Source organism: Citrifermentans bemidjiense Bem, assembly GCF_000020725.1.
In the GTDB taxonomy this organism is placed as follows: domain Bacteria; phylum Desulfobacterota; class Desulfuromonadia; order Geobacterales; family Geobacteraceae; genus Geomonas; species Geomonas bemidjiensis.
Genome location: NC_011146.1, coordinates 1 through 115,343, shown reverse-complemented (window position 1 = coordinate 115,343; position 115,343 = coordinate 1). Strand labels below are relative to the sequence as shown.

The 115,343-nt window shown below is 60.8% G+C and carries 91 protein-coding genes; 36 read left to right on the top strand and 55 right to left on the bottom strand.

All coding sequences use genetic code 11. The features are described 5' to 3' along the window. Nucleotides 1–27: 27 nt before the first annotated feature. From glmU to GBEM_RS00440, 3 genes are all read left to right on the top strand, one after another. Nucleotides 28–1,404 carry a bifunctional UDP-N-acetylglucosamine diphosphorylase/glucosamine-1-phosphate N-acetyltransferase GlmU gene (gene glmU / locus GBEM_RS00450; RefSeq protein WP_012528531.1) on the top strand — a complete coding sequence of 459 codons (1,377 nt, stop codon included), beginning with the start codon at nucleotides 28–30 and terminating at the stop codon, nucleotides 1,402–1,404. Between the two features lie 85 nt (nucleotides 1,405–1,489). Continuing rightward, a complete protein-coding gene (gene glmS / locus GBEM_RS00445) occupies nucleotides 1,490–3,319 on the top strand; it encodes a glutamine--fructose-6-phosphate transaminase (isomerizing) (protein ID WP_012528530.1) in 1,830 nt (609 codons plus the stop codon). A gap of 247 nt (nucleotides 3,320–3,566) precedes the next feature. Beyond that, nucleotides 3,567–4,541: a sulfurtransferase gene (locus GBEM_RS00440; RefSeq protein WP_012528529.1), complete on the top strand. Its 975-nt coding sequence runs from the start codon at nucleotides 3,567–3,569 to the stop codon at nucleotides 4,539–4,541. Nucleotides 4,542–4,682: 141 nt separating this feature from the next. Here the strand turns inward: GBEM_RS00440 and GBEM_RS00435 are convergent, their stop codons facing one another. Both GBEM_RS00435 and GBEM_RS00430 read right to left on the bottom strand, forming a co-directional pair. Then, on the bottom strand, nucleotides 4,683–8,582 hold the full coding sequence (locus GBEM_RS00435) for a multicopper oxidase domain-containing protein (protein WP_012528528.1): 3,900 nt from the start codon (nucleotides 8,580–8,582) through the stop codon (nucleotides 4,683–4,685). Nucleotides 8,583–8,635: 53 nt separating this feature from the next. Beyond that, complete coding sequence (locus tag GBEM_RS00430; RefSeq protein ID WP_012528527.1) at nucleotides 8,636–8,854, bottom strand: hypothetical protein; 219 nt, start codon at nucleotides 8,852–8,854, stop codon at nucleotides 8,636–8,638. Between the two features lie 199 nt (nucleotides 8,855–9,053). On the opposite strand from GBEM_RS00430, the gene GBEM_RS21115 reads away from it, so the two are divergent. Further along, on the top strand, nucleotides 9,054–9,293 hold the full coding sequence (locus tag GBEM_RS21115) for a hypothetical protein (protein ID WP_148212880.1): 240 nt from the start codon (nucleotides 9,054–9,056) through the stop codon (nucleotides 9,291–9,293). After that, nucleotides 9,290–10,129, top strand: a complete 840-nt coding sequence (locus GBEM_RS00425; protein WP_012528526.1) for an alpha/beta fold hydrolase — start codon at nucleotides 9,290–9,292, stop codon at nucleotides 10,127–10,129. Before GBEM_RS21115 ends, GBEM_RS00425 begins: the two co-directional genes overlap by 4 nt. Before the next feature lie 278 nt (nucleotides 10,130–10,407). On the opposite strand, the gene GBEM_RS00420 is transcribed toward GBEM_RS00425, so the two are convergent. From GBEM_RS00420 to GBEM_RS00410, 3 genes are read right to left on the bottom strand one after another with little or no spacing between them, the layout of a single operon-like run. Further along, complete coding sequence (locus tag GBEM_RS00420; RefSeq protein WP_012528525.1) at nucleotides 10,408–11,577, bottom strand: aminotransferase; 1,170 nt, start codon at nucleotides 11,575–11,577, stop codon at nucleotides 10,408–10,410. A gap of 3 nt (nucleotides 11,578–11,580) precedes the next feature. Continuing rightward, nucleotides 11,581–12,654 carry a type IV pilus twitching motility protein PilT gene (locus tag GBEM_RS00415; protein ID WP_012528524.1) on the bottom strand — a complete coding sequence of 358 codons (1,074 nt, stop codon included), beginning with the start codon at nucleotides 12,652–12,654 and terminating at the stop codon, nucleotides 11,581–11,583. Between the two features lie 12 nt (nucleotides 12,655–12,666). Then, the gene (locus GBEM_RS00410; RefSeq protein WP_012528523.1) at nucleotides 12,667–14,325 is read right to left on the bottom strand and encodes an ATPase, T2SS/T4P/T4SS family; all 1,659 of its coding nucleotides are present in this window, start codon (nucleotides 14,323–14,325) and stop codon (nucleotides 12,667–12,669) included. A gap of 617 nt (nucleotides 14,326–14,942) precedes the next feature. On the opposite strand from GBEM_RS00410, the gene GBEM_RS00405 reads away from it, so the two are divergent. Then, nucleotides 14,943–15,947 (top strand): hypothetical protein, encoded by a 1,005-nt coding sequence (locus GBEM_RS00405; protein WP_012528522.1) that lies wholly within the window; start codon nucleotides 14,943–14,945, stop codon nucleotides 15,945–15,947. Between the two features lie 31 nt (nucleotides 15,948–15,978). On the opposite strand, the gene GBEM_RS00400 is transcribed toward GBEM_RS00405, so the two are convergent. The 15 genes from GBEM_RS00400 to GBEM_RS00330 all read right to left on the bottom strand — a co-directional run bounded on the left by GBEM_RS00400 (nucleotide 15,979) and on the right by GBEM_RS00330 (nucleotide 33,747). Then, complete coding sequence (locus tag GBEM_RS00400; protein ID WP_012528521.1) at nucleotides 15,979–18,393, bottom strand: sensor domain-containing diguanylate cyclase; 2,415 nt, start codon at nucleotides 18,391–18,393, stop codon at nucleotides 15,979–15,981. Nucleotides 18,394–18,411: 18 nt separating this feature from the next. Further along, nucleotides 18,412–19,485 carry a response regulator gene (locus GBEM_RS00395; protein ID WP_012528520.1) on the bottom strand — a complete coding sequence of 358 codons (1,074 nt, stop codon included), beginning with the start codon at nucleotides 19,483–19,485 and terminating at the stop codon, nucleotides 18,412–18,414. 287 nt (nucleotides 19,486–19,772) lie between these two features. Beyond that, nucleotides 19,773–20,732 carry a transglycosylase domain-containing protein gene (locus GBEM_RS00390; RefSeq protein ID WP_012528519.1) on the bottom strand — a complete coding sequence of 320 codons (960 nt, stop codon included), beginning with the start codon at nucleotides 20,730–20,732 and terminating at the stop codon, nucleotides 19,773–19,775. A 25-nt stretch (nucleotides 20,733–20,757) separates the two neighbouring features. Then, on the bottom strand, nucleotides 20,758–21,759 hold the full coding sequence (gene pdxA / locus GBEM_RS00385; RefSeq protein WP_012528518.1) for a 4-hydroxythreonine-4-phosphate dehydrogenase PdxA: 1,002 nt from the start codon (nucleotides 21,757–21,759) through the stop codon (nucleotides 20,758–20,760). A gap of 157 nt (nucleotides 21,760–21,916) precedes the next feature. Next, on the bottom strand, nucleotides 21,917–22,654 hold the full coding sequence (locus GBEM_RS00380) for a hypothetical protein (RefSeq protein ID WP_012528517.1): 738 nt from the start codon (nucleotides 22,652–22,654) through the stop codon (nucleotides 21,917–21,919). Nucleotides 22,655–22,710: 56 nt separating this feature from the next. Then, nucleotides 22,711–24,909: an ATP-dependent helicase gene (locus tag GBEM_RS00375; RefSeq protein ID WP_012528516.1), complete on the bottom strand. Its 2,199-nt coding sequence runs from the start codon at nucleotides 24,907–24,909 to the stop codon at nucleotides 22,711–22,713. A gap of 292 nt (nucleotides 24,910–25,201) precedes the next feature. After that, nucleotides 25,202–25,885, bottom strand: coding sequence for a response regulator (locus tag GBEM_RS00370; protein ID WP_012528515.1), 684 nt, complete (start codon nucleotides 25,883–25,885; stop codon nucleotides 25,202–25,204). A gap of 390 nt (nucleotides 25,886–26,275) precedes the next feature. Then, the gene (locus GBEM_RS00365) at nucleotides 26,276–27,052 is read right to left on the bottom strand and encodes an ATP-binding protein (protein WP_012528514.1); all 777 of its coding nucleotides are present in this window, start codon (nucleotides 27,050–27,052) and stop codon (nucleotides 26,276–26,278) included. Nucleotides 27,053–27,213: 161 nt separating this feature from the next. Continuing rightward, nucleotides 27,214–29,121 carry an anaerobic carbon-monoxide dehydrogenase catalytic subunit gene (gene cooS / locus GBEM_RS00360; RefSeq protein ID WP_012528513.1) on the bottom strand — a complete coding sequence of 636 codons (1,908 nt, stop codon included), beginning with the start codon at nucleotides 29,119–29,121 and terminating at the stop codon, nucleotides 27,214–27,216. Next, nucleotides 29,118–29,687 (bottom strand): 4Fe-4S dicluster domain-containing protein, encoded by a 570-nt coding sequence (locus GBEM_RS00355; protein ID WP_012528512.1) that lies wholly within the window; start codon nucleotides 29,685–29,687, stop codon nucleotides 29,118–29,120. Before GBEM_RS00355 ends, cooS begins: the two co-directional genes overlap by 4 nt. After that, nucleotides 29,668–30,042: a hydrogenase maturation nickel metallochaperone HypA gene (gene hypA, locus GBEM_RS00350; RefSeq protein ID WP_012528511.1), complete on the bottom strand. Its 375-nt coding sequence runs from the start codon at nucleotides 30,040–30,042 to the stop codon at nucleotides 29,668–29,670. The genes GBEM_RS00355 and hypA overlap by 20 nt, the downstream gene beginning before the upstream one ends. 8 nt (nucleotides 30,043–30,050) lie before the next feature. Next, nucleotides 30,051–31,130: a hydrogenase large subunit gene (locus GBEM_RS00345; RefSeq protein ID WP_012528510.1), complete on the bottom strand. Its 1,080-nt coding sequence runs from the start codon at nucleotides 31,128–31,130 to the stop codon at nucleotides 30,051–30,053. Then, nucleotides 31,127–31,654: an NADH-quinone oxidoreductase subunit C gene (locus tag GBEM_RS00340; protein ID WP_012528509.1), complete on the bottom strand. Its 528-nt coding sequence runs from the start codon at nucleotides 31,652–31,654 to the stop codon at nucleotides 31,127–31,129. Before GBEM_RS00340 ends, GBEM_RS00345 begins: the two co-directional genes overlap by 4 nt. Next, complete coding sequence (locus GBEM_RS22150; RefSeq protein WP_012528508.1) at nucleotides 31,651–32,649, bottom strand: NADH-quinone oxidoreductase subunit B family protein; 999 nt, start codon at nucleotides 32,647–32,649, stop codon at nucleotides 31,651–31,653. The genes GBEM_RS00340 and GBEM_RS22150 overlap by 4 nt, the downstream gene beginning before the upstream one ends. 435 nt (nucleotides 32,650–33,084) lie before the next feature. After that, entirely contained in the window at nucleotides 33,085–33,747 is a 663-nt protein-coding gene (locus GBEM_RS00330) for a Crp/Fnr family transcriptional regulator (RefSeq protein WP_012528507.1), read from the bottom strand. A gap of 186 nt (nucleotides 33,748–33,933) precedes the next feature. On the opposite strand from GBEM_RS00330, the gene GBEM_RS00325 reads away from it, so the two are divergent. From GBEM_RS00325 to GBEM_RS00295, 8 genes are all read left to right on the top strand, one after another. Continuing rightward, nucleotides 33,934–35,670: a response regulator gene (locus tag GBEM_RS00325; protein WP_012528506.1), complete on the top strand. Its 1,737-nt coding sequence runs from the start codon at nucleotides 33,934–33,936 to the stop codon at nucleotides 35,668–35,670. A gap of 471 nt (nucleotides 35,671–36,141) precedes the next feature. Further along, nucleotides 36,142–37,275, top strand: a complete 1,134-nt coding sequence (locus tag GBEM_RS00320) for an efflux RND transporter periplasmic adaptor subunit (RefSeq protein WP_012528505.1) — start codon at nucleotides 36,142–36,144, stop codon at nucleotides 37,273–37,275. Continuing rightward, entirely contained in the window at nucleotides 37,272–40,373 is a 3,102-nt protein-coding gene (locus tag GBEM_RS00315; RefSeq protein WP_012528504.1) for an efflux RND transporter permease subunit, read from the top strand. The genes GBEM_RS00320 and GBEM_RS00315 overlap by 4 nt, the downstream gene beginning before the upstream one ends. A 176-nt stretch (nucleotides 40,374–40,549) precedes the next feature. After that, nucleotides 40,550–41,368, top strand: a complete 819-nt coding sequence (locus tag GBEM_RS00310; protein WP_012528503.1) for a tetratricopeptide repeat protein — start codon at nucleotides 40,550–40,552, stop codon at nucleotides 41,366–41,368. 107 nt (nucleotides 41,369–41,475) lie between these two features. Further along, on the top strand, nucleotides 41,476–42,279 hold the full coding sequence (locus GBEM_RS20530; protein ID WP_012528502.1) for an FRG domain-containing protein: 804 nt from the start codon (nucleotides 41,476–41,478) through the stop codon (nucleotides 42,277–42,279). Nucleotides 42,280–42,523: 244 nt separating this feature from the next. Then, a complete protein-coding gene (locus GBEM_RS20280; RefSeq protein WP_148212879.1) occupies nucleotides 42,524–43,282 on the top strand; it encodes a hypothetical protein in 759 nt (252 codons plus the stop codon). A 607-nt stretch (nucleotides 43,283–43,889) separates the two neighbouring features. Further along, complete coding sequence (locus tag GBEM_RS00300) at nucleotides 43,890–44,297, top strand: MbcA/ParS/Xre antitoxin family protein (RefSeq protein ID WP_012528500.1); 408 nt, start codon at nucleotides 43,890–43,892, stop codon at nucleotides 44,295–44,297. Then, nucleotides 44,297–44,980, top strand: a complete 684-nt coding sequence (locus GBEM_RS00295) for an RES family NAD+ phosphorylase (protein ID WP_012528499.1) — start codon at nucleotides 44,297–44,299, stop codon at nucleotides 44,978–44,980. The genes GBEM_RS00300 and GBEM_RS00295 overlap by 1 nt, the downstream gene beginning before the upstream one ends. A gap of 109 nt (nucleotides 44,981–45,089) precedes the next feature. On the opposite strand, the gene GBEM_RS00290 is transcribed toward GBEM_RS00295, so the two are convergent. The 3 genes from GBEM_RS00290 to ovoA are packed head-to-tail and all read right to left on the bottom strand — an operon-like array spanning nucleotide 45,090 to nucleotide 49,017. Then, a complete protein-coding gene (locus tag GBEM_RS00290; RefSeq protein ID WP_012528498.1) occupies nucleotides 45,090–45,734 on the bottom strand; it encodes a DUF6448 family protein in 645 nt (214 codons plus the stop codon). Nucleotides 45,735–45,757: 23 nt separating this feature from the next. Then, nucleotides 45,758–46,915, bottom strand: coding sequence for a MalY/PatB family protein (locus GBEM_RS00285; RefSeq protein ID WP_012528497.1), 1,158 nt, complete (start codon nucleotides 46,913–46,915; stop codon nucleotides 45,758–45,760). Further along, nucleotides 46,912–49,017, bottom strand: coding sequence for a 5-histidylcysteine sulfoxide synthase (gene ovoA, locus GBEM_RS00280; protein ID WP_012528496.1), 2,106 nt, complete (start codon nucleotides 49,015–49,017; stop codon nucleotides 46,912–46,914). Before ovoA ends, GBEM_RS00285 begins: the two co-directional genes overlap by 4 nt. A 313-nt stretch (nucleotides 49,018–49,330) precedes the next feature. Here ovoA and GBEM_RS00275 point away from each other — a divergent pair, with 313 nt between their 5' ends. Further along, complete coding sequence (locus GBEM_RS00275; protein WP_148212878.1) at nucleotides 49,331–50,257, top strand: M28 family peptidase; 927 nt, start codon at nucleotides 49,331–49,333, stop codon at nucleotides 50,255–50,257. A gap of 173 nt (nucleotides 50,258–50,430) precedes the next feature. On the opposite strand, the gene GBEM_RS00270 is transcribed toward GBEM_RS00275, so the two are convergent. The 3 genes from GBEM_RS00270 to GBEM_RS00260 form a co-directional block, all read right to left on the bottom strand. Further along, nucleotides 50,431–51,432, bottom strand: a complete 1,002-nt coding sequence (locus GBEM_RS00270) for an OmpA family protein (RefSeq protein ID WP_012528494.1) — start codon at nucleotides 51,430–51,432, stop codon at nucleotides 50,431–50,433. 275 nt (nucleotides 51,433–51,707) lie between these two features. Continuing rightward, nucleotides 51,708–54,872 (bottom strand): PAS domain S-box protein, encoded by a 3,165-nt coding sequence (locus GBEM_RS00265; protein WP_012528493.1) that lies wholly within the window; start codon nucleotides 54,870–54,872, stop codon nucleotides 51,708–51,710. A 242-nt stretch (nucleotides 54,873–55,114) separates the two neighbouring features. After that, nucleotides 55,115–55,294 carry a hypothetical protein gene (locus GBEM_RS00260; protein WP_148212877.1) on the bottom strand — a complete coding sequence of 60 codons (180 nt, stop codon included), beginning with the start codon at nucleotides 55,292–55,294 and terminating at the stop codon, nucleotides 55,115–55,117. A 155-nt stretch (nucleotides 55,295–55,449) separates the two neighbouring features. Here GBEM_RS00260 and tdh point away from each other — a divergent pair, with 155 nt between their 5' ends. Further along, complete coding sequence (gene tdh / locus GBEM_RS00255) at nucleotides 55,450–56,493, top strand: L-threonine 3-dehydrogenase (RefSeq protein WP_012528491.1); 1,044 nt, start codon at nucleotides 55,450–55,452, stop codon at nucleotides 56,491–56,493. 22 nt (nucleotides 56,494–56,515) lie between these two features. Beyond that, a complete protein-coding gene (locus tag GBEM_RS00250) occupies nucleotides 56,516–57,706 on the top strand; it encodes a glycine C-acetyltransferase (RefSeq protein WP_012528490.1) in 1,191 nt (396 codons plus the stop codon). 204 nt (nucleotides 57,707–57,910) lie between these two features. On the opposite strand, the gene GBEM_RS00245 is transcribed toward GBEM_RS00250, so the two are convergent. The 7 genes from GBEM_RS00245 to GBEM_RS00215 form a co-directional block, all read right to left on the bottom strand. After that, a complete protein-coding gene (locus tag GBEM_RS00245; RefSeq protein ID WP_012528489.1) occupies nucleotides 57,911–58,105 on the bottom strand; it encodes a hypothetical protein in 195 nt (64 codons plus the stop codon). Between the two features lie 16 nt (nucleotides 58,106–58,121). Then, entirely contained in the window at nucleotides 58,122–58,898 is a 777-nt protein-coding gene (locus GBEM_RS00240; RefSeq protein ID WP_169308697.1) for a UbiA family prenyltransferase, read from the bottom strand. A gap of 38 nt (nucleotides 58,899–58,936) precedes the next feature. Then, nucleotides 58,937–59,842, bottom strand: a complete 906-nt coding sequence (gene coxB, locus GBEM_RS00235) for a cytochrome c oxidase subunit II (protein ID WP_012528487.1) — start codon at nucleotides 59,840–59,842, stop codon at nucleotides 58,937–58,939. Between the two features lie 9 nt (nucleotides 59,843–59,851). Next, nucleotides 59,852–60,133 carry a cytochrome C oxidase subunit IV family protein gene (locus tag GBEM_RS00230; protein ID WP_012528486.1) on the bottom strand — a complete coding sequence of 94 codons (282 nt, stop codon included), beginning with the start codon at nucleotides 60,131–60,133 and terminating at the stop codon, nucleotides 59,852–59,854. 116 nt (nucleotides 60,134–60,249) lie between these two features. Next, nucleotides 60,250–60,849: a cytochrome c oxidase subunit 3 family protein gene (locus GBEM_RS00225; protein ID WP_012528485.1), complete on the bottom strand. Its 600-nt coding sequence runs from the start codon at nucleotides 60,847–60,849 to the stop codon at nucleotides 60,250–60,252. Then, a complete protein-coding gene (gene ctaD / locus GBEM_RS00220; RefSeq protein WP_012528484.1) occupies nucleotides 60,846–62,465 on the bottom strand; it encodes a cytochrome c oxidase subunit I in 1,620 nt (539 codons plus the stop codon). Before ctaD ends, GBEM_RS00225 begins: the two co-directional genes overlap by 4 nt. A gap of 63 nt (nucleotides 62,466–62,528) precedes the next feature. After that, nucleotides 62,529–63,329 (bottom strand): SCO family protein, encoded by an 801-nt coding sequence (locus GBEM_RS00215; protein WP_226373905.1) that lies wholly within the window; start codon nucleotides 63,327–63,329, stop codon nucleotides 62,529–62,531. A gap of 297 nt (nucleotides 63,330–63,626) precedes the next feature. Between GBEM_RS00215 and GBEM_RS00210 the strand changes: the two genes are divergently transcribed. From GBEM_RS00210 to GBEM_RS00185, 6 genes are all read left to right on the top strand, one after another. Further along, complete coding sequence (locus GBEM_RS00210) at nucleotides 63,627–63,815, top strand: hypothetical protein (RefSeq protein WP_012528482.1); 189 nt, start codon at nucleotides 63,627–63,629, stop codon at nucleotides 63,813–63,815. 187 nt (nucleotides 63,816–64,002) lie between these two features. Beyond that, nucleotides 64,003–65,550 carry a bacteriohemerythrin gene (locus tag GBEM_RS00205; protein ID WP_012528481.1) on the top strand — a complete coding sequence of 516 codons (1,548 nt, stop codon included), beginning with the start codon at nucleotides 64,003–64,005 and terminating at the stop codon, nucleotides 65,548–65,550. A gap of 211 nt (nucleotides 65,551–65,761) precedes the next feature. Further along, nucleotides 65,762–66,715 carry a ferrochelatase gene (hemH, locus tag GBEM_RS00200; RefSeq protein WP_012528480.1) on the top strand — a complete coding sequence of 318 codons (954 nt, stop codon included), beginning with the start codon at nucleotides 65,762–65,764 and terminating at the stop codon, nucleotides 66,713–66,715. Beyond that, on the top strand, nucleotides 66,715–66,894 hold the full coding sequence (locus GBEM_RS00195; RefSeq protein WP_012528479.1) for a hypothetical protein: 180 nt from the start codon (nucleotides 66,715–66,717) through the stop codon (nucleotides 66,892–66,894). The genes hemH and GBEM_RS00195 overlap by 1 nt, the downstream gene beginning before the upstream one ends. Nucleotides 66,895–67,041: 147 nt before the next feature. After that, nucleotides 67,042–67,860, top strand: coding sequence for an AAA family ATPase (locus GBEM_RS00190; protein WP_012528478.1), 819 nt, complete (start codon nucleotides 67,042–67,044; stop codon nucleotides 67,858–67,860). A gap of 29 nt (nucleotides 67,861–67,889) precedes the next feature. Then, a complete protein-coding gene (locus GBEM_RS00185; protein WP_012528477.1) occupies nucleotides 67,890–69,839 on the top strand; it encodes a TraB/GumN family protein in 1,950 nt (649 codons plus the stop codon). A gap of 132 nt (nucleotides 69,840–69,971) precedes the next feature. On the opposite strand, the gene selB is transcribed toward GBEM_RS00185, so the two are convergent. From selB to GBEM_RS00170, 3 genes are read right to left on the bottom strand one after another with little or no spacing between them, the layout of a single operon-like run. Further along, on the bottom strand, nucleotides 69,972–71,882 hold the full coding sequence (gene selB / locus GBEM_RS00180; RefSeq protein ID WP_012528476.1) for a selenocysteine-specific translation elongation factor: 1,911 nt from the start codon (nucleotides 71,880–71,882) through the stop codon (nucleotides 69,972–69,974). A gap of 42 nt (nucleotides 71,883–71,924) precedes the next feature. Then, complete coding sequence (locus tag GBEM_RS00175) at nucleotides 71,925–73,736, bottom strand: ABC transporter ATP-binding protein (RefSeq protein WP_012528475.1); 1,812 nt, start codon at nucleotides 73,734–73,736, stop codon at nucleotides 71,925–71,927. A gap of 1 nt (nucleotide 73,737) precedes the next feature. Then, complete coding sequence (locus tag GBEM_RS00170) at nucleotides 73,738–75,447, bottom strand: ABC transporter ATP-binding protein (RefSeq protein WP_012528474.1); 1,710 nt, start codon at nucleotides 75,445–75,447, stop codon at nucleotides 73,738–73,740. 558 nt (nucleotides 75,448–76,005) lie between these two features. On the opposite strand from GBEM_RS00170, the gene GBEM_RS00165 reads away from it, so the two are divergent. The 13 genes from GBEM_RS00165 to GBEM_RS00100 all read left to right on the top strand — a co-directional run bounded on the left by GBEM_RS00165 (nucleotide 76,006) and on the right by GBEM_RS00100 (nucleotide 88,865). Continuing rightward, complete coding sequence (locus GBEM_RS00165; RefSeq protein ID WP_012528473.1) at nucleotides 76,006–76,590, top strand: 4Fe-4S dicluster domain-containing protein; 585 nt, start codon at nucleotides 76,006–76,008, stop codon at nucleotides 76,588–76,590. Next, the gene (locus GBEM_RS00160) at nucleotides 76,587–77,540 is read left to right on the top strand and encodes a CoB--CoM heterodisulfide reductase iron-sulfur subunit B family protein (protein ID WP_012528472.1); all 954 of its coding nucleotides are present in this window, start codon (nucleotides 76,587–76,589) and stop codon (nucleotides 77,538–77,540) included. Before GBEM_RS00165 ends, GBEM_RS00160 begins: the two co-directional genes overlap by 4 nt. A 33-nt stretch (nucleotides 77,541–77,573) precedes the next feature. Continuing rightward, nucleotides 77,574–79,571, top strand: a complete 1,998-nt coding sequence (locus GBEM_RS00155) for a CoB--CoM heterodisulfide reductase iron-sulfur subunit A family protein (protein WP_012528471.1) — start codon at nucleotides 77,574–77,576, stop codon at nucleotides 79,569–79,571. Between the two features lie 151 nt (nucleotides 79,572–79,722). Then, nucleotides 79,723–80,250, top strand: a complete 528-nt coding sequence (locus GBEM_RS00150) for a hydrogenase iron-sulfur subunit (RefSeq protein WP_012528470.1) — start codon at nucleotides 79,723–79,725, stop codon at nucleotides 80,248–80,250. Continuing rightward, nucleotides 80,247–81,191 (top strand): 4Fe-4S dicluster domain-containing protein, encoded by a 945-nt coding sequence (locus tag GBEM_RS00145; RefSeq protein ID WP_012528469.1) that lies wholly within the window; start codon nucleotides 80,247–80,249, stop codon nucleotides 81,189–81,191. Before GBEM_RS00150 ends, GBEM_RS00145 begins: the two co-directional genes overlap by 4 nt. Nucleotides 81,192–81,349: 158 nt before the next feature. Next, nucleotides 81,350–82,360 (top strand): 4Fe-4S dicluster domain-containing protein, encoded by a 1,011-nt coding sequence (locus GBEM_RS00140; RefSeq protein WP_012528468.1) that lies wholly within the window; start codon nucleotides 81,350–81,352, stop codon nucleotides 82,358–82,360. Nucleotides 82,361–82,537: 177 nt separating this feature from the next. After that, entirely contained in the window at nucleotides 82,538–83,380 is an 843-nt protein-coding gene (locus tag GBEM_RS00135) for an FAD/NAD(P)-binding protein (protein WP_012528467.1), read from the top strand. A gap of 267 nt (nucleotides 83,381–83,647) precedes the next feature. Further along, nucleotides 83,648–83,902: an AbrB/MazE/SpoVT family DNA-binding domain-containing protein gene (locus tag GBEM_RS00125; RefSeq protein WP_012528466.1), complete on the top strand. Its 255-nt coding sequence runs from the start codon at nucleotides 83,648–83,650 to the stop codon at nucleotides 83,900–83,902. Then, nucleotides 83,896–84,219, top strand: coding sequence for a type II toxin-antitoxin system PemK/MazF family toxin (locus tag GBEM_RS00120; protein ID WP_012528465.1), 324 nt, complete (start codon nucleotides 83,896–83,898; stop codon nucleotides 84,217–84,219). Before GBEM_RS00125 ends, GBEM_RS00120 begins: the two co-directional genes overlap by 7 nt. 32 nt (nucleotides 84,220–84,251) lie before the next feature. Next, on the top strand, nucleotides 84,252–85,127 hold the full coding sequence (locus GBEM_RS00115) for a DMT family transporter (RefSeq protein ID WP_012528464.1): 876 nt from the start codon (nucleotides 84,252–84,254) through the stop codon (nucleotides 85,125–85,127). 279 nt (nucleotides 85,128–85,406) lie between these two features. Next, nucleotides 85,407–86,255 (top strand): sulfide/dihydroorotate dehydrogenase-like FAD/NAD-binding protein, encoded by an 849-nt coding sequence (locus GBEM_RS00110; protein ID WP_012528463.1) that lies wholly within the window; start codon nucleotides 85,407–85,409, stop codon nucleotides 86,253–86,255. Further along, complete coding sequence (gene gltA, locus GBEM_RS00105; protein ID WP_012528462.1) at nucleotides 86,252–87,661, top strand: NADPH-dependent glutamate synthase; 1,410 nt, start codon at nucleotides 86,252–86,254, stop codon at nucleotides 87,659–87,661. Before GBEM_RS00110 ends, gltA begins: the two co-directional genes overlap by 4 nt. A gap of 166 nt (nucleotides 87,662–87,827) precedes the next feature. Beyond that, on the top strand, nucleotides 87,828–88,865 hold the full coding sequence (locus GBEM_RS00100; protein ID WP_012528461.1) for a cytochrome-c peroxidase: 1,038 nt from the start codon (nucleotides 87,828–87,830) through the stop codon (nucleotides 88,863–88,865). 24 nt (nucleotides 88,866–88,889) lie between these two features. Here the strand turns inward: GBEM_RS00100 and GBEM_RS00095 are convergent, their stop codons facing one another. The 19 genes from GBEM_RS00095 to dnaA form a co-directional block, all read right to left on the bottom strand. Continuing rightward, on the bottom strand, nucleotides 88,890–89,171 hold the full coding sequence (locus GBEM_RS00095; RefSeq protein WP_012528460.1) for a GIY-YIG nuclease family protein: 282 nt from the start codon (nucleotides 89,169–89,171) through the stop codon (nucleotides 88,890–88,892). Between the two features lie 82 nt (nucleotides 89,172–89,253). Then, nucleotides 89,254–90,123, bottom strand: coding sequence for a two-component system sensor histidine kinase NtrB (locus tag GBEM_RS00090; RefSeq protein ID WP_012528459.1), 870 nt, complete (start codon nucleotides 90,121–90,123; stop codon nucleotides 89,254–89,256). A 255-nt stretch (nucleotides 90,124–90,378) separates the two neighbouring features. Continuing rightward, a complete protein-coding gene (corA, locus tag GBEM_RS00085; RefSeq protein WP_012528458.1) occupies nucleotides 90,379–91,332 on the bottom strand; it encodes a magnesium/cobalt transporter CorA in 954 nt (317 codons plus the stop codon). Nucleotides 91,333–91,447: 115 nt separating this feature from the next. After that, on the bottom strand, nucleotides 91,448–92,467 hold the full coding sequence (gene hemE / locus GBEM_RS00080; protein ID WP_012528457.1) for a uroporphyrinogen decarboxylase: 1,020 nt from the start codon (nucleotides 92,465–92,467) through the stop codon (nucleotides 91,448–91,450). Between the two features lie 133 nt (nucleotides 92,468–92,600). Further along, nucleotides 92,601–93,677, bottom strand: a complete 1,077-nt coding sequence (locus GBEM_RS00075) for a radical SAM/SPASM domain-containing protein (RefSeq protein WP_012528456.1) — start codon at nucleotides 93,675–93,677, stop codon at nucleotides 92,601–92,603. Between the two features lie 216 nt (nucleotides 93,678–93,893). Beyond that, on the bottom strand, nucleotides 93,894–94,649 hold the full coding sequence (locus GBEM_RS00070) for an ABC transporter permease (protein ID WP_012528455.1): 756 nt from the start codon (nucleotides 94,647–94,649) through the stop codon (nucleotides 93,894–93,896). Between the two features lie 21 nt (nucleotides 94,650–94,670). Next, nucleotides 94,671–95,597 carry a daunorubicin resistance protein DrrA family ABC transporter ATP-binding protein gene (locus tag GBEM_RS00065; protein WP_012528454.1) on the bottom strand — a complete coding sequence of 309 codons (927 nt, stop codon included), beginning with the start codon at nucleotides 95,595–95,597 and terminating at the stop codon, nucleotides 94,671–94,673. A gap of 32 nt (nucleotides 95,598–95,629) precedes the next feature. After that, on the bottom strand, nucleotides 95,630–97,777 hold the full coding sequence (locus GBEM_RS00060; protein WP_012528453.1) for a hybrid sensor histidine kinase/response regulator: 2,148 nt from the start codon (nucleotides 97,775–97,777) through the stop codon (nucleotides 95,630–95,632). A 209-nt stretch (nucleotides 97,778–97,986) separates the two neighbouring features. Next, nucleotides 97,987–99,078 carry an ATP-binding protein gene (locus tag GBEM_RS00055; RefSeq protein ID WP_012528452.1) on the bottom strand — a complete coding sequence of 364 codons (1,092 nt, stop codon included), beginning with the start codon at nucleotides 99,076–99,078 and terminating at the stop codon, nucleotides 97,987–97,989. Between the two features lie 207 nt (nucleotides 99,079–99,285). Continuing rightward, the gene (locus GBEM_RS00050; protein ID WP_012528451.1) at nucleotides 99,286–100,821 is read right to left on the bottom strand and encodes an ATP-binding response regulator; all 1,536 of its coding nucleotides are present in this window, start codon (nucleotides 100,819–100,821) and stop codon (nucleotides 99,286–99,288) included. After that, on the bottom strand, nucleotides 100,808–103,072 hold the full coding sequence (locus tag GBEM_RS00045; RefSeq protein ID WP_012528450.1) for an ATP-binding protein: 2,265 nt from the start codon (nucleotides 103,070–103,072) through the stop codon (nucleotides 100,808–100,810). The genes GBEM_RS00050 and GBEM_RS00045 overlap by 14 nt, the downstream gene beginning before the upstream one ends. Nucleotides 103,073–103,266: 194 nt before the next feature. Beyond that, nucleotides 103,267–104,274: an NAD(P)H-dependent glycerol-3-phosphate dehydrogenase gene (locus GBEM_RS00035; protein ID WP_012528449.1), complete on the bottom strand. Its 1,008-nt coding sequence runs from the start codon at nucleotides 104,272–104,274 to the stop codon at nucleotides 103,267–103,269. A gap of 57 nt (nucleotides 104,275–104,331) precedes the next feature. Continuing rightward, entirely contained in the window at nucleotides 104,332–105,423 is a 1,092-nt protein-coding gene (locus tag GBEM_RS00030; protein WP_226373904.1) for a HEAT repeat domain-containing protein, read from the bottom strand. Beyond that, on the bottom strand, nucleotides 105,417–105,848 hold the full coding sequence (locus GBEM_RS21630) for a hypothetical protein (protein ID WP_226373903.1): 432 nt from the start codon (nucleotides 105,846–105,848) through the stop codon (nucleotides 105,417–105,419). Before GBEM_RS21630 ends, GBEM_RS00030 begins: the two co-directional genes overlap by 7 nt. Before the next feature lie 119 nt (nucleotides 105,849–105,967). Next, nucleotides 105,968–108,478: a DNA gyrase subunit A gene (gene gyrA / locus GBEM_RS00025; RefSeq protein WP_012528447.1), complete on the bottom strand. Its 2,511-nt coding sequence runs from the start codon at nucleotides 108,476–108,478 to the stop codon at nucleotides 105,968–105,970. Nucleotides 108,479–108,833: 355 nt separating this feature from the next. Then, the gene (gene gyrB / locus GBEM_RS00020) at nucleotides 108,834–111,224 is read right to left on the bottom strand and encodes a DNA topoisomerase (ATP-hydrolyzing) subunit B (RefSeq protein ID WP_012528446.1); all 2,391 of its coding nucleotides are present in this window, start codon (nucleotides 111,222–111,224) and stop codon (nucleotides 108,834–108,836) included. 8 nt (nucleotides 111,225–111,232) lie between these two features. Further along, nucleotides 111,233–112,327, bottom strand: a complete 1,095-nt coding sequence (gene recF / locus GBEM_RS00015) for a DNA replication/repair protein RecF (protein WP_012528445.1) — start codon at nucleotides 112,325–112,327, stop codon at nucleotides 111,233–111,235. Nucleotides 112,328–112,468: 141 nt separating this feature from the next. Next, on the bottom strand, nucleotides 112,469–113,587 hold the full coding sequence (dnaN, locus tag GBEM_RS00010) for a DNA polymerase III subunit beta (protein WP_012528444.1): 1,119 nt from the start codon (nucleotides 113,585–113,587) through the stop codon (nucleotides 112,469–112,471). 214 nt (nucleotides 113,588–113,801) lie between these two features. After that, nucleotides 113,802–115,178, bottom strand: coding sequence for a chromosomal replication initiator protein DnaA (gene dnaA, locus GBEM_RS00005; RefSeq protein WP_012528443.1), 1,377 nt, complete (start codon nucleotides 115,176–115,178; stop codon nucleotides 113,802–113,804). Nucleotides 115,179–115,343: the final 165 nt, after the last annotated feature.

Below are 115,343 nucleotides of genomic sequence, written 5' to 3'. Positions count from 1 at the left end.
AGCAATTTCGTGGTGGAGGGGACCTATATGGGTAACAAGATATCTGCGATCGTACTGGCAGCAGGCATGGGGACCAGGATGAAGTCCGACTTGGTCAAGGTGATGCACCTGGTGGCCGGCGTGCCGATGATCCAATGGCCCGTCGCCGCCGCATTTGCTTCAGGCGTGGAGCGCTGCGTGCTGGTGGTCGGCCATCAGCAGGAGAAGGTGCGCGAACTTTTCGCCGGCCGGGGGGAGGTGAGCTTCGCCCTGCAGTCCGAGCAACTCGGGACCGGGCACGCGGTACGCTGCGCCATGACCGAGCTCGACCCCGGCGCGGACACGGTGCTGATTCTCTGCGGCGACACCCCGCTTCTTGAGGCCCAAAGCCTCGCGGGAATGCTCAAGGCGCATCGTGAGACAAAGGCCTGCATCACCGTGATGACCGCGACCCTGGGGAACCCCTTCGGCTACGGCAGGATCGTGAAGGACGCAACCGGAAAGGTCAGCGCCATCACCGAGGAGAAGGACGCGACTGAAAAGGAGCGCCTGATAGATGAGGTGAACGCCGGGGTCTACTGCATTGACCGCGCCTTCCTGGAAAAGGCGATAGCCACCATCAAGAACGACAACGCCCAGGGCGAGTACTATCTCACCGATGTAGTGCGGCAGGCGGCACAGCATGGGCTCAGCTGCCTGAGCTACAAGGTCGCCGACCCGCGGGAGATCAGCGGCGTCAACGACCGGGCCCAGATGGCCGAGGCGGCACGGGTGCTTCGGGGACGGATCAACCGCGAACTGATGCTCTCCGGCGTCACCATGATCGATCCCGAGACGGTCTACATCGACCGCGGCGTCCGCATCGGGCGCGACAGCGTGGTCTACCCGGGAGCCACCATCGAAGGGAACACCGTGATCGGCGAGCGCTGCGTCATCGGCCAGGGGTCGCTCATCCAGAACTGCAGCATAGCCGACGACGTCGTAGTCAAGGCGGGAAGCGTGCTGGAGGACTCCAAGGTCGGGCCCGAGGCGGCCATAGGCCCCATGGCGCACCTGCGTGCCGGGACCGAACTCTCCGCCCACGTCAAGATCGGCAACTTCGTCGAGACCAAGAAGACCTTCATGGGAGAGGGGTCCAAGGCCTCCCATCTCACCTACCTGGGGGACGCCACCATCGGGCGGGACGTGAACATCGGCTGCGGCACCATCACCTGCAACTACGACGGGGTGAAAAAGCACAAGACCGTGATCGAGGACGGCGTCTTCGTGGGGAGCGACGTGCAGCTGGTGGCGCCGGTCACCGTGGGGAGGAACTCCCTGATCGCGGCCGGGACCACCGTCACCAAGGACATCCCTGCCGACTCGCTCGCCATCGCCCGCTCGCCCCAGGTGAACAAGGAAGGGTATATGCTGAGGAAAAAATAAAACTGTAACTACCCTGCCCAAGATGGTAATCTGTAACGTCTTTGGCGGCAGACCGCGAACTTAATTAGCGAAACACGGAGTCAAAATGTGCGGCATCGTAGGATTCACCGGGAGGCAGGAAGCCACCTCGATCATCATTGAAGGGCTGAGGAGACTGGAATACCGCGGTTACGATTCCGCCGGCATCTGCACCATCAGCGACGGCAAGGCAAGCATCAGGCGCAGCGAAGGGAAGCTCTCCAACCTGGAAAAGCTCCTGGCGGCGAGCCCGGTGACCGGGACCGTCGGCATAGGCCACACCCGCTGGGCCACCCACGGCCGCCCCTCCGAAATCAACGCACACCCGCACCAGGCGGGCCCCATCGTGGTGGTGCATAACGGCATCATCGAGAACTACCTGCAGCTGCGCGAGGAGCTGAAAGGGCAGGGGCACGTATTCAAGAGCGAGACCGACACCGAAGTAATCTCCCACCTGATCGACCAGCGCCTGAAGAGTTGCGACAGTTTCGAGCAGGCAGTGCGCGAGGCCCTGGCCGTATTGAAAGGGGCCTACGCCATCTGCATCGTGAGCGAGAACGACCCCGACGAGATGATCGCCGCCAAGCTCGGCTCCCCGATGGTAGTGGGGATCGGCGACGGCGAGTTCTACGTCGCCTCCGACATCCCGGCCATCCTTTCCCACACCCGCTCCATGATCTTCATGGAAGACGGCGAGATGGTCGTCTTCAAGGGGGGGAGTGCCACCTTCAGCAACGTCGCAGGGGGCGTGCTCAACAAGGTGCCGCGCCACATCGACTGGTCCGCGCACATGGCCGAGAAGGGCGGCTACAAACATTTCATGCTCAAGGAGATCTTCGAGCAGCCCCGCGCCGTGAGGGACACCATCGCCGGGAGGCTTAGGGAAGAGCAAGGTGACGTCTATCTCGAAGACCTCTCCCTCAATGACGCAGCACTCAAAGGGATCAACCGCATCTGCATCATCGCCTGCGGCACCTCGTGGCACGCCGCACTCGTCGGCAAGTTCCTGATCGAAGAGCACTGCCGGGTCCCGGTCGAAGTCGACATCGCCTCCGAGTTCCGCTACAGAAACCCCGTCGTCGACGAAAATACCCTGGTGATGCTGATCTCCCAGTCCGGCGAGACCGCCGACACCCTGGCCGCCATGCGCGAGTCCAAACGCCGCGGCGGCAAGTGCGTCGCCATCTGCAACGTGGTCGACTCCTCCATCGCCCGCGAGGCCGACGGCGTCATCTACACCCACGCCGGTCCTGAGATCGGCGTCGCCTCCACCAAGGCCTTCGTAACCCAGCTGATCGCCCTCTACCTCTTCACCATCCGTCTCGGTCGCTCCCGCGAGGTCATGAGCCTGGAAGAGGGGAGGGATCTCATCGCCGCCGTGGTCCGGGTTCCGGCCCTGATGGAAGAGGCGCTGAAGCTGAACGAGCAGGTCGAGAAGGTTGCCAGGAACTACCTGCAGGCGCGCGACTTCCTCTATCTGGGGCGCGGCATGAACTACCCCATCGCCCTAGAAGGCGCGCTGAAATTGAAGGAGATCTCCTACATCCACGCCGAGGGGTACGCCGCCGGCGAGATGAAGCACGGTCCCATCGCGCTCATCGACGAGCACATGCCCGTAGTAGTGCTGGTCCCCAAGGGTCCCAACTACGACAAGGTCTTTTCCAATATGGAAGAAGTCATCGCCCGCGGCGGTCGCGTCATCGCCGTCTGCAGCGAGGGTGACCAGGAAGTAAAAGACAAGGTCGAGGTGGCGCTGGAGATTCCCGAAGACGGCTGCAACGTAAGCCCGTTGATCCTCTCCATCCCCATGCAGCTTCTGGCTTACCACGTAGCGGTCCTCAAGGGGACCGACGTCGACCAGCCGAGAAACCTGGCGAAAAGCGTCACCGTCGAATAAACAGCCAGAAAACCAGAAGGATAATAGACACGAAAGTGCCAGTTGCGATCCGCAGCTGGCACTTTTTTTTCTCCTCTACGATTCTCCGTCTCCGCATCAGACGGCTTCTGATTCCTATCTTTTTCGGTCAAAAAGGCCCGGACACTAAACCCTACCAAAACAGTTTAAAAAGCTCTTGCCAAGTTGACCATTTCAATAGTATAAACCGCCTACCAACTTTTACGTAACTTTAGCATGGAGGTAGGCAATGGCAGGCAAACATCTGGTACGGCTCCTTTCCGTTCTGGCGCTGATAATCAGCCTGGCGGGGACGTCCTGGGCGAAACAACAGCAGGGATACAAGGGATATGCGCGCGGCTCCGCCCTGATCACGGCAAAGGAGCTGAAGCAGCTCATCGACGCGAAGGACAAGAAACTGGTGATCATCGCGGCGGAGAATGACGTCGAATACCGCCTCGGCCACATACCTGGATCGTTCCAGGTGGACCGCCCTGCCTACGAGGCCCCCGCGGCGACGCAAAACGGGGTGACGGGCAACCTGATCGACGCAGCAGGTTTCACCAAGCTGGCGCAGGAGCTCGGCATCAACAAGGATTCCAAGGTCGTAGTCTACGACACCAAGTACGACGCGACGCGCCTCTGGTGGGCCTTCCTGTACTACGGCAAAGGTGACGTGAGGGTGCTTGACGGCGGGATCAAGGCCTGGAAGGACGCCGGTTACGACACGGCGATCCTGGCGCCGGATGCAGCCAGGGCCGGGGCCTTCGTGGCCAAGGTCGCCCTGCCGCGCAGCAGGGTGGAGACCCCGGAGATCCTCGCGCTGAAAGACCCGGCCAAGGGACAACTCTGGGATAACCGCGACCGCAAGGAGTACTGCGGCGAGGAGTTGAAGAAAGGGGCTTACCGGAAAGGGCGCATCCCCTGGGGCAAGCATAGCGACTGGGCGATCTTCAAGAAGAAGGAGAACGCAGGCGAGTGGCTCACTGCGGCCGAGGCGCAGGCGATTTTGAAAAAGCTGGGTGTGGACGGCAAGAAAGATCAGTATTTCTTCTGCCAGTCTGGAGTGCGCTCCACCCAGGCGATGTTCACCTTTTACCTGCTTGGCTACCCGCTGAACAAGCTGCACAACTACGACAGCTCCTGGATCGGCTGGTCCAAGGATGCTAGCCTCCCCATCGAGACCGGGTGCGACCTGAACCCTGCGGTCGCCACGGCGAGATAGACCTGCTGGTATTTCTCGAACTCATCGCCATTTGAGCGGCAACAAAAAGAAGAGGCCCTCCGGCTACAGCCGGGGGGCCTCTTCTTTTTGCCTGGAGAGTTGCCCGGGAGGAAACTCGTCCTCCCGGGGCTTGGGTTGAGGTTACGGGTTGGTCAGTATGGGCGAAGGAGTTGCGGCTACCCATGCGGAAGAGACGATGCTCCCGTTGTTGGCGCGGACCCTGTAATAGTAGTTGGTGTTCCGTGCCAGGCCGGCCTGGGTCAGCGTGGTCACCCCTGCCCCCACCGTGGTGTTGCTCACGCCGGTGGTGAAGGTGGCGTTGGTGGCGCGCTGAACGGAGAAGCCGGTCTCGTTGCTGGAAAGATCCTGCCAATTCAGGATCACGGTCCTGTTGTTGCCGGTGCCGTTGGGGCCGTTTACTGCGGTGAGACCTGCCGGTGCGGCGGGCAGGGCCGGAAGGAGCAGCGGTGCGGTCACCGCGTAGCCGGAGAGGCCGGCGGCGTTGATGGCCGCCACGCGGTAGACGTAGGTGGTGTCGGTTGCTGCGGCTGCCACGGTTTTGTCGACATAGGTCACGGCGCCGGTGTTGGCGCGTGCCGCAAGTTTGGCGATCTGGACGAAGGCGCCGCCGTTGTCGGAGCGCTCGACCACAAAGCCGATCTCGGTCAGGGCGTTGTCGGTGAAGCTAAGGGTTACCTGCGGTCCTGCCTGCAGGGTGGCGGTGAGTGCGGTCGGTGCGGCCGGCACGGTGCCGGTCAGAAGCGGAGCGGATACCGAGGTGACGGTCAGGCTCGGCATCTGGCCGCCGTAACCAACGGTGTTCTGCGCCACGACCTGGTACTTGGCGACAACGTTCGGGTTGTACGCGGCCGGGTCGACGAGGCTCTTCGGTCCGGTGCTGTTCACCGCGTCGAGCGGAGTGGCTATGGTGCCGACGTTGGTCCAGGTAGTGCCGTCGGTGGTTTTCTGCACCACGAAGGCGGTCTCGGTGATGGAATTGTCGTTCCAGTTAAGGGTCAGTTTCGCCTTGTTCCCGTTGCCGTTGATGGCGAAGGTGAGCCCGTCGGCGGCCTTGGGCGGCAGCGCCAGCGATACCGGCCGCATCATGTCCATCTCCTCGTGGCTCAGGATGTGGCAATGGTAAACGTACTCCCAACCGAAGTTGACCAGCTGGTTGATGATGGCGTTGGTCGGGTTGCCGGAGACGTCGGTCGGCTCGAACATGCTGGTGTCACCGGCAGGCATCATCGGGTTGAGGAGCCTGACGCTGTTCGGGATCTCGAAGGGGAGCGACGGTACGATCGGCCTCAGCGCCACGATGGTGTCCTCAAGCGGGCTGACGCGGACGGTGTCCTTCCACCCCAGCTCGTTTGCGTCCGGCGGGATGATGATGTTGTCCCAGGTCACCCGGTTCAGTACCTGCACGTCGTAGAGGTGGAAGTGGATCGGGTGCGTGTCTACGCCGTTATGGGTGATTTTCCAGATCTGGGTCCCGTCGGCGGTCGTGATCGGGGTTATGTTCAGGTCGCCCTTCGGGAGGTTGGTGCCGTCGATCAGCTCGGTCGGCGGGTTCACGTACGGGTAGAGGACTACGTTCTGGGCGCCCGGTGCAGCCGGTACGGCCTCGACGCCGATGTTGGCGGTCATCCTGCCGAATTCGTCGAAGGCGACTGCGTTCATCTCGTCATGGAGCGCCTTCGGTTGCAGCGGGATCTGGAGTTTGCCGCCCTGGTTCAGCAGGGTGTTGAAGCCGAAGAGATCGCCCCCCTGGTCCGAGATGCGTGCGAAGCCGTCGCAAAGCTGGTTGGTGCTACCCGGGGCGTTGCACCAGCTTGAAGCCGCGAATTTGGTGCCGTAAGCGGAGTTGTAGGCGGCCTGCCCCACGATAATCGGATGCTGCCCGGTCTCGAAGGCGCTCGGGGTCCCGTCAAGCTGGTGCGTGAAGGCCTGCTGCAGCGCCGCCAGGTTGAAGGTAGGCGCGGGAACGGTCGGATCCACGAGCGGGTTGACCTTGATCTGCATCACCGTCCTCGTGTTCGGGCCGTAGCCCGGGAGGACGCCGGGGGCGCCGTTGGGAGAAAGGTCGGGGGCGCCGGTGTAGTAGTCGTAGCTGGCCACCCTGGCCGGGTACGCAGCCGGAGCGTCGTTGTAGAGGATCAGGGTCTGCCCGGCGTACTTGGAGAAGTCGACGATGACGTCGGCCCGCTCGGCAGGCGCCAGGGCGAGGGAGTGCTGGTCCACGTTACCGAAGTCGAACCTGGTCGGATCGATGATCCAGGTGATCGGCTGCGGCGGGATCACCGCCGGTGCCGGCAGGAAGCCCCCTTCGCTCCCTATCTGGATCCAATCCGGACCTTTCGGGGAGAGGGCGGTGTCCGGGGTCGGGAAGACGTTCGGATCAAGTTGAGCAGCCGCTAACTCCGCGGCCTTGAGCGCAACTTCGGTACCCGTGGTGTCCGCCACGTAGAGCTGCAGGTTTAAGAAACGGTCGTTGGCAGCGTTCAGGATGCGCAAGCGGTACGCCTTCGGATCGACCGTGGTGTAGGGGTATACGGTGCCGTTAACCACCGGGGTGTCGTTGAACTGTTCCATACCCACCGAGATGTTCGGGGTGCCGGGGATCAGCTCAGGCTCGCAGAACGGGTCGGTCTGGTACTGCCAGGAGGTCGGGTCGCTCAAGAGGCACGGTTTCGCCAAAGGCGTGGTGAAGGCCGTAGCCGGGTCCATGTTGTAGCGCGGGTTCGGGATCGGCGGATACTTGGGCGTTGCCGGCGGCCAGAACCAGGGGCCGTACATCCAGCGGCCGAAGGCGCTCATGCCTGACGGATCCGAAGGGTTTTGCGCCGGCATGTAGACGTGGTGGTACCAGAGGTTGCCGAAGCCGCCCCAGCGGTTTGCGTCCCAGGTCGGGTCCGATTCATAGAGCTGCCCGGTGCGGGTCGTCTTGTCGCCGGGGGGGACGAAGGTGCGGTCCTGGATGATGAGCGGGATGGTGTCAGTTGCACCGGGGATGACCCCCTTGTCCAAAAGCGCCTGCTCGGTGCTGTCCTCGATGATGTAGCCTGCGGCCTGCCCTGCATAGACGTTCAGGCGGGTGATACCCCAGGCGTGGTCGTGGTAGAACATGAGCCTGGCGCTTTGCTGGTTGGTGTAGAAGAAGGTCATGGCGCCAGGGCCGGGATCGGGCATGTCGGGGACGTTCTTCACGCTGACCCCTTTGGGCCAGGCAGTCATCTCATCCTTGGGGGTGATCCATTGGTGCGGGGTGCCGTCGCTGATCCACGGGGTCACGCCGCCGTGCAGATGCAGGGTAGCCCTGTTGTCCTTGAAGCACATGTCGGATTTCGGGTTGTCGGTGCACAACGGGTTACGCACCATGTCGGTCACGCTTTTCCCGTCCACCGGGGCGGTCATCCCCATCGGCCCCATGCCGGAGCCCATCATGGTGGAATCGACCGGCAGGAATAGGTCGCCGCCGGCGCCGTTCGGAAGCAGGTTGCGGAAGACGATGCGTACCGGGCGGTCCTTCTTGGCAACGATGACCGGGCCCAGGTAGCTCGGTTTGGTGACGCCGGTGTAGCCGATGATGGGTACGTCGGGGGAGCCGTCAACGGTGGCGTTCGTCAGCGGGACCTGCCCGCCGGGGACTACCGCCGTGGAGAGCTGCACATAGCCGCGCAGAAGCGTCGGCGGGAGGTCGGAGTGCATCTGCTGCCGGTACTGCACCAGGCCGATCTCGTAATAGTCCGCATCGGCGTAGGTGGTGGTGTCGGGGACCGCCACCGGGAGGAAGTTCCCCAGGTCGTTGGCGTTGGCCTCGCCGAGCCCCGGCAGCCGGTTCACGAATTTCTTGATGCCGCCCGTGACGACGCCGGTCGATAGGTTCTTGAAAGGAAGCGGGCTGAGCGCCCAGTTCGGATACGGTCCGTAGTAATGCGGGACCTTCGTTTCGTCAATCGCCTGCGCGGTCTGCGGGTAAATGCCCAAAGTCATCACCAGCATAGCCAGGCCTGCCATTAGCGTTTTCGTCAGCCTGTTCATAGTGTCCTCCATTGCCTACGGAAATTACCGAGTTCAATTGCAAAATTGGGCCGCTATTTTCCGGCCTTGGCCTGCTGCTTTTTGAGCTGCGCTTTCTTCCTCACGTCCTCCATCTTCTTTTCCCGCTGCATTCGGTACTGCATCACCTTTTTCGAGTTCTCTATCCCAGGCGAGCTCTTGCGGGCGTTCGCTCCCTTTGGAGCGGCGTACGCCGTTGCGGCCAGGGATAGCGCGACTAAAAACCCTGCTGCCATAGTGATGATCCGCTTCATAACAGTTACCCCCTTAATTCGTTGGAGTCTGGTGTGACAACCAGTCAAGCAACCCCCTTGGCGGGAGCCTCTTTCTGATTCCGTTGCCAATTTGTATTACAGGGACTATGCCAGTTTCTCGTTTAAATAGTTTTTGACGTGATTCCGGCAAGTTGCACTTTAGAGGGAGGGTTGGGCGGGACAGGGAGGCCTGCCCTTTTTGCGCAGGGCGCCGGGGGAAAAGGATTATGACGGTCCTGTTTACAGTCTTCTGCGGTCCAGCGGTTTTTTTTCGCAGCTGGAAGATTTTTCGCACCCTTTCGTGGCGGCGCCAGAGCGGGTTTCCACCTTTAAGGTGCAATTGACTTGGCAGGAAAATGCAGTATTTGAACACTTGCGCCGCGGCTTGCGGCGCGATGACCGCCTGAAAACAGAGGCTAAAAGAGGAGATGCACAATGAACTACATCACGGTGGGAAAGGAAAACTCCTGCAACATCGATCTCTATTACGAAGACATGGGAGAGGGGCAGCCGGTGGTGCTGATCCACGGCTGGCCGCTCAGCAGCAGGTCGTGGGAGAGGCAGGTCCCCGCGCTGCTGAAGGCCGGTTTCCGGGTCATCGCCTACGACCGGCGCGGGTTCGGCCAGTCGAGCAGGCCCGGCTCCGGCTATGACTACGACACCCTCGCGGACGACCTGCATGCGCTGATGACCCGGCTCGACCTGAGGAAAGCGGTGCTGGTCGGTTTTTCGATGGGTGGAGGAGAAGTGGCGCACTACCTGGGGCGGTACGGGACCGAGCGGGTGCAAAAGGCGGTCTTCATGGCCGCGGTGACCCCCTTTTTGCGCAAGGCCGCGGACAATGCGGCGGGGCTCGATGCCGGTATTTTCGAGGAGATCAAGCAGGCCATCAGGGCCGACCGTCCATCCTTTCTGACCAGCTTCCTGTCCAATTTCTACAACGTGCATGCCTTTGGCGGCAAGAAGGTGAGCGAGGAGCTGCTGCGGCTCTCCTGGAGCATAGCCGCGGCCGCCTCGCCGATAGGGACCCTGGCCTGTGTCGACTCCTGGCTTACCGACTTCAGGGACGACTTGGTGCGGATTCGCATCCCGACCCTGGTGATGCACGGTGACGACGACCGCATCCTTCCCTTTGCCGCGACCGGCAGCAGAACCCATGAGGCCGTCGAGGGGAGCCGGTTGATAGTGGTAGCCGGAGCCCCCCACGGCCTCAACTGGACCCATGCCGAGGAAGTGAACGACGGCCTCATCGACTTCATGCAGGAAGCCATTTAAAAAAAAGGGGACAGGCTACTTTTTCAGATGGAAAAGTAGCCTGTCCCCTTTTAGTCGATGCTTCAGTTTTTCTCAGTGTTTCCGCGTCTTTTCACATTATCCCCGTGGCTAATGGTCTTCCGTGTGAGGTTTTCTCTGTAATTACAGGTGCTTTCTGGAGTCTTCAGATGTTCTCCTTCAAAAGGGGGACAGGCTACTTTTTCGAATCAAAAAGTAGCCTGTCCCCTTTTCTTTCAAGGTCTCTCAGAACGCCTAAGATGTTCTCCTTGCCAATTTTTTTACGGATTGAATTCCCTGAACCGCGCCACCGCCTCGGGTATGGTCTCCTCCCTGATGTTGCCGAAGGCGAGCCTCAGATACCCCTCCAGCCCCGGCCCGAACACCTCCCCCGGCAGCAGCAGGATCCCCGCTTCCTCCACCAGGCGCCTGGCGACCTCTCTCCCCGTGGCTTTCGGCAGCGGATGCCGCACCCAGCCGAAGAAGGGTCCGCTCGCCACCAGCTTAAAGGCGTTGCCGGGCTTCTCGAATTCGGCACGGAACACCTCGTGCCTTCTCTCCATCATGACCCGGTTCTCGGCGACCCATCCCGAAAGGCGCTCGAAGCCGTACTTCACCGCGTGCTGTGCGACGCGCGGCTGGCATACCGCCATGGTGTCCTGCGCCTTCAGCGCGTGGCGGATGAATTCCTCAGACGCGGCCAGCATCCCGGCGCGGTAGCCGGTGAGCGCAAAGGTCTTGCCGAAGGAGGCGATATGGACGAAGTGGTCTCCCCAGTTCGGCTCCTGGAACAGGTCGTGGGGACGGACGCCCCCCGTGATGAAGCTGTTGTAGGTCTCGTCCAGCACCAGGGCGATGTCGCGGGAGACGGCGAGGCGGTGCAGTTCGCGCACGGTCTCGGGCGATATCACGGCGCCGGTGGGGTTACTGGGAGTGACCAGCAGGATGGCGCGGGTCTTCTCCGTGATCAGGGAGGCTATGGCGGCGACACTGGGGAGCCCGCCCCTCGCCTCCTCGAACGGGGCGTAGACGCAACGGATGCCGAGCACCTCGAGCGCCATCGGGTGGTCGAAGTAGGCGGGGAGCTGGACGATGACCTCGTCCCCGGCACGGCAGAGCGTCACCATGGCGAGCCAGAAGGCCTGGCTGGCGCCGATGGTGAGGATGAGCTGGGAGGGATCGATGCAGGCGCCGTAGAGCTCGCGGTAACCGCCGCAGATCGCCTCCCGCACCTCGGGAAGCCCCTCGTCGATGCTGTAGCGCGAGGTGTGCGGGTCGAGCATCACTTCCGCCAGGTGGTCGGTGAGCTCCCGCGGCGGGGGGTAGTCGGGTATGGCCTGGCAGAGATCGATGAGGGGAAGCCCGGCGGGGGCGCCGGCGATCCAACTCTTCACCTCCGAGATGGGAGGCGGATGCACGCCCGCGATCAGCGGCGAAACGGGGAAACGCACCGGCTACTGCTCCGCCGGCTTGTTCGGGAGGTACTGCTCGAACTGCCTCTTGTCAGTGCAGCAGCGGTACGCCTCCTCGGGTGCGATTTTCTTGGTCTTCAACAGGTCGAGGATGTGCTGGTCCATGAGCTGCATCCCATCCTTTCTGCCGGTCTGCATGATGGAGGGGATCTGGAAGGTCTTACCTTCCCGGATCAGGTTCCCGATGGCGGCGTTCCAGACCATGATCTCCTGCGCGGCCGCCCTCCCCTTGCCGTCGGCGGTCTTCAACAGCTGCTGGCAGACCACCCCCCGGAGCGACTCAGAAAGGATGGCGCGCACCTGCTCCTGCCCGTCCTTGGGGAAGACGTCGATGATCCTGTCCACGGTCTTCGCGGCGGAACTGGTGTGCAGGGTGCCGAACACCAGGTGCCCCGTCTCAGCGGCGCTCATGGCGAGGGCGATGGTCTCGAGGTCCCGCATCTCGCCCACCAGGATCACGTCCGGGTCTTCCCTTAGCGCCGCCCTCAGCGCGCTGGCGAAGCTCTCGGAGTGCTCGCCAATCTGGCGCTGGTTGAAAAGGGACATCTTGTTTTCGTGGATGAACTCCAGCGGGTCCTCCAGCGTCAGGATGTGCTCCCTCCTGGTGATGTTGATCAGGTCTATCATGGCGGCGAGCGTCGTGGACTTGCCGCTCCCCGTGGGACCGGTGACCAGCACCAGCCCCTTCCTGAGCTTGGTCAGATTGCGGATCCCTTCCGGAAGCCCCAGCTCGTCGGCAGAAAGTATCTTGGTCGGAATGATGCGGAACACCGCCGCGATCCCACGGTGCTGCATCATGAAGTTGCCGCGGAAGCGCGCCAGGCCCGGTACCGAGTAGGCGAAGTCGAGGTCGTGCTTCTCCTCGAAGGTCTCGCGCTGCTTCGGGGTCAGGATCTCGTAAAGGAGCGCCTTCAGCTCCTCGTGCCCGAGCGACTTGAAGTTCTGCCGCTCCATCTCGCCGCGCAAACGGAAGATCGGCGGGGATCCGGCGGAAAGGTGCAGGTCGGAGGCCCCGGCCTCGTGCAACAGCTTGAACAGTGCGTCAATCCTTGCCATGTCTCTTCTCCGTTACAGTAGTATGGAAGCGACGTACTCGCCCGGGGATATTTCTCCCCGCTCCAGGAGCTCGGCCCCTTCTTCGCCGATGCCCCGGTAGCCGTTGTCTTTGAGGTGGCGGATGATCTCGTCGGAATCGCGGATCACCTCGAACGCCTCCAGGAGCCCCTGGTCGAACCGGATCACGTCCAGGAGGTATTTCTTACCGCTATAGCCTGTCTGGTCGCAGGAGGGACAGCCGGTCGGGCGGAAATACTCCGGCGCCGTCGCCTTAAGCCGCAAGGCCGCCAGCTCGTCTGCGGCAGGCGTGTACTGCTTCTTGCACTCCGGGCAAAGGAGCAGCACGCACTTCAAGGAAACCACCCCTTTCAGGTGGGTCGGTATCAGGAAGTTCTTCTGGGAGAGGTACAGGAGCTGCTTCAACACCGCCCCCTTGTTCCCCTGGGACATCCCCGCCACCACCAGCTTCCCCCGCATCACCGCCTTGCTCGCCGCTATGAAGGAGGCAAGTTCCGTGACGTCCTCGATCACCAGGGTGTCCGGGTCATGCTCCAGGGCCGCCGACACCACCTTTGCGGTATCGTCCGCGCCGCATCTTCCCGCCGGCAGCCGCGGCCAGCGGTCCCTGCCGCGACCAAGCCTTTCCCCCACCAAAATGACGGTGCGGTCGGCGTGATCGCAGGCATCCAGGAACAGGTCGATGAGCCGGCTCCGCTCTTCCGGGTCGCGCCCGGTGAAGAGGACCAGCCCCTCCTTTTCCGAGCAGAGCGCCTTCAGGTCCGCGCGTTTCCCGGCGGAGACACCGAGGTCGTCCAGCTCCGAGATTTTCGGCGCGCCGACGTGGAGCTTCAAGGTGAGGTAATCCCCTCCGTTGCCGGGCATCACCAGGGTCTGGAACGGGATCCTTTTCCCCTGCCAGATGAAGGTCAAGATGCCGCTGGAGGGGTTCTCCTCGGCGCCGCCGATGCCTGAGAGGCGGCGGATGCGCTCGGTGAGCCGCCCGTAGTGGGTCGCGGAGAGCTTGCCTAACTCGGACGTCCTACCTTCGCCGCGCGCCAGCACCCGCACCTGGTCCCCCAGCGGCTGGAGTGCTACCGAGGCGAACTTCTTCTGTACCACGCGCAAGAGAAGGTGGTTGAGGAGCATGGCGCCGGAAAGGTCGGCGTTGATGGCGGAGAGGACCTTGGCGGGGAAGTGCCCGGAGCTGAATCCCAGTTCCGGGAGGTTCTGGTCCGGGCCGTACATGGCGTCGTGCATCTCGCGGATCTCGCGGATGAGCCCCACCGAGATGCTGATCTGGCAGCCGGTCACCCGGGTGATCTCTTCGACCGCCTCCTTGTTCAGGGGGTCCGCCATGGCGATGGAGAGTTCGCTGCCGGAAAGGAAGATGGGGCAGAGGCTGTAGCGCCGGGCCAGTTGTCCCGGGACCTTCGCCACCGCGGCGGGATCGATGTTTTCCTTCTTGAGCCGCACATAGGGGATGTTCAGCTGGTTGGCGAGCGCCCAGTCGATATCCTCCTGGGCAACCACCCCCAGACGGACCAGCGCCTCGCCCACCCGGCACCCCGAGACCTTCTGCTCTTCGAGCGCCGCGCTCAGTTCCTGCTCCGTGATGATCTGCGATTTGAAAAGGATCTCGCCGATGGATCCTTCTTTGACAAGCCCGTTCATTGCCTACCTCCAGATGCTGCAGATGGCGGTGCCTGGGAAATGTACCTGAAAACACTTTCTAAAACAATTGACAATTGACAACGGACAAGCTCAAAAGCAATTGACAATTGACAATTGACAATGGCATGCTGCGAAGACTCGTAGCGGCAGTCGCCATATACAATGGAGCCTCAAACTCGGATAACATTTTGAAAAAGCGGAACTGAACGCTGACCCTCTTCCCCCTCGAATTTCCAGCCGCGTTGCCAGTAACTGCCCGTCTTAAAACCAATTGACGATTGACAATTGACAATTGACAATGCATGCTGCGAAGTCCGCCGCCGCTTCTGTGACGCGTCGACTGCTTCATCTCCAGCCGCGTTGTCAGTACTGGATAGTTTAATCGCCGTCGCTGCTGCGACTCGGTCTAACCCGTTGTCAATTGTCAATCGTCAATTGTCAATTGATTCACCGTTTCTTCGTCGCCGTCGTCTGCGACTCGGCCTAACCCGTTGTCAATCGTCAATTGTCAATTGTCAATTGATTCACCGTTTCTTCGCCGCCGCCGCTTCATCAGTCGGCCTAACATCGTTGTCAATTGTCAATCGTCAATTGTCAATTGATTTTCAGGAGTTTACATGCAGAGAAAAGCCATAGCCCTTTTGTCGGGCGGACTCGATTCCACCCTCGCGGTCAAGGTCCTCCTCGACCAGGGGATCGCCGTCGAGGCCCTCAACTTCACCTCCCCTTTTTGCACCTGCACCGGAAAGAACGCCGGCTGCAAGTCGGAGGCGGTCCGTGTGGCGGAAGAGTTCAAGATCCCCATCAAGGTGATGCACAAGGGGGCGGACTACCTCGAGGTAGTCAGAAACCCCAAGCACGGCCACGGCAAAGGGATGAACCCCTGCATCGACTGCCGCATCTTCCTCTTGAAAAAGGCCAAGGAATACATGCTGGAGTCGGGCGCCGATTTCGTCTTCACCGGAGAGGTTCTGGGACAGCGCCCCATGAGCCAGCGCCGCGACACCCTGCGCATCATCGAGAAAGAGAGCGGCCTCGAAGGGCTCCTTTTGCGCCCCCTCTCGGCTAAGCACTTCCAGCCCACCATCCCGGAGCAGGAAGGGTGGGTCGACCGCGAGAAGCTCCTCTCCATCCAGGGGAGATCCAGGAAGGAGCAGTTCGAGCTCGCGGCCGAGTTGGACGTGAAGAACTACCCCTGCCCCGCCGGCGGCTGCCTCTTGACCGAGCCCTCCTTCGTCGGCAAGATTCGCGACGTCTTCGACCACTCGGACGAGCTCAACATGAGGGACTTCCGGCTCCTCAAGCTCGGGCGGCACTTCAGGATCGGGCCCCGGACCAAGGTGGTCCTTGGCCGCAACGAAGGGGAGAACGAACTCCTGGAACGGGCCGTTCAGCCCGGCGAGGCAACCCTGCGCTGGGTCGAGGGGATGAGTCCGCTTGCCGCGGTCATGGGGGAAACTACCGATCACCTTTTGGAAAAGGCGGGGCAGATACTTTTGCGCTACACCAAGGCGGAACCCGGTTGCGCGGCCACCCTGAGCATTTTGCGCGACGGCAGCGAAACGGAGCTGAAGACGGTGAATGCTCTCGACGAGGCGGCCGTGGAGGCGCTCAGGCGCTAGCCGCCATCGCCCCGCAGGCGCCTCTTAGCGGCTAGCCTCCCAAGTGGAAGCGGTAGACGTTCTTGCCGTCCTGCTTGGCCTGGTACATGGCGTAGTCCGCGTAGCGCACCATCCCGTCCAGATCGGCGTCGCAGTCGGGATAGACGCAGATCCCGATACTCACCCCCACCTGTGCGCTTTCCCCTTCCACCAGGAAGGGGAGGGCGAACGCCTCTAGCACCCTCTCGGCCACCAGGGACGCGTCCCGCCGGTCCGCCATCTTGGTGAGGATGATGGTGAACTCGTCCCCGCCCATGCGGGCCACCATGTCGCAGGCCCGCACGCACTCCCTAAGCCGGTACCCCGCCTCCACCAGCACCGCGTCCCCTGCCGCATGCCCCAGCCGGTCGTTCACCTGCTTGAAGCTGTCCAGATCCAGGAACATGAGCGCCATCGGGTGCTGGTAGCGCTTCGCCTCGAATACAGCGTGGCGCAGCCGGTCGAAGAAGAGCACCCGGTTGGGGAGCGAGGTCAGCGAGTCGTAGTGGGCCAGGGTCTCCAGCCTCGCTTTGGCGAGCTTTCTCTCGGTGATATCCCTGAAGATGACCTGCAGCGCGTTTTCACCGCGGAAAACGAACGGACCCACCCCCAGTTCCACCTCCACGGCGGTCCGGTCGTGGCGCAACAGCCGCTCCTCTATCCAGGGGGCGGTGGTGCCGGTTTCCTCGGCGCAGGTTGCCTGCTCCAGGAACTGCTGCTCTGAATCCCGCTGGATGAATTCGCGCATCTCCTTCCCCAACAGCTCGTCGCTTGAGCGGTACCCCAGCATCTCGCACCCCGCCGGGTTGACGAAAACGAAGCGGCGCCCGACCAGGATGGCGATCCCGTCCAGCGAAAGCTCCACCAGGCGCCGGAACCGCTCCTCGCTCTCCCCTATGGCCGCCACCATCCCCCTCAACTGCTCCTCGTTGTTGGCCCGAAGCGTCATGTCCTGCATGGTCTGGATGGCGGCGATCAGCCTCCCCTCGGCGTCCCGGATGGGAGCCGCCTCGAAGGCCAGGTATCTCTGCTTCCCTTTGAGCCGGTACCACCCCTCGGCCCGCAGCCCTTCGGGGATGAGAGGGGAATCCGCGTAGCAGCAATAGAGATCCGCCATCTCGTACAGTGTTCCCGCCACCACGATGTCGGCCAGAACGCGGCGCGGCTCGTCGTAGAAGGCGCGCCAAGGTTCGATCTGCCCCAGCTGCGCCCCTGCGGCGACGCCGGTCAGCTCCTCCATGGCGCTGTTCCAGATGATCACCCGGTGCTCGGCGTCGATGACGAAACAGGGGACCGCCGAGTGCTGCAAGAGCTGCACGGCAAACCCCTTCTCGCTTTCCAGCGACCGCTTGTTGATCACCAGTTCCTGCATCATGGCGTTGAAGGCCTGGGCCAGGTCGCCGATCTCGTCGTTGTTATTCACCAGTACCGGGAGGTACTTGCCGGCATCCCCCCCTATCTCGCGCACCCGCCCGGCGAAGAGTTGCAAGGGCGCGGTGAGGCGGCCGACGAAGAGCCAAACGGTGATCAGGGCCAAAGGAAGCAGCAAAGCGAGGCTAAAGATCGCCAGTTTCTGCGCGCGGTAGATCGGTGCGTACGCCTCGGAGAGGGGGCGTTCCGCCGCCAATATCCAGCCGCGCGCGGGAAGCCTCTTGAAGGAGTAGATCGAGGGCGACCCGGCAGGGTTATCCATCTCGCCGCTCCCCTGGTATCCGTCGATGGCCCGGTCCAAAAGCTCCCGCATTCCCTTCGCCGGCATGGGCTTGCCGATCTTGTCATGATTGCGGTGCGCGACTATCTGCCTTTGCCGATTGAAGAGGAAGAATTCCCCGCCGTCCTGGAGGTTCAGGTGCGCCACGCGGCTCAGGAAGTTTTCTTCCATAAGATCCACGCGTCCTCCCAGGACTCCGATCATCCTCCCCCCCCCCCCCAGCACCGGGACGGTGAACATCACCACCTGATGCCCGCGCCTTCGCTGCGACGGGAAAGGTTCGGAAATCAGCGCCTTCCCGGATCTGAGCGTGGCGGCCAAAAAATCGAGCTTGGAAAAATTGTCGCCTATGTCGGGGGTCTGCCCCGGGGAGAAGGCTACGAGCCTTCCGTCGGCGCTGAAGAAAGCCGTGCCGTCGCTGAACACCTGGTGCAGATCGAGGCGTTGGTCGAGGAAACTCTGCATGGCCGCGGCATCTCTCCCCGTGGCCGGCGGGATGCTCATCGCCACCGCGACCAGCTCGCGCTGCGCCGCCAGGATCTTTTCATCGAGCTCGCCCGCCATGGCGCTCACCACCGCGAACTGCCGCGCGGCGACGGTCTCCTTGAACTCCCGCATGAAAAACAGCAGTCCCAGGCCGGCAACGCACGAGCTCACCGTACCAATCAGCAGGAAGACGACCAAGCTCATCTTTATTTTCAGGCTGCACCTGGACATGTTTCGTCTGGTTCCCCGCTAATCGCTATGGTTCTCGTAGATGGCCTCGAAGTCGTGTGCCGCCGTAACGAAGGCGCGCAGTATCTCCGGGTCGAAATGCTCCGGCATGGTTCTGCCGTCCCCTTCGGTGATGATGCGGACCGTCTTTCCGTGTTCGAAGGTGGGCTTGTAGACGCGCTTGCTTCTGAGGGCGTCGTACTGGTCCACAAGCATGACGATGCGCCCCTCCACGGGGATCTTTTCTCCGGCGAGGCCGTGGGGGTAGCCGCTGCCGTCCCAGCGCTCGTGGTGGGTAAGGGCGATGGAGGCCGCCATCTGCAGCACCATGTGAGTCGAGCCGGCGAGTATCCTGCCGCCGATCTCGGTATGGCTCTTCATGACGCCGAATTCCTCACCGTTGAGCGGCCCCGCCTTCAAAAGTATCGCGTCGGGTATGCCGATCTTGCCGACGTCGTGCATCGGCGCAGCCATGCCGATCCCCTCAGCGAAATCCGCGGGCATTTGCAGCTGCTCGGCAAGCCTCTTGGCGTAGAGACCGATGCGCGAGATGTGCCTGCCGGTGTCCTCGTCCCTGAGTTCGGCCGCTGCCGTCAGCCTCTCGATGGTCTCGCGGCTCATATTCCGCATCTGCACCAGCGCTGCGCCCAGCTCGCGGGTCCGGTCCTGTACCTTTTGTTCCAGCTCCGCCTTGTAATTTTTCTCCATCAGGACCAGGCGCTGATAGTTGATCCCCTTCTCCACGGCGTAGATCAGGTATGGAGTCTTGAAAGGCTTGATGATGAAGTCGAAGGCGCCTTTCTTGATGGCGGAAACGGCCATCTCCAGCTCGGCATAGGCCGTCATCAGGATGACCGGGATGTCGCGGTCGAAGTCGTGGATCTGCTCCAGGAGTTCGATGCCCGACATCTGCGGCATGTTGACGTCAGTGAGCACCACGTCCGGCGGCGACCGGCGCAGCAGCTGCAGCGCCTCGTGGCCGTTGGAAAACGAGGTGACCTCGAATCCGCTTACCGAAAGGAGCAGTGCCACGCTCTCCAGCACGTATGGGTCGTCGTCCACGAGGACGACCCGCCCCGATTTTAAATTTTCCATGTAGTTCTCCCCAGCTAGCCACCTGATGTCCGGTGCTTTTTCCTGTTTCGGCATTTCTAATGGGAACTTGAGGAAGAGATTGCTAAGGGCGTTCCCAAGCTGGAGCTTGGGAACGAGAGAGAAAATACCGGGGAAAACCGCTCTTGGTCCCCCCTCCCCTTGCGGGAGGGGGTTAGGGGGTGGGGAAAGGTGCCATCATTTCCGTACTTTGCAGCTTCACCCGCCCCCCGTCCCCCTCCCGTCAAGGGAGGGGGGGACAGGAGGGATTTGCTCCTGCCATGCGACCGTTACTGCTTTTCTTCCTGCGCCGCGGGGGGGGAGGCAGGCGACGCGGGCTCCTGCGCCGGCTCCGGAGCGGGCTGAGGCGCGGCTCCCTCCGGCGCGCCGGCTTTCGGCTCCTGCGCGTTCATCTCCTCCTGCGACAGGGGCTGCTCCGGGAGGGTAGCCGAAGTGTGGTTCGCCATCACCTCGACCTGCTTGATGCTCATATCGACCTTACGCTGCATCCGTCCGACGTTCGGCGACTGCGCCAGCGCGGTGCGATATTCCGCTTCGCTCAGAACCCCCTTTTTGGCGAGAAGCCCCAGGATCATGTTTGAGCGCTTCAGCACCTTGCCCAGGTTCTTGTACGGGTTGTAGGCGACCCGGGGGCCCGGGAGCATGGCGGCCAGAAAGGCGCATTCGCGCGGGGTGAGGTTGGCCGGGGACTTGCCGAAGTAGTAGCGCGCGCCGTGACCGATGCCGTGCACCAGTGGGCCCAGCTCGATCACGTTCAGATAAAGCTCGATGATCCTCCCCTTGGTCAGCTCCTGCTCCATCCTCTTCGCCAGGTAGAGCTCCTTGGCCTTCCTGGTCAGGGTCTTCTCGCGGGACAGGAACAGGTTCTTGGCCACCTGCTGGGTGATGGTCGAGGCGCCGCGGGCGAAACTCTGCTTCTCCAGGTCGTACTTGATCGCTTCCTTGATCGCCTTGACGTCGATCCCCTCGTGCTTGTAGAAGGATGCGTCCTCGGCGAGGATGACCGCCCATTTCATCTCGGAGGGGATCTGCGACAGCGGGGTCCAGTAACGGTTCTTCGGGCCCACCACCAGCGGGTGGTAGTTCCCCTGCCAGTCCTTCACCTGGATGGTCATGTTGAACTTCTTGTCTTTGAGCTCCGTCACCGGCGGCGTCATGGCCAGGGAGATCACCACGTAGATGAGGTAAACGGCAAGGACGATCCCGCCCCAGGTAAGATACTTTTTCATCAGATAATCCCGCCTCTTTTGATAGCTATTGGCAACCCTGCTGTGCCATGCGTGCCGCCATGACCAGCGCGGCTTTCATGCTTTCCGCGCTCGCTTTCCCCGTCCCCGCCAGGTTGTAGGCGGTGCCGTGATCGACCGAGGTGCGGATGATGGGAAGCCCCAGGGTCACGTTGACCCCGTCGTCGAAATGCAAAAGCTTCAAGGGGATCAACCCCTGGTCGTGGTACATGCAGACCACCGCGTCGTACCCACCTTTGGCGGCGAAGTGGAACAGGGTGTCTGCGGAAACGGGGCCTGCAGCGTCAATACCTGCTTCCCTCGCGGCAGCGACCGCAGGCGCGATGATCCGGGACTCCTCGTCGCCGAACATCCCCCCCTCGCCGCAGTGCGGGTTGAGGGCGAGGACGGCCAGGCGCGGCGCACAGCAGAACCAGCGGCTGAGGGCGTCGTGAGTGATCCTGATGGTGGAGAGAACGCGGTCGAAGGTGACCAGTTCCGGCACCCTGGCAAGCGGCTCGTGGATGGTCACGAGCGTCACCCGCAGGCGCTCGCCGGCGAGCATCATCACCACCTCCGGGGTCCCGGTCAATTCCGCTAGAAGCTCCGTGTGGCCCGGGTAGTCGTGCCCGGCGCTGTTCATCGATTCCTTATTGATGGGGGCGGTGGCCATGGCCTGCACCGTCCCGTCCAGGCAGAGCTTGGCCGCTTCGCAGATGTAGCGGTAGCAGGCGTCCCCTCCGGCCTTGGTCGGGGCGCCGTAAGGGATCTCGTCGAGCTTCAGCCGTGACAGCTCGCGCAGGTAAAGGGTATGGGGGGACGCGTCGAGGGGGGGTAGCAGGTCGGGCGCGGACGCTATGGCGAGCTTGACCCCAGCCACCGCTATGCCGCGCTCCATGGCGCCCCGGTCCCCGAGGACCAGCGGACGACAAAGCGCCGTGATGGCCGGGTCGGCGAGCGCCGCCGCGATGATCTCCGGCCCTATGCCGCAGGGATCCCCCATGGTGACGGCTATTACTGGTTTATCCAAGATGCTCTCCTATCCACACTTTCTTCGGAGTTTCCGTCCAGGCTCCCTCTGCCTCTGGGAGAGGGTTGGGGTGAGGGAGGTTTTGAAGGCAGCGCCGAACAAACGAATAGGGGCCGTTGGGCCCCTATTCCATTGGTACCGGCAGTCGCGTGGACGCCTATTTCTTAGCCGTGTTCAGGGGGAGGCTGACCTTATGCACCTGCCCGGATTCGCGTTCGCGCACCTGCAGCCTCAGCTCCTTGGCGCTGTTCGCCTCGCCCGGGAAGAAGAGGAAACCGTTGGCAAGAGCACCCGCAGGGATCGGCTTTCCTTCCAGTCCCTTGCTCCTCAGGTCGTCCGAGATGCGGTGCTCGCGCTCGCCGGAGGTCCCTTCCTGCGTCCCGCCGATCAGCGCGCCGCCGGCTGCGCCGAGTGCGACCCCTTTGCCTACCGCCTCGCCTACGCTCTTGCCGGAGGCGATGCCGATGGCGGTTGCCAGGATGCCGCCTGCAGCGGCGCCCAAAATCGCACCCTTACCGGCCCCCTTGCCGAAGAACGAGGCGAACTGGGTCGAGCTCTCCAGGCGATCGAAGGCGGTATTGTTGGGGACCACGGGCCAATAGTTCCCGCCGTCGTCCACGAGGAAGGTCTGGCCGGAGATGAGCTCCAGGTTGTTCGCGCTTTTGTTGTCGAAAACCAGCATGACCGGAAGAAGCCCCGCTCCCTTGATGTCGAAGCCGAAAGCCTTCTCCGCCGAGTCGGCGTCTGGGTACGCCTCGCCGCCCATGGAGACCCCGTTCACCTCGCGGTAGTTGGTATATGCCTCGGGGGGGCGGAAGGAGACGTACTGGCTCTTGTACGAGGTGCATGCCGAGAAGAGCAGCATGGAGATCATTAGGACGCAAAGTTTTTTCATGGGTGGGCCTCCTTGGATAGTCTCATTATAATGATGCGTCTACTATACTACCGTTATCACGCCCGCTCAAGCCCCGCGAAGCGGACCAGGAGCTTCTTTGGCCCTCCCAGCGAGTTGAACCAGACGATCACCTTCTGGTTGTCACCCTCCCCTTCGATTTTGCGGATGGTTCCGGGGCCGAACTGGGCGTGGCGCACCTTCATGCCGAGGTAGATACCCTCGTCGTGCTCCGGCACCATGCGCACCTCGTTGTCATCCTCTTCGGGCTCCATCTCCTCCTCGAAGAGCGAGGCTAAGTTGTGGGAGGGGAACTCGCGGTGTCGCGCAGGCTCCTGCCAGTTTTCCCCGCTGTCGAGGAGCTCTCGCGGTATGTCGGCTATGAACCTTGCCGGCGGGTTCATCTGCTCCTGGCCGAAGATGTGGCGCCGGCGCACGTTCAGCAGGAAAAGGCGCTTCTTGGCGCGGGTCATCCCCACGTAGCAGAGCCTGCGCTCCTCCTCCATCTGGGCCGGATCTTCCAGGGCCCTCACGTGGGGGAAAAGCCGCTCCTCCATGCCGATGATGAACACCAGCGGGAACTCCAGCCCCTTCGCGGAGTGCAGCGTCATCAGCGTCGCCGAAGATTTCTTCCCGTCACCCTCCTGCTCCAGGTCGCTTACCAGCGCCACCTGCTCCAGGAAGTCTGCCAATCCCTTCTCGCCGGGGCCGCTCTCGTAGGCCTGCATGGCCGTCACCAGCTCCTGGAGGTTCTCGATCCGCTCCTGGGCCTCGTCGCTTCCCAGCGCCTTAAGCCGGGCGAAATACCCGGACTCGTAGATGATGGTGGAGGTGAGTTCGGAAAGCGGCATCTGCTCCGCCTTCTCCTTGTAGCCGTCGATCTCCTGCGCGAAAGCGGCGACCTTTCCCTTGGCAGCCACGGAGAGGAGCGGCCCGAAGGCCCCCTCAAGCATGGCGTCGTAAAGCGGTATCCCCTTTTCCGCGGCGAACTCGGAGAGACGCTGCACCGTCGTGTTGCCGATGCCGCGCGGCGGCGTGTTGATGATCCGCTTCAGCGCCACGTCGTCGGAGGGGTTGTCCAGCACCTTCAGGTAGGCGAGGATGTCCTTCACCTCAAGCCTCGCGTAGAAGCGGACCCCGCCCACCATATGGTAGGCGACACCTGCCGACACCATGGCGTCCTCGACGGCGCGGGACTGCGCGTTGGTGCGGTAGAAGACGGCCACCTCCGAGAGGTCCCCCCCCTCGTCGAGGAAGCGCTCCGTCTCGCGGCAGACGGTCCTGGCCTCCTCCCATTCGTTGGGGAGGGTGCGGTAGACGATGCGCTCGCCGTCGGGGTTGTCGGTCCAAAGGCGCTTGGGCTTGCGGCCGCGGTTTTTCTGCACCACGTTCCAGGCGCCGTCCAGGATGGTCTTGGTGGAGCGGTAGTTCTGCTCCAGCTTCACCACCTTCACCCCCGGGAAATCCTTCTCGAATTCCAGGATGTTCCGAATATCCGCGCCGCGCCAGCCGTAGATGGACTGGTCGTCGTCCCCGACCACGCAGAGGTTCTTCCGCTCCCCGGCCAGAAGCTGCACCAGGCGGTACTGCACCGGGTTCGTGTCCTGATATTCGTCCACCATGATCCAGCGGTAGCGCTGCAGGTATTTGTCCCGCACCTCTTTGACCTGTTCGAGCAGCTGCACGGCAAGGAGCAGCAGGTCGCCGAAATCGACCGCGTTGCAGCGCTTGAGGCGTTCCTGGTAGCAGCGGTAGACCCGGGCCAGCGTGGCCTGGTAGGGGGAGTCCGTGGGGACGTCGTCCGGCGCGAGCCCCTGGTTCTTGAACTCGTCCAGAGCACCGGCGAGCGCCTTGGCCGGGTATCTCTTCTCGTCCAGGTTCAGCTCGGCGGCGCAATCCTTCAGGAGCTTTTCGCAGTCCCTGTCGTCATAGATGGCGAAGTTGCTGTCGTATCCCAGGTGGCGGATCTCGCTTCTGAGGATCCTGGCGCAGGTGGAGTGGAAGGTGGAGATAAGCGGAAGTTCCCCGTCACCCAGCATGTGCGCCAGGCGCTCACGCATCTCGCCCGCTGCCTTGTTGGTAAAGGTCACGCCCAGGATCTGCCAGGCGGGGACCCCGCGTTCGTGGATCAGGTAGGCGATGCGGTGCACGATGACGCGGGTCTTGCCGGAGCCGGCCCCGGCGAGGACCAAAAGCGGTCCTTCCCCGTGGAGCACGGCCTCTTTTTGGGGAGGGTTCAGATTGTGGAGCAGTTTCATGTCGTTCCTTGAAACCGGTGGCGCTGGAGGGGCCGCCGGTGCGAAAGCGGAATCTTTTATAGCACTTCGGTAGGGGGAGGTAAACCTTAAAGGCGGAACACAGAGGACTCAGAGGTTCTCGGAGGTCACGGAGGTTAAGTAGGGGAAAAACAAACCAAAGCAAAGGCTCTCACCACAGAGGGCCACAGAGGAAAACCTAAAACAAAAGGTCTGGTTTAAACCTTCTTTCGATTTCCTCTGTGCAGCCTCTGTGTCCTCCGTGTCCTCTGTGGCGAAGGTTTTTGGTTTGATCTTACCTGGATTTTCCTTCCAGGTACCTGGCCAGCGCGGACTTCACTTCTTTGGGCATGAGGGCGAACTTCACGCCCAGACCCTTGGGACGGAACACCATGCTTTCGCTGGTCCAAACGATCTTGCAGGGGGAGTCGATGACGGATCCATCAGGGAGGGTAAAGGTGAGGCTGACGATGTTGCCGGGTTGCCCGGGGAAATCGGTGACGACGAAGGCGCCTTCCGACCCCAGATCGTGAAGCGAGCAGGCGATAGCCTGCCCACCCACGTTCAGCACGGCGCCGACGTCGCAGGGGATGCGGTGATCGCGCCGGTTGATCCCGGGGATGAACTCACGGGCGATCTCCAGGAACCGGTCTCTGCCGGCAGGCTTGGATAGGAAGTAGTTGCAACCGGCGGCAAGGCTCATCTCCTTGTCCTTGGCATCGGAACTGGAGGAGATAAGGACCACCGGGGTGCTGGCAAGCTCGGGATCGGACCTGATGGCACGACAGCATTGGGCGCCGTCCATCCTGGGCATCTGCAGATCCATGAAGATCAGGTCCGGCTTGCGGTTCTTCACGACCTCGAGGGCCTCGATACCGTCGCGCGCGGTCAGGAGGTTCACCTGCGCGTACTTGAAGAAATCCTTTTCGATCTCCAGGAACATCTGCAGGTCGTCAACCAGAAGGATGGTTGGGTTCAAGCGCGTCTCCCTTCTCGGGTCGCGGGCGCCGAAGCGCTGCCGGTTGAATATAGTTCTCTTGTTCTTGGCTTTCCTTCTGTACCAACTGTATCAGTCCCAGCAGCAATCTGTATCAATTGAGGGTCAATTTTCCGGTAAATGACAGCATCAGTCAAGGGCAAAACCTTTTTATTTCTTAAGGACCTTGGCGACGACTGCACTGACAGTAAACCCATCTCAATGCATGGCAGAGTGAGCTGTTAAACTTGGGCCGTGTCACTGAATGTATGTTTGATCAAAGCGGAGCACAGAGGGCACGGAGGTCACAAAGGAAAATACTAAGGCTTTACACCTTTCAAGGATTTTAGATTTTCCTCTGTGTCCCTCTGTGCTCCTCTGTGGTGAACGATTTTACGCCGCGTGCAGCGCCAGCAGGCGCTCCTTGATTGCACCGACTTCCTCCAGCGCGCCGGCGCTCAGGCGGGCCGGAGCCTGGTTCTCCCGGTCCGCACGCCTGATGCCGTCGCAAAAGGAGACGGTCCCCAACAACTGCCGCGCCGGGATCGCACCGCTTATCAGCAGACGGTCTTCCTCGTCGCGCACCTTGCTCCCCACCACGTAGACCTCTTCTATTCCCAGGTCGGCGGCGAGCTTCATGATCTGCTCCGCGGTCTGGATGCTCCTTTGCCCCGGCTCGACCACGACCACCAGGGCGTCGACCGACTCGGCCGTCCTGCGCCCCAGGTGCTCCAGCCCCGCCTCCATGTCCATGATCACCACCTCGTCCCGCTCCAGGAGAAGGTGCCCCATCAGGCGCTTGACCAGCGTGCTTTCGGGGCAGGCGCAGCCGCTCCCCCCCTGCTCGAAGGTCCCCATCCAGAGGAAGCGGACCCCGTCGTGGGTGAGGCAGAAGCGCTCGGGGAGGTCGCTCACCTTGGGGTTCAGTTTGAAGAAGGAGCCGTACCCCCCGGAGGCGCCCGTGCGCTCCTCCGCCAGTTCCTTCATCCTGGCGACCGGTTGCAGCGCCCTGGCCGCCTCGGACGATATGCCGAGCGCCTGGGCCAGGTTCGCGTCCGGGTCGGCGTCCACGGCAAGCACCCTCGCTCCGTCGTCGGCGAAGGCGCGTGCCAAAAGGCTCGCGAAGGTGGTCTTGCCGACGCCCCCCTTGCCGGTGACCGCTATCCTCAAGCCTCGCCGGGCTTCGAGAGGTGCAGCGTCGCCCCCCTGGGGGGTGGCGTGGTGGGGGTGGCCGTGATGCAGATTCTCATGGTGATGATGATCGTGGTGCCGATGCTCGTGCTCATGATCCGTCCCGTGACTATGTTCGTGGTTGTGGTGTTCGCACATGTTCAGATCCCCAGCCCTTTCCTGCGCTCGTCTATGACTTCGAGAAGCTTCTCCGCCGCCAGCTCGGGGTCGAGTTCCACCAGGAAATATCCACCCAGAAGATCCTTGGCCGTCTGCGTCAGGAGTTCGGTCACCTGGGCCGATCCCGTCACCTGCGGCATGGTCCCCAAGTGGGTCGGGATGCCGAGCGCGACGCTCCAGGTCCCGATGGCCACGGCCTTCTCGGACATCGCCTCGGGTGCTGAGGCCACCAGCGGGAGCTTGTCCAGGTCGACCCCGAGCCGGTTGGCGACCGCGACCGCCACCTCCACCGCACGGCTGTTGTCCACGCACGAGCCCATGTGCAGCACCAGCGGCAGGGGGCCGTTCAGCCCGGCCGAGGTCCCGATAGCCGTGAGCACCGCCTTCAGCGAGTCGCCGGCGTACTCGACCGTCGCCTCCTGGGTCATCAACCCGTGCTTGGCGAAGGAACCCGCGCCGCATCCGGTGGCTAAGAGCAGGACGTTGTTTTTAGCCAGCTTTTTGGCCATGGTGACGAAGCTGCTGTCCTGGGCCACCTGGGTTGAGTTGCATCCGGCGAAGAGCGCTATGCCGCGGATGTTGCCGTTGGCGATGTTGTCGATGAGCGGCTGTAGCGGGTCTTCGGCGTTGAGGGTGGCAAGTGCTGCCACTACCGACTCCAGGCCGAAGCCGACGATGGCGGTCTGCTTGAAGTCCGGTATGTTGACCCTGCGCGGGTCGCGCCGCTTGTACGCCTCGATGGCCGTCTCCACGATCTGGCGCGCGTTCTCCAGGGCGGTCTCCTCCTTGAAGGAGACGTGGCTCGCGCCTTTGATCTTGTTCTCCTCCATGGTGGTGATGACGGCGGTGTGGAAGCAGGCGCCGATCTCCGCCACCGAAGGCATGATGCACTGCACGTCGACCACCATCGCGTCGACCGCGCCGGTCACCAGCGCCAGTTCCTGCGAGAGGTAGTTGGCGGCGAGCGGTATGCCGTGGCGCACCATCACTTCGTTGCCGGTGCAGCAGATGCCGACGATGTTGATCCCCTCCTTCGCGCCCGCCTTCCTCGCTTCTTCGTCCATCTGCTGTGCCACCTCGCAGACCACCTCGCTTAGGAGCGGGTTGTGGCCGTGCACCGCGATGTTGACCGCGTCGGGCTTGATGACGCCCAAATTGGCGGCGGTCACCACCGGAGCGGGGGCGCCGAAGAGGGCATCGGAGATCTCGGTGGCGAGGCACATGCCGTTGAAATCCGCCAGCGCCCCTTTGATTCCCCCCAGGATCAGGTTGACCGGGTCCGCGTCGCAGCCGACCAGGGTGCGTCCCATGATCTGGGTGATCACGGCATCGATGTTGTGCGGCACCACGTGCAGGGCCTGCAGACGCTCCAGGCGCTCCTTGGTAAGCGTCGCCTCGATCCAGTTGCAGGGGGCATCGTGGTCCTGGCTCTGGAAGTCCTCCAGGGTTGCCTTGGCCACCGCCGCGGCGACGGCCTGGATCTCCTGACCCTCGGTGCAGATCTTGAGCTTCGCGGCAACGCGCAAAAGCTTTGCCTCGTCCCGGATCTGGTAGGCCGGTAGCTTCCCTTGCGACACCCCCTGCAGTGCCAGCGCCACGTGCCTGCCGTGCTCGGAATGCCCGGCCGCGCCGGCGGCGATCATGCGGATCAGGTTACGGGCCACGATGGTGTCGGCATCCGCGCCGCAGATGCCGCGCTGCGGGCCGTCACCGAACGGGTCGATGCGGCAGGGCCCCTTCCAGCAGATGCGGCAGCAGACGCCCAGTTGGCCGAAGCCGCACTGCGGCTGCATGGCGCGGTGGCGGTCCCATACCGTGGAGATCCCTTCTTTCTTGGCGATCGGCAACAGCGTTGCCGCGGACGGATCGGTGGTGAGATTGAGGGTCATAGTTTGGCCTTCCTTTTCTTGAGAAATTGTAGGGATTGGGCGAGTTCGGCGGCCCTGGCTTCGATGAGGCTCTGTCGGTACTCTTCCAGGTCGACCAGGGTGAGCGCCTTGGTGGGGCACCCCTCGACGCAGGCGGGAATCTCCCGCCCCGTCCCGGCGCAGAGATCGCACTTTCTGGCCACGCCGCCGTTGGTGCGTCCGGTTGCCTCTTCGCTCCCCTCGTGTTTCACGCTGATGGCGCCGAAGGGGCAGACCATGACGCAGACTTTGCAGCCGACGCAGTTCTTCTCGCGGACCCCGACCGCGCCTTTTTCCTGCAGCATGGCTCCGGTGGGGCAGGCGCAGGCGCAGGGGGCATCCTCGCACTGTCGGCACTGCACCGGCATCATCACGTCTCCCGCCGCCACGACGCGATTGCGGGGCCGAAGCGTCAGCCCCTGAAGCGCCGCCTGGTGCAGCCCGGTTCCGGAATGGGCCAGGGCGCAGGCCAGCTCGCAGCCGTGGCAGCCGAGACAGCGCTCGGGATCGGCAAAGACTATGGCATTCTCACGCTGCTGTTGCTTCATTGTGGTCTCCTTTGCATATGGCCTCCAAGCTCTCCAAATAAAGTTCCCTCCCACCCGACAGCTCGACGTCCCCTCCTCCGCAGTCGGGACACTGGAACCGAAAGCCGACGATGCGAAAGCCGCTGGCGCAGCCGCGGCAGCGGCCGGTCAAATGGACCGTCTCGATTTCCAGTTGCGCCCCGGAAGCCACCGTCCCCTCCGCCACCACCTCGAAGCAGGCGGCAAGCGTCATCGGTTCCACCGCCGCCAGTTCCCCCACCATCAGGCGCACCTTGGAGATGGATTCGATGCCGCGCGCGGCGACCTCGCGGTTGATGATCTCGAAGAGTCCGGTGACCAGGGTGATTTCGTGCATGGCTCCTCCTAGCGGTCCGTGCAGGCGATGCAGGGGTCGATGCTGTTCACGATGAGCGGGATGTTCGCCACCGGCTCGCCGTGGAGCATCACCTTGAGCGCGTCCCAGTTCATGTAGGAAGGGACCCGCCATTTCAGACGCAGCGGGAAGTCGGTGCCGTCGGTCCTCAGGTAATAGACCAGCTCGCCCCGCGGCGCCTCCGACTTGGCGACCGCCTCCCCCGCCGGAATCTCAGGGAGGAGGTCTGCGCAAAGCGGCCCGGGTACCAGCCCCGCCAGGCACTGCTCGATGAGAGAGACCGACTGCCGCGCCTCCGCAAGCCGGACCAGGTTCCGGGCCCGGACGTCCCCCGCCTGCTGCAGGGAGGTACTGAACTCCAGCCGGTCATAGGCACCGTAGGGGCTCTTCTTGCGCACGTCGTAGTCGATGCCGCAGGCGCGCGCCACGGGACCCACCACCGCGCACTCGATCGCCTCAAGCCTGGGCAAGACGCCAACGCCTGCGGTCCGCGCCATGATCGCCGGGTTGTTCTGGAACTGCAGGTACAGCTCGTCCAGCGGCGCTTTCATGGCCTCCATCTGCCGGGCGAGGTACATTGCCGCGTCCGGCGTCAGGTCGTAGCGCACCCCGCCGATGCAGTTCGCCGCGAGGTCCATGCGGTTGCCGTAGATCGCCTCCTTGGAGCGCTGCATGATCTCCCGGACTTCCATCGCCCGCCTGAAGAGCGCCGTCTGGCCGATCAGGTTCGCCTGCACGGCGCAGCAAAAGAGATGCGACGCGATGCGCTTGATCTCGTCCGCCACGGCGCGCAGGTATTCGGCCCGCTCGGGAATCGCCACCCCCGCCACCTCCTCGATGGCGGAGCAGAAGGTGCTCGGGTGGCTGTTGGAGCAAAGCGAGCAGAGGCGCTCCAAGAGGGTGATGTTCTGGTAGAGGTTCCTGCGCATCACCAGGTGCTCCATGCCCCGGTGCACCTGCCCCGGCTGCACGTCCAGCCCCGCCACGCGATCCCCCTCCAGCTTCACCCGGAAGTACATCGGCTCCTCGAGGGCCAGTTGGTGGGGCCCAAGTTCGATGACGCTGCTCATGGCTTCTCCTTGGCGGCGAGCACCTTTTCCCAGAGCGCTTTCCCTCCGGCGCCGTTGGTGAAGGTGGAATAAGGGATGAGCCGTTCGAACGGGGCGTCGGGGACGCTGTCGGCCAGGAACAGCCGGCGCGGGTCGGGGTGTCCCACCACCTGGATCTCGTAGAGTTCCATCAGCTCCCGCTCGTGCCAGTCGCAGTTGCGGAAGATGGGGGTGAGGGAAGGGACCTGCGCCCCTTCCAGCGGCAAGGGAACGGTCAGGGTGAGGGTGGCGCCGTCGAGGTCGAAGTGGTAGGCGATCTCGCGTCCCCCCTTCTCCCTGGCCTTTTCCGTGAGGTAGGCCGTCACCATGCTCAGGCGCCCCTGTATGGACGCGATGGCGCGCCCCACGGCAAGGAGCGAGTCTGCGGAGGGAAGCCGGCACCAGCCGGTCAGGCCCCCCTTCCGGTCCCGGCGCCAGGTGGCGACGGTCTCTTCCCCCGCCGCAGCGGCGAGGAGGGCGGCAACCTCATCGATCAACGTGGTCATCGTCTCACTGCTCCTATGCTCAGTTGTTGCCGGCAGGCCGGACAGAGGGTCTTAAGGTGTTCGATTTCGGGGGTAGGGCGGCGAAAGGCCGCGTGCAGGAGTTCCGGGGCCACGGCAATGAGGGGAGAACCGCAACCGGAGCAGGGGGTATAAGGGACCTCTCCCTGCTCGGAGAAGCGGAAGGTTTGCCCGCCGCGGTGGGCAAGATGCCAATCGCCGGTCACCGACAAGGCGCCGGTCGGGCAGTAATGGCTGCAGAGGCCGCAAAAAACACAGCTGTTGTGCCAGAGCGTGAGCCGAACCCCCTCTGGCGAGCCGGGGGACAGGCTCCGCAGGTGCCTGTCCTCCTTGTTGCCGCTAGGGGACTGGCTCCGCAGGTGCCTGTCCCCCTTGTCCCCCTTGATATCGAAGTGAATAGCCCCGGCGGCGCAGACGTGCCGGCACATGCGGCAGTCCACGCAGGCCTTGGGGTCAAAGCTCATCCGGCCGCGGATGGGGAATTGCTGCGCCGGTTCATCCGCCGGCTTGGCCAGGGGGGGCGCCGCAAATACGGCATCCACTCCCTTGCTGCGGGCGCGCCAGAGATCCCGCGCCTGGGCGATCCCGGCCAGGAGAGCCTGGGGACGGGGCGGGCATCCCGGCACGTTGAGGTCCACCGGCAGGTAACGCTGCACCGGGCCGTCGACCGCATAGCTGTCGCGGAAGACCCCACCGGAGACCGGGCAGACGCCGACCGCCACCGTCACCTTGGTTTCCGGCGCCTCTGCGTAGAGTCGCAGCGCCTCGTTCCGGGCGCGGACGGTAAGGGGGCCGGTGATAAGGAGTATGTCCGCCTCATGCGGCTCCTCCGTATAGCGGCACCCCAACTGCTCCACGTCGAACTCGTCCACCGCAGCGGTGACCGCCAGCTCCACGTCGCATCCGTTGCAGGAACCGGTATTGATGCGAAAAAGCCGTACCGGCTCCGCTGGAGTTTCTTTTACCTGGTCTTGCATGGGTTCTCCCGACTGGCGCAAACGGCTTGTCTGCGTGGTCCCGGATGAGAAGGATCACCGGGGTTGGCAGGCAATGTAGGCCAAAATCGGGCGGCGGTCTGTCGGGCAGCCGACAGTTCGGAGATTAATTTTGGAGGTGCGGGTGAGGTGGGCAGTCAATCCCCTCAAAGGGTGCGGGGGTGAGGGATCTCGGCAGAGTTGTGGGGGGAACCCTTATGTGATGACCATGCGAAAGAGGTGAGCGAGGCAGCGTTGTCCGAGTCCCCCCTCCCCTTGCGGGAGGGGGTTAGGGGGTGGGGGTAGGTGCCACTGTTTGCGCTGTAGGCAAGTTCACCCACCCCCCTGCCCCCTCCCGTCAAGGGAGGGGGAGCTGGAAACTGCTCGATGAAGATAGTGCAAATGCCTAACCGAAACTGCCTGGGGAGCGATGAGGATTTACAGTTCCCTAAGCGCCTTGAGTGCGTCCATGTCGGTGATAAGGAGGGTCTTGCGGTCGATCTTACGCAGCAGGTCGGCCTTTATGAAGTCGTTGACGATCTGGGAGATGGTCTGGCGCGTGGTGCCGATGAGCAGGGCGATGTCCTCGGTGCCGAGGCCCAGTTGCACCACCGTCCCTTCGGTGCTCGCCCGGCCGCGCTCGGCGGCGGCACCCAGCAGGAAATCCACCAGGCGCAGGCGGACGTCCTTGAAGGCGAGCCCCTCGATGGTCTCTATCGAGTTCTTCAGGAGCTCTCCCAGCACCTTTACCATAGTGAGCGAGAGTTCCGGCCGCCGCGCCACCGCCTCCCGGAACGTTGCCGTACTGCAGACGAGGATCTCGCTTCCTTCCAGCGCCTGCACGAAAGCGGGCGTATGGGTACTGAAGACATCCCCCGGCTCCAGGAGCGCCAGGGTGAACTCCTTGTCCTCGTAAGCGAGGTAGACCCGAAGCCGGCCGCTTTTCACCACGAACACCAGGTTCTTCTCCTCGAACGGAGAATAGACCAGTGCCTTCGGGGGGTAGTGGCGGGTGGTGAAATGGGCGAGGAACTGATCGGAGTCAGCGGGGTTAAAAAGCGATAAGAGGTCCGCGGCAGTGAGCTTCATCTTGTTCGGCATCGGGTTGCACCTTTCATCAAGCGATCATTGATTGCATCATAGGCAACGCCGCTGCTCCCTGCAAGATGAGAAACGCGGTCGCGTCTGTTTCATCTCCACTTCCCGCAGCGGGCAACCGGCAAGGGGTTGTTATCATCGTTCTTTTTGTTAGTATTTTCCAATGATATTTTAGCGAGGGAGACTTTCATGGGAAAGGAACGAGATATTCTGATCGTCGACGACAACCAGGTGGTCTGCGATGTTCTGACTGAACTATTCCGCAACGAGGGGTTCGACAGTTGGGGTGTTGCCACGGGCGAGGCGTGCCTCGATGAAGTGACCCGCGCTTCCTGCAAGCTGGTGATGCTGGATGTGCGCCTCCCCGGGATCAGCGGCATCGAGGTTCTCGAAGCCATCCGGCGTGACCACCCTAGGACGGAAGTGATCATCATGACCAGCCATGTATCGCTGGAGACGGCGGTCCAGGCCCTGCGCCTGGGAGCCCAGGATTACCTTTTCAAGCCCTTCGACGACCTGGAGATGGTGATCGCCACCGTTAACAAGGCGCTGGAGCGCCGCCGCCTCGTCGAGGAGCGCGACAAGCTGGTGCGCACCCTGACCGACCTGGCCATCGAGAACGGCCGCATCCTCGCCGAATGCCGCCGGGTAAACAGCAGCCTTGAGGAAAAGGTGGCGCAGCGGACCGCCGAACTTTCCAAGTCGAACCTGCAGCAAAAGGCCATCATCGCCGAACTGCACGAAGCGAAGGAAGCCGCCGAAGCAGCCAACCGGGCCAAGTCGCAATTTCTCGCCAACATGAGCCACGAGATCCGCACGCCGATGAACGGTGTCCTCGGCATGGCCGAACTCCTGCTGCACTCAGAGCTCGACGAGAAGCAGAAGAGCTACGTCAAGATACTGCACCAATCCGGCGAATCGCTCCTCGGCATCATCAACGACATCCTCAACATCTCCAAGATCGAGGCGGGAAGGCTGGAGATAGAGAGGATTCCTTTCGATCTGCACGAAACTGCGCGCGGCGCGGTGGAACTCTACCGGGAAGTCGGCCGGCGCAAGGGCGTAGCGGTGGAGCTGCAGATCGAGGAGGACGTTCCGCGCTGCGTCGTCGGTGACCCGAGCCGCCTGCGGCAGGTCCTGATCAACGTCGTCAACAACGGCTTGAAATTCACCGATAAGGGGTCGGTACAGGTTCGCGTCACCCTGGTGGAGCAGTACCAAAACGGGCAGTACGTAGCCTTTGAGGTGAAGGACACGGGGATTGGGATACCCGCTGACTGCATCGGCGACATCTTCGGCTTATTCGCCCAAGTGGACGGCTCGACCACGCGGAAGTACGGAGGGACCGGGTTGGGACTGGCGATAGCGAAGCAACTGGTTGAGCTGATGGGGGGCGCAATAGGGGTAGAGAGCGAGCCGGGACAGGGCTCCACCTTCACTTTCATCGTCTTCCTGCACCGGCACGCCGACCAGACTACATGCGACGAGGACACGCCGGCCGAGCTGGATAATCCCATGGCAGCGGCTCGTGAGGTGCGGAAGTTCAACGCCCGCGTGCTGCTGGCCGAAGACAACCCGGTCAATTGCGAGGTGGCCTTCGCCATGATCGCCGCGCTGGGGTGCCAGGTTGACGTGGCCCAGGACGGAAGAGAAGCCGTCGAGGCCTTTACGCGCCAGCCGTACGACCTGATCTTCATGGATTGCCAGATGCCGGAGATGGACGGCTACCAGGCCACCCGAGCCATCCGCCAGCGGGAACTCGGCTCCGGCAGGCACACCACCGTGATCGCACTAACCGCCCACGCCATGGCGGGAGCCAGGGAACATTGCCTCAGTGCAGGAATGGACGACTACCTCAGCAAACCTTTCAACCTCGAACAGCTCCAGGAGCTGATCGTCAAATGGACCACCCCCCACCTCGCCTGATCGACCTGTGCGCCGACTTTTAGTGCAAAAGCATCTCCTCGCTTTTGGGAAAAAGGTGCCATCACGTCCCCCCCTTTGCGAAGGGGGGGCAGGGGGGATTTGCCTTTGCTGATATCTCTGGTTCCCAAGCTCCAGCTTGGGAACCCAATGCGGCGCAAAGCTCCAGCTTTGCACCAGTCGGAAGCCGGAGCTTCGGCAGGCCTTGCGTTCCCAAGGTGGACCTTGGGAACGAGGTCAAAGTGGGGGCACGGGGAATTGCCTTTGCTTGTCTCCCCTCGCCCTCTGGGAGAGGGGCGGGGGTGAGGGAGGTGGCGGCACGGGTGAGCTAAAAGCACCGCATGCGGCAATTCGCAATTTGCGCTTTTTTTCCTTCTTTCCCCGAGGATTTTAGTCGTATACTGGCGCCAATTTCAAAGCTTCCTCATTTAATTAAAATTACATCCGCTCAACGCGGGAGTAAGGCGGGGGATAATGTTTCCAGCAACAAGCCGCAGGTTCGTACAAGCAGTCAGCCTCGTAACAGTTCTTCTTTCCTTGTCCGCATGCTCCACCCAAAAAGAGAAACCGAAGGCCAAGCCCCCGGTGCCGGTGGCCGTCGCTACAGCGGCAAGAAAAGACGTCCCGGTGCAATTGAAGGCGATAGGGAACATCGAGCCATTTAACTCGGTCGCCATCAAGTCGCAGGTGAACGGCCAGATAGCGAAGGTCCATTTCCAGGACGGCTGCGACGTGCAGAAGGGGGCCTTGCTCGTCACCCTGCAACCGGAGTCGTTCCAGGCGGCTCTGAACCAAAGCGAGGCGGCTCTCACGCGGGATCTCGCCCAAGCCAAGTTCGCCAAGGAGCAGGCGGAACGCTACCGGCAGTTGGTCGCGGAAGGTATCGTCACCAAGGATCAGTACGATCAGCTGCGCACCAACGCCGAATCGGCCGCCGCGGCCGTGGCCGCGGACCGCGCCGCCATCGCCAACGCCAAAATCCAGCGCAACTATTGCTACATCCGCTCGCCCATCTCCGGCAGGACCGGAAACCTTGCGCTGCAACTCGGCAACCTGGTCAAGGCGAACGACCTGACTCTCGTCACGATCAATCAGATCAGCCCTATCTACGCGACTTTCTCCATCCCCGAGAAGAGCCTTCCCGAGGTGAAAAAAGCGATGGCGGGGCGCGCCCTGAAGATAGAGGCCGTCGTCCCCAACGATCCGAACGGCAAGGAGACCGGCACCATCAGCTTCCTGGACAATGCCGTGAATAGCGCCACAGGGACCATCCGACTCAAAGGGGTCTTCGCCAACGCCGACCGCAAACTCTGGCCGGGGCAGTTCGTCGATGTGGTGATGACGCTCGGCGTGAGGCGCGATGCGGTGGTCGTCCCGACTCAGGCGGTGCAGGTCGGCCAGCAGGGGCAGTACGTCTACGTCGTGAAGCCCGACAAGACGGCGGAGATGAGGTCGGTCACGGTAGCCGCGGAGCAGGCGGGGGAAAGCGTTATCGAGAAAGGCGTGGCCCCTGGTGAAACCGTGGTGGTCAGCGGCCAGCTGCGACTGACGCCGGGCGCGAAGGTCGAGCTTCCCTCCAGCCAGCCTACAGCGGTAAAAAGGCCATGAACATAGCGGAGCTTTTCATCCGCCGGCCGATCATGACCTCGCTCGTCATGATCGCCATCCTCATCTTCGGGATCGCCGCCTACCGGCTGCTGCCGGTGAACGACCTGCCCAACGTGGACTTCCCGACCATCCAGGTCAGCGCCAACCTCCCCGGCGCCAACCCGGACACCATGGCGTCGGCGGTAGCCACCCCGCTGGAGAATCAGCTCTCCACCATCGCCGGCGTCGACTCGATGACCTCCACCAACGGCATCGGCACCACCAGGATCACCATCCAATTCACGCTGGACCGCGACATCGACGCCGCGGCGCAGGACGTGCAGGCAGCCCTTTCGCTCGCCACCCGCGACCTGCCGAAGAACATGCCGACCCCGCCGTCGTTTCGCAAGGTGAACCCGGCCGACCAGCCGGTCCTCTACCTGGCGCTTTCTTCCCCCACACTCCCCCTTTCCGCCATCGACGAGTATGCCCAGACCATCATCGCGCGGAGGCTTTCCACCATCAGCGGCGTGGCCCAGGTGAACGTGTGGGGGTCGCAGAAATACGCGGTGCGTGCGCAGCTCGATCCGAGGATCATGGCGTCGCGCAGGATCGGCATCGACGAGGTCGCAACCGCCATCGGCGCGGCCAACGTCAACATGCCGACGGGCGTGCTGGACGGGGCCAAACAGGCGCACACCATCGACACCAACGGTCAGCTCTACAAGGCCGAGGCCTACCGCCCCATCGCCGTCGCCTATCGCGACGGGGCGCCTATTCGGCTGGAGGAGATCGGCAAAGTCATCGACAGCGTCGAGAACGCAAGGACCGCCAGCTGGTACAACAACACCCGCGCCATCATCCTCACCGTGCAGCGCCAGCCTGGGACCAACACCATCGAAGTCGTGGACAGCGTGAAGAAGCTCTTGCCGGCCTTCCGCGGACAGATGCCCGCCTCAGTGGAGCTGAACGTCCTCTACGACCGCTCCACCATGATCCGCGAGTCGATGACCGACGTGAAGTACACCCTTTGCCTCACCATCTGCCTGGTGATCATGGTGGTCTTCCTGTTCCTGCGCAATTTCTCCGCCACCGTCATCCCCTCCCTGGCCGTACCGATGTCCATCGTCGGGACCTTCTCGGTCATGTATCTACTCGGGTTCTCCGTCAACAACATCTCCATGATGGCCATCACCCTGGCCGTCGGCTTCGTCGTCGACGACGCCATCGTCATGCTGGAGAACATCGTCAGGCACATGGAAAAAGGAGAGGGCGCCATGCAGGCCGCCCTCAAAGGATCCAGGGAGATCGGGTTCACCATCGTCTCCATGACCATCTCGCTTGTCGCCGTCTTCATCCCCGTCCTCTTCATGCGGGGGATACTGGGGCGGCTGCTGCACGAGTTCGCCGTCACCATCAGCGCGGCCATCCTCGTCTCCGGTTTCGTTTCCCTGACCCTGACCCCCATGCTCTGCAGCCGGTTTCTGAAGCCGCAGTCAGCCATTCATCACGGCCGCTTCTACCTCGTGATGGAGCGCTTCTTCGACGGGCTGCGCGACCTGTACGGGCGCACCCTGAGCCAGGTCCTTTCGCATCGCCGCGTCACCATGATGGTCACCCTCATCATCACCATTTTGACCGTCTGGCTCTTCGTAAGGATTCCCACCGGATTTCTCCCCAGCGAGGACACCGGGAGGCTGAACGCCGACACCGAGGCCGCCCAGGGGACATCGTTTGCCGAGATGAAGCAGCTCCAGGAGTCCGTGGCGCAGATCATCGCCAAGGATCCCAACATTGAAGGGTTCATGTCGTCCATCGGCAGCGGGGGCGGGGCGAGCAACACCGGCCGTCTCTTCATGCGGCTGAAGCCCAGAAGCGAACGGAAGCTTTCTGCCGACGAGATCATCCAGGAACTGCGCCCCAAGCTCGCCAAGCTGCGGGGGATAAAGGTCTACCTGAGAAACGTCCCCTCCATCCAGATAGGCGGCACCTCGTCCAAGAGCCTGTACCAGTTCACCCTGCAAGGGCAGGACACGGACGAACTCTACAAGGCCGCCGCCGAGTTCGAGACCAGGCTGCGCTCTGTACCCGAACTACTGGACGTCGCCAGCGACCTGCAGATCAGCAACCCCCAAGTGCGCGTCGAGATAAACCGCGACAAGGCCGCAGCCTTAGGATTGTCCGTGTTGCAGGTGGAGGACGCCCTTTCCTACGCCTACAGCACGCGGCAGGTCTCGTCGATTCTTGCGCCGAGCAACCAATACCAGGTCATCCTGGAGCTGGACCCGCTCTACCAGGGGGACCCGGCGGCGCTCGGCATGCTCTACATCCACAGCAGTTCCGGCGACCTCGTGCCGCTCGACACCATCGCCACCATCAGCAAGACCATCGGTCCTTTGACCGTCAACCATCTGCAGCAGCTCCCGGCGGTCAACATCAGCTTCAACCTCCGCCCCGATGTCTCGTTGGGGGACGCCATAGCCATAGTCGACAAGCTGGCCCCGAGCATCCTCCCCCCCGGCGTGAGCAAGCAGTTCCAGGGAACCGCCCAGGCCTTCCAGTCCTCCTTCAGCGGGTTGCTGATTCTGCTGGCCTTGGCCGTCTTCGTCATCTATCTCGTGCTCGGCGTCCTCTACGAAAGTTACATACACCCCGTCACCATCCTCTCCGGCCTTCCCTCCGCCGGGTTCGGGGCGCTGGTCACACTGATGCTCTTCGGCAGCGAGCTCAACATCTACGGGTTTGTGGGGATCATCATGCTGATCGGCATCGTGAAGAAGAACGCCATCATGATGATCGACTTCGCGCTGGAAGCGGAAAGGGTAGAGGGGAAAAGCCCGGTCGACGCTATATACGAGGGCGCGCTGGTGAGGTTCAGGCCGATCATGATGACCACAATGGCGGCGCTGATGGGGACCCTGCCGATAGCGTTGGGGTTAGGCGCAGGCGGCGAGGCCCGTCAGCCGCTGGGGTTAGCTGTAGTCGGCGGATTGCTGACCTCCCAGCTGTTGACCCTCTACATCACCCCTGTTGTCTACTACTACATGGATAGGCTGCTACGGATGGTTAGAAGCAGGAAGAGCGTCCCTGTGGCAGGGGTCGGCGATGTTGCCGATTAGCCGCATCGGGAGGCAGAAGCCATTAGCCACGGAGGCACGGAGAGGATCGGCTGCCAACACTGTCCCCTGAAAAGCTTCCTGTATAAGGAACTGAGGTAAGGTAGGTATACAGGCAACAAATTACCTGTATAGGGAACCGGCAACTTATATAGCATCATCAAAAAAGGAGGAAAGACATGAAAAAGATGTTTGCGTTAGTGGTTTGCCTTGCTGTGATTTTTCCAAATATTGTTATGGCAGCCTCAATCGAAAAGGCGGAAATGTACAGACAGAACGGGCTCACAGCAGAAGCGAAAAGGGAACTTATTGACATCATTTATACGAAAGAGGATAGGGCTAAGCCCGAAGCCTACTATCTGCTTGGAACTATAGCTTTCGGTGAAAGGAACATCTCATCTGCTCTGGACTTATGGAAAAAACTAATTGAAAAATATCCGAAATCATCACAAGCAGCACTTGTCAAGGACAGGGTAAAACAATTAGCAGAAATCACAGGAGAAGTTACGAAGGTAACGATAGAAAATGCTGTTGCACAATCATATTTACGGCACGCTGATTTCTGGTCTGAAAGGAAAAAGGAAATATTTGTTATCGATTCAAGTTGGATCCCACAGGTTGAAGCAGCAATAAAATGGTATGACAAGGTTATTCTGGAGTTCCCGAAATCCGAAGCGGCTAAGATTGCCTACGAAGGCAAACTAAAAACAATTATCGGCTGGGAAGAAACAGGTCGTTATGGAGAGCAACATGGTTTAAAGGGAAACTTTTACAAATATATGCCAATGATGTTGTCAACATTCGCGGCCTTTGAGTCAGATCACCCGGATGCGTCTACTCTACAATCATTTAGATATCAGATCGCCCAAGCCTACTGGAGCAATAGAGACTGGGAGAAGACTAGAGAATGGTTGAAGCTAATGATGGAAAAATCGGGGCCAAATGACAGTTTTTATAAAGACTTAGCTTCCCGGCGGCTAGAGAAAGTGGAATATTAGTTCGAGTTTCGCCCCCTAGCATCTTGTTCAACCATCGGCACGACCCCTCTCCCGCCCGCCGGTCGGGGGGTAGCCTCACTCCCGTTAAAGATGAAGGAAAAGATAACATGCATGTAGTAAATCTCGCGACGTGGGAAGAATTCGAAGGAAATGTGTTCGCTCTGTACCAACTTTTACACCCGAAGGTCCCTGAAAATAAAAGCTATGTTTCACCTTTGTTATTCAGAGGACATTCAAATGCATCATGGTTGCTAGAAACAACCCTAGAAAGAGTCGCGGGAAAGTGTTTTAGGGCCGACGAGTATTACAATATAATGCTTTCGGTACAACCGGCGATTCAGTCTTTTACTGAAAAAACATGGGAATTCGCTCATTCATATCCAAATGATGATGGCACCCCTAAACCTCCGCCTGGATATGAGTTCATGGCATATCTGCGACACCATGGTTTTCCATCGCCACTCCTAGACTGGTCACGTTCTCCATACATTGCCGCATTCTTTGCTTTCCAATCGCCAGAACTGCATTCACATGATGACAATGTCGCTATTTATGTTTTTGTAGAATATCTAGCTGCTGGAAAGAGCGGAATGTTGAGCGAAGCAACTATTATAGGTTGCGGACCGCATGTAACCACACATAAAAGACATTTCAATCAACAGAGTGAATATACAATTTGCAGGAAAATCAAGGAAGACAGAGTCTTCTACTGCTGCCATGAAGAAGCTTTTGCAAGAGATGAAGGGAGCCAAGATCTGCTCTTTAAGTACATCCTACCAAGGAGCGAAAGAGGTAAGGTTTTGGAGAGGCTACATATGATGAACATAACAGCCTACTCTCTCTATGGAAGTGAAGACAGTCTTATTTCTACTCTTGCATACCAGGAAATCAACCGCAAGCGCCGCATCTGAATTCGACCACCAGGGAGAGAGTGGGCACAGGGGTTGGTGGGCACAGGGGTCGCGTCTGTAAAATTGACAGAGTCATTGAAGCGATCGAGCCTGGGAGTCTTGCTTCTTGATGTTCTGCTCACAGGCTTTTGTGATGGTACCCTCAGGATCTTCCGTTTATCGAGCTTCTGCGTGAAGTTTGAGCCCCAGAGCCGAAACGCGGCCAGGGGGTCACGGCCCAGCCGTTAACTGAAAAATGGGAAACATGAACTATATTATCTCAGGTCTAAACCTGGTTGTCTTGGCAGCGATCTTTGTTGTTTTGTTGCTTCTTAGGCACTACCTGCCATCTTACACTAAAAAAAAGGGCGAAAATCTTGCTACCAAAGAAGATGTTGGGGATATCACTGACAGAATTGAACGAGTAAAGGCACTTTATTCATCGCAGCTCGAAGAGATTAAAGCGACGATCTCCTCAATACGCAACGAGAGAGAGGAATTCAATAAAAGCCGGAGAGAATGTCTCCTCAATTTTTATGATCAGATTGTTGAATTCTATTATGAAAAAATTGCCGTGAATTTTGGTGATTTTCCGATGGATGACGGTGCATCTATGGCAGGTTTTCAGGATGAATTTAACAAACTAATAACAGCCATGTTAAAGAGCTACCAAAGGATAGTTGTTTATTTTGATCAACCGGAACCGGTAAGAATTGAATCAGAAAACATCGTGAATGAGGTGTTGGCCGCACGTACAGCGTTTAAAAAGCACTTCGGAAATGTAAAGCTGACTCATATTAATGAGTGCCAGGCATGGCAATCAGGAGACAGAGGTCGCATCGATATAGCTGTCCCTGCTGCGAATGAAGCGAATATAAAATATTGGGATGCAATGGGGCCGGTTGTCGAAAAGCTAAAGCTGTCACTTCAGCGATATTTGCTTGAAACTAATAAATCATTGAAACCGGCGGAGACGTCTAATATCCCAGAAGCAATATTTGCGACTGACGACAGAAAGAGCTAACCAGGATGTTGGTGCGGTCAAGCCGCACACCACCCACGCCGTTGAAATCGCGTAACAAGGGGGACGTCCATGCGTTCATGCGTTTCTATCTTCTTCCGGCGAGAATCGCATCATCATCGCATGGACGACCCCCTTCAGCTAATGGATGGTCTTTTGACCCGCGCCGGGTTCACCATCGAACATAAGCAGATCAATGAAGGGGCCAGGGGGTCAGGTCTTGCTTCTTGATGTTTTGTCACAGGGGCTTTTAGCGGGCCAACATGGGCAGGAAAAAGATAATCAAGATACAAGACCTGACCCCCTGGCCTGTTAATCGGCGCTCCGTTTTATATGAACGTATGTCCGTTTCAGTTTAACGGCCCTCCGTTTTTCCGAATCCCACCTCGAACTGAAGCTTCAAGGTTCAGCGCAGGCTGATTCCCATCTTTGAGTGAACCTGCCTTATCTGCCAGACCATTTGCCTAGGAGGCACGAAGACAATCCACTCCCACCGTTTCAAGTTCTAACCACGCACTCCCGTGCGCACGGCCTTGGCTTTTCACACTTTGGTGTTGCATAGTAAACATTTCATGTTTATTATTATTCACAAGAGAGGGGGGGCCAAAACATGCCAGTCAGCGCGATCCAACAAAGAAACAACGACTTTCGAAGCCCCGAGGGGCGTTCGGCTTTGGCGAAGATGGTGATTAAACTCTTCGGGCTTTGGGAGCTCACGACGGCCGATCAGCTTGAACTGCTCGGGTTGAGCGCAAAGAGCCGTTCCCTTCTGTCCCGGTACGCTAAAGGTGACGCTCTGCCGGAAGGACGCGATACTCTGGATCGCGTGGGGTGGCTCTTGGCGATTCATAAAGCACTCCGGCTCTTGTACCCCCAAAACCCGGAGATCCGTTACTCCTGGGTAAATCGCCGCAACGAAGCCTTTGGCAATCTGCGCCCACTGGATGTGATGAAGGAGCAGGGAATCATCGGCTTGGCCCGTGTCTCTCGCTACCTCGACTACTACAGGGGGCTTTAGTGAAGGTTCTGTTCGATAAGGTCAGGGATTTTGACGATGATGTGTTCAGGAATATCGTCTCCCTGCGTGAATCGCAGGATCTATTTGACGACCTGACAGTTGATGAGGGAGCGACTCAATACGCGATCGACGCTGAGGCCCAGGTCAAGTCAAGCCTCCCCTCCGGGGTCATCGAAAGAGGATTCGACTACACCACTGCCATTGATTACCCATTCACCAATGAGCCATACCTTTTGTCCCGATATGGCAATGGATCCTTCGGGGTCTGGTACGGCGCCTTGGATCTCGAAACGACACTGTATGAAACGCTTTACCATACCGTGAGGGAAGAATCGAAGATAGAAGGTATCAGCGGTATTTTGAAGAGGGAAAGGGCCGTCTATCTGGTGAGGACACGTGCGATCCTCATTGACTTGGTGGGGAAGGAAAATAGATATCCGGAACTTATTTCCGACAGCTACGCTCTCACCCAGCAGATCGCCGAACGAGTTCACAAAGAGCACCCCGGCCTGCTGGCACCATCCGCCCGATACTCGGGCACCAACCTCATCGCCTTTACCCCAAAGATACTGAGCAATCCCAGAGTGAACTGCTACCTGACCTACACCTATGACTATCAGAAGAAAAGCGTTGTAGTTGAGCGACGACCTGGCGAGGTGATCCTCGAACGGTCATTTGCCTGACTCATCGAGCGACGGCCAGAAAACAATCAGGGAGGCTAAAGAAAAAGTGCCAGCTGCGGCAATCGCAACTGGCACTTCTGTTTTCATACTAACTGACTCTTTCTGCCCGTCAGTGCTTGTCGGCGCCGTGATCTGCATGGCCGCCGTGCTCCTTGGCCGGTTCCTTATGTTCGCCATGAGCACCTTTACCGGTAGCATCCATGTGAAGCTTTTCCACGTAGTGCGTGAACTCCACATACGCCTCTACGAACTCACGCCCCTGGGCAACGCTTTCATCCTTGTGCTTGTAGGCGGCAGCGGCACGCTCGTAACGCTTGTTTATGCCCGCCGTGACATCGTCGGTAACCAGTTTTACCAGTGCATCAGCCGAACCGCCGGCCAAGGCCTTGTCTGCTTCGGCTACCGCAGGTTCCACCTCTCCGGCTGGTTTCAATCCCGTGAAGGGAGCACCTTCGCCGGCACGATGAATCTTCACCAGGGTTGCGAAAAATTTATGGTGGGCAGTTTCAGCATTAGCTCCTTTCGCGGCAAGTGCCTTGTTGAATGCCGCTTTGACCGCCTTTTCATCTTTCGCTTTCACCCATTTGAGAACAGGGGTGATGTCCTTCGCCTCCAACGCCTTGTGTGCATCCTGGATTACGGGGCCATCGAGCGTGTCGCAATGGGCTGCAGCATTACGTGGCGCTCCAAAGGTAACCGCCACGATTGCGGCGATCCCTGCCAGTGTGATCTTAAATATATCTGTCCTTTTCATACGATATCTCCTGTGTGGTCGTGTCAGTTTCCCGTACGCGCCTCCAGCGCCACCCGCATGCGCCGCAGCGCCTCGACCAGGAGGTCGCGGCGACAGCCGAAATTGAGCCTCACGTAGCAAGGGAGCCCGAAGTCTGCCCCACCGGAAAGGCCCACCCCCGCCTCCTCGAAGAAAGTTACCGGGTCCTCGATCCCGGTCTGGCGCAGGTCGATCCAGGAAAGATAGGTCGCCTCCACCGGCGCCACGGTCAGCCCCGGCATCCGCGCCACTTCCCGCGCGACCAAGTCGCGGTTGCCGCGCAGGTAGGCGATCAGTTCCTGCCGCCACTCTTCCCCGTGCCGATAAGCGGCCTCGGCAGCCGTGTATCCCAGGAGGTTCACGTGGGGGACGATCCTTCCCATCGCTTTCTTGAAGGCGCGGCGCAGCGTGTCGTCGGAGATGACGGCGAACGAACAGCCGAGCCCCGGAACGTTGAAAGTCTTGCTGGGTGCAAGGAGCGTGATGGTGCGCGCGCTTATCTCGGGGGAGAGGGTGGCAAGAGGGATATGCCGCACCCCTTCTTCCAGCACCAGGCCGGCATGGATCTCGTCGCTGCAGATCACCAGGTCGTGCCTTTGCGCGAACTGCGCCAGTTGCGTCAGCTCCTCGCGGCTCCAGACGCGCCCGACCGGGTTGTGCGGGCTGCAAAGCAAAAGTAGCTTCGTGGCGGGGGTTACCGCGCGCTCCAGGTCCTCAAGGCTGAAACCCCAGCGCCCCTCTTCGCATCGAAGCGGCACCTTTATGGCATTTCGCCCGGACAAAGGGGGCGCGGACATGAAGGGGGGATAGACCGGGGTGAGGGTGATGACGTCGTCACCCGCCGCACCTACCGCCCGGCAGGAGACATTGAGCCCGGTCACCAGACCGGGAAGCCAGACGATCCACTCCTTCGCCACCTGCCAGCCGAACTCGTCCCTAAGCGACTGGAGCACCGCCTCGACGAGGCTCTCGGAAGGGGCGGTGTAGCCGAAGACGCCGTGGCTCACCCGCTCGTGTAGCGCATCGATGACGGCGGGGGGGGAGCGGAAATCCATGTCCGCCACCCAGAGGGGAATGATGTCGCGGTCGCGGTACTTGTCCCACTTTTCGCTGGAGGTGCCGCGCCGGTCGATGATCTCGTCGAAGTCGAACTTTTTGGTCATTTAAGCTCCCATACCGTCAGTTGCGCGATGCTGTACTGGAACTTGCGGCGCGTCTCCCTGATCACGAACGGGATCTCGCGCGGAGCACCGAGCGGCGTGAAGTATGGCAAAAGTTCCCGCGATAGTCCATCTATAGTCCACACCGGTTCTCCCGCTTCCCGGTAACCTCCCAACCACTCGTCCTTTTTCGTGTATTCCTCAAGCCAGGTATAGGGGGACGCGATCACCAGGAGCCCGCCGGGGTTGAGCCTTTCGCGTATCGCCGCCAGGAAGCGGCGCGGCGAATATAGCCGGTCGATCAGGTTCGCAGCCAGTACCAGGTCGTAGCCGGTGAACTTGTCGGGGAGGTTGCAGGCGTCCGCCTGGAAAAACTCGACCCGCTCCCTGACCTCCTTAAGCCCCAGATCCGCCAGCTCCAGCTCGTTGAAGGAAACCACCTCCCCCTCCTCCGGCAGCGCATAGCGGAGAAATCCCTCATCCTGCATCCTCGCGGCCAGGCGGAAGAAGCGGCTCGAAAAATCGAGCCCAGTCACCTGGTCAAAGCCCCGGGCAAGCTCGAAGCTGGCCCGCCCGACGGCGCACCCCAGGTCGAGCGCATGCCCCCGGGAGCGCCCGCGGGTCAACTCAAGGCAGATCTCCGCGCAGGCCCTGGGGAAGTTGGGGACTCCGAAATGCTCGGGTCCGTAGTGCGCATCGCAATACTGCGCGGCAAGCGCGTCCGTCTCGTACGGGTCCTCGTGGATCTCGACAGGATGCGCGCTTTCGACGTAGCGGAAACCGGCGTGCTGGAAGAAGTGCCTCCTGAAGGCGTAGCGTGAATCGCGGGTCGCTTCGTTGCCGGTCGAGATCCAGGAGCCCCCCTTGATCAGGTTGTGCCGCGTGTCGAAGGTGGGGGTCGAGAAGTCGTCGTACCAGGGATGGACCCGGAAGCCGTGGAAGGGATAGATGGGAGTCTCCGTCCACTGCCAGACGTTGCCGATGAGGTCGAAGAAATCGCCGAAGGCGAATCGGCCCACCGGGCAGGAGGAAGCCCAGTATTCGAGGTTTATGTTGCCCGGCGCCCGGCTCCATCCGGGCTGGTCCGGCACCCCCGCCAGGTCGCGCAGGTGGTACCACTCATCCTCGGTCGGGAGCCTGATCGATTTGCCGCTTTTAGCGGAGAGCCAGTTGCAGAACGCCTTCGCCTCCAGATAATTCACCTCGACCGGCCAGTTCCACGGAAGATCGATGATCTCCAGCATGGTTCTGAGCCCCCACCCCCATTCGCGCTCCACCCAGAAAAGAGGATGCTCCGCCTGCTTAAAGCTGCGCCAGTTCCACCCCTCCTCCGTCCACCACCCCCGCTCCCTGTACCCCCCGGCCTTGACGAAGGCTAGGTACTCGCGGTTCGAGACCAGGAACTTCGAGGCGGAGAAAGCCTCGACCTTCGCCTCGCGGCTTCCGTACTCGTTGTCCCAGCCGTAGAGGGGATGCCCTTCATCTTTCCCAAGCCTCACCCTCCCGGCGGCAACCGGCAGCAGTTCGTTTGCCGCGGGCTCGCCGGACTCCCGGCAGATTTCCCAGAAATCGTGGCGCCGCACCTGGTCCAGGGGAAGCTGGCGGATCAGCACCGACGAGGTCTCCAGGTGGATCCGCTCGTGCTCGATCCCCATCATGATGGCCCAGAAGGGATGTTCCCAGGTGATGGGGAGGGTAAGCGGCAGCGTCTTGATCAGGCCGTCCACCAGGTCGCGCACCTGGTCCCGGTAACGCTTCACCTCGCCGGGGGTGGGCCAGTCGTAATGAGACTCGTTCAGGTCGTCCCAGGACATTTCGTCCACGCCGACGGCGAAGAGCGATTCGAAGCGGGGATTCACGCGCCGGTCTATGACCCGGGCGATGATGAGCTTGTTGATGAAGAAGGTAGCCGTATGGCCGTAGTAGAAGATGAGCGGATGCCGGAGGTGGTCCCCCTTAAGATAGAAGGTCGATTCGTCCTTCAGGGTCTCATAGAGCCGCTCGTCGATGGTGAAGGTGGCATGGAAGTAATCCAGTATCTCGGACCTTTTCTGTTCGGGGTCCCCTTCTGTCAGTATTACTGAATGTGTTTTTCTCAGATCCATAATAACGCTCACTATTTCCTTTTGTTAATGTCATCAACAGTTGCCGATATACTGGCTTTAGTACCTGCTGTTACAGGCGCTATGTCAGTATGATCAGACTATACCAGGAAATTTTCGCACTGCTGCTTAAGCTCTGACGATACCGTTGGCTGGAACTGCGGCAGTTGACAACCCGTTGCTGGATTTTATCTTTAGCTGGTCTGCGCGACGTCTACGCAGGCGAGGGGGATATATGGCATACAAGAAATTTCCGGCCCTTTGTGCCGGGGGGTGCGCGCTATTTTTGGCGCTTATCGCTATTGCGGGAGGTTCCATGGTCATATTGCCTGGGGAGTCCTACCGGGGGGCGCTCCCGCCCTTGGAACGGGAGGAGTTGCAGCTACGCGATAGGCTGCGCCAACACGTCGTTCAACTTTCCGGCACCATCGGAGAGCGCAACGTGGCGCATTACGACTCCCTGGTCAAATCCGCCGAGTACGTGAAAGCCGAGCTGCGCAAGGCCGGGCTTTCGGTAAGCGAGCAGCCGTTCGCGGCGGACGGAAAGGTGGTAGCGAATCTGGAAGTAGAGATGAAGGGGACGACGGAGGCCCAGGAGATCGTCGTCATCGGCGCGCATTACGACTCGGCTCCTGGAACTCCCGGCGCCGACGACAACGCTTCGGGAGTCGCGGCGCTGCTGGAACTGGCGAGGCAGTGCACCAACCTGCGTCCCGCCCGCACCGTTCGCTTCGTCGCCTTCGTTAACGAGGAGGCCCCCTATTTCCAGGGGGAGGAGATGGGGAGCGTGGTCTACGCCCAGCGGGCCAAGGAGCGGCGCGAGAAGATCGTGGGGATGGTGTCGCTGGAGACCATAGGTTACTACGCGGACCAGCCCGGGAGCCAGCGCTACCCCGCGCCGCTGAGCCATTTTTATCCCGACACCGGCAACTTCATCGGCTTCGTCAGCAATTGGAATTCGCAGTCGCTGCTGCGCCAGGCGATCGGCGCCTTTCGCAGGGGGGGCGTCAAGTTCCCCTCCGAGGGGGTGGCGGCTCCGGCAGGAATACCGGGGATCGGCTGGTCGGACCAGTGGTCTTTCTGGCAGCAAGGGTACCCGGCGCTGATGGTCACCGACACCGCCCCTTTCCGCTACCCCCACTACCACGAGCCCTCAGACACTCCCGACAGGATCGACTACGGCCGGATGACGCGGGTGGTGCAGGGACTCGGAAAGGTGGTCGAGGAACTGGCGGGCAAGTGAGCAGCGGGTAAACGAGTGCGACTAAAAAAGGCGCCCTCCGAACTTCGGGGGGCGCCTTTTTCTTGGATCTAATCCCCCCTCCCGCCTTCGCGGACCGAAGCGCTACGGCGCGCAGGCCCGTCAAGGGAGGGGGAGAGCTGGAAGATGCTGGTACCAGACTAGAATCCGACTATTTAGTCGCAATGGAAGTTCGACTCGATGCGGCGGTTCTTCTGCTTTCCTGCAGCGGTCTTGTTGTCGGCCGCCGGCTTGGTCGGGCCGTAGCCCACCGCCTTCACGCGCTCGGGTGCGATGCCGAACTTGTCGACCAGGTATTTTCTGACACTGTCGGCACGACGCTGAGAAAGCTTCATGTTGGCGGCCTTGTCGCCGACGCTGTCGGTGTGACCCTCGATGGTCCCGGTGGCGTTCGGGAACTCCTTCAGGAAGTCCGCCAGGGCCTTAAGCTCATCATGGTACTGAGGCTTGATGTCGGACTTGTTGGTGTCGAAATGGACGTTGAGCACCGCCGGCTTGCACAGTTTGACCGGCGGCACCGGGACAGGGACCGGGGGAGCTGTCACCGCCACCTTGGCATCGCTTCTTGCCGCGCCGCCGGGGCCTGTGCAGACGAGGGTGTAGAGGATATCGTCCTTCGGCGTGATGGTGAGAGTACCGGCGGTCTGGACCGGCCCGATACCCGGCTCGATGGCGCAGGTGTTGGCGTTGGCGGAAGTCCAGCTGAGCGTGGCGGTCTCACCCTTGGTCACGGAAGCCGGTTCGACCAGCAGCGTGTCGGTAGGAGCCTTGGGCGCAGGCGGTGGCGGTGGCGGCGGAGCGACCACCGGCTTGGGAGCGGGCTCGGCCGGTCTCGGCGGGCAGAGCGCTTTGGCCTTCGCCGTCGCCTCTTTCGCCAGGGCGGCCCCCTCCTCGGTGTGGCAGGCCCGGAAGACGTCGTAGGCGTTGTTCTTCGCCGCCTCGGCCTCCCTGAATTGATCAGGACAGAGGGCGGCTTTCCCGTCGGCGCGCGCAGCCTCGATGGCGCGGTCGGCCTCCTGCATCTCGTAGCGGATCCAGTAGCCCGGGATGTTTCCGCGGCCGTTGTTTACTTCGTAGTGTGCACATCCGGACAAGGTCCCCACCGAGCCCAGCGCTAACAGCAGTAAAGCTTTCCCAACTAGCTTCTCCCGTTTCATCTTCGCCTCCTTGTGCATTAAATTCAGTGCCGGCATTGCATTGAGCCGACAGAGCCTGGACGATAATCGCCTTGTCCCGCGTAACCTTGCGAAGTTCAGATGCAAAAAAGTTACAACAGCGACAGTGCATGTCTACATCAAGGATGAATTAATTATTCTTAAACATCACAAATGGGCAGACAGTAACTGCGGCAGGGGCGATTGCAAACAGATCCATTGGCGGGGATAGTTGAGAGTGTTGGGCCGGCAGAGTAAGGAAATGTGTCGAACAAGCTTCAGGAAATAGCCTTGTCTATGACAGACAGGAACTTCTCCGAGGTGAAAGGCTTGGGAAGGAAACTCACCTGCTGATGCTGCCTGGGGTTATGCACCTTCACATCGAAGGTATAGCCGGAGATGTAGAGTACCGGGAGCCCCGGCTGAAGGAGTGCCAGGCGCTCGTACAGCTCGGGTCCGCTCATCTCCGGCATCACCACGTCGGTCACCAGCAGGTCCAGGGAGACGGCGCGCTCCCCTACCAGTTCCAGCGCGAGGGCCGGCGTTTCCGCGGTCAGGACATGGTGCCCCGAGGCCTGGAGGAGCTCCAGGGCCATCTCCCTGATGCTCTCGTTGTCGTCGACGACCAGGATGGTGGCCCGGCTGTCGCTTTGCTCGATTTTTGCCGCGCTCTCAGGCTCCGCCTGCTTCATTTTCGCCTTTGCCGCCTGCCTCGGGAAATAAAGGAGGAAGCTCGTGCCATTGCCTACCTGGCTCTCCACCTTGATCCAACCGTTATGCTGCTTCACGATCCCGTACACCGTCGCAAGGCCTAGCCCCGTTCCCTGCCCTACAGGTTTCGTGGTGTAGAAGGGCTCGAAGATGTGGCTCAGCACCTCTTCGCCCATGCCGCAGCCATTGTCGGTGAAAGAGAGCAGCACGTGCGGGCCGGGCTTGATGCCGGGGTTCATGCGGGAGAACTCGTCGTCTATGGTCACGTTACCGGTCTCTATCACGATGCTGCCGTTGCCGTTGATTGCGTCCTGGGCGTTGACGGCGAAATTGATCAGGATCTGCTCGATCTGCCCACGGTCGGCGAAGATCCGGGCGCCGCAATCTGTCAGGTTGGTCCTGATCTCGATGTTCGCCCTGATGGTACGCTGCATCAGGTCCAGAAGCGACGCGATCACCTCGTTCAGCTCCAGCACTTCCATGGTAAGCATCTGCTTGCGCCCGAAGGAGAGGAGCTTCTTGGTGAGGTCCGCCGCCTTGTGGGCCGAGACGAGGATGCCGTCGAGCTTCTTCCAGTTGGGGTCGTCGTGGGCAAAGCTCCGCTTGGCGATGTCGGCATAGACGAAGATGGGCGTGAGCAGGTTGTTGAAGTCGTGCGCAAGCCCCCCCGCCAGCTGCCCGATCGCCTCGATCTTCTGCATCTGGCGCATCTGCTCCTCTAGCTTTTGGCGGCTCTCCTCGCTGCGCATCTTGCCGATGGCGATGCTTGCCATGTGGGCCGCCGATTCGATCAGGGCAAGTTCCTCCTCCCTGGGGCTGCGGCAGCTCCGGTAATAGACGGCGAAGGTCCCTAAAACCTCCGCCTCGCGAGAGAGGACCGGCTCGGACCAGCAGGCGCGCAGGCCGGCGTCCAGCGCCAGCCTGAAATTCGTCCAGTAAGGATGGGTCTCGATGTCCTCGACCACCACGCGCTGTTTGGTGAAGGCGGCGGTGCCGCAAGAGCCCATGCCCTGTTCGATCCTGAGGCCGTTCACGGCCTGGTTGTAGAAGTCGGGAAGGCCCGGCGCGGCGCCATGGACCAGGTGGGTGCCCGAGTCGTCCACGAGTAGCACGGAGCAGAGCGCGCCGGGACTTTCCTGCTCCACGAAGCGGACTATGTCCCCCAAAAGCTCTTCGAGGTTGGAGCCTGTGGCCATCTGCTCCAGTATTTTCAGCCGCGCGTTCTCCCGCCGCTCGATGCGCTTGCGCCGGGAGATGTCACGCACCACGCTCAAGATGGCCGGTTGCTCGCCGAATTCGATCACCCGGCTGGAGACCTCGATCGGGACCGGCTCCCCCGCCCTGGTCTGGTGCATCGATTCGTACAGGGCCCGCCCGTCCCTTTGCGCAGCGGCAAGCCGTTTCGGCAGTTTCTCCCTCTGGCTTGGGTGATTGATCTCATAAAGGCTTACGTGCAGCAGCTCTTCGTGGCTGTACCCCATTTTGTCGCAGGCCGACTGGTTCGCCTCCAGTATCTTGAAGCCGAAGTCGTGGATATAGATGGCGTCGACGGTGTTGTCGAAAAGCTGCCGGAACCTCGCCTCGGACATCTGCAGCACTTTTTCCAGCCGCTTGCGCCGTTCGTTATTCAGGTAGAGGGTCAAAAGGCCCGTCAGCATCAGTACCGCTACGGCCAGCGCCAGCCAGAAGACGGTCTTGTTCACCGCATACACCGCGACCGGCTTGTTGATGGCCCGGGACCCGGCGGGAATCTTCCCCCGGTCTATGCCGAACCTGCGCATCACCGCATCGTCGAACATGGCCTCGGAGAGGTTCTGGTCTACGACGGCGATACTCTGCGCCTTCTCGCCGGCGATGATCCTGAGCGCCAGTTCCGCAGCTTTTCTCCCCTGGGTCTCCCCCTCCATCATGCGCCCGCCGACCACGCCTTTTCCCAGCTGGGCGGCGTGCACGGCATAAACGGGGACGGGGCTTGCGGATGACACCATTTGGGCTACCTGGCCTTGGGTGAAGGAGCGTCCCCCTTTCTCCACCGAGTAGGAAAGGAGCAGCACAAGGGTGTCCGGACGCAGCGCTTTCAACTGCTGCACCGCGATCTCGAGCGGGAGGTTCGGGAGGAAGCGTAGACGGACCCCCGGGAACTGCACATGGTGTTGGGAAAGTTCATGCGCCATGGCGAGCCCGGTGTCGGTATAGTCGTGGACCACCATCACCTGCCGGGTTCCGGGATGCAGGGAGAGCGCCGTCTCCAGCGTGCCGACCATGTCATGGTGTTCGGCGACGCCAGTCAGGTTCTTGCGACCCGCTATCATCCGCGGGTTGTAGTCGTTGATGCCGCAAAAAACCAGCGGCGTCCCCGGGAAGAGGCGGTCACGGTAGCGCAGGGCGAACTCGAAAGCCGCGTTGTCCATCGCGATCACCACCTGGAAACGGCTGGCGCTGTATTTCGCCGCAAGGAGGTCGGCCAGCTGGGGGAAGTGCTTTTTGGCGGGGAATTTCTTGGTGTCGAGGTGCTCGATCAAGAACTCCATTTGGGGGAGCCTGCGGGTCAGGGTCTCCCGCAACCCGCGCATCTCGTCGTCGGACCATTCATAACCGTCATTGTAGGAATTGAGCACCAGGACGTGCGGCCTGGAAGCCGCCTGCAGCTGCGAGTCGCCGATAAAAAGCAGCCCAAACAACACCAGCAGGAAGATCAAAGCCGCGCTGATTTTACGGGGAACAGCAAGCATTTCTACCTCAGGAACCTATCCTGGAAAGTGTGCGGACCTTTTGAGGCTGGTTCTCGAATTATCGGTAAACCGGACAATTCCTTTAGTTATTAATGATGCAAGGAGTCAACTTAACAGCACTTAACGGCAGTTGACAATGAACAATTGACAACGAAATGCGCAATACGGACGGAAAAGGGGACAGGCTACTTTTTCCAATAAAAAAGTAGCCTGTCCCCCTTATCAGTTGTCCCCCTTATCAGTTACAGCGGCCGGGGGGTGCAGAGGTAACCTTCCTCGTCGGCCTTCGCCTGGCACCTGTTGCAGATGAACTTCGGTTTTGACGAATGCAGATCGATCTCCTCGATCCTCCCCTCGCGCTTCAACTGGCACATGTGCGCCTTATGCTCTGCCGGCTTCGGACACTCTTTATGCTCGCTCATTGGAATCTCCTTTATTTTTGCAGTGGATACCGTTATCATAGCACATCCGCAATGCCGCACCCATCCTTGCCTTGCGGCGTTTCCTTCCTTTACATGACCCGTTCCCCTGATAACATTAACGTAAAGTTACGTCACCCACATTAGAGGAGCAGGACATGCAGAAGACCATGCAGGCGCTGGTTAAAAAATACCCTAAGCCCGGGCTGTGGCTCGACGAAGTCCCGGTCCCGGAGGTAGGGATCAACGACGTGCTGATCAAGGTCCACAAGACCGCGGTCTGCGGCACCGATCTGCACATCTGGGACTGGAACGACTGGGCCCGTAAAACCATTCCGGTCCCCATGGTGGTAGGCCACGAATTCGTGGGGCGGGTGGCCGCCATGGGCAGCAACGTCGCCGACCTGAACATCGGGGACATCGTCTCCGGCGAGGGGCACATCGTCTGCGGCAGATGCCGCAACTGCCTGGCCGGCAGGCGCCACCTCTGCAAGGACACCAACGGGGTAGGGGTCAACCGCGCTGGCGCTTTCGCCGAGTACATCTGCATCCCGGTCACCAACGTCTGGCACGCCGACCCCACCATACCCATGGAAATCCTCGGGATCTTCGATCCCTTCGGCAACGCGACCCACACCACCCTGGCCTTTCCCATCCTGGGGGAGGACGTGCTCATCACCGGCGCCGGCCCCATCGGCATCATGGCGACGGCCATTGCCCGCCATGCCGGGGCGCGCTACATCGTGGTAACGGACCTGAACCAGTACCGTCTCGACTTGGCGAAGAAGATGGGGGCGACGGTGGCCCTCAACGTCAGGGAAGGGACCTTGGCACAGGTGCGGCAGCAGTTGGGGATGAAGGAGGGATTCGACGTGGGGCTGGAGATGTCCGGAAACGGCGACGCCTTCAAGGAGATGCTGGCCAACATGTGCCACGGCGGCAAGATCGCCATGCTGGGGCTTCCCTCGGGGGATCTCGCCGTCGATTGGAACCAGGTGATCTTCAACATGCTGACCATCAAAGGGATCTACGGCCGGGAGATGTACGAGACCTGGTACCTGATGCAGTCCCTGATCAAGATCGGGCTGGATCTCACGCCGGTCATCACGCACCGGATGCACTACACGGAGTTCGAAGAGGCGTTCCGGGTGATGAGCACCGGCAACGCCGGGAAGGTGATGCTCAACTGGGTCGAGGAGTGAAAATCACGCCAGGAGGCAAAGGATGTCCGAGAAGTTCGAGTGGATCAATGAGGAAATGGAGGCCCTGAAACAGCAGGGGCTGAAGACGCATATCCGCACCATCGGTTCGGCCTGCGGCCCCTGGATGGTGGTCGACGGCAAGAAGGTGCTCAATTTCTGCACCAACAACTACCTGGGGCTCGCCAACCACCCGCGGCTCAAGGAGGCGGCCCGGGCCGCGGTACAGATCTGGGGAGTGGGGCCGGCGGCGGTCAGAAGCATCGCCGGGACCCTGGAGTTGCACCGGTTGCTGGAGGAGCGGCTGGCCGCCTTCAAGGGGGTCGAGGACGCCCTCTACGTCCAGTCCGGGTTTTGCGCCAACCAGGCGGCCATCCCCTCCATGGTGGGGAAGGGGGACGTCATCTTCACCGACCGGCTGAACCACGCCAGCATCATCGACGGCTGCAGGCTTTCCTCCGCCCGGGTCGTGGTGTACGAGCACTGCGACGTAGAGGATTGCGAACGTGCCATCAAGGAGAACCTGGGGGAGTACCGGCGGGCCCTTTTGATCACCGACGGGGTCTTTTCCATGGACGGCGACATAGCCCCCTTGGACCGGCTCTTCGAGCTCTGCGAGCGCCACGGCATCATCACCATGGTGGACGACGCCCACGGCGAGGGGGTCCTTGGGCGCGGCGGGCGCGGCATCGTGGACCACTTCCAGCTGAACGGGAAGTTCGACCTGGAGATAGGGACCCTCTCCAAGGCCTTCGGCGTCATGGGCGGGGTCATTGCCGGGAGCAGCACGGTCATCGAGTGGATCCGGCAGAAGGCGCGCCCTTTCCTCTTTTCGAGCGCGGTAACCGCCGCCGACACGGCGGCGTGCCTCGCTGCGGTCGACCTGTTGGAGGAGGGGACCGAGCTGGTAGAGCGGCTCTGGGAAAACACGCGCTACTTCAAGGAGGGGATGCGGGGAGCTGGGTTCGACATCGGCGCCAGCGTCACTCCAATCACGCCGGTGATGATCGGGGACGCGACGCTCGCCCAAAATTTTTCGCGCATGCTCTTCGATTCCGACCCCGGAATCTTCGCCATGCCGATCGGCTACCCGACCGTCCCGCAAGGGAAGGCGCGCATCAGGGTCATGATCAGCGCCTCCCACTCCCGTGAAGATCTCGACCTTGGGCTGGACATCTTCACCCGGATCGGGAAGTCCGTGGGGGTCATCGGCTGACCTCAGCGGGTGTCTACCGAGCCGAACAGAAAGCCCCCTCCTCCCGGAAACCGATGGGAAAAAGAGGGGGCTTTTTTAGTCCCTGGTTCCCAATCTCCAGCTTGGGAACCCAATGCGGCGCAAAGCTCCAGCTTTGCATCCGGGAAAGCTGGAGCTTCGGCAGGGCCCTGCGTTCCCAAGGTGGACCTTGGGAACGAGATTAAGTTAGTTGTGCGCGCCCTTGATCGTCCTGGGGTTACAGAGCCGGCAGGGGTCGTTCGCCTGCATCTTGCACTTGTTGCAGAAGACGATGGGGTTTTCCTGGAACTTCTCCAGTTCCTCGGTCCTGCCGTCTTTTTTCAGCTTGCACATGTGATCCTTGTGTTTCAGCGGGGTCTCGCATTTTATCTTGTCGGCCATCTTAAGGCTCCTCCTGTCATTTAGCACCGAATATAGCAAGGGTGACCAGTAGCGGGTAGCAATGAAGCACCAAACCGGCGAAGGGTTCCCAACGCTTCCTGGACCAGAACAGGAGGGGTACCGGCAGCAGTATGGTGCAGATAAGGGGCGTGGCCCGGACGACGCCGAAGAGCGGAAGCATCAAGGTCCCGGCGACCATGGCCGCCATCCAGAGCCGGCAAAGCGGCGCGCAACCGTCGGCGCCGGCGGGAGGCGTGAAGACGGGGAAACCTGCGCGCCGATAGTCGTCGGCATGTTTTCGCTGCAACTGCCAGAAATGCGGCACCTGCCAGAGGTAAATGACCCCGGCCAGCAGGATGACCGGAAACTCCCCGATTCCCCCGCCGGCGGCGCTCCACCCGACCAGCGGCGCGCCGCACCCGCACAACCCTCCGACCAGAAGCGCCAGCGAACTGACCCGCTTCAGGGGGGTGTACAGCGCCAGGTACCAGAGGAGGGTGAAAAGAGAGACGGCGGCCGGAACCGTACCGGCCACGAGGGAAAGAAGGGCGGCGCCTGCCGAAAGCGCAGCGAGTCCCGCCAGGAGGGCGGCGGCCGGTGTGAGTTTTCCGGTGGGAAGAGGGCGGTCGCAGGTGCGCCGCATAAGCGCATCGAGGTCCCGCTCCATGACCTGGTTCAGCGCGGAGCCTGCCGCGGCCAAAAGCGCCACACCCAGGAAGACGGCCAAGAGGGTAGGGCGCTGGGCCGGAGAGGGGAAGAGCAGGTAACCCGCCGCCGCAGCGGCCCCGTTCATGAGCGCTAGCGGCAGCCGAAAAAGTCGCGCCAGTATTCTCACTTCAACCCCTTCAGGTACTCGATCACCGCCTTCAAATCCGCCTCAGGCATGGTGGAGGGGGGCATCACCGCGGGGTAGTCGTCCACGATGGCGGCCGCGGGATTGAGTATGGATTCGCGCAGGTAGACGTCATCAGCTGTGACCGTTTCCTCTTTCTTTTCCCTTTCGACCTTGACCTGGCTTCCGTAGAGCCCCTTGAAGGTGGGCCCGACTTTCCTGGTACCGTCCAGCGAGTGGCAGCCGAGGCAGCCGTATTTTTCCAAAAGCGCCTGTCCCTGAGCCGCGCCCCCTGCGGCTGTCTGCTGCAGCCAGGCGGCAAACTGCGCCGGGGGGAGGGCTTCGACCGTGGTGATCATGGCGGAGTGGCCGGTGCCGCAGTACTGCGAACAGAAGAGGTCGTAGGTGCCTGGGCTCGTCGCCACGAACCAGACGTGGTTCTTCATACCCGGGACCACGTCCCGCTTGATCTTGAAGGCGGGGACGTAGAAGCCGTGCACCACGTCCTTCGACTCAAGGTTCACCTGTACCGCCCTCCCTACCGGGACGTAGAGCTTGCCGCTTTGCTTGCCGTTGTCGTAGACGAAGTTCCAGGACCACATCCTCGCCTCGGCCTTAACCTGCATCGCGTTTTTCGGCACCGTCCTGAGCGACAGATAGCTAGTCCAGCCGTAGTAGAACATCCCCATCACCAGGATGGTGGGGAGGACGGTCCAGACCACCTCCAGAAGCGGACTCCCCGAGACCTGCGAGGTCGGCTCCGGGTTCTTGGAGCGGCGGTAGCGGACCACGAAATAAACCATGGTCGCGGTGATCCCCAAAAGCAGCACCAGGCAGGCGCCAAAGAGGAAGGTGAATACCGGGTCTACGGCTTGTTGCGTCGATGTAATTAGCTGATTTTCCACGATGCCCCTCTAACGGTAGAGTACGTCGAAAAAGGTGCCCCCGATGAATCCGGCCAGGGTGAAGAGGGCCACGAACAGGATGATGCGGAATAGCCGCGGCTCGTACTTCATGTGCATGAAGAAGGCGATCACCAGGCCGGACTTGACGCTGGCGATGGCGAGCGCCGCCCAGACCTTCCAGACCCCCAGCTCGAACCGTGTGACCATGATAGTGGCGGCGGTAAGGACCAGCAGCGCCACCCAGACCGCTGTCAGCTTCCCGTAACTCAGGATATGTTCCGTATGTTCCACGTTGTCTCCCAAAATCTAGATTAAGATTGAGATTAAGATTAAGTAAACCCAGTATTACTGCTTCCGTTTTACGCTGTTGCTTTTAGGTTTGTCTCAATCTCAATCTTTATCTGTTTCTAAAGAATCAAGTAGTAGAGCGGGAAGATGAAGATCCAGACCAAGTCAACCAGATGCCAGTACAGTGTCACGTTTTCCAGGGTGACGTTGTCAGCGCTGTTGAGCATTCCCTTTTGCACCATGACTGCTGTCCAGGTCATCAGGATCCCGCCGATGATGACATGGATCCCGTGCAGCCCGGTGGTGAGGTAGTACAGGCTGAAGAAGATCGATTCTCCCGGCGGCCCCGCGATCAGCTTGGGGGAGTTCGGATAGATGCCGTGATGGAATTTGGCGCTCCACTCCAGGTACTTGATGAACAAGAAGATGAGCGCGCAGCCGATGGTGCCGGAGAGAAGCCCCAAGGTGAGCTGCTTCGCCCCCCGCTTGATGGCGGTGACCGACATGGCGGCGAAGAGTGAGCTGGTCAGAAGCACCACCGTGTTGGTCGCGCCAAAGACCAGGTCCAGCTGGTGCCCCCCCAGGCCGAACTCCTTCGGGTACCGGGTCAGGTAGACCGAGTAGAGGATGAAGACCCCGCCAAAGAGAAGCATCTCTGTGAACAGGAACAACCACATGCCGAGCTTTGCACCAAAACTGTCCTTTTCCGCATGACTCATGGAATGCCTGCCCCCTTGAACTCGTACGGCCCGTGGGTCACCACCGGGTCCTCATCAAAATTTTCGGTGGGAGGAGGCGTCGCGATGCTCCACTCAAGCGTCGCGCCTCCCCAGGGGTTGCCGGTGAACGGCTCGCCCCTGAACAGGCCGCGCCAGAGGTTCCAGACCACTATGACGATTCCGGCCACCAGGATCCAGCTCCCGACGGTGGCGACGACGTTCAGCCGGGTGAATTCCGGGAGGTAGTCGTAATAACGCCTGGGCATCCCCTCCATCCCCAGCACCTGCATGGTGAAGTACATGACGTTGAAGCCTACGAACATGAGGATCCAGCCGACGATGGCGGGCTTTTCCTTATATCTGCGCCCGTAGTATTTGGGGAGCCAGTAATGCGCCGCCGCGAAGAAGGCGAAACCGGTGCCGCCGAACATGACGTAGCGGAAATGCCCGACCACGAAATGGGTGTCGTGCACGTGGATGTCGGTGGCGGCGGCGCCGAGGATCAGCCCGGACAAGCCGCCGATGGAGAAAAGCAGGATGAAGGAGAGCGCGAAGAGCATGGGGGCCTCAAGCGAGATGGAGCCCTTGTACATGGTGGAGACCCAGTTGAACACCTTGATGGCCGAGGGGATCGCCACGATGAAGGTCAGGAACGAGAAGACTAGTACGCCCAGGTCGCTCATCCCCGAGGTGTACATGTGGTGCCCCCAGACGGCGGAGCCGGCCGCGGCGATGGCGAGGCTGGAAAAGGCGATCATCTTGTAGCCGAAGATGGGCTTTCTGGAGAAGACCGGGATGATGTCCGAGATCACCCCCATGCCCGGCAGGATCATGATGTACACGGCGGGGTGCGAGTAGATCCAGAACATGTGCTGGTACATTACCGGGTCCCCGCCGCGGTTGGGGTCGAAAAGCCCGAGGCCCAGGATCCGCTCGGTCACCACCAATAGGAGCGTGATGGCGATGATCGGGGTGGCGAGCACCTGCACCCAGGCTGTCGCGTATAGGCTCCAGGTGAATAGCGGGATCCGGGTCCAGGTCATCCCCGGTGCGCGCATGCGGTGGATGGTGGTGATGAAGTTGATCCCGGTGAGGATGGAGGAAAAGCCGAGGACGAATACGCCGAAGACAGCCAGGGAGACGTTGGTGCTGGTCCTGGCGCTGAAGGGGACGTAGAAGGTCCACCCGGTGTCGGGCGCGCCTCCGCCTGTGAAGAGGGAAACCAGCACGATGACGGCGCCGATGGCGTAGAGCCACCAGGATAAAAGATTCACCCTGGGAAAGGCGACGTCGCGGGCGCCCAACTGGATGGGGAGCACCAGGTTGCCGAAGGAGGCCGGTATCCCCGGGATGATGAAGAGAAAGATCATCACCACCCCGTGCACCGTAAAGAGGGCGTTGTAGGTCTGGGCGGTGACGATGGTCGGGCCGGGCGCGATCAGCTCCAGCCGGATCAGGAACCCGAGGACGACCCCGACCAGGAAGAAGCTCAGTACGCAGTAGAGGTACATCATCCCTATCCGCTTGTGGTCGGTTGAGAAGATCCAGGAGCCTATCCCGCTCCTCCTGGTATCCCGCCAGAAACCGCCCTGCGCCATTGCCGTATCTTGACTCATTTTCCCTCCGAACGAACCGGCACCCTGTCACAGGCGCCAGTGATCTTGTCGCTGTTATTCCCTTTACTGCCCTTTACCCGCCGGCGGTTTTTTGCCTCCGAAAACGAGGAAGACGGCGAATGCGAGCACGCAGGCGATGATCACCGTGGCGCTCACCCGCAACAGGTTGAATTCGTAGCTTTTGCTCTTGGGATCGAAGCTGAAGCAGTAACTCACCATCTTGCTGATGGTGGCGCCGACCCTCCCCTGGCGAGCCTCGATCAGGGCAAGGGTGACGTCCTTGGCCAGGAATTGGGTGCCGTAGAGGTAACGGACGATCATGCCGTCGCCAGCCACCACGAAGCTCGCCACTGGATGCACGAAATCGTTCCCCTGGCGCCGGAACTGGAATCCGGCCGCATCGGTGAGCTTGTGGATGCTCGCCGCGTCGCCGGTCAGGAAGGTCCAGTTGCCGGCGGGGAATTTCCCGCGCATCACCGTCTCGTACATCCGCTTGGAGCGTGCCGCCCGCTCCGGCGTCTCGCGCTCGTCGAAGCTCAACGACAGGACCCGGTAGTCCTTTCCCGGGACCAGCTTGATCTCCGGGAGCACCCTGGCCAAACCTTCCTGCATATAGTTGCAAACGTTGGTGCATGAATAATAGACGGGAAGGATGATGGTTGGCCCGGTGATGAGTTCCGACAGGCGCCGTTCGCGCCCCGTCTCGTCCCGGAAGGTCAAATCGAGAGGTATACGGCCGCCCAGCCTCTCGGTGAGCCCGAGCGGTTGGGCATTGGCGCCGGCGGAGGAAAAGGAGCTAAGCGGCTGGGGCCCTTCCACATGCGCCGCTGCGGTGCCCCAAAAAAGCAGCACCAAAACCGGCACCCACGCTCCCCACCGCCTTATGAAACCCATGTGTCATCCCGCCTTGCCAAGATCATTAAAAGACAAGTGCTCATTGTAATGGAAAGTTGCAGCATGTCCATTGCAGGAGCAAAAAATGCAGACCTGCGCTGGGAGCATAGCTACGGGTTTGCTCCGTCGAAAGAGGGAAGATGTGCCGGCCAAATTATTAAGCTTGACTTAATAATCATATACATTAGACTGTCCCAATCTCATTCCTCATATGGCAATCTAGCCTGTGGGCGGCGACCCCGCCCTTTCGGCGACAAGGAGGCCGGCATGAAGAATTACCGCGGTAAATTGGTCATGGCTGCAATCATCCTCTCCTGTGGATTGGTGATGCAGGCCGAGCATTCGGAACAGGTCCAACTGAAGCAGGATACAAATGAAATCCGCACAAGCCCACAGGACAGCCAAGCAGGGACCAACCGCAGTACGGTCGCACACAACGTAGACAGCTCCCGGTAACAGCCGGCAACGGCCCAAGATTCCAGCGCACGCCCCGCGGCCCTCGACAGTCGCGGGGCGGGTTGCCCCTCCCATCCGTAATCCTCTCCGGTTTTCTCCATATAGTTTCACTAATTGCTCAAGTTTTAAATTACGCGAGACGATAAACGACTGTGAATCTTAAATGCCAAGATCTACAGGAGATCGTATGTCCTTATTCTCTCGCGTCTTAACGATCAACTTCATTGCTGTCGCAGCCACGATTGGCGCTGCCGTTGCCTTCGGCAGCGGGGTTGGTCTGTTCGCCGTCGGCGCCGTGATAATCCTCCTATGCGCCGTAGCCTGCGGCCTGTCGTCACGTGGGGAAACCAAGGCGCTGGAGGAAATGGCCATCGCGCTGGAAAGCGCCGCGGCGGGCAACCTTTCCTACCGGGTGACCGCCGCCGGCAACGGCGAGATAGGACGCATAGGGTCCGCATTCAACACCATGATGGGCGACTGGAACAAGACCATGCACCAGTTCTTCACCGTCACCGATCTGGTACGCGATTCCGTCGCCCTGGTGAGCGCGACGAACGACGCCATGGCTGCCGCGGCCGAGGACGTCGCGCTGCAGGCCTCCACCATAGCTACCGCCAGTGAAGAAATGTCCGCCACCTCCGGCGACATTGCGCGCAACTGCCTCTACGCCGCCGAGAACGCCCACAGGGCCACCGAGGAGACCACCTCCGGCGCCGAGATCGTCAGCAACAGCGCAAGGCTCATGGAGAACATCGCCCAGCGCGTCATGGCCACCTCCAGTTCCGTCGCAGGGTTGGGCGAGCGTTCCGACCAGATCGGCGCCATAGCCGGGACCATCGAGGACATCGCCGACCAGACGAACCTTTTGGCCCTGAACGCGGCCATCGAGGCCGCCCGCGCCGGCGAGACCGGCCGCGGCTTCGCCGTCGTCGCCGACGAAGTGCGCGCCCTGGCGGAGCGGACCACCCGCGCCACCAAGGAGATCGACGCCATGATCAAGTCGATCCAGACCGAGACCAGAGCCGCCGTCGGCTCCATGGGAGAAGGGGTCGAGCAGGTGAACCAGGGAACCGCCGAAACCTGCCGCTCCGGCGAGGCGCTGAACGGCATCCTCAAGATGATCAACGACCTGACCATGCAGCTCTCCCAGATCGCCACCGCGGCGGAGGAGCAGACGGCTACCACCCACGAGATCACCAGCAACATCCAGATGATTACCAGCGTGGTCAACAGCAACGTGGAAAGCGCCCGCGACACCAGGGCCGCCACCGGCAAGCTGGTCCAGCAGGTGGACGAACTGCACCAATTGGTGTCGCACTTCCAGCTCTCCGACGCCATGGTCTGGGACCAGAGTTTCGCCACCAACATCGGCACGTTCGACGATCAGCACAAGAAGCTCTTCGCCATGGTGAACGAACTGAACCAGGCCATGCAGCACAAGCGGAGCAAGGAAGCGATCGGCTCGGTCTTGAACCGCCTGATCGAATACACCGGCAGCCACTTCGCCGCCGAGGAAGAGGCCTTCCGCAAGAGCGGCTATCCCGAGGAAGAGGCCCACGTCAGGGCGCACCGGGACCTGGTGCAGCAGGTTGTGGCGCTGCAGCAGAAATTCAACGCCGGCGAGACCCTCCTTACCCACGACGTCATCGAATTCCTGCAGAACTGGCTGGTCAAGCACATAAAGGGGACCGACGTCCGCTACACCTCCCACCTGACCAAGGCCGGAGTCCGCTAATCCGGCGGCTAAGCAAAAAGGGGGACAGGCTACTTTATTTTTCGAAAAAGTAGCCTGTCCCCTTTTTTTGTTTCCTGCCGGTATTCCTCCAGCCACCCCAATGAATTTAAGGAGTTCTCCTAATCGTCTTTTTCTGCTATTAAAAGGGGGACAGGCTACTTTATTTTTTTAAAAAGTAGCCTGTCCCCTTTTCCCAACTGCCGAGGTCGCTATGTCATCAAAAACAGCACTCCTTCTGCTCCAGATGGGAGGCCCTGACTCCCTGGACGCCGTGCACCCCTTCCTTATGAATCTGTTCACGGACCGGGACATCATCAAAATCGGGCCCGCTTTCCTGCAGCCGTTCATCGCCCGGCGCATCGTCAATAAGCGCGCGCCCAAGGTGGAGGAGTATTACCGGCAGATCGGCGGCAAGTCCCCGATCCGCGAACTGACCGAGGCACAGGGAGAGGGGCTGCAGCAGCTATTGGGGGAGGATTTCCGCTCCTTCGTGGCCATGCGCTATTCCCGCCCCTCAACCATCGACGCGCTGGCGGCGATCAAGCGCGCAGGAATTGAGCGAGTGATCGCGCTGTCGCTCTACCCGCACTACTCTAAGGCGACTACCGGATCGAGCCTCAACGAGCTTAAGCGCGTGCTGAAGGAGTCGGGGGCGAAGTTCGAGATCAGCTACATCGACCGCTTCTACAACCATCCGCTCTACATCAAGGCCTTGTCGGAGAAGGTGGTGCAGGGGCTGGCCTCGTTCCCCGACCGCAAGGACGTGGAGATCGTATTCTCCGCCCACTCGCTCCCCCAGTCCTTCATCGAAGAAGGGGATCCGTACCTGGACCACATCCAGGAGACGGTGCGCCTGGTCATGGAGCAGGTGGGGGAGGGGAGCCACACCCTCTGCTTCCAGTCCAAGGCGAGCCGGGTCAAGTGGCTGGAGCCTTCCACCGAGGCGACCATCGAGCAGATGGCCAAGGCCGGGAAAAAGAACCTCCTGATGGTCCCGCTTTCATTTGTTTCCGACCACATCGAGACCCTGTACGAGATCGACATCCAGTACGGCGAGGAAGCGAAGGCGCTCGGCATCGAGCGTTTCGTGCGGAGCGAGTCGCTTAACTCCTCGCCGCTCTTCCTGGAGTGCCTGGCGGACCTGGTGAAAACGGCGGCGAAGTGATGAAAACCTGCAGCATCTGCAAGAAAGAGTACGATGAGAACGAGCCAGACACGCTGTACGGCGAAGCGGGGGAATGGCTGGCGGAAGAGCTTTTTAAGGATGCCGGCGAGTTGTGCCGCAGCTGCCGCGAGAACCGCGCCCGGCTGGTCATGATGTACGGTCACGACGTGAACACCTGAAACCCTGAAACCATTGGCAAGGAGAACATCTGAGGACATCTGAGAAAAACCAAGGAGAGAACCCTTAGAGGTTTGGGTTTCTCCCGCCTTTGCTCAGATTTCCTCAGATTGCCTCCTTGCCAACGGTTTTCGTTTTTGGAGCCTTACATGGAACGCATCACTTTGGACGGCATCAACCTCACCCTTGCCAACCCCATCGAGCTGCCGCTGCGCTGGGTGGGGGACGAGGAACTTTTAAAACAACTCCTGGCCGCGTGGATGGTGATCGACGAACGGGACATCCCTTTCAACCCCCGCCTGATCGGCAAGCCCGGCGTGGGGAAAACCACCCTCGCCTATGCCGCCGCAAAACGACTGGAACGCAAGGTCTACCTCTTCCAGGCCACCATGGACACGCGCCCCGAGGACCTGATCGTGACGCCGGTGATCGGACCGGAAGGGTCCATCCAGTACGCGGCTTCTTCCCTAGTCTCCGCCATGATCAGCGGCGGCGTGCTCATCCTCGACGAGGGGAACCGCATGAGCGAGAAGGCGTGGGCTTCCCTCGCGCCGCTTCTGGACGACCGCCGCTACGTCGAATCGATCATCACCGGCTTGCGCATCACCGCCCATCCGGACTTTAGGATCGTGGTGACGATGAACGAGGACTCCTCCACCTTCGAAGTCCCTGAGTACATCCATTCCAGGCTGCAGCCGCAGCTCTTCATCGATTTTCCCGAGGCGGACGAGGAGCTGGCCATCCTGAAGGAAAACCTCCCTTTCGCCGGAAGCTCCATCCTCAATTACGTCGTGCAGTTCCTGCAGCGCGGGCACGCCTCCGACGAGCCCTATTCGGTGCGGGACGGCATCAACATCGCGCGCTACGCGCTGAAGATGATGGCAGCCACGGAAAAGGATCCGCGTGAGTTGCTGCCGCTTGCGGTGGAGAGGATCCTCGGCGAAGAGGCACTCCGCTACCTCAAGTAACTTCTGGAGTTTTACCACCAACTATTCCTATGCCCGAACGCTTGCATCTCGAAAATTTCGGCAACGTCCACGCCCTCCCCATCCTGCACTACCGGATGGAGTTCGCCCACCTGGTGCGGGAGGCGTATGAGGTTCTGAAACCGGACTGCATCGCCATCGAGCTCCCCAGGACCCTGGAACCGCAGTTCCTGCGCGCCGTCGCGCGCCTCCCCGAGATTTCCGTCCTCGCCTACCACGTCGCCGGCCAATCCGCCTTTCTCCTCGTCGAACCCGCCGACCCTCTCATCGAGGGGGCGCGGCTCGCGCTCAAGCACCGCATCCCGCTGCACCTGGTCGACATCGACCTGGACAGCTACCCGTCCCACGACGAGCAGCTTCCCGACTCCTACGCGGTGCAGCGCATCGGGCTGGAACCGTTCTACCGGGAGGTGGAAAAGCTGTACCGCGACCTGGAGCCTTGCGAGGAGGACCTGCGCCGCGAGCTCGGCATGGCCCACAGGCTGCAGCAGCTCTCGGCGCAGCACCAAAGGGTTCTTTTCATCTGCGGCATGTCGCACCTGGTGCGGATCCGGGAAAACTTCGGGCGGCCTCTGGCGCAGCCTCTTACCCGCACCCACCGCGAAGGGATCGCCATCTTCAACCTGCACCCGGAATGCTGCCACGAGGTCCTGGCCGAATATCCCTTTCTTTCCTCCCTCTACGAAACCAGGCGATCGCCGCTCCCCCCCGAACCCGCGCAGGCGGCCTCCTTGCGTAAAAGCTTCAACGCCTTCGAGCTGATCCTGGGAGGGAAGCAGTCGATCCCCGAGGAGCAGGCGCTCTTGGAGTCGATCCAGCGCAGCGCCCACCGCATAGGGGACGAAGGGGAGATGCCGGACCGCCAGAAGATCATGCTGCGGCTCTTCCTGGAGGCGGCGCGCCACTACCGCCAGGAGACCGGGGACAAGGTCCACTACTGGCAGAAGCGGGCCTTCTTCCGTTTCGCCAGGAACTACGCACTCCTGTCGCAGATGCTCCTTCCCGACCTGTACCAGATGCTCGCCGCCGCCCGGGGGTGCCTCGACGACAACTTCGCCTACGCCTTCTTCCGGCTGGCCGCGCACTACCCCTGGCAGCGCGAACAAAGCGATATCCCAACCCTGAGGCTTTCCGCGGCCGAGCTTTCGGCGGGGACCCGCAGGATACGCTTTCGCCCCCGGGAACAGGTACGCGGCAAGGGGCGCTCCGGCATCAAGATGACGAACCGGCGCAAGGAAAAGCGCCCCGGCGACTGGCTGGAGGGGTTCGACGACCCGTACATCTGCTCCTATCCCCCCGAGGACTTGAGCATCGAGGAATACGGAAGGAACCTGAAGCGGATCGGGGCGCGGCAGCTGAGCGAGGAGGCGAGCCGGACCGAACCTTTCTCGGCGTCCCTTCTGGACGGGATCGACATGCGCGAGACCATCAGGAACCTGCACGAAGGGAAGATCTACGTAAAGGAGAACAAGCGGTTAAAGAGCGGGGTAGGGTGCGTGGTGGTGGTCTTCGACGAGGACCGGGAGGACGCAGGGTATCCGTACTGCATGACCTGGCTCGGCGAGCACGAACAGGAATCGGACATGGCTTTTTATGCCACTCCTCCCACGGATAATATCGTCGGTCCCGGCATTTCCCGCTGCGAGTACGGCGGGTTCCTGTTAAGCTACCCGCCGCGCCGGATGCACGACGTCTGGCAGGACCCGGATTACCGCGGCGCCTTGGGGAAGGGTGAAGTGCTGTTGATGGCGGCGCTGGATTATTCGTTGGAGAAGGACGTGGTATATGCTGCGGCGAAGCCGCCGAGGAGCTATCTGAAGCAGCAGGCGGCGCGTCTGGGGAAGAGGATCATCTATCTGCCGCTGGGGAGCCTCTCGCCGGTGGCGCTCAAAAGGCTCCGGGCGTTTCACATCCTCTACGGCAAGGACAAGCGGGACATCGCCAAGGACTATATCTGGTAAAACCTTAAAACCATTAACAAGGAGAACGTCTGAGGACTTCTGAGAAAAGCGAGGAGAGAACCTCCAGGTAGTGGTTCTCTCCCGCCTTGCTCAGATTTCCTCAGATTTGCTCCTTGTTAACGGTTTTGCTTTTCATCCCTTCCGCAATATCCTCTTATCCCCCATCCTGATGGTGAGCTTCTCGCTGTCGAAGTATTCCAGAAGCGGAATCATGAACTTACGGCTGAGGCCCGTGACCTCGCGGAATTCCGGGGGAGTGATCTCGCCTTTTTCCTTCAACCGCGCCACGAGCTTCTCGCGCAACTCGGCCACGGCCCCTGGGGCATAGAAGATGTCCCCCTTGATCTTCGCCACCCTCCCTTCGCGGGTGAGCAGGTTCGCATGATCTAACACCTGCTTCTCGCTGCAGCCCAGCATGTCGCAGAGCTCCTTCAGGGTGGGAGGCTCGCACCATCCCTTTTTCAGCGCCTCCTCCAGCGCCGCCTGGACGCTCGCCTGGTCCTGGGTCACGCCTGCCTTGCGCCCGGGGAGCTTGACCAGATCGCGGTCGGAAAGGGCCTGTCCGTCCTTCTCCATGCTGGCCAAAAGCGGGCCGAAGAAACGTGGGTCGCTCCGCTTCGGTATCCGGGATTTGAGCTCTTCCTTCCCAATCCCCTCTTGCATCGGGTTCTCTTCCAGGTAGTCGTGCAGTTCGCCGGACAGCTTCTGCTTCAATTGGGCGAAAGCGTCCTTGCCCAGGAAGATGCGAGGCTCCTTCACCACCTGAATCGCCGCGCCGCTGGAGAGAAGGGGCGCCAAGGCGGCCTCGATCCGCTTTGCGGACATGCCGGAGCGGTTCACCATCTCCTGCACCGAAATCCCTGAGAGAAGCGACGACTCCACCAAGAGGCGAATCCTCTCCTGGTCGGCCCCGGATTCCGCCGCAGCCAAGAGTTCCAGCGCCTCGACGGAGCGCCTGCGCCTTCTCGGCGGGGCAGGGTCGAGCACCGTGCCCCCCCCGAGGGTCGCCTGGGGCGAATAAGTGCGGAGCACGAACGGGTCGCCCGGCAGCAACAGCACCGGCCTGGAGAGGCGCAACTGCACGTAGGCGCTCTCGCCGGGCTGCAGCGCGCCCCGGTCGAAGAGGATGATCTTGGCGGGCACCTCGTAGGTCGCCGAATGGAGCCTGACGGTGGCGCGGTGCTTCAGCTCCTTCCCCGCGGAGGCAAGGTAGTTGAGCCGAACGTCGACGGCGCTGGTCGGCTGGTAGAGCCCCTTGGGGACGACGACATCGCCGCGCTCAACATCCGTGTGGTCAACCCCCTGCAGGTTGACCGCAAGCCTCTCCCCCGCTCCCCCCTTCTCGACTTTGGAGCCGAAGGACTGCACGCCGCGCACGCGGCAGGCGATGCCGGAAGGAAGTATCTCGACCTCGTCCCCGACCGATACCGCGCCGGAGAGAAGGGTCCCGGTGACGACGGTACCGAAGCCGGTCACGGTGAAGACGCGGTCGACCGGGAGCCGAAAGGGGGAATCGACCCGCTTCTGCTCGATCTCTCCCGCCATCCGGGTCAGCTCGGCCTTCAGCGCCTCGATGCCATCGCCGGTCCGGGAAGAAACTGCGACGATGGGCGCGCCCGCCAGAAAGCTCTCGGCCAGATACTCGCGCACTTCCTCGGTCACCAGGTCGAGCCAGTCCGGCTCCACCGTGTCCTTTTTGCTGAGGACGACGATGCCGCGCTTAACCCCCAAGAGCTGGCAGATCTCGAGGTGCTCGCGGGTTTGGGGCATGATCCCCTCGTCGGCGGCGATGACCAGGAGCACCAGGTCCATCCCCCCCACGCCGGCGACCATGGTGCGCACGAACCTCTCGTGCCCCGGCACGTCGACGATGCCAAAGCGCAGGTCTCCCGGCAGCTCCAGGTGCGCGAACCCGAGCTCGATGGTGATGCCGCGGGCCTTTTCCTCCTTGAGCCGGTCGGTATCCACACCGGTCAGCGCCTTCACCAGGGAGGTCTTGCCATGGTCTATGTGTCCGGCAGTGCCGAGAATAAGATGCTTCATCGTTCGTTGCTCCAAGAGAAAATAAGGTTGGGGGAGGGAGTCTCAATCCTTGAACTGCAGCTGGTAAAGCCGGTAGTAGACCCCTTTGGCATCCATCAGTTCCGCGTGGGTCCCTTCTTCCATCTTTTCGCCATGATGGATGACCACGATGCGGTCGGCGTCGCGGATGGTGGAGAGCCGGTGCGCTACTACCAGCGTAGTCCTCCCATGCATCAGCCCCTCCAGCCCTCGCTGGATCAGGCGCTCGCTCGCCGTATCCACGCTCGCCGTCGCCTCGTCGAGAACCAGGATGTCGGGGTCGAAGGCCACCGCGCGGGCGAAGGAGATCAGCTGCCGCTCCCCGGCCGAGAAGTTCACCCCGCGCTCCCGCACCTCCTCCTCGAACCCCTTGGGAAGCTCCCTTATGAAACGATCGGCGCCGACCACGGCCGCGGCCTTTTCCACGCGCTTCTGCGCCTCCGGATCGCCCAACGAGATGTTGTAAGCGATGGTCCCGGAAAAGAGATAGGGATCCTGCAGCACCACCCCTATCCGCTTCCGCAGGGTCTTCAGCGGGATGTCCCGTATATCGGCGCCGTCGACCGTTATCGAGCCTCGGTTCACGTCGTAGAGCCGGGAGAGAAGGCGCGTCACTGTGGTCTTGCCGCCGCCGGTCTCCCCGACCAGCGCCACCTTCTCGCCGCGCCTCATCTGCAGGGAAAAGCCCTTGAGCACGTAGGCGTCGTCGCTGTAGGCGAACCAGATGTCGTTGAAGCAGATGCTGCTCCCCGCCTCATCCGGCGCCGTCTGGCAGGGTGTTCCTTTCTCTTTTCCGGCGCCGGCGCTCCCGCCGTTGAGCAGGGCGGGTTCCAGCGCCTGGTTGTCCAGCAGCGTGAAGATCCGCTCCAGGGAAGCCATCGCACCCTGCATCACCGAGTACTTGGCCGAAAGGTCCCGGATCGGGGAGAAGAAGCGCTCGATGTACTGGATGAAGGCGACCAGGGCGCCGAAGGAAAGGGTGCCCCTGACGATCTCCCCTCCGCCGTACCAGATGATGAGCGCCACGGCCACCGAGGAGAGGGTCTCTACCACCGCGTAGAGCGCCGCGTCCCAGGTGATGACTGGGAGGTTCGACTCCATGTACGCCGTGTTCAGCCTGCGGAATTCGCGCGCCTCGTCCCTCTCGCGGTTGAAGAGCTGCACCACCGCCATGCCGCCGATGCTCTCAGTCAGAAAAGCACTTAAGTTACTCTGCCTGGCCCGCACCTGCCTGAACGCCGCGCGCATCCACCTCCTGAAAGCGAACGCCGTCCAGATCAGGAAAGGGAGCACCGAGAAGGTGACCAGCGACAGCTTCACGTTCATGAAGAGCATGATGCCGACGATCCCCGCCAGGACCAGGACGTCCCCCACCACGGTGACGATGCCCGCCGCGAACATCTCCCCCAGCACCTCGATGTCGCTGGTGAGCCTGGAGACGAGGCTCCCGACCGGGGTCCGGTCGAAGAAGCGGGCGGAGAGGCGTTGGATGTGCGAGAAGAGCTGCACCCGGATGTCGTACATCACCTTCTGACCCACGTACTGCAGGAGGTAAACCTGCGCGAACATGAGAAGCGACTCGGCGAGGATGACGCCGAGGAAAAGCGCCGCCAATGACGGGAGCCCGGCCATGACTCCCTTGGTGATGTGGTCGTCGATCGCCAGCTTGAGTATCCAGGGCTGGACCAGCTTGGCTGCCGCCACGAAGGGGAGAAGAACGAGCGCGGCCGTGATGAGGCGGCGATACGGCAGCAAGTAGGGGAAGAAGCGCCCCATCAGCCGCCGGTCGTACATCTTGCCGACTATCTCATCCTCGTAGATCCCGCCAAAGTGCATACTAAAGCCTCTCTATCTCCGCCTTCAACTGCTCTTCCTTATGGATGGCAGCGTAGCGCCCGCCCAACTCCAAAAGCTCCTCGTGGCTTCCCTGTTCGACGATGGCCCCCTGCTCGAGAACGATGATCTGGTCGCACCCCCGCAGGGGGGACAGCCTGTGCGATACGATCAGCACGGTCCGCTCGCCGTAATACCCGGACAGGGCCGACAATATCTCTTCCTCGGTATCGGCGTCGACCGCGGAAAGGGGGTCGTCCAGCACCAGTATGCTCGGCTCCTTGAGGAGCGCGCGAGCTATGGAAACCCTCTGGCGCTGTCCGCCGGAAAGGGTCACCCCCCTCTCGCCCACCATGGTCTCCAACCCCTGCGGAAAGCGCGCTACGTCCCCGGCGAGTCCGGCTATCCTTACGGCACGCTCGATTTCTTCTCTCCCCGCCCCGGGCTTTCCGTAGGCAACGTTCTCGGCGATGCTGCGCGAGAAGAGAAAGCCTTCCTGCGGCACGAAGCCGACGGCGGCACGGATCTTCTCCAGGGAAATCCGGTTCAGATCGACGCCGTCGATGAAGACGGTGCCGTCGGGCACCGGGAAAAGCCTGGGGATCATCCTGACCAGGGTGGACTTGCCGCTTCCCACCACTCCGACGATACCAATCCGCGACCCAGCCGGCACCTTCAGCGTTATGCCGCGCAGCATCTCGGTCGCACCGTAGGAGAAGGTCAGGTTGCGAAACTCTATCTCTCCCCTGATTTCGCCGGGATCGACGGGGTCGCTCGGCTCGACCACCTCGGCGCTGGCGTTGAGGATCTCGCCCAGCCGCGCCATGGAGGCCGCGCCCCGCTGCACCAGGTTCAGAATCCATCCCAGCATGATGGTCGGCCACACCAGCATGGCGAGGTAGCCGTTGAAGGCGACGAAGCCGCCCAGGGTCAGCTCGCCGCGGACCACCTGCGCGCCCCCGACGAAGAGGATGATGAGCGTACCGAAAGCGCCGGTCGAGGCCATGACCGGGAGCATAAACCCGCGGATCTTGGCGACCGCCATGCTCGCGTCGCTGTAGCCGTCACAGACCTGCCGGAAGGTCTCGATCTCCCCCTCCTCGCGGCAATACGCTTTCACCACCGCGGCGGCGGAGACGTTTTCCTCCACCCGGGTGGTCAGCCTGGAAAGCGCCTCCTGCATGCGTTTTGAGGTCTTGAACATCGAGGCGCTCAGCTTCTTCACGATGAAGATCATCAACGGGAAAGGGGCTATGGCGCAGATGGTGAGAAAGGGGGAGATGCGGGTCAGCAGTATAAGGGCAGCGGTGTAGACGACGAAGGTGTTGAGCACGCTCAGCACCCCGAAGCCGAGCAGCATCCTGACGTTGGTCAAGTCGTTTGCCAGCCGGGAGAGGATGTCGCCGGTACGCCAGTTGGAGAAATAGGTGCGGTCGAGCGTCAACAGCTTGCCGTAGAGGTCCTCGCGCAACAGGTACTCGATACGCCGCCCGGCGTTAAGGAGCGTGGTGCGTGAGAAAACGCGGATTATCCCTTGACCCACGGCGGCTGCCGCGATCATGGCGCCGTACTGCCCAGGGGTGAAGCGGCCCGAAGCCGGATGCTGCAACTCCTCGATGGCGAGCTTCAGCAGCCAAGGAATCGCTAGCCCGCACAGGTTGGTGCCGACCAGCAGCAGCGCGCCGCCCAGGTAGGCCCCCCTGCAGGTCCGCACGTAGCGGTATAGTCTCTTCAGTTCCTCGATGGCACACCTCGTCCAGGTCTAACGCCACGGTACTATTATTACATTTCACTTTTCCTGTCAAAGCTTTTACCCCCCGCCACATGAACGTTTTTTGTTTTAAAATCGTGTATACCCGCACCAAACTCCCGCTTTCAGCGGCTGGTGCAACAAGGTACGCATTGCTTCCATTTTCCCCGTAACTTCAGTGACTTTAGCCTAATATCGCTTGTCCTCCCACCGTTGTTTTAAAATTCGCCTTTTTCTTCGAATTGCGTCGCCCGAATTTCTCGATAATTTCACGTAATTAGCGTCACTTTCTTTAAAAATCCTTCTTTTTCAATTACTTCAACGCGCAACAAATCCTTGCTTTTTTGTTTTAAAATGGCGTATATTCCAGCTGCATTTTTTCGACACTCGCCAAAACAGTCATTTGTAAAACGCTGTTCTTGAAGAATGACATGTGAAGGAACTTTCTCCTTGCGTCCCGGTCGGAGTGGTCGTATGATTCTCGCCGTTTATTAAATTTCTCACTACCTCACGAGGTCCGCTGTGAAAAACAAATTGATGCACCTGTCGAACGAGACCATGAACGTCGGTTTCGTGAAAAAGGTGGAGGCGCTTTCCGGCAGCTCGGTGCGGCGCTGTTTCCAGTGCGGCAAGTGCTCCGCCGGCTGCCCGATGTCGGCGTTCATGGAGCACCCCCCCAACCGGATCGTCCGGCTACTGCAGCTCGGGCAGGGGCAGCGCGTCCTCGCCGGCCGCTCCATCTGGTACTGCGCCTCCTGCGAGACCTGCACCACCCGCTGCCCGAACAAGGTCGACCTCGCCGGCATCATGGACGCGCTGAGAAAGCTCTCCTGGGACGCCGACGGCCCCTCGAAGGAAAGCTACGTGCAGCTCGCCAACCGGCTCTTCATCGAGAACATCCGCACCTACGGCAGGCAGTACGAGCTGAGGCTTGGCGCCGCGTTCAACATGAAGAGCGGGCAGTTCCTGAAAGACCTGATGCTCGGGCCGAAGCTGATCTCCAAGGGAAAGCTCAAGATGTTCCATTCGAAAAACAAGAACATCGGTGAGATCGAGGCGATCTTCAAGAGGATCGAGGAGATGCGCAAGAAAGGAGAGGCGCTGTGACACCTGGCAAGAAACGGCTCAATTATTCCTACTACCCCGGCTGCTCGCTGCATGCCTCGGGGCGCGAATACGACATCTCCACCCGGGCGCTTTTCAAAGCGCTGAACGTGGGGCTGAAGGAGGTGCCGGACTGGTTCTGCTGCGGCGCCACCCCGGCCCACAACGTGGACGAGCTTTTGTCGCTCTCCCTTTGCGCCAAGAACCTCTCGCTGGCGGAGCAGGTCGAAGGTGACCTGGCCGTTGCCTGCGCCGCCTGTTTCTCGCGGCTTAAGACCACGCAGCACCACCTGAAAGAGGACGAAGAGAAGAGGAAGCAGGTCGAAACCGCCATCGCCGGACCGGCTGCCCTCGACAAACCGGTCAAGCACATCCTGGAGATCCTGGCGCGGGAATTCGGCCTGTCCAAGCTGGAGGAGAGCGTCAAGAAGCCGCTGCTCGGGCTGAAGGTGGCAAGCTACTACGGCTGCCTCCTCACCCGCCCCCCCGAAGTCCCCGAGCTCGACGACTGCGAGGACCCGAGCATCATGGAAGATATCCTGCGCGCGCTCGGCGCCGAGCCGGTCAAGTGGTCGCACCGGATGGAGTGCTGCGGGGCCAACTTCACCCTGTCGCGCCCGGGCGTGGTGCTGAAGCTCTCCAACGCCATCCTGGAATCGGCGCGGCTCGCCGGCGCCGACTGCATCATGGTCGCCTGCCCGCTTTGCCACGGCAACCTCGACATCAGGCAGAAGGAGATCAAGGACGCCTATGGCGCCCCCGACTCCACGCTGTTCGGCAACATCTTCGGCTCCGAGCTGCAGCAAGGAGCACCCAAGGACCAGCGCGACCTGCCGGTCTTCTACATCACGCAGCTCGCCGCCCTCGCCATGGGAGTCCCCTCCGGGAACCTCGGCTTCGAGAGCGTCATCACCGACCCGAAGCCGCTTTTAAGAGAGAAACAACTGCTGTAGCCCAAGGGCCGGCAGCTAACGATTGAGGAGCTTATGTCCAGAATCGGTGTTTTTGTGTGCCACTGCGGCGAGAATATCTCCCGTACCGTGGATGTGGAGCAGGTGGCCCGAGCCGCCGGGAAGATCTCCGGCGTAGCTTACGCCTGCGATTACAAGTACATGTGTTCCGACCCGGGGCAGAACCTTTTGAAGAAGGCCGTATCCGAGCACAAGCTAGACGGCGTGGTGGTGGCGGCGTGCAGCCCTCGCATGCACGAGAAGACCTTCAGGAAAGCGGCATCGGCCGCGGGTCTCAACCCGTACCTCTGCGACATGGCCAACATCCGCGAGCACTGCTCCTGGGTCCACGAGGACAAGAAACTTGCGACGTCGAAGGCCAGCGACATCGTGAAGCTCATGGTGGAGCGGGTCAAGAAGGGTAAGTCGCTCGCGCCCATTACCGTGCCGGTCACCAAGCGGGCGCTTGTCATCGGCGGGGGGATCGCGGGAATCCAGGCAGCGCTCGACATCGCCGACGCGGGGCACCAGGTGGTGCTGGTCGAGCGCGAGCCCTCCATCGGCGGGCACATGGCGCAGCTCTCCGAGACCTTCCCGACGCTTGACTGCTCCCAGTGCATCATGACCCCGAAGATGGTCGACGTCGCCAACCACCCGAACATCACCCTGCACACCTTTTCCGAGGTCGAGAAGGTCGAGGGGTACATCGGCAACTTCCAGGTCACGCTGAAGCACAAGGCGCGCTCGGTGAATGAGTCGAAGTGCACCGGCTGCGGCATCTGCATGACCAAGTGCCCGAAGAAGAAGATCCCCAACGAGTTCGACCAGGGGCACGGGCTGCGCACCGCCATCTACGTCCCCTTCCCGCAGGCGGTACCGAACACCCCGGTCATCGACCGCGAGAACTGCACCATGTTCCAAAGCGGCAAGTGCGGCGTCTGCGCCAAGGTCTGTGGGCCGGGAGCGGTGGACTACCAGCAGGAGGATCGTTTCTCCGTCGAAGCCGTGGGCGCCGTCGTGGTCGCCACCGGATTCAAGCTCTACTCCATAGACAGAAAGCCTGAGGACAGCCCGATCCAGGGGTACGGCGAGTTCGGCTACGGCGCCATCCCCGACGTCATCGACGGCATGACCTTCGAACGGCTCGCCTCCGCCTCAGGTCCTACCGGCGGCAAGATCCTGAGGCCGTCCGACGGCAAGGAACCGAAGCAGGTGGTATTCATCCAGTGCGTCGGCTCCCGCGCCAGGGAGAAAGGGATCTCCTACTGCTCCAAGGTCTGCTGCATGTACACCGCGAAGCACACCATGCTCTACCACCACAAGGTGCACGACGGCCAGGCATACGTCTTCTTCATGGACGCGAGGACCCCGGGGAAGGGGTACGACGAGTTCTGGAGGCGCGCCGTCGAGGAAGAGGAGGCGGTCTACATCAGGGGGATGGTCTCCCGCCTGTACCAGAAGGGCGAGAAGATCGTGGTGATGGGGAGCGATATTCAAGTCGGCGTGCAGGTGGAGATCGAAGCCGACCTGGTGGTCCTGGCCACCGCGGTGCAGGCCCAGGACGGAGCCGACCAGCTGGCACAGAAGCTGGGCATCTCCTACGACAAGTACAACTTCTACTCCGAGGCCCACGCGAAGCTGAAGCCCGTCGAGTGCGCTACCGCCGGGATCTATCTGGCCGGGGCCTGCCAGGGGCCGAAGGATATCCCGGACACGGTGTCCCAGGCTTCCGCCGCCGCGGCCAAGGTGATGACACTCTTCTCCAAGGACCAGTTGGAGCGCGACCCGGTGGTCGCCAAAGTCAACGAGAAATACTGCGTCGGCTGTCTTGCCTGCAAGAAGGTCTGCCCCTACGGCGCCGTCGAGGAGAAGGAAATCAGGGACCGCCAGGGGAATCTGGTCAAGGTAGTGGCCTACGTGAACCCCGGCGTCTGCGGCGGCTGCGGCACCTGCCAGGCCACCTGTCCGTCCAAGAGCGTCGAGCTCGACGGCTACACCGACGAGCAGATCATGGCGATGATCGAATCGCTTTAAAACCGTTCAACGTTCAACGTTCAATGTTCGACGGACGGCAACATAAAACGGCTACTGCACTGGTACAAGTCACCAACACTCTGTTCCGTCAGGGCTAACACGTTTCCGAACGTTGAACCTTGAACGTTGAACGTTTTTCAGAGGTTTCCACATGCACGCTGAAGCTAAACAGCACGATTTCGAGCCGAAGATAGTCGCTTTCGTCTGCACCTGGTGCACCTACGCCGGTGCGGACCTGGCCGGCACCAGCCGGATGCAGTACCCGGCCAACGTCCGGGTGCTCAAGTTCCCCTGCACCGGCCGCATCGACCCGGTCTTCATCCTGCGCGCCTTCCAGAAAGGGGCGGACGGGGTGCTGGTCTCGGGGTGCCACCCCGGCGACTGCCACTACATGGCCGGCAACTTCCACGCCCGGCGCCGTTTTGCGGCCTTCCGTGCCCTGCTTGATTTCGTCGGGGTCGACCTGCACCGACTCCAGTTCTCCTGGGTCTCCGCCGCCGAAGGGGGAAAGTGGGTCGAAGTGGTGACCGAACTGACCGAGAGGGTGCGCGCCATGGGACCGATGCTGGAGTTCAAATCGCTGGAACACGAGGAGCAGTGGTCTGCCTTTCAAGCTATGGCGGACGTCCCCGGCGTCGTGAACACGCCTGAACTCAAAGAGGCTTACGACAAGATATGAACGCTAAAGCAAACAAAAACCAGTCGAGCTGCATCGAGCCGTCCTACTACCAGGCGGTCACCCAGGCGATCCGCACGCAGGCAGTGCAGGTCCTTAAGGATGGAACCGTGGCCGGCGTTGTCGGTTACCTCCCTGGCCGCCGCAAAGGGACGGCCCGCCCGGCCTTGATCACCACGCCGGAAGAGGCGGAAAAACTCATCTTCTCGCCGGCCTGCGTCAACAACCTCTCGGTCTACCTGACCAAGTCGAAGAAAGGGGTGCTAAAGCAGGGACGGATCGGCATCGTCGCCAAGGGATGCGACATGCGCGCACTGGCCGGACTGATGGGGGAATCCCAGATCAAGCGGGAGGATCTTTTCATCATCGCCGTCGACTGCGCCGGGGTCTACGGCTCCGGGGCCGAGCGCAGCGAGTCGGTGACCGAAGCCAACATCGCCAGAAAATGTGTGGAGTGCACGGTCCATCACCCGGAGGGGGCTGATTTCGTGGCGGGCGCCGCCACCGAACTTTCCGGCCTGACCCCGCTGGAAGCCGAGGAGATGGCGCGCATCGAGGCGCTGCCGCAGGCGGAGCGCTGGGCTTTCTGGAAAGAGCACTTTTCCCGCTGCATCCGGTGCATGGCCTGCCGCCAGGTCTGCCCATTCTGCTACTGCGAGCAGTGCCTGTGCGACAAGAACCGCCCCCAGGCGGTGGAGAACTCCCCCAGGCCCGCAGGAAACACCGCCTGGCACATCGTGCGTGCCATGCACCTGGCCGGGCGCTGCGGCGGCTGCGCCGAGTGCGAGCGCGTCTGCCCGATGGACATCCCGCTGAACCTCCTGAACCGGCGCATGGCGAAGGAGCTGAAGGAGCTTTACGACTACGAGGCAGGGCTCGCACCCGCCGAGAAAGGGCCGCTCACCCAGTACCGGGAAGACGACGACCAGTCGTTCATAAAGTAGAAGCTGTTACCAGTTAGCAACACCCTCACCCCAGCCCCTCTCCCAGAGGGCGAGGGGTTCAAAGTCAAGGCGCGCCCAGCTAGCGGCCTCCTTAGCCACCTAAAGATCGTTGTCCATTGTCAATTGTCAATTGTCAATTGCTTTATAGGAGAATCCCTATGCCACAGATAATTACGGAACAGAACCTTCGCAATCTGATCGACCTCCTGGTCAAGGAGTCGAAAGTCGTGGTGGGACCCAAACAGGCGGACTCAGTCGTCCTGTACCAGCCGCTTGCCGCCGGATCGGAACTCACGCTCGACTCGCTTCCCCGCCGCTCGGCCAAAGAGCTGTTCTTTCCCATCTGCGAGAAAATCCTCTCCTACCAGAGGCAGGACGGGAAGATGCAGGTGACCGACGTGGACCGCTCCCGATTCCCGGAGACGGTGCTGATCGGCGCGCCACCCTGCGACGCCGCTTCTCCGGCCATCCTGGACGCGGTCTTCTCATGGGACTACAACGACGAGTTCTACCTGGAGCGCCGCCGCAAGAGCACCATCGTGGGGATCGCCTGCACCAAAGGTGATGACGCCTGTTTCTGCACCGCGGTCGGCTTGGCTCCTAATGCTGAGGCGGGAAGCGACCTGTTCCTCACCCCGCTCAAGGACGGCTCCTATGCCTGCAAGGCGGTCACGGAAAAAGGAAAGGCTTTGGTCGATGCCCACGCTGGGCTCTTCGGCGAAGCCGCTTCAGTGGATGCGGCCCCCTTCGCCGAGCAGGGGACGGAAAAGCTGGACCTGGTGAAGATCAAGAAGTGGCTTGAGGGGCACTTCGAGGACCCGCTCTGGGAAAAAATCTCAGACATCTGCGTCGGCTGCGGCTCCTGCGCTTTCATATGCCCGGCCTGCCACTGCTTCGACATCAATGACGAGGGGAGCACCGAGCAGGGTTCCCGCCGCAAGCACTGGGACGCCTGCGGTTTCAGCAAGTTCACCAACCACGCCTCCGGCCACAACCCGCGCGACGTGCAGAACAAGCGCTACCGCAACCGGATCATGCACAAGTTCAAGTATTACGACGACAAATTCGGCAAGACGCTCTGCACCGGTTGCGGTCGCTGCGTCCGCGCCTGTCCGGTAGGGATCGACATAGCCGAGATACTCAGCACCATCAACGCAAAGCAGGACTAACCCCATCTCTCCCCCTCCCTTGACGGGCCTGCGCGCCATAGCGCTTCGGTCCGCGAAGGCGGGAGGGGGTCGGGGGGTGGGTGAAGGTGCTATCGGCAATGCCTATGGCCGCTTCCCCCCCCACCCCGACCCTCCCCCGCAGGGGGGGAGGGAGCTTAGAGACACGAGAGAGAAGCCATGTGCCAATCGAACAACATCTATCTGCCTAACCTTGCCACTATCGAGGCCATCGTCGACGAAACCCCCGATGTCCGCACCCTGCGCCTGGTCTTCCAGGACGAGCAGGTCCGCGAGAACTTCAGCTTTCGGGCGGGACAGTTCGCCGAGTATTCAGCCTTCGGCGCCGGCGAGTCCACCTTCTGCATCGCCTCCGCCCCCACCAGGAAAGGGTACATAGAGTGCTGCTTCCGGAGCGTGGGAAGGGTCACCGAGTCGCTCAGGAGACTGGAGGTCGGCGATACCATCGGCGTGCGCGGCCCCTACGGCAACTCCTTCCCCATCGAGCAGTTCTTCGGCAAGAGCCTCGTATTCATCGCCGGGGGCATCGCGCTCCCGCCGCTTAGGACCGTGATCTGGAACTGCCTCGACCTGCGCGACAAGTTCAAGGACATCACCATCGTCTACGGCGCCCGCTCCGAAGCGGATCTGGTCTACAAGCGCGAGCTTGCCGAGTGGCAGGAAAGAGACGACGTGAGGCTGGTGAAGTGCGTCGATCCCGGCGGGAACGGACCGGATTTCCACGGCAAAGTCGGCTTCGTCCCCAACGTCCTGGAGGAAGCAGCGCCCAGTTCCGAGAACACGGTAGCGCTCGTCTGCGGACCGCCAATCATGATCAAGTTCACCCTCCCCGTGCTGGAGCGCCTAGGGTTCGCCGACGACCAGATCTACACCACGCTGGAGAACCGGATGAAGTGCGGCGTCGGCAAATGCGGCCGCTGCAACGTCGGCAACGTTTACGTCTGCAAAGACGGCCCGGTCTTCACCGCCGGCCAAGTAAAGGCGATGTCGCAGGAGTTCTAGGAAAGCCGCGGGGTCACAACAGCGAAGAGGGGGAAAGGCACAATGCCTTTCCCCCTCTTTTCGTTCTACCTGTCGCACCATGGCGCGCTGGCGATGAGTTGGTGTTCCAGCTGAAACTGTAGCTTACTGGCGCTGAAAGTGAATAATTTTATGCACCTGCCTAACAGGTTTATTGCCCTGGCTGGTTGCATGTCATTTAGAAAAATCTTGACGCGCGTCAGGCCCGTAATTACAATGTGTCCACCCTCAACAACGGAGGACATCGCTATGAAGACCAATATTATTCGCATCGGTAATTCACAAGGGGTACGTATTCCGAAAATCCTCCTTGAACAGAGTCGTCTCGGAACTGAGGTGGAATTGGAAGTACAGAACGAAATGATCGTGATACGGTCGGCCACTCAACCTCGAGACGGGTGGGCTGAACAATTCAGGCTTATGTCCGAGTGCGGCGACGACAAGATGATTGACGAGGACCCGGGCGAACAAACGGACTGGGACAAGGAAGAATGGGAATGGTAGTTAAACGTTTCGACATCTTCATGGTCAATCTTGACCCTACGGTTGGCAGCGAGATTCGCAAATTCCGCCCGTGCCTCATTATTTCTCCCGACGAGATGAACGAAAATATTGCCACTGTCATCGTAGCGCCGATGACAACAAAGGGCAGAGGTTACCCGACGCGGGTTCCCTGCACATTCAAGGGAAAGGATGGGCAGGTCATCCTCGATCAGATACGAACGGTAGACAAGTCTCGCCTCATTCATAAGCAAGGCAAACTCGCCAAAGACGTCCAGGAAAAAGTTTTGTCCATTCTGGCTAAAATGTTTGCTCTATAAACAGGGTGAACAACCCACCGTAGGAATTCCTAATGCCATATCTCCTCCTCACCCTGAGTGCCCTGATCTGGTCCGGCAACTTCGTCATCAGCCGGGCGATGAACAATGTAATACCTCCTGCCGGTTTCGTTTTCTGGCGCTGGGTGGTCGCGCTGGTGGTGCTTCTCCCCGTCGTGCTGCCGCGTTTGCGCAGGGAATGGCCTATCGTGCGGGCAAACCTCGGGCTAATCGCCGTCTGCGGTCTCTTCGGGGTCACGCTCTTCAACTTCCTCATCTACACCGCGATGCACTACACCACCGCCATCAACGCGGCGCTGGTCAATTCCGCCATCCCCATCTTCATCCTCATGTTCGCCCGCATCTTCTACGGCCAACGGGTCGTGCTGCGCCAGCATGTCGGCATCGCGCTTTCCCTCATCGGGGTCGCCGCGATTATATTGCGGGGTGATCCTTCCCGCATCCTCACGCTCAGTTTCAACCATGGCGACCTGCTGGTGCTGCTGGCGGCCATCGCCTGGGGGCTGTACTCCGTCGCCATCAAGCGTTACCCGCAGGGGCTTAACCCGTTCGTGTTCCTGTTCAGTATTACCGTAGCCGGATTGCTGCTGCTCATCCCCTTTTACGCCTGGGAGATCGCCCAGGGGCAGTTGATGACGCTGAACCAGCCGACCGTCCTCAGCATCGCCTACGTCGGCATCCTCGCCTCCGTGGTCGCCTTCACCGCCTGGAATCATGGTCTGCGCCAGATCGGTCCGCACATAGGCGGGCAGTTCGTCCACCTGATGCCCGCCTTCAGCACCATCCTTGCCGTCATCTTCCTGGGAGAGCGTCTGCAATCCTTCCACGTCGCAGGCATCGTACTCATCTCCGCAGGCATCCTCTGCGCCACCTATAAGATCCGGGCATAGCTCCCGGCCGGAATCCTCTCTTACAGGGTTAGTCGAACCTATCTCACAAGTCCCCTCCCCCGCCTCCGTGGGGAGAAGAGACCTGGCCGCGTTGTCTTCGTTGTCAATTGTCAATTGTCAATCGTCAATTGCCTTTCTAATTGCCTTTCTAATTGCCTTTCAAAGTTGCCTTTCCCTTGCTTTCCGTATACTTCCTTGCGGAATCCCCTCCGTTGTTGATATCGTATTCAATATCGCAACACATCTGCAGCAAATCCCCTTAGACAAAAGGTGACCCCCATGTTCGAAGTCGTAAGCAACGAGATACTAGCGGAAAACCTCCACAAGATGGTGCTGGTGGCACCACGGATCGCGCGCGCCAGAAAGGCAGGGCAGTTCGTCATGGTCAGGCTGGCGCAAGGCGAGGAGCGCATCCCTTTGACAATCGGTGATGCCGACCCCGAGGCCGGCACCATCACCCTTTTCATCCAGGCCATAGGCGCCTCAACCCGCAAGATTGTCGACACCCCAGTTGGCGGGTCCATTCGCGACGTAGCCGGGCCGCTGGGCAAGGAGACGCACATAACCAACTGGGGCCGCGTCGCCTGTGTGGGCGGCGGCGTCGGCACCGCGGTCCTCTTCCCGCTGGTGAAAGCTCTGGCGGAGGCAGGAAACGAAATCACCACCATCATCGGCGGACGCTCCAGCCGCTACGTCATCCTGGCGGAAGAGTTGGGCGCACTCTCGAAAAACCTGCTGATCACGACCGAGGACGGCAGCCTCGGCTCCAAAGGGTTCGTGACCGGGCCGCTCGGCGAGATGATCGCCGACCCGGCGCGCGCGCCCAAGGCGGTATTTGCCGTAGGTCCGGTACCGATGATGAAGGCGGTGGCCAACATGACCCGCGAGCCGGGCATCGAGACCATCGTCAGCCTGAACCCCATCATGATAGACGGCACCGGTATGTGCGGCGGCTGCCGCGTGCAGGTGGGAAGCGAAACCAAGTTCGCCTGCGTTGACGGCCCTGAATTCGACGCGCATCTGGTCGATTTCGACGGGCTTTCCGACCGCCTCACCAGCTATCGCAAGGAAGAGGCGCTAAGGCATGCAGCGACGGATTGCAAGATAGCTAAGGAGGTAGCAAAGTGAGCAACGATTTGTCCCCCAAAGAGAGGATGGCTATAGAGAGGGTCCACATGCCGGAGCTTCCGGCGGACGAGAGAAGCAAGAATTTCGAAGAGGTGAACCAAGGGCTCAGTCCTGATCAGGCGGTCGCCGAGGCGCAGCGCTGCCTGCAGTGCAAAAGCAGGAACTGTGTGGCCGGGTGCCCGGTCGGCGTCTCCATTCCCGAATTCATCGACGCGCTGGCAAGCGACGACATGCCCAGGGCGGCCCAGGTACTGCGCGGCGACAACGCGCTTCCTGCGGTCTGCGGCAGGGTCTGTCCCCAGGAAACGCAGTGCGAGGCGCTCTGCGTGCGCGGCAAGAAGGGGGACGCGGTGGCAATCGGCTACCTGGAGCGCTACGTGGCCGACTGGGCCATGCAACATCCCGACGAGCTGATAACGGAAGATGCGCCGAAGCCGACCGGCAAATCGGTGGCCGTGGTCGGCTGCGGCCCGGCAGGACTCACCGCCGCCGGTGAGTTGGCCCGGCAGGGGCACAAGGTGACCATCTTCGAAGCGCTGCACGACACCGGCGGGGTGCTCCGCTACGGCATCCCCGAGTTCCGGCTTCCCAAGGAAATCATCGATCGCGAGGTGGCGGTGCTGAGCCGGATGGGGGTTGCCATCGAGTGCAACGTCATCATCGGCAAGACCCTCACCATTCCGCAGCTGCGCAGCGAGTTCGACGCCGTCTTCATCGCCAACGGCGCGGGCCTTCCCACCATGCTGAACATCATGGGCGAGAACCTGAAGGGGGTCTACGCCGCCAATGAGTTCCTCACCCGCGTGAACCTCATGGAAGCCGGGCGCAGGGCCGACAGCTCCACCCCGATCCTGCAGCGGGACGAGGTAGCGGTGATCGGCGGCGGCAACACCGCCATGGACTGCGTGCGTACCGCCCGCAGGTTGGGCGCCAAGCGCGCCATGATCGTCTACCGCCGCAGCGAGACCGAGATGCCTGCCAGGGTCGAAGAGATCAAGCACGCCAAGGAGGAAGGTGTTGAGTTCATCATGCTCACCGCCCCCGTCGCCATCGTCGCCACCGAGGACGGCTGGGTCTCCGCCTTGCGCTGCCAGAAGATGGAGCTCGGCCCCGCCGACGACTCAGGCCGCCGCAGGCCCCAGGCCATAGAAGGCTCCGAGTTCGACCTTCCCGCCGGAATCGTCATCAACGCCGTCGGCACCAGCGCGAACCCGCTCCTCACCGCGACGGCTCCCGACCTCACCCTCAACAAGTGGGGCAACATCGTCACCAACGACGAAGGGGAGACCAGCATCCCCGGCGTCTTCGCCGGCGGCGACATCGTCAGGGGCGGGGCCACGGTCATCCTGGCCATGGGCGACGGCAAGCGCGCCGCAGCCGCTATCGACAAGTACCTGAAAGGCTAGCCAGAGCTAGCAGGAACAGCCTAGGGGGCGCCGCAAGGCGCCCCCTCTTTTCCACCCGCCCCCTCGCCTCCATCATCCCATTCCTATTGCCGTTCCGGTTGACACCCCATCTCAAATGAGTATGTTTTAACTCGTCTTCCAATCTAACCGGTTAATGGAGGCGTACATGAAAGGCAAATGGATCATACTGCTCCTGCCACTGCTTCCCGGCTGCGTCGATGCCACTGCGAAGGAAACGATGTCCAAGGCCCAGGCCACCTTCAAGCCCATCCCGGCACAGGCCCCGGCCATCAAAGGGAACGAGGCCACCAAGGCCAAGGTCGACCTAGGGAGAATGCTCTTCTTCGATCCCCGCCTCTCCACCTCGCAACTCATCAGCTGCAACACCTGCCATAACGTAGGGTTGGGAGGCGCGGACCTCCAGGAAACCTCGGTCGGCCACGGCTGGCAGAAAGGCCCCCGCAACGCCCCCACCGTTTTCAACGCCGTCTACAACGTAGCCCAGTTCTGGGATGGCAGGGCCAAGGACCTGCAGACCCAGGCCAAGGGCCCGGTGCAGGCGTCCGTAGAGATGAACAGCAATCCCGAGCTGGTAGTTAGAACCTTGAAGAACATCCCGGGATATCCAGCCCTCTTCGAGGCGGCTTTTCCCGGGTACCGCGATCCGGTCACCTTCGACAACATGGCGAAGGCTATCGAGGTGTTCGAGGCGACACTGGTAACTCCGGATGCCCCGTTCGACCACTTCCTCAACGGCGAACCCAGCGCTCTCAACGCGCGCGAGCAGACTGGCCTTGGTGTCTTCATGGAGAAAGGGTGCGCCGCCTGCCACGGGGGAATCAACATCGGCGGTGCCGCCTACTACCCCTTCGGCGTCCGTGAGATACCCACTGCAGAGATCCGCCCGGAAAGCGACACGGGGCGTTTCAAGGTGACCAATACCGCCAGCGATAAGTACGTTTTCCGGGCGCCGTCGCTCAGGAACGTCGCGCTCACCCAACCCTATTTCCATTCCGGAAAGGTGTGGAGCCTCAAGGATGCGGTGGTGGTGATGGGGTCTGCGCAACTGGGAATGAAATTGAACGAGACGGAAGTGAACGACACCGTCGCATTCCTAAAGAGCCTGACGGGAAAACAACCTAAGATTGATTACCCTCTGCTTCCGCCGAGTTCGGACCAGACCCCGCATCCGCAGCTAAAGTGATAGGTGAGATATTGAAGGAGAGGTTTAACTGGAGAGATGAAGAAGATGCGGCACCGGCTTTGCCGCAGTTTGCAAAAGGGCCTGTTTGCCGGCGCGGCTCAGGCCCTTGATGTACAATTCCCGCCTGCTGGCGCTGCTCCTGTCGTGGCCCCCTTCCAGGAAAAGCACTTCCTCGGGGCGGCGCCCCCGGAAATACTTCGCTCCGCTGCCGGTCGCATGCTGCCGCAGGCGCCGCGCGATGTCTGTGGTTATCCCCGTGTAAAAGGTGCCATCCGAGCAAAGGATGATATAAACCTGCCAATTCATTTGAGTTTTCTCTTAAATCCAGGAAAGGGGGACAGGCTACTTTTTCAAATCAAAAAGTAGCCTGTCCCCTTTTTTTTATTCATCAAGGGGCCGGAAGGAAGGCTCTGATCGTGGTCCCTTCCCCTGGGGCAGTATCTGCGAGGATGGCGCCGCCGCTCGCTTTCACGATCGCGTGCACCGCGGTAAGCCCCAACCCTCTGCCGGCCGCCTTGGTGGAGAATAAGGGGTCGAACATACGGTCACTGGTTTCCCCGTCCATCCCGCAGCCACTGTCTGACACCTCGATGAACACGAAGCGCCCGGAAGCCGGCTTCGGCTCGACTCGGCTCCAGGTGAATTCCGCTGCAGGCAGCTCCCCCACACCCGTCGACACGCCGATGGCGCCCGTTTCCCCTAGCGCCTCGGCCGCGTTGGTTACCAGGTTCACGATCAGCTGCTGCATCTTGCCCGGTTCCGCCTCTATAGGGGGAAGCTCCGGTTCCAACCGAACCGAGAGGGAGATGCCCTTGCGCATCGACCCCTTCATCAGCTCCAGGTTTTCGGCAACCAGCCGGTTGAGATCGACCGACTTCACCTCCTGACTCCCTTTCCTGGAGAAGGCGAGCATCTGGCGGCTCAGGTTCGCCGCGCGCCTGGAGGCATCGAGTGCGTTGTCCATGTATTTTTGCGAGGCGGCGTCCGGTTCTTTTGCCTGGCGCAAGAGTTCAAGGTTGCCGCTGATCCCCATCATGAGGTTGTTCAGGTCGTGCGCGATGCTCCCCGCCAGGACGCCTACCGCGGCAAGCTTCTGGACTTGCAGCAGCTGCTTTTCCAGTTCGTCGGGCGCGAGCAAGGCTTCATTCGGCTTAGCCTCGGCGGCAGGGGAGGGGGGGTCCTTTCCTGCCCCGGCGGGACACGAGCCTTCGGTGTGGCTGGCTAATATGTCGCGGCACCAATCGCGAAGCGACATCATCTTCCTTCCTTCTCGTGCTGACGCTGCCGTCCCTTGGGGGGCTGCGACGGGACGAACGGCCTCTTTACTGAGTGTGAAGCTGCAGTCTCGCAGTCACCACAATACCTGTTGGATCTATCGGCAGCAGCAAGAACACTCTTGAGGGATTGTTGTGAGGGTCGGTCCAGACTGAGGAACGGTATCGGGCAGCGGTGCAACTGACAGTGTGCCTTTCGCGACGGCAGCCCTGTCTCTTTGACTTTGAATTATGTAGTTTTAGAGCCAACCCTTGCGCTTGAAGTACCAGTAGGGAGCGATGCCTGAGAGAATCATCAGCGCGAGAGCCCAGGGGTAGCCGAAAGAGAGTTTCAGCTCGGGCATCACGTCGAAGTTCATCCCGTAGATGCTGGCGACGAGGGTAGGGGGGAGGAAGACCACGGCTGCGATGGAAAAGATCTTGATGATCTGGTTCTGCTCGATGTTGATGAAACCCTGGGTGGAGTCCATCAGGAAGTTGATCTTATCGAAAAGGAAGGTGGTATGCGACATAAGGGTCTCGACGTCGCGGGCGATCTCACGCAGCGTCTCGCTCTGATCGGCCCGGTCGCGCAGGTGCCGCAAAAGGAACGAGATGTCCCTCTGGGTATCCATCAGGCAGAGCCGGATCTTTCCGTTGCTGTCCTCGAGCTTGGCGAGCTTGCTGATGGCGTCTTCCAACTCGGAATCATCGTCTTCGAGCACCAGGTGGCTTACCCCTTCCAGCTGGCGGTGGATGTCCTCCAGGGTGTCCGCGTGGTTCTCTACCTTCTGGTCCAGGAGCAGCACGAGAAGCTCGGACGGGGTGCGGCATTCCACCTGCCCTCTCCTGGCGCGCATGCGCAGGAGCCGGAAGTCGGCGAGGTCCCCTTCCCGGATGGTGATCAGGTGCTTGCTTTGCAGAATACAGGCGACGGTGAGCGTCACGTGGCGCCCCTCGCTCTGGGAAAGGAACAGGGGATGCACGTGTATCCCGGCCTGGTCCACGAAGCAGCGGGCTGAGATCTCGATCTCGTCCACCTCGTCGGACTCCGGAATGTCGGTGTGCAGCAACAGCTCGAGCAGGTCCCTCTCTTCGTCATCCGGCTCATGGGCGTCGATCCAGTCGGCATGCAGGATCTGATTGGGGAGATCGCTTTTCTCAAAGTCCATCTCCTTTATTAGCCCGTTGTCTATGCTGAAAAGCCTGAGCATGTCTACTCCCGCTGATCCGGTGCGGCAGGCAGCCGTGGCCTGCGAAATTCGACCGGATCCTTTGTTGCCTGGTCAAGAAAAAGGGCGGCCTCATCGGCCGCCCTCCGGTTTGCCTCTATTTCCTCGACAGCCGGTGCACGCAGTCGACCATGAAGATCGCTTTTTCCGGCGGGACGGTCGGGAGGATGCCGTGTCCCAGGTTGAAGATGAGACCGGGCCGGCCTGCGTTTTCGTCCAGCACCCTCTTCACCTCGCGCTCGATGATCTCGTTGGGAGCGAAGAGCACGGTCGGGTCCAGGTTCCCCTGCACCGCCATGTCGCCCAGGATATCGCGGGCCTTGCCGAGGTTCACGTGCCAGTCGAGGCCCATGACGTCGCCGCCGGCCTGCTTCACGATCTCCAGCATGGTCCCTGCGCCCTTGACGAAGTGGATCACCGGGATGTTGGTGCGGTCGAGGCCGTTGATCAGGCGCTGGGTGTAGGGGAGGACGTAGCGCTCGTAGTCGGCCGGGGAGAGCATGCCGCCCCAGGTGTCGAAGATCTGGATCGCCTGAGCGCCCGCCTTGATCTGCGCGTTCAGGTACTCCATGTCCATGGTGGTGATCTTATCCATCAGCGCCGCGTACACTTCGGGGTCGGCGTACATCATCTTCTTGAGGGCGGCGAAGTCCTTGGAACCCTTACCCTCGACCATGTAGCAGGCCAGGGTGAACGGCGCGCCGCCGAAGCCGATCAGCGGCACCTTGGTGGCGAGCTCCTTGCGGAGCAGCTTGACTGCGTCCAGCACGTAGGGGACGTCGGTCTCCATCTTCGGGATCTTGAGTGCCTCGACGTCGGCCATGGTACGGATCGGCTTGGCGAAGACGGGGCCGGGGGTGAAGTCGAGCTCCATCCCCATCGGCTCGATCGGGGTGAGGATGTCGGAGAAGAGGATCGCGGCGTCGACGCCGAGGATGTCGACCGGCTGAACAGTTACCTCGGTCGCCAGTTCCGGGGTCTTGCACAGTTCCAGGAAGGTGCATTTGGAGCGAACGCGCATGTAATCGGGGAGATAACGTCCCGCCTGGCGCATAAGCCAGACCGGCACCGTATCAACCGGCTTCCCCCAACATGCGTCTAAAAATCGAGTATTCATAGTAATCCTCCTGGGTGAATTTTTATTGTATGCAAAACGTCCCTCACCCTGTCCCTCTCCCAGAGGGACAGGGGACGCTGCAGGGCAGGGGGCTATCGGTTTTCAACGTAGAACGTCGAACCTTGAACAGCAGCTAATCTTTCTGCTTTTTCTGCAGCTTGATCGGGACGTAGTTGCAGAACGGTTCCTCTTCCATGTAGTCGCCGTGCACCGCATCGGCGCGGGCCCGGCAGCCGCCGCAGACGTTCAGGTACTCGCACTCGCCGCATTTCCCCTTGTAGCTCTTGAAGTCCCTCAGGTCTTTGAAGATCTCCGAGTTCTCCCAGAGCTCGCGGAACGGGGTTTCCTTCACGTTGCCGGCGGTGCGGTGGAAGTAGGAGCAGGGCTTCAGGTTCCCGTAGCAGTCGATGAGGCAGATGGTCTGCGCCGCGATGCAACCCTTGCCGCCGCCGGTGGAGAAGGTGAGCGAGCGGCGCTCGAACTTCTCCCCTTCCGCCTTGGCCTTTTGCGGCACGATGCGGTAGTAGTGCGGCGCGCAGGTGGGGCGCATCAGGATGTCGTCCTCGTTCTTCTCCTGGTGGTAGTGCCAGTCGAGAATCTCCTCGTAGTCCTCCTTGGAGATCAGCTCGCTCATGATGTCCTCGCCGCGGCCGGTGGGAACGATCATGAACATGTACCAGGCGGTAGCACCCAGGGACTTCGCCACCTTGAAGGTGCTGGCGATGTCGTGCTGGTTCCTCTTGGTGAAGGAGGAATTGATCAGGAACTTCTGGCCGTGCTTCCTGAAGAGTTCGGCCGCGCGCAGTACCCCCTCGAAGGAACCGGGGCACTGGCGGAAGTTGTCGTGAACCTCGGCAGTCGAGCCGTCCAGCGAAAGAGAGACCATCTTGATGTCGGCCTTCTTCATCTTCTCGCAGACCTCGTCGGTCACGAGCGAACCGTTGCTCGCCATGCACATCCTGAGGCCGAGCGAGGTGCCGTACTCCGCCAGTTCGAAGATGTCCGGCCTCATCAGCGGCTCGCCGCCGGAAAGGACCACGACCGGCTTCGAGAAGTCGGAGATCTCCTTCAGTAGCTTCTTCCCTTCTTCGGTGCTGAAATCACCTTCGGAGGAGGTCAACTCGGACGAGCAGCGGCAGTGGACGCATTTGAGGTTGCAGCGCTGGGTGGTCTCCCAGGCGATCCATTTGGGTACGAACTCTTCGGCCATGGCATCTCCAATAATTTGGCCCTGGAAAAGCGTTACATGTGGCGGGGGGCGCATCAGTCAGGCAGGAAAAAATTTCACGCCAAAACGGTAGGCTCTGCGGCAACGTACGCTCGATTTGCCGTCTTCGCGCCAAAAGCGCTGCAGAGGCATCCAGGAGGTTACAAAGTTTAGGGCAAACTTTACTATGAAATTAATGGGAAACTCAAGAAGAATCGCTTATTCAGCCATCTTGCGGTCGAAGGTGTAGACCGCCACCAGGAACGATACGGCTGCGGTGGCTACCAGGTTGATCAGGTAGGGTGCGGGGACGGATCCCTGTAAGAGCGCGTCCCGCGCCCCTTCGAAGACTGCCGTCGTCGGGAGGAGTTCGATGAAGGGGCGGATGGAAGCGGGATAGGAGGAAAGGGGGAAGAAGATGCCGGCCATGAAGATGAGAGGGACGATAACCACCGACTGCACCCGCCCGATATTCTCCGGCTTGTCGATCACCGTGCCGCAGATGGTTCCCAGGCAGGAGAAGGTCATGGACGAGATGGCGATGCACATGAGGTAGACGGGGAGGTGGCCGTAGTCGATACGGAAGGGGGTCAAAAGGAGGATCACCAGGAAGACGACGGTGCCTTTGACTGCCCCCTGAGAGAAACCGGAGAGGATCTTGCCGATGACGATGTCGTAGACCGTGATAGGGGTGACCCGGTACTCCTCTATGGTGCGCTGCACCCGGCGGTGGAACCACATGCTCCAGGAGCTTTCGTCGAAGGCGGCGTTGATCGCCGTCATGGAGATGAGGCCGGGCGCTATGAAGAGGGGGTAGGGGACGCCGCTCACGTCTGTGATGTACCCCTTGAGGCCGAAGCCGAAGGCGAGGTAGAGGGTGAGGGGGTAGGCTATGACGGCTACGAGTTCGGAAAAGATGCTCCGCCTCAGCACCATCATGTCCCTGCTCCAGATGGAAAACGCGCCTTTGAACATTAACCCCTCCGTTCAACGGGTTCACTCCCGCAATTTTTCCCCGGTGAGCGAGATGAAGACCTCCTCCAGGCTCGGCTCCTTGAGGCAGATCCTGCGGATGTCGGCACCACCCAAGCAATCCATCAGCGGCTTGATGGACTCCTCGTCGCTCAGGGTGATCTGGAAGGTGCTACCGCTGCGCTCGACGCTGCGCACGAAGGAAAGCCCGGCCAGCATCCCCTCGTACCTGTCGCTGTCGCGCCGAAATTCCACCTGGTACACGTGGGCCCTGGAAAAGGCATCTTTCAACTCCGCCGCCGTGCCGTCGGCCAGACATACGCCGTGGTCCATGATCATGATCCGGTCGCAAAGCGCGTCCGCCTCGTCCATGTAGTGGGTGGTGAGAAAGACGGTCATGTTCCGCCTAAGCCCCCTGACGTACTCCCACAGGGCGCGCCTGGACTGCGGGTCGAGCCCCGTGGTCGGCTCGTCCAGAAACAGCACGCGCGGCTCGTGCACCAGGGCGCGCGCCACGACCAGCCTGCGCTGCATGCCGCCTGAAAAGGTGTCGGGGAAATCGTTCTGACGGGAGGTGAGCCCGGTCATCTCCAGGAGCTCGTCGATGCGCCGGTTGTAAGCGGCAGGCCGCAGGCCGTGCAGCCTGCCGTGGAGCGCGAGGTTTTCCCTCGCCGTCAGGTACCGGTCGAGGTTGTTCTCCTGGGGGACGACGCCGATCACCCGGCGCACCGACTTTCCGGCAGTGAGGATGCTGAACTCCTCGACGAAGGCGTCGCCGTGGGTTGGGCGCATAAGCGTGGTGAGGATCTTGATCAGGGTGGTCTTGCCCGCACCGTTCGGGCCCAAAAGCCCGAAGACGGTGCCTCGCTCCACTTCCAGCGAGAAACGGTCCACCGCCTTGAACCCGCCGTAGCTCTTGGTTATTTCATGCAGCCTGATCGCGTGCGGCATCGATGGCTCCCGTCTGGATCCTGGGAAATAATTTATTCGATGGGGAAAAGGAGCGAGAAGGTGCTTCCTCCCCCCTCGGCCTCTTCGACCCAGACCGCCCCTTCATGGGCGTCCATGATGCCGCGCACGATGGAGAGTCCGAGCCCCGAGCCCTTGGACATGAAGGCGGTGGCTCCCGAGCTGTGGTGGTCGATATCCCCGACGCCGTAGAACTTTTCGAAGACGCGGACTCTCTCGTCCGGCGGGATGCCGATTCCGTTGTCGCGCACCTGGAGCAGATAGTATTTTTCGGTCGCCGCGACGTTACCGGGGAAGGAGGGATAGAAGGTATGCAGCGTCTGCGTCATCTCCTTGAGCTGCGCCTGCTTCAGCACCCGTCCGGTTAATCGGACGCACCCTCCGTCGCGGGTGAACTTGATGGCGTTCTCTAAAAGGTTGCGCACCGCGAGCATGGCGAAGGCCTCGTCCACCGGCACGAGGACGTCGTCCCCCGTGATCTCCACCTTTATGTGCCGCTCGGATAGCGGCAGCGCGAAGAGGTCGTGCACTTCGCGGCAGACCCGCATCAGGCTCGCCGGCTTTTTCTGGGCCAGCGGCCCTTGCGCCTCGATGCGGGAGATGGAGAGGAGGTCCTCCACCAGTTTCCTGAGCTGAATGGTCCCTTCGTACACCGAGACGAAGATGTTGTGCTGCTCGGGGCTCATCTGGATGCCGGAATATTTCAGCAGGAACTCGACCCCCCCCATGATCGAGGTGATCGGGGTCTTCAACTCGTGCGAGGCGATGCCGATGAAGTTGTTCTTCGCCGTGTTGAGGCGCCCCAGCTCGATGTTGGCGCGCTTCACCTTGTGCAGGTTCTCTTTGAGCTCTTCTTTGCTGCGGTAGAGTTCCTCCGCCTTCTCCTTCATCTTGTCGTAGAGGCCGTAGTTGTCGATGAGGACCGCGAGCTGACCTGCAATGGCACAGAGCAGGAAGACGTCGCGGTCGCTGTAGCTGCGCCCGGAGACGGTCCCCACCGTCATCACCCCCATCACCTCCTGTCCTATCTTGAGCGGCACTGTGCACCAGGAGTGCAGCCCCATCTCTATGGCGGCGCTTTTGGCTCTGGCCGGAAACCTTGCGTCTGGCTCCTCTCCCAGAAAAGGGCGCCCCGCCTGCGCCAGGGTCGCCCACTGGGTCTCCCGGGGGAGCGTCTTCATCGCCTTCTCGAACGCGGGGGAAACACCCAGCGAGGCGCGCATCTTGAGTTTGTCGTCCTCGAAAAGGTGGATGCAGGAGAAATCCATCTGCAGCATGTTGTGCAGCTGGAAGAGGAGGTCCCCCATCACCTTGTCGACCCCCTTCGTGTACTGCAGGCGGAAGGCGACCGCGTACAGGGTGAGGAGTTCGCGGTCGCTGGTCCGTTTCTCCTCCTCGACCTCGCGCCTTTTGGTGATGTCCTTGATGATGAAGACCAGGTTCGGGCGGTTGCTCCCCTCGGTGCGCATGGGGTAGCTGGCGACGTTGTACCAGCCGCTCAGGTTGGGGAAGCGGATGTCCTCGTCGGCCTCGCTCTGGACGCTGTGCAGGAAGCGGAACAGCTTTCCCTCGGGTTGCTGCGATCCGAAAAATATCTCGTCGATCCTGCGGCCGATGATGGCGCCGTACCCGCCGGGAAAGTAGGCGCTCACCCGGCCGTTGCAGCGCAACACGACGCCGTCGGCGTCGGTGATGATGATCAGGTCCGAGACCGCGTCGAAGACGCTTTCCCACTCCGCCTTGCCGCGGCGCACCGCATCCTGGGTGAGCCGGTGCGTCCTGCGCTCCTCAGCCTCCCTCAGTTCCCGCACCATAACCGGTACCAGGCGGGCCAGGTTCCCTTTCATTAGGTAGTCGCTGGCACCCGATTTCATGGCCTCGACGGCTAGGTCCTCGCCGATCTTGCCTGAGACGATGATGAATGGGATGTCGCGCCCGGTCTCGTGCAGCACCTGCAGGGCCCCGAGGGCGTCGAAAGAGGGCATGCGGTAGTCGGAGATCACCACGTCCCACTCCCCGTCATGCAGGGCCCGGCGCATGCTCTCCGCAGTCTCCACTCGCATGTGTATCAGTTTGTAGCCGCCGCGGCGCAGCTCCCTGATCAGAAGCAGGCTGTCTTCTTCCGAGTCCTCGACCAAAAGGACCCTCAGCTCTTTGGACATGCTTTACCCCAAACTTAAAAAGCTTTTAAACCAATTGACAATTGACGATTGACAATTGACAACTAAAACCCTTACCCCAATGGACAACTGACAATGGATAATTGGCAACTAGAACCCATTGACAAGGCAGTTGGCTCGTTGACTTTCTTTTACCGAATGACGAGGCAGATGGCCATTCGGGAGCTGGTGCCAGAGGCGATGACTCATTGTCAATTGTCAATCGTCAATTGCTTCTCGCCTTTCAACGTAAAGTAGAAGGTGGCGCCGGCGCCGGGGGCGCTTTCGGCCCAGATCCGGCCGCCGTGGCGCGCCACGATGCGCTGGGCGATGGCAAGCCCCACGCCGCTTCCCTCGAACTCGTCGGCCCGATGCAGCCTGTGGAATACGGAAAAGAGCTTCTCGGCATAGGCCATGTCGAAACCTGCCCCGTTGTCCCTGACGAAGTACGCGGTCTCCCCCTGCAGCTCGACGGAGCCGAAGCTGATCACGGCGGAGGGTGTCTTGGAGCTGAACTTCCAGGCGTTACCCATCAGGATCTCCAGAAGCTGGCGCACCAGCTTGGCATCGGCCTCGCCCTTCACCCCCTCCTCGATGGCGAAGTCGACCCGTCGTTCGGGCTCCCGGCGCTTCAGTTCCAATGAAATCACCTGGGCCTTCACGCTCAGGTCGACCTTCTCCAGGCTCAACTCCGTCCTACCCACACGCGATAGTTGCTGCATGGCGTCGATGAGCTGCGACATCTTCTCCGCCGCCTGACAGATCCTAGTCAGGTACTCCTTTCCCTGGCCGTCCAGAAGGGTTCCGTAATCGTCCATGAGAGCGCGGCTGAAACCGTCTATGTGGCGCAGCGGCGCGCGCAGGTCGTGCGAAACGGAATAGCTGAAGGTCTCCAGCTCGCGCTGCGCCGCCTCTAAAAGACTTCCCTGCTGAAGCACCCGGTACCTAAGCTGCGCCTCTTGCTGGGCGCCGCCCTCATCGCGCACCAGCGCCAGTTGCACCCGCTCTCCTTGGAACCTGCAAGGGTGGCAGACCAGCTGCGCTTCGAAGGAACTGCCGTCCTTTTTCAGCTGCCTGCAGCGCAGCTGCTGGTCCTGCGACGCACCCGGGTCCCCCATCGGCTCGCCGCCGCTCAGCTGCTCCAGGGCCAGTTCCAGAAACTGCTCACGACGATATCCATAAAGCCGCAGGGCTGCCTCGTTCACCGCCAGAAGCCTCCTGCTCTCACGGTGACAGACCCACATTGGCTGAGGGTTTTCTTCAAACAATTCGCGATATCCGGCGTCACTTTCACGCAGTGCCACATCGCCCCCTTACCCGTCGGAATTTACCTTACTTCACCTGCTTTCTCCCATGAGAGGGTCCGCCTCTCGAACCAGGAATTACTTTACTATATTCCCGGCAACAAAAAAGAGGAGTGATTAAAATAACTTTCATCTCTCCCCTCTTCCCCGGCCCTGTTGCATGGGCTAATTAAAGGGTTTTTTAACTGCGTGCAGGACGGTCAGCTGCTACTCGTCCTCCTCCTCCGGAAGCGCCGGGAACATGAGGGTGAAGACGCTCCCTGCGCCCGGCTCGCTCTCCGCCCAGATGTAACCGCCATGCGCGTCCACAGCCTTCCTGCAGAAGGCAAGCCCCAGGCCGGTGCCGCGGGTCTTTCCCTGCCGGCGGTTTCTCGCCTGCACGAAACGGTCGAAGATGGAGCCGAGCGATTCCTGCGGAATCCCGACGCCGGAGTCGCGCACCCTGATCCTGACGAACTCCCCTTCCCTGGGCAGCTCTTGCCCGGGATAGCACTCCTCCGGTACGTGCGCCAGCACGGGTGCCGGATCCTGTACCAGGTCTGCCGACACCTCTATCTCCCCCCCCTCGGGGGTGAACTTCACCGCGTTGGAAAGAAGGTTTCCCAGGATGCGGCTGAACGAGGAGCGGTCGGCCGAGATAGCGGGGAGGGACGGGGGGAGGGTCGCAAAGAGGCTGATCGCGCCGCGCTGCGCCGGCGTCTGAAACTTGGTGACGCTCCGGTTGATGAGCAGCGACGGGTCTTCCTCCCGGAAGTTCAGCTTCATCTTCCCCGCCTCGAACTTGTGGATGCCGAGCAGGGTGTCGATCATCTCCACCATTTCCTCGCAGCTCTCTATGGCGGCGTTCAGGTATTCGGACTGGTCCGGGGTCACCGGGCCGAGCTTCGCCTCCCGCACCAGGTCGATGGAGCCGACCACCGCGGTGATGGGGGACTTGAGGTCGTGGGAGAGCATGCTCACGAAATCCTCTTTTTCCTGCTCCAGCTCCTTGAGTTTCGAGATGTCCCTGATGATCTCGACGCTCCCCGCAAGCTCTCCGTTCGCGTTCCAAAGCGGCGCCGCCGAGGAGAGTACCGGCACCGTCAGGCTGCCGATCTTCAGCAGGTATCCGACGTCGAGGCGAGGCTCCCCGGTGCGCAAGACGGTCCGGGCCGGGAGTTCTCCCCCCGGAACCTCGGCCTTGAGCACCTCTTCGAGGGTTTTCCCCAAGAGGCTCTCCCCTTCGGCGGCAAGAAGCCTGGCCGCCTGCCGGCTCCAGGTGATGATGCGCCCCTGCAGGTCGACTGCGACCAGGAGATCGGCCATCCCCTGCAGCACCGCCTCCATCTTGCGCCGCTCCTCGTCCAACTGCTGCGAGAGTCTGGCGTTTTCCTTGCGGGTGCGGTCGATGCCGATGGCGCGCTCCACCTTCTGCAGCATGTCGTCGGTGGAAAACGGCTTCGAAATGTAGTCGAGCGCCCCCTTCTTCATGGCGTCCACGGCGATGTCCTCGCTGCCGTGGGCGGTCATCATCACCACGGGGGTCTCGTCCCCCTTCAGGCGGCTCAGCACCTCGAGGCCGTCCATGCGGGGCATCTTTATGTCGAGCATGATGAGGTCGAACGGCTCCTGCGCCACCGCCTCAAGGGCCTCTACACCATCGCGGGCCCGGACCGTCTCGTAGCCGGCGTCCTCCAGTTGCAGCTTGAGGATGAGCGCGATGTCCGCCTCGTCGTCCACGATGAGAATCTTATCCTTTTGCATCTGTCTCCCCTATTATCGGCACCGTGAAGCTGAAGGTATTGCCGTATTCCTTGGCGGCGGTGTAGAAGATCCTGCCGTGATGCCGCTCGACTATCTCCTTGCAGATGGCGAGCCCCAACCCGGTCCCGCCGATCTTGTTGCGTTCGGTTGATTCAATTTGTTGGAACTTCTTGAAAAGCTTGTCCCGGTCGGACCACTGTATCACCCTTCCTCTGTCGGCCACCGAGACCACCACGTAGTTTCCTTCCTGCTCCGCGGTGACCATGACCACCTTTCCCTCGGGGGAAAACTTCACCGCGTTGGAGAGGAGGTTGGTCATCACCTGGATCAGGCGATCGCTGTCGCCGAATACCATGGGAAGATGCTCGCCCACGGTGTTGACGATGGTGATCTCCCGTCCCATGGCTAAGGACTTGATCTCCTCGACCGCGTACACCGCAAGTTCACCGATGCAAAGGGGCTTGAAGTTGAAGATCATCCCGCCGGATTCGATGCCGGAGATGTCGAGGATCTCGCTGATCAGCCGGATCAGCCGCTGCGTGTTGCGGAAGCAGACGGTCAAAAGCTGCCTCTCGGTATCCGTGAGCCACTTGCTGCGCGTCAACAGCAGTTGCAGCGACCCCTTGATCGAAGTAAGCGGCGTCTTCAACTCGTGGGAGACGGTGGATATGAACTCGGTCTTCATCCGGTCCACCTGCTCCTCCTTGGTGACGTCGCGCAGCGACATGACCATTCCGGCGAACTCCCCTGCCTCGTCCTGGAGGGTGGCCGTGTTCACGTGCAGCCGCTTCCCTTTCACGGTGACCTCTTTTTTACCGCAGCGGGGCTCCCGTTGCGCCTTATCGCTGACCTGTTCCAGGACATTGCAAAACCCGGTCATCTCGCACAGGCGCTCGACAGACTGCCCGACAACGCGATGCGGAACCAGTTCGAAGAGCTGCTGAGCCGCCGGGTTGAAGAGCACCACGAGGTTGTCGCGGTCGGTCACCACCACCCCTTCGGCAAGGCTCGTCAACACCGCCTCCAGCCTCCCCATCTCCATGCTGAGGGCGGAGGTCCGCTGCTCGACCATTTTCTCCAGCTGTTCGTTCAGCTCCTGGAGGTCGCCGGTCTTCTTGTTGATGATGCCGTCCCGTTCCTTGAGCGATTCGGCCATGTTGTTGAAGGAAGAGGCCAGCATCCCCACCTCGTCCCGCTGGTGGCCGACTACCCTCTGGTCGAGGTCCCCTTCCTCGATACGGCGCGCGCTCATCGCTAACTGCCGCAGCGGCCCCGTCAGGTGACGCGAGGCGAAGTAGGCCATGGCGAAGGAGCAGATGATGCCCAGGAAAGCCGAGGCGAGTATGTACTGCAGATTTTCCCGCCTGCTGTTGGTCACCGTTTCCGTCGATATCGCCACCGAAAGCGAGCCGACGAACTCCCCCCTGCTGTTCAAAAGCGGGTCGATGATGGTTTCGTAGCTCTTGGCGCCCATGTCCGTCCGGCCGCGGTACACTTCGCCGCGCTCCAGCACGTCGAGCACCTTGGGAGAGAGGATGTACGATTCCCGCACCCGCGCCGGAAGGCTGCTGGCGACCCGAAGCCCGCGCTGGGTCAGGGTCACCTCCACGTTGTTCCCGGTGACCTCCTGCAGCTTGCCGGGGAGATTCGGGTGGTGGTTCAGGATGTCCCCGGTCACCACGCAACCGAGCACGCTGCCGTCCGTTCCGATGACCGGGACCGCCACCGTGGCGACTAAGGCCTCGCTGCCGGGGCGCTCGCAGTATCCTGGCACCCCTGCGCGGCACATGAACTCACCGCTGAGCAGCTCGGTCGACAAGATGGCCCTCTTGCTGGCGAGGGCCTGTTTCACCATCGCCGGCAGCTCCATCGGCCCATTTTTTTCGGGACCCTGGAGGGTGGCCAGGACCTTTTCCTGGGGATCTACCACGACCACCAGGTCCACGAAGGGGAGCACGTCGTGCCAGCGCTTGATGCGCGTGGAGAACCAGGCGCTGTCCCGCTCGCGCAGGCGCTGCTGCACCGTCTGCGAAACCACCGCCTGCATCATGGAAAACTTGGCGATCTCAGCTTGATCCAGGTACTGGCTGCGTGCGTACTTCAGGTTGGTCGCCAGGTTCCGGTCCAGCTCGGTCTGCAGCGACGCGTTGAGGGTCTTCATGGAGGAGTACAGCAGGGTTGAGTATGATACGAAGAGGATGGCGAGTATGGACAGGAGCAATTTTGTTCTTATGCCAAAACGAAGTTGCATCACCTATCCTTTGTAAATCAGATAAAGATTAAGATTAAGATTGAGAAAATTCAAAACCCGCGTGATTGCCGGTTCTTCTTGTCTCAATCTCGACCTCAACCTTTGCATCAGAAAGACATCAAGATTGAGGAAGACCTGGATCGAGGTTGGTTCAAGGTTTTCTTAATCTTAATCTCAATCTGTTTTTCCTGCTTTTAAACTCCTTCAGCTTTCAGGTTTCTGGTCATCAGCTCCAGAACCGCTTCCCGGGCGGACTTGTTCTGGTATAGCATCTGGTACATCTGCTCGATGATGGGCATCTCCACGCCAAGCTTCTTGGCCAGGTTGTAGGCCGATTCGGTGGTCTTCACCCCTTCGGCGACCATCCGCATCTCTCCCAGAATCTCGGAGAGCGTCCTCCCCTGGCCGATCTGGATGCCGACGCTGCGGTTTCGCGATAGGTCGCCGGTGCAGGTGAGCACCAGGTCCCCCATCCCGGCGAGCCCCGCGAAGGTGGAGGGTTGCGCCCCCATGGCGACTCCCAGGCGGGTCATCTCGGCCAGGCCGCGGGTGATGAGGGCAGCTCTCGTATTGCTGCCGAAACCAAGACCGTCGGAGATGCCGGCGGCGATGGCAATTACGTTCTTGATGGCCCCGCCAAGTTCCACCCCTACCACGTCGGAGTTGCGGTAGACCCGGAAGTAGTCGGTGGTAAACGCCTCTTGCACCCGGCGGGCGACAGCCTCTGAGCTCGCGGCCGCAGTGACCGCGGTCGGCATCTCCAGCGCGACCTCGCGCGCGAAGCTAGGGCCGGAAAGGGCAGCCAGCACCTGGAACTGCTCGGGGGGGAGGATCTCCTGGTAGATCTCGGAAACGGTGGCCAGGGTGTCGACCTCGATCCCCTTGGAGGCGCTGACGATGATCGCTTCCTTGGGGAGGAAAGGGAGCGAGTTGGTCATCACCCGGCGCACCAGTTGCGAGGGGACCACGCAGAGCACCATGCTGCAGCCGCGGTAGGCCTCCGCCAGGTCGTTGGTGAAGGCGAGACGCTCGTTCAGCTTGATGCCGGGAAGGAACAGGCTGTTCTCCCTGTTGTCGCGCATCTCCAGTACGAGTTCGGGCTCGTAGGCCCAAAGCGTGACCTCGTGCCCTTTCTTGGCGAGCAGGTCGGCGAGGGTCGTGCCCCAGCTCCCTGCACCGATAACGGCTATTTTTTCTGCCATCCGATCTCTCTTTTTATGGTAATCCCGCTTCCCCCCGGAGGGAGAAGGGTAGGGTCGTTAAAATTCCTCGGCCGCCCGAAGCGGCGCATCGTCGCCCCGCTCCAGGGACTCTTTGGCTATCTCCATGCTTTCCAGCGCGAAGCAGCGCAGGAAGGGGTGCAGGTGGAAGGGGAGCGGGTTGTCCGCCAGGCTCTCGGCGAGGGAAACCACGTTGGCCACCTCGAAGGGGGGATTACCCACTACCCGCATCAGGTCGGCGCTCACCAAAAGCCTCTCCCGGATCAGCTCCAGTTCCGGGGCGAGAAGTTCCTCGCAAAACCTCTGCAGCACCTGCTCGATATCGGCGCCGGCGCGGCATTCCTCGGCATAATCGTAGACCCTCTGGCTTGCCATGAACCACCCGGTGAAGAGCGGGTTCTTGAACAGGGCCCGGGCCGCGTTTTCTCCCTCTTCGAAGCTCAGCACCCGGTGCTGCGGGAGGGCGGTCAGAGTCGGCGCAAAGGGCGCCGGCGTCATGTCCTCTCCGGCGAAGATGCCGCGGCGCATGTAGAAGTCGGCGGGAAGGTAGCAGAGTTCGCGGCTCCAGTAAAGGGCGTCGCGCACCAGCGCCAGCAGGTAGGGAGGGGGCACTTCGTGCAGGTCGTCCTGCATGCGGAAACCTTCCACCTCGGAGCGGAACTCCTCAAGGGTAAGTTCTGCCGAGCCCCAGGCTGCCAGCACCCCGCGCCGTTCATGCACCTGCAGGTACAGGACGCAGAGTCGCCCCTCCGCGGTCCGGCGCGACAGCAAAAGCGAGCGGTAGCCGTCGCCGTCGGGGGCGGTGGCGTAGGCGGCATGGAAGGGGAGCAGTTGGCGCGGCGCGGGCGCGTTGACCCCGAGGAAGCCTAGCCGGCGCAGGCATTTTTGCGCCGTGTCGGAATATTCTTCGGCGCAGTCGGCGATGAAATCCTGCAAGACGCCTGCGGCCAAGGGATCGCGGAGCCGCCCCAGGGCCTGCAGGGCGGAGAGGACTACGGTCCGGTCCTCGTGCCAGAGCATCGCGGCAAGGAGCCGCGAACTGGAGGGATCGTCCGACTGCGACAGCTCGCGGATCACGATCTGCTGCACCTCTTGCTGGTAGGAGAGGAAGTCGTCGAGGAAAGTTACCATCCCCTCCTCGCCCAGCCGAATGGCCCCCTGGACCGTTTCTCCCAAGGAGCTGCGGGGAGCGGGGGGGGCTGCTTGAAGGGGGGGGAGTGGACGTCGACCCCGTATCCTTCGAGGGCAACCATAAGCGCCGCCTTGCCGTCCGCGCCTAAGTCGTTGCGCTTGAGCGCTATCTGGATCAACTGGTCCAGCCAGTCCTCGGTTTCGAAGAAGTCGAGGATGTAGGCATACTTGGTGATCAACTCCCCGGAATTCTCGCGCCAGAGCTCGCGCACCAGCGGGCGCAGCGCGCGCCTTCCCGCCTGCTGGAACTTCTGGCCGATCTTCTCCATCTCGTGGATGGAGATGCCGTCACCCCGAAGTTTGCCCAGAAGGTCCAGGATATCCCGGCGTTCCTTCAATGAGTTGTCTATCCTGTTGGTTTGCATGCCCTACCTCGAATTCACGGCACCCCCAAACGGGGAACATAACAAGGTCCGACTCTATCTGCTGCACCGCTCTTTGCTGCTATTGCTGCATAGCGGCCCCAGAGGGGCCGCCCCTCACTTTATTCTTCGCCCTGCTCCTCGCCCGATTCCAGTTCCACCATCTCGTCGAGTTCGCCGTCTTCCGACTCGTCCTGCTCCTCTTTCTCGGCGAGCCGGGCCACGGCGACCACCCTCTCGTTCTCCTCTTTCACCATGAGGCGCACCCCCTGGGTGTTGCGCCCGATGATGGAGAAGCCGGCGACGGGAACGCGCAGGATCTTTCCCTGGTCCGTGATGAGCATCAGGTCGTTATCGTCGTTGACCTGCTTGATGTCGACCACGTTGCCGTTTCTCTCGGTGGTCTTGATGGTGATGACCCCCTTGCCGCCGCGCGACTGGCTGCGGTACTCGCTGATCTCGGTCCGCTTGCCATAGCCGTTCTCGGTCACGGTGAAGATGGTGGAGTCGGTGAAGTTCTCGTTGAGGATCTCCATGCCGATCACCACGTCCTCGCCCTCCAGCGTCATGCCGCGCACCCCGCGCGAGACGCGTCCCACGGTGCGGACGTCCTCTTCCTTGAAGCGGATCGCCTTGCCGTTGGCGGAGGCGAGCAGCACGTCCTGCTTGCCGTCGGTGAGCGCCACGGTGATCAGCTTGTCCCCTTCGTCGAGGTTCACGGCGATGATGCCGCCTACCCTCGGGTGCGAGTACTCCATCATGTTGGTCTTCTTCACCACGCCGTTTCTGGTCGCCATCATGATGAACTTGTCGTCCACGAACTCCTTGACCGGGAGTATGGTGGTGATCTTCTCGTTCGCCGCCAGGTTCAAGAGGTTCACGATCGCCTTGCCGCGCGCCGCGCGCCCCGCCTCCGGGATCTCGTACACCTTGAGCCAGTAGACCTTCCCGGCATCGGTGAAGAACATCAGATAATCCTTGGTGGAGGCGATGAAAAGCTGCTCGACGAAATCCTCTTCCTTGGTCTTCATGCCGGTCTTGCCCTTGCCGCCGCGGCGCTGGGCGCGGTAGAGGGTGACGGCGTTGCGCTTGATGTAGCCCGTGTGCGAGATGGTGACCACCATGTCTTCCTCGACGATGGTGTCCTCCAAGGAGATGTCCGCAGTCTGCATCACTATTTCGGAGCGGCGCTTGTCGCCGAACTTGTCTTTGAGCTCGACCAGTTCCCCGACGATGATCTTGAGGATCTCCGCCTCGGAGGCGAGGATCTCTTTCAACCTGGCGATGTACTTCAGAATCTCGCGCAGTTCCTCCATGATCTTCTCGCGCTCGAGGCCGGTTAAGCGGTGCAGCCTCATGTCGAGGATCGCCTGGGCCTGAAGGTCGGAGAGCCCGAAGCGCTCCATGAGCCCCGCCTTCGCCTCGGCCGGGGAGGCGCTCGCCTTGATCAGCGCGATCACCTCGTCCAGGTTGTCCAGCGCTATCTTCAAGCCTTCCAGGATATGGGCCCTCGCCTCTGCCTTCTTCAGGTCGAAGATGGTGCGGCGGGTGACGATCTCCTTTCTGTGCTCGATGAAGAAGTCGATGGTCTCCCTGAGCGTCAAAACGCGCGGCCGGCTGTTGACGATGGCCAGCATGATGATGCCGAAGGAGGACTGCATCTGGGTCTGCTTGTAGAGGTGGTTCAGGATGATGGTCGGGTTTTCGTCCTTCTTCAGTTCGATGACGACGCGCATACCCTCGCGGTCGCTCTCGTCCCTTAAGTCCGAGATCCCCTCGATCTTCTTCTCCTTGACCAGCTCGGCTATCTTCTCGACCAGCCTCGCCTTGTTCACCTGGTACGGGATTTCCGTGACCACGATGGACTGGCGCTCGGTCTTTTTCTGGGTCTCGATCTGCACCTTGGCGCGCATCTGGATGATGCCGCGGCCGGTCGAGTAGGCCTTCATGATCCCTTCGCGGCCGTAGATGAAGCCGCCGGTCGGAAAATCCGGACCCGGGATCAGTTCCACCAGCTCCTCGAAGGTAAGCTGCGGGTTATCGATGATGGCCACGATGCCGTCGATCACTTCGGAGAGGTTGTGCGGCGGGATGTTGGTGGCCATGCCGACCGCGATGCCGGCGGAGCCGTTCACCAAGAGGTTCGGGAACTTGGAGGGGAGTACCAGCGGTTCTTTCAGCGAGTCGTCGTAGTTGGGGCCGTAGGGGACCGTTTCCTTGTCGATGTCGGCCAAAAGCTCGTGGGCCAGCTGCTCCATCCTGATCTCGGTGTAACGCATAGCCGCAGGGGAGTCGCCGTCGATGGAGCCGAAGTTCCCCTGGCCGTCGACCAGCGGGTAGCGCAGCGAGAAGTCCTGGGCCATCCTGACCAGGGTGTCGTACACGGCGGTGTCGCCGTGCGGGTGGTACTTACCGATGACGTCGCCGACCACGCGGGCCGATTTCTTGTACGGCTTGTTCCAGTCGTTGCTCATGTCGTACATGGCGAACAGGCAGCGCCTGTGTACCGGCTTCAGTCCGTCGCGCACGTCCGGAAGAGCGCGCCCCACGATCACGGACATGGCGTAGTCCATGTAGGAGCGTTTCATCTCGTCTTCGATGTTTACCGATACCTTGTTGAGTTGATTCAGCATTTAAGGAACCTTTCCGTCAAAAGGCGGCGTACTCGCCGAAGCTTTTGCGTCGCAGTAGAAATATGCAAAAGACTATCCCCTCCCGAAGGGAGGGTAGATTTTTTTTATTTAAGGAAGCACCGGTTCCCTGACCCGGCCTAAATACCTCTTTATAAAAGGGGTATTTCCATGATTGGACTCGCAGCCGGCAGCTTAAGGGAGTCGCGCCAGCCGAATTAGAGCTAATTAAAGACTAATGAAGAAGCTTCCAGCTCCGATGCCATAACTGTTAAAAAATCCGACAATCCGGTCTTTTAACTGACACTTCTTGCTCAAACTCTGAACCGTTTCCTCCCGCAGGGAGGGCGAAAAATTTTTAGATGTCCAGGTTGGAGACGTTCAGCGCGTTCTGCTCGATGAAATCGCGCCGCGGCTCGACTTGGTCCCCCATGAGCACGGTGAAGATCTCTTCGGCGGCCACCGCGTCCTCGATCTTCACCTGCAGAAGCACCCTGTTCTCCTGGTGCATGGTGGTCTCCCAGAGCTGCTCCGGGTTCATCTCGCCCAAACCTTTGTAGCGCTGGATGTAGAGACCCTTCTTGGCGCTTTCCATGAAGAAGGAGAGGATATCCTCCTGGTTCTCAGTTTCGAGCACCAGCTTGTCTTCGGCGCCCAAAACGACCCCTGTGCCTGCCCCCATGACCGAACGCATCCGCTTGTGGTTCTCCAGCAGCATGCCGTACTCGTAGGACTCGAGCACCGAGAAGATCTGGTGGTCTATCTTCACCCTCAAGTTGCCGAAGGCGAAGATGATGCTGTCGCCGAACTCCTCGGTGGTCACCTCGGGGAAGGCCTCCTTCATCTTCGGCAAGAGGGCGATCAGGTCGGCCATCTCTTCCAGGCCCGGCTTGATGCCGGTCTTCAGGAACACGCGCAAGAGTTCGTCGTTGATCCCCTTCTTCACCACCTTGTCGAACAGTTCGTTGTAGTCGATCAGCTGGGTCAGGATTGGGATGATCTGTTTGCCGCGGTAGACCCGCTCGTCGTTCCCCACACCTAGTTTCAGCGTCATCTCCTCGGTCCCTTCCTCGAGGAGGTAGGCCTGCAGGGCCGCCTCGTTCTTCAAGTACTGTTCTTTCCTGCCGCGCTTGATCTTGTACAAAGGCGGCTGCGCGATGTAGAGGTAGCCGCGCTCGATGAGCTCCAGCATCTGGCGGAAGAAGAAGGTCAGAAGCAGGGTGAGGATGTGCGAGCCGTCGACGTCCGCATCGGTCATGACGATGATGCGGTGGTAACGAAGCTTCGCCATGTCGAAGTCTTCCTTGCCGATGCTGGTGCCGAGCGCCGAGATCAGGGTCCTGATCTCCTGGGAAGCAAGCATCTTGTCGAAACGCGCCTTCTCGACGTTGAGGATCTTCCCCTTCAGGGGGAGGATCGCCTGGTACTTCCTGTCGCGCCCCTGCTTGGCGGAGCCGCCTGCGGAGTCGCCCTCGACCAGGAACAGTTCGCAAAGCGCTGGGTCCTTCTCCTGGCAGTCGGCCAGTTTCCCCGGCAGCGTCCCCACTTCGAGCGCGCCTTTGCGGCGGGTCAACTCACGCGCCTTTCTGGCCGCCTCGCGGGCCCGGGCCGCGTCGATGGATTTCTCCAGGATCTTCCTCGCCATGGCCGGGTTTTCTTCCAGGTAGGTGGCGAGCTTCTCGTTCATGAGGGTCTCGACGTACCCCTTCACCTCCGAGTTCCCCAGCTTGGTCTTGGTCTGCCCCTCGAACTGCGGTTGCGAGATCTTCACCGAGATGACCGCGGTGAGACCCTCGCGGAGGTCGTCGCCGGAGATCGCCACCTTCACGTTTTTCAAGAGGTTGTTGGCTGTGGCGTAGGTGTTCATGGTGCGGGTCAAGGACGCCTTGAATCCGACCAGGTGGGTGCCACCCTCGTGGGTGTTGATGTTGTTGGCGAAGGAGAAGACCTTCTCGTCGTAGGAGTCGTTGTACTGCATGGCGATCTCAATATCGACGCCGCTTTTCTCACCCCTGATGTAGATCGGCTCGGGGTTGACCAGGTTCTTGTTCTTGTTGAGGTACTCGACGAAGCTCCTGATTCCCCCCTCGTAGAAGAAATCGTGATCCTTCTCGGTACGCTCGTCGTGGATCTTGATCCGGACGCCGGCGTTCAGGAAGGCGAGCTCCCTGAGCCTCTTGGAGAGTACGTCGAAGGAGAACTCGGTGGTCTCGAAGATCTCCCCGTCGGGGAAGAAGGTGATCTTGGTGCCGCGCCTCTTGGTCTCGCCGGTTATCTCCAGCGGAGCCTGGGGGACACCCTTGCGGTAGGTCTGGGTGTGGACGTGGCCGTTTCTGCGGATCTCCAGGTCGAGCCGGGTGGAAAGCGCGTTGACGACGGAACTGCCGACGCCGTGCAGGCCGCCCGAGACCTTGTAGGAGGTGTTGTCGAACTTGCCGCCGGCGTGCAAGACGGTGAGGACGACCTCCGCCGCCGACCTACCCTCGGTCGGGTGCATGTCGGTCGGTATGCCGCGGCCGTTGTCCTCGACCGTCACCGAGCCGTCCAAATGGATGATGACCTGGACCGCGTCGCAGTAGCCGGCCAGCGCCTCGTCGATCGCGTTATCCACCAGTTCGTACACCAGGTGATGCAAACCCTGAGCGGCTGTGGAACCGATGTACATGGCCGGACGTTTTCGTACCGCTTCCAGTCCTTCCAGTATCTGGATCTTATCTGCCCCGTAATCGCCCTGTTCTTCTGAGTTCATCTTTACCCCTAGTCGAGAATTTTTCCCTCTTTGATGCGAAACGTCCTGTTGTCCTGCAGTTCGTCGATGTCCACGTTATGGAGCGACGTCGTGGTGATGAATACCTGCATCTCCCGTTTCTTCAAAAACTCCATCAGGTTGCGATTGCGCTCCCGGTCCAGCTCGCTGGTCATGTCGTCCAGCAAGAGCACCGGCGGCGCCTCGAAGCACCTGGTGATATGTTCTATCTCCGCCATCTTGAGCGCCAGCACGAAGGAGCGCTGCTGTCCCTGGGAAGCGAACTGCCTGGCGCTGCGGCCGTTGAGGCCGAAGTAAAGATCGTCGCGGTGGGGGCCGATGGCCGTGGTGCCGCGCCTTCTCTCCTCCGCCGCATGCGCCCTGAGGGCCTGGTTGAGTGCCCCGGCCGGATCCTCGGCTAAAAGCCGCTCGTCCACCCCATGCAGCCGGTATTCAATCTGAACCGTCTCGTCGTTGCCGGATATCTCGCTGTAAAACCCCTGCAGCAACTTCCCAATCCGGTCCAGGTACGCCTTTCTCCGCTCGATCACCAAAAGCGCCGCCTGTACCAATTGCTCGGTCCAGACCTCAATCCCCGTGGTTTCGTTCACCTTGAGGAGGGCGTTGCGGTTCTTCAGGATCTTTGCGTAGTCGTGGTAAGCGGTCAGGTAGCCGAGGTCGCAGGTGAAAACCGCCCGGTCCAGGTACCTGCGCCGGAGGTCCGGTCCCCCGCGCACCATGGATATCTCTTCCGGGGTGAAGAGCACCACGTTCAAATTGCCGAAGAAGTCGTCCAGCCTGGTCATCAGCTTGGCGTCGACCTTCGCCTTTTTCCCCTGCTTCTCGATGAGGACCGCTATTTCCCGCCGGACCTGGTCCCGTTCCACGGTCCCTTTCACCAGCGCAAACTCGCCTGCGAACGCGATCAGCTCCGCATTTCGCGCCTGCTTGAACGACTTCATGGTAGCTAGGAGGTAGATCGACTCCAGCAGGTTGGTCTTGCCCTGGCCGTTATTACCGTAGAAAACGTTGAACTTCTTGCCTGGCGCAAGTTCTATGTTCTGCAGGTTGCGGAAGGAAGCAAGTTTGAGCTTAATAAGCTTCATCTGAAATCTAGATTAACTCAAGATTAAGATTGAGATTGAGATTGAGATTAAGAAAACCTGGCTGTTACAGTAAATGATCAATAGCTCCGCCTGTTGTTTCGGTTTTCTTAATCTTAATCTCAATCTGCCTCTGAACTGTTTTTAAAGCCTCATCGGCATGATGACTGCCAGGAACTCCTCCTCTGCCGCTGCCTTCATGATGACCGGGGAGAGTTCGTCCTTGAGCTTCAGCTCCACTTCGCGCTGCTCCATTACCGACAGGACGTCGATCAGGTACTTCGCGTTGAAGCGGGCCGAGATGTTGTTGCCTTCGTATTGGACCTCGATCTCTTCGCGCGCCTCGCCGAGTTCCGGGTTGCTGGACGAGATAATCACCAGCTCGGGGTTCACCTCTATCTTGACCCCCTTGAACTTCTCGCTGGAGAGGATCGCCATCCTTTTCAGCGAGTGCAGGAACTTGTCGCGGTTTATCTGCACGATCCGGTCGTTGCTGGCTGGAATCACCTTGGTGTAGTCCGGGAACTCGCCGTCGATGAGCCGCATGACCACCACCGTGTTCCCTTTCTTGATGACCGCGGAGTTGTCCATGAAGCCGAGCATGATCTCCCCGTCTTCCTCCTCCACCATCTTTTTCAGCTCGAAGATACCCTTCTTGGGGAAGATGACCCCTTTGGAGAGCTCGGAAGTGATGTTGCCGGTGATCGCTTTCTGAGAGACGGATAGTCGGTGACCGTCTGTCGCCACCATCTTGAGCACGTTCTCTCCGTTTTCGTCGAACGCTTTGATGAAGACGCCGTTCAGGTTGTACTTGGTCTCGTCATAGCAGATGGCATAGGAGGTCTTCTCGATCATGTCTGCGAGAATCTCGTTCTTGAAGACCAGGAAGCTCTCTTCCTTCACCTTGGGGAAATAAGGGAACTCTTCGGATGAAAGCCCGACTATGTTGAATCGCGCCTTGCCGCAGGTGATCTCTACCCAGTCGTTGTCCTTGGTGGTGAAGTGAATCTCCTCGTCCGGCATCTCCTTGACGATCTCGTAAAGCTTTTTGGCCGATACGGTGATCTTTCCTTCCCTGATGACGGCAGTGGGGTAGGAGCTCTTCATGCCTACCTCGAGATCGGTGGCCGTGATGAAGAGCTGGTCGTTTTGAACCTCCAGCAGCGCGTTGGAGAGAATCGGCATGGTATTGCGTTTTTCTACGATACCCTGGATTCTCTGGAGGGCTTTCATAAAAATCTCTTTGCTGATTCTGAACTCCATGTGTCCCCCGGTTCTTTTTCTATTATGTTTTTAAAGTTTTTAAAGTAGTAGTAGATAGTGGCCTGTTGATAAGTGGACAAGCCCTCTTACCCTTTGAAAAGCCGCCGTTTTTTGCTCTGGAAAGTCACAGGCATAATCTGTTGAGTTTGGCTTGTTTCTGCACAGGCCTTTTTGACACCGCGCTGAAGGGGAAAGTTATGCACAGTTTTCCCCTTTAAGTGAACAGCTTTTTCCTTATGTCTTCCACAGTCGCCTTAAACTCATCGTCACCCGCGATCTGCTTCTCAATCTTTTTTACCGAGTGGATGATGGTGGAGTGGTCCTTCCCCCCGAACTTCTCGCCTATTTCCGGGTAGGACGCCTTGGTCAGCTCGCGGCAGATGTAGATCGCTATCTGGCGCGGTACCACGAGGGTCTTGATCCTTTTGTCGGACTTCAGTTCGGATACCTTGATGCGGAAGTGCTCCGCCACGGTCTTCTGTATCATCTCGACGGTGATGTCGCGGGTCTTCTCGACGATGATGTCCTTCATCACCTCGCGGGCCATGCTGAGCGTTATCTCCTGGCCGGTGAGGCTTGCAAACGCCTCCAGCCTGATCAGCATCCCTTCCAACTCGCGGATGTTGCTGTTCGCGCCTTCCGCTAGAAAAAGAGCCACGTCGTCGGGCAGGTTGACCGCGTGCATGTCGGACTTCTTCTTGAGAATGGCGACTTTGGTCTCCACTCCCGGTGGCTGGATGTCCGCGATCAGCCCCCATTCGAAACGGCTTCTCAACCGCTCCTCGAGCCCTGGGATGTCCTTCGGGAACTTATCGGAGGTGACCACGATCTGCTTGTGCGACTCGTAGAGCGCATTGAAGGTGTGGAAGAACTCTTCCTGCGTGGCCTCTTTTCCGGCCATGAACTGTATGTCGTCGATGAGCAGCAGGTCCATTTTCCGGAACTTGTTGCGGAACTCGTCCATCTTCTTGTAGCGGAGCGAGTTGATCATCTCGTTCATGAACTTTTCGGAGGAGTAATAGCAGATCTTCGCCTTCGGGTTCTTGGCCAGGATATGGTTGCCGATGGCGTTGACCAGGTGCGTCTTTCCAAGACCTACACCGCCGTAGATGAAAAGCGGGTTGTAATTGGTAGCCGGCTTGTTCGCCACCGCCTGGGAAGCTGCATACGCGAACTGGTTGCTAGGACCCGAGACGAAAGACTCGAAGGTGTACTTGGGGTTCAGATTGGGAACCAGCTCCTTCTTTTCCTTTTCTCTATCCTTCTCTTTTTCCTTGTCCTTATCCCTTTCTTTCTCCCTGGCAGGCTTGGCCTCTTTTTCGGGCTTTGCCTCGTGAGCTGCCTCCGGCTTCTCTTCGGCGACATGGAACTCTATCTGGTAGCTTTTGCCGTTGACCGCGGAGATGGCTTCCTTGATCATGGCCAGATATTTGTCAGTAACCCACTTTTGAAAGAATGAACTGGGGACTTCGAGGACTATGGTGTCAACGGTGGCGCCCAGAAACTTCAATGGGTCGATCCACGTACTGTATGTCTGTTCGGTTAATACTTGCTTAAGATTTGTCTGGGCTTCCAGCCAAATATTTTCCATGGAGAGAGGCCTTTTTTTTCACTGTTTTTAAACAGATTTATCAACAACTGTTGATAATAAATAAGATAGGTAAATACAGTAGGTTATCGGGTTTTGCACAGACTAAGCCGATGTTAATTTTTTTGCAGCCGCAGACTAACAGAGCAGGCCTGTTTTTGCAAGGCA

Excerpts from the sequence above, each read along its gene's own strand:
- GBEM_RS00175 (WP_012528475.1), bottom strand. The coding sequence starts at position 73,736 with ATGCACTTTGGCGGGATCTACGAGGATGAGATAGTCGGCAAGATGTAC.
- ovoA (WP_012528496.1), bottom strand. The coding sequence starts at position 49,017 with ATGGATCTGAGAAAAACACATTCAGTAATACTGACAGAAGGGGACCCC.
- GBEM_RS00100 (WP_012528461.1), top strand. The coding sequence starts at position 87,828 with ATGAAAGGCAAATGGATCATACTGCTCCTGCCACTGCTTCCCGGCTGC.
- GBEM_RS00395 (WP_012528520.1), bottom strand. The coding sequence starts at position 19,485 with ATGGAAAATTTAAAATCGGGGCGGGTCGTCCTCGTGGACGACGACCCA.
- GBEM_RS00035 (WP_012528449.1), bottom strand. The coding sequence starts at position 104,274 with ATGGCAGAAAAAATAGCCGTTATCGGTGCAGGGAGCTGGGGCACGACC.
- GBEM_RS00075 (WP_012528456.1), bottom strand. The coding sequence starts at position 93,677 with ATGGCCGAAGAGTTCGTACCCAAATGGATCGCCTGGGAGACCACCCAG.
- GBEM_RS00430 (WP_012528527.1), bottom strand. The coding sequence starts at position 8,854 with ATGAAGCGGATCATCACTATGGCAGCAGGGTTTTTAGTCGCGCTATCC.
- GBEM_RS00225 (WP_012528485.1), bottom strand. The coding sequence starts at position 60,849 with ATGAGTCATGCGGAAAAGGACAGTTTTGGTGCAAAGCTCGGCATGTGG.
- GBEM_RS00315 (WP_012528504.1), top strand. The coding sequence starts at position 37,272 with ATGAACATAGCGGAGCTTTTCATCCGCCGGCCGATCATGACCTCGCTC.
- GBEM_RS00060 (WP_012528453.1), bottom strand. The coding sequence starts at position 97,777 with ATGTCCAAAGAGCTGAGGGTCCTTTTGGTCGAGGACTCGGAAGAAGAC.
- GBEM_RS00345 (WP_012528510.1), bottom strand. The coding sequence starts at position 31,130 with ATGAGCAGCGTCATCGAACTTGGGCCCCACCAACTGGCCCTCGAGGAG.
- GBEM_RS00205 (WP_012528481.1), top strand. The coding sequence starts at position 64,003 with ATGTCCTTATTCTCTCGCGTCTTAACGATCAACTTCATTGCTGTCGCA.
- GBEM_RS00390 (WP_012528519.1), bottom strand. The coding sequence starts at position 20,732 with ATGAAAAAGTATCTTACCTGGGGCGGGATCGTCCTTGCCGTTTACCTC.
- GBEM_RS00090 (WP_012528459.1), bottom strand. The coding sequence starts at position 90,123 with ATGATGTCGCTTCGCGATTGGTGCCGCGACATATTAGCCAGCCACACC.
- GBEM_RS00325 (WP_012528506.1), top strand. The coding sequence starts at position 33,934 with ATGGGAAAGGAACGAGATATTCTGATCGTCGACGACAACCAGGTGGTC.
- GBEM_RS00270 (WP_012528494.1), bottom strand. The coding sequence starts at position 51,432 with ATGAAACGGGAGAAGCTAGTTGGGAAAGCTTTACTGCTGTTAGCGCTG.
- GBEM_RS00400 (WP_012528521.1), bottom strand. The coding sequence starts at position 18,393 with ATGTCCAGGTGCAGCCTGAAAATAAAGATGAGCTTGGTCGTCTTCCTG.
- hemH (WP_012528480.1), top strand. The coding sequence starts at position 65,762 with ATGTCATCAAAAACAGCACTCCTTCTGCTCCAGATGGGAGGCCCTGAC.
- GBEM_RS00380 (WP_012528517.1), bottom strand. The coding sequence starts at position 22,654 with ATGAAAAAACTTTGCGTCCTAATGATCTCCATGCTGCTCTTCTCGGCA.
- GBEM_RS00415 (WP_012528524.1), bottom strand. The coding sequence starts at position 12,654 with ATGGCAAGGATTGACGCACTGTTCAAGCTGTTGCACGAGGCCGGGGCC.
- gyrA (WP_012528447.1), bottom strand. The coding sequence starts at position 108,478 with ATGCTGAATCAACTCAACAAGGTATCGGTAAACATCGAAGACGAGATG.
- GBEM_RS00065 (WP_012528454.1), bottom strand. The coding sequence starts at position 95,597 with ATGCCGCACGCGATCAGGCTGCATGAAATAACCAAGAGCTACGGCGGG.
- GBEM_RS00410 (WP_012528523.1), bottom strand. The coding sequence starts at position 14,325 with ATGAACGGGCTTGTCAAAGAAGGATCCATCGGCGAGATCCTTTTCAAA.
- GBEM_RS00245 (WP_012528489.1), bottom strand. The coding sequence starts at position 58,105 with ATGGCCGACAAGATAAAATGCGAGACCCCGCTGAAACACAAGGATCAC.
- GBEM_RS00150 (WP_012528470.1), top strand. The coding sequence starts at position 79,723 with ATGCACGCTGAAGCTAAACAGCACGATTTCGAGCCGAAGATAGTCGCT.
- GBEM_RS00240 (WP_169308697.1), bottom strand. The coding sequence starts at position 58,898 with ATGAACGGGGCCGCTGCGGCGGCGGGTTACCTGCTCTTCCCCTCTCCG.
- dnaA (WP_012528443.1), bottom strand. The coding sequence starts at position 115,178 with ATGGAAAATATTTGGCTGGAAGCCCAGACAAATCTTAAGCAAGTATTA.
- GBEM_RS00030 (WP_226373904.1), bottom strand. The coding sequence starts at position 105,423 with ATGGTAACTTTCCTCGACGACTTCCTCTCCTACCAGCAAGAGGTGCAG.
- GBEM_RS00110 (WP_012528463.1), top strand. The coding sequence starts at position 85,407 with ATGTTCGAAGTCGTAAGCAACGAGATACTAGCGGAAAACCTCCACAAG.
- cooS (WP_012528513.1), bottom strand. The coding sequence starts at position 29,121 with ATGACCCTCAATCTCACCACCGATCCGTCCGCGGCAACGCTGTTGCCG.
- GBEM_RS00125 (WP_012528466.1), top strand. The coding sequence starts at position 83,648 with ATGAAGACCAATATTATTCGCATCGGTAATTCACAAGGGGTACGTATT.
- glmS (WP_012528530.1), top strand. The coding sequence starts at position 1,490 with ATGTGCGGCATCGTAGGATTCACCGGGAGGCAGGAAGCCACCTCGATC.
- GBEM_RS00320 (WP_012528505.1), top strand. The coding sequence starts at position 36,142 with ATGTTTCCAGCAACAAGCCGCAGGTTCGTACAAGCAGTCAGCCTCGTA.
- GBEM_RS00190 (WP_012528478.1), top strand. The coding sequence starts at position 67,042 with ATGGAACGCATCACTTTGGACGGCATCAACCTCACCCTTGCCAACCCC.
- corA (WP_012528458.1), bottom strand. The coding sequence starts at position 91,332 with ATGCTCAGGCTTTTCAGCATAGACAACGGGCTAATAAAGGAGATGGAC.
- hemE (WP_012528457.1), bottom strand. The coding sequence starts at position 92,467 with ATGAATACTCGATTTTTAGACGCATGTTGGGGGAAGCCGGTTGATACG.
- GBEM_RS00045 (WP_012528450.1), bottom strand. The coding sequence starts at position 103,072 with ATGCAACTTCGTTTTGGCATAAGAACAAAATTGCTCCTGTCCATACTC.
- GBEM_RS00355 (WP_012528512.1), bottom strand. The coding sequence starts at position 29,687 with ATGAAGCAACAGCAGCGTGAGAATGCCATAGTCTTTGCCGATCCCGAG.
- ctaD (WP_012528484.1), bottom strand. The coding sequence starts at position 62,465 with ATGAGTCAAGATACGGCAATGGCGCAGGGCGGTTTCTGGCGGGATACC.
- GBEM_RS00250 (WP_012528490.1), top strand. The coding sequence starts at position 56,516 with ATGTCCGAGAAGTTCGAGTGGATCAATGAGGAAATGGAGGCCCTGAAA.
- GBEM_RS00140 (WP_012528468.1), top strand. The coding sequence starts at position 81,350 with ATGCCACAGATAATTACGGAACAGAACCTTCGCAATCTGATCGACCTC.
- GBEM_RS00155 (WP_012528471.1), top strand. The coding sequence starts at position 77,574 with ATGTCCAGAATCGGTGTTTTTGTGTGCCACTGCGGCGAGAATATCTCC.
- GBEM_RS00115 (WP_012528464.1), top strand. The coding sequence starts at position 84,252 with ATGCCATATCTCCTCCTCACCCTGAGTGCCCTGATCTGGTCCGGCAAC.
- GBEM_RS20280 (WP_148212879.1), top strand. The coding sequence starts at position 42,524 with ATGAACTATATTATCTCAGGTCTAAACCTGGTTGTCTTGGCAGCGATC.
- GBEM_RS00210 (WP_012528482.1), top strand. The coding sequence starts at position 63,627 with ATGAAGAATTACCGCGGTAAATTGGTCATGGCTGCAATCATCCTCTCC.
- GBEM_RS00095 (WP_012528460.1), bottom strand. The coding sequence starts at position 89,171 with ATGAATTGGCAGGTTTATATCATCCTTTGCTCGGATGGCACCTTTTAC.
- selB (WP_012528476.1), bottom strand. The coding sequence starts at position 71,882 with ATGAAGCATCTTATTCTCGGCACTGCCGGACACATAGACCATGGCAAG.
- GBEM_RS00185 (WP_012528477.1), top strand. The coding sequence starts at position 67,890 with ATGCCCGAACGCTTGCATCTCGAAAATTTCGGCAACGTCCACGCCCTC.
- GBEM_RS00120 (WP_012528465.1), top strand. The coding sequence starts at position 83,896 with ATGGTAGTTAAACGTTTCGACATCTTCATGGTCAATCTTGACCCTACG.
- recF (WP_012528445.1), bottom strand. The coding sequence starts at position 112,327 with ATGAAGCTTATTAAGCTCAAACTTGCTTCCTTCCGCAACCTGCAGAAC.
- GBEM_RS21630 (WP_226373903.1), bottom strand. The coding sequence starts at position 105,848 with ATGCAAACCAACAGGATAGACAACTCATTGAAGGAACGCCGGGATATC.
- GBEM_RS00275 (WP_148212878.1), top strand. The coding sequence starts at position 49,331 with ATGGTCATATTGCCTGGGGAGTCCTACCGGGGGGCGCTCCCGCCCTTG.
- GBEM_RS00375 (WP_012528516.1), bottom strand. The coding sequence starts at position 24,909 with ATGAAACTGCTCCACAATCTGAACCCTCCCCAAAAAGAGGCCGTGCTC.
- GBEM_RS00050 (WP_012528451.1), bottom strand. The coding sequence starts at position 100,821 with ATGCAAAAGGATAAGATTCTCATCGTGGACGACGAGGCGGACATCGCG.
- tdh (WP_012528491.1), top strand. The coding sequence starts at position 55,450 with ATGCAGAAGACCATGCAGGCGCTGGTTAAAAAATACCCTAAGCCCGGG.
- GBEM_RS00435 (WP_012528528.1), bottom strand. The coding sequence starts at position 8,582 with ATGAACAGGCTGACGAAAACGCTAATGGCAGGCCTGGCTATGCTGGTG.
- GBEM_RS00195 (WP_012528479.1), top strand. The coding sequence starts at position 66,715 with ATGAAAACCTGCAGCATCTGCAAGAAAGAGTACGATGAGAACGAGCCA.
- GBEM_RS00145 (WP_012528469.1), top strand. The coding sequence starts at position 80,247 with ATGAACGCTAAAGCAAACAAAAACCAGTCGAGCTGCATCGAGCCGTCC.
- glmU (WP_012528531.1), top strand. The coding sequence starts at position 28 with ATGGGTAACAAGATATCTGCGATCGTACTGGCAGCAGGCATGGGGACC.
- GBEM_RS00310 (WP_012528503.1), top strand. The coding sequence starts at position 40,550 with ATGAAAAAGATGTTTGCGTTAGTGGTTTGCCTTGCTGTGATTTTTCCA.
- GBEM_RS00290 (WP_012528498.1), bottom strand. The coding sequence starts at position 45,734 with ATGAAAAGGACAGATATATTTAAGATCACACTGGCAGGGATCGCCGCA.
- GBEM_RS00260 (WP_148212877.1), bottom strand. The coding sequence starts at position 55,294 with ATGAGCGAGCATAAAGAGTGTCCGAAGCCGGCAGAGCATAAGGCGCAC.
- hypA (WP_012528511.1), bottom strand. The coding sequence starts at position 30,042 with ATGCACGAAATCACCCTGGTCACCGGACTCTTCGAGATCATCAACCGC.
- GBEM_RS00285 (WP_012528497.1), bottom strand. The coding sequence starts at position 46,915 with ATGACCAAAAAGTTCGACTTCGACGAGATCATCGACCGGCGCGGCACC.
- GBEM_RS00340 (WP_012528509.1), bottom strand. The coding sequence starts at position 31,654 with ATGACCACGTTGATCGATGAGGTTGCCGCCCTCCTCGCCGCTGCGGCG.
- GBEM_RS00300 (WP_012528500.1), top strand. The coding sequence starts at position 43,890 with ATGCCAGTCAGCGCGATCCAACAAAGAAACAACGACTTTCGAAGCCCC.
- GBEM_RS00440 (WP_012528529.1), top strand. The coding sequence starts at position 3,567 with ATGGCAGGCAAACATCTGGTACGGCTCCTTTCCGTTCTGGCGCTGATA.
- GBEM_RS00265 (WP_012528493.1), bottom strand. The coding sequence starts at position 54,872 with ATGCTTGCTGTTCCCCGTAAAATCAGCGCGGCTTTGATCTTCCTGCTG.
- dnaN (WP_012528444.1), bottom strand. The coding sequence starts at position 113,587 with ATGGAGTTCAGAATCAGCAAAGAGATTTTTATGAAAGCCCTCCAGAGA.
- GBEM_RS20530 (WP_012528502.1), top strand. The coding sequence starts at position 41,476 with ATGCATGTAGTAAATCTCGCGACGTGGGAAGAATTCGAAGGAAATGTG.
- GBEM_RS00330 (WP_012528507.1), bottom strand. The coding sequence starts at position 33,747 with ATGCCGAACAAGATGAAGCTCACTGCCGCGGACCTCTTATCGCTTTTT.
- GBEM_RS00425 (WP_012528526.1), top strand. The coding sequence starts at position 9,290 with ATGAACTACATCACGGTGGGAAAGGAAAACTCCTGCAACATCGATCTC.
- GBEM_RS22150 (WP_012528508.1), bottom strand. The coding sequence starts at position 32,649 with ATGCAAGACCAGGTAAAAGAAACTCCAGCGGAGCCGGTACGGCTTTTT.
- gyrB (WP_012528446.1), bottom strand. The coding sequence starts at position 111,224 with ATGAACTCAGAAGAACAGGGCGATTACGGGGCAGATAAGATCCAGATA.
- GBEM_RS00405 (WP_012528522.1), top strand. The coding sequence starts at position 14,943 with ATGCAGAGAAAAGCCATAGCCCTTTTGTCGGGCGGACTCGATTCCACC.
- GBEM_RS00135 (WP_012528467.1), top strand. The coding sequence starts at position 82,538 with ATGTGCCAATCGAACAACATCTATCTGCCTAACCTTGCCACTATCGAG.
- GBEM_RS00070 (WP_012528455.1), bottom strand. The coding sequence starts at position 94,649 with ATGTTCAAAGGCGCGTTTTCCATCTGGAGCAGGGACATGATGGTGCTG.